The 112,901-nt window shown below is 67.9% G+C and carries 100 protein-coding genes and 3 tRNA genes (2 of these 103 cut by a window edge); 41 read left to right on the top strand and 62 right to left on the bottom strand.

Features of this window, described 5'->3' with window-relative positions:
• The 13 genes from ACSQ2F_RS08145 to ACSQ2F_RS08085 form a co-directional block, all read right to left on the bottom strand.
• Nucleotides 1-1,579, bottom strand: partial view of a M3 family metallopeptidase gene (locus ACSQ2F_RS08145; protein WP_436021568.1) — the 5' portion only. It extends 467 nt beyond the left edge of the window; only the first 1,579 of its 2,046 coding nucleotides appear in the window; it begins with the start codon at nt 1,577-1,579; its stop codon lies off the left edge, out of view.
• Between the two features lie 3 nt (nt 1,580-1,582).
• The gene (locus ACSQ2F_RS08140; protein ID WP_436021566.1) at nt 1,583-1,771 is read right to left on the bottom strand and encodes a hypothetical protein; all 189 of its coding nucleotides are present in this window, start codon (nt 1,769-1,771) and stop codon (nt 1,583-1,585) included.
• Nucleotides 1,772-1,806: 35 nt separating this feature from the next.
• Entirely contained in the window at nt 1,807-3,633 is a 1,827-nt protein-coding gene (locus ACSQ2F_RS08135; RefSeq protein ID WP_436021564.1) for an acyl-CoA dehydrogenase, read from the bottom strand.
• Between the two features lie 15 nt (nt 3,634-3,648).
• On the bottom strand, nt 3,649-4,311 hold the full coding sequence (locus ACSQ2F_RS08130; RefSeq protein ID WP_436021562.1) for a DUF922 domain-containing protein: 663 nt from the start codon (nt 4,309-4,311) through the stop codon (nt 3,649-3,651).
• Nucleotides 4,292-5,467 carry an acetyl-CoA C-acyltransferase gene (locus ACSQ2F_RS08125; protein ID WP_436021560.1) on the bottom strand — a complete coding sequence of 392 codons (1,176 nt, stop codon included), beginning with the start codon at nt 5,465-5,467 and terminating at the stop codon, nt 4,292-4,294. The genes ACSQ2F_RS08130 and ACSQ2F_RS08125 overlap by 20 nt, the downstream gene beginning before the upstream one ends.
• 16 nt (nt 5,468-5,483) lie before the next feature.
• Entirely contained in the window at nt 5,484-6,065 is a 582-nt protein-coding gene (locus ACSQ2F_RS08120; protein WP_436021558.1) for an HD domain-containing protein, read from the bottom strand.
• 17 nt (nt 6,066-6,082) lie between these two features.
• Nucleotides 6,083-8,176, bottom strand: a complete 2,094-nt coding sequence (locus tag ACSQ2F_RS08115; RefSeq protein WP_436021556.1) for a 3-hydroxyacyl-CoA dehydrogenase NAD-binding domain-containing protein — start codon at nt 8,174-8,176, stop codon at nt 6,083-6,085.
• A 152-nt stretch (nt 8,177-8,328) separates the two neighbouring features.
• Nucleotides 8,329-9,024 carry an ABC transporter ATP-binding protein gene (locus tag ACSQ2F_RS08110; RefSeq protein WP_436021554.1) on the bottom strand — a complete coding sequence of 232 codons (696 nt, stop codon included), beginning with the start codon at nt 9,022-9,024 and terminating at the stop codon, nt 8,329-8,331.
• Between the two features lie 2 nt (nt 9,025-9,026).
• Nucleotides 9,027-9,830: an ABC transporter ATP-binding protein gene (locus tag ACSQ2F_RS08105; RefSeq protein WP_436021552.1), complete on the bottom strand. Its 804-nt coding sequence runs from the start codon at nt 9,828-9,830 to the stop codon at nt 9,027-9,029.
• Nucleotides 9,827-11,119 (bottom strand): branched-chain amino acid ABC transporter permease, encoded by a 1,293-nt coding sequence (locus ACSQ2F_RS08100; RefSeq protein ID WP_436021550.1) that lies wholly within the window; start codon nt 11,117-11,119, stop codon nt 9,827-9,829. The genes ACSQ2F_RS08105 and ACSQ2F_RS08100 overlap by 4 nt, the downstream gene beginning before the upstream one ends.
• A 1-nt stretch (nt 11,120) precedes the next feature.
• A complete protein-coding gene (locus ACSQ2F_RS08095) occupies nt 11,121-12,068 on the bottom strand; it encodes a branched-chain amino acid ABC transporter permease (protein WP_436021548.1) in 948 nt (315 codons plus the stop codon).
• Nucleotides 12,069-12,372: 304 nt separating this feature from the next.
• Nucleotides 12,373-13,626, bottom strand: coding sequence for a branched-chain amino acid ABC transporter substrate-binding protein (locus ACSQ2F_RS08090; protein ID WP_436021546.1), 1,254 nt, complete (start codon nt 13,624-13,626; stop codon nt 12,373-12,375).
• A gap of 123 nt (nt 13,627-13,749) precedes the next feature.
• Nucleotides 13,750-15,396: a 3-(methylthio)propionyl-CoA ligase gene (locus tag ACSQ2F_RS08085; RefSeq protein ID WP_436021544.1), complete on the bottom strand. Its 1,647-nt coding sequence runs from the start codon at nt 15,394-15,396 to the stop codon at nt 13,750-13,752.
• A gap of 126 nt (nt 15,397-15,522) precedes the next feature.
• On the opposite strand from ACSQ2F_RS08085, the gene ACSQ2F_RS08080 reads away from it, so the two are divergent.
• The 5 genes from ACSQ2F_RS08080 (at nt 15,523) to ACSQ2F_RS08060 (ending at nt 19,295) form a co-directional block, all read left to right on the top strand.
• Nucleotides 15,523-17,013 (top strand): protein adenylyltransferase SelO, encoded by a 1,491-nt coding sequence (locus ACSQ2F_RS08080; RefSeq protein ID WP_436021542.1) that lies wholly within the window; start codon nt 15,523-15,525, stop codon nt 17,011-17,013.
• Nucleotides 17,010-17,423 carry a peptide-methionine (R)-S-oxide reductase MsrB gene (gene msrB / locus ACSQ2F_RS08075; RefSeq protein WP_436021540.1) on the top strand — a complete coding sequence of 138 codons (414 nt, stop codon included), beginning with the start codon at nt 17,010-17,012 and terminating at the stop codon, nt 17,421-17,423. The genes ACSQ2F_RS08080 and msrB overlap by 4 nt, the downstream gene beginning before the upstream one ends.
• A 16-nt stretch (nt 17,424-17,439) precedes the next feature.
• Complete coding sequence (locus tag ACSQ2F_RS08070) at nt 17,440-18,087, top strand: septation protein A (RefSeq protein WP_436021538.1); 648 nt, start codon at nt 17,440-17,442, stop codon at nt 18,085-18,087.
• Complete coding sequence (locus ACSQ2F_RS08065) at nt 18,084-18,377, top strand: BolA family protein (RefSeq protein WP_436021536.1); 294 nt, start codon at nt 18,084-18,086, stop codon at nt 18,375-18,377. Before ACSQ2F_RS08070 ends, ACSQ2F_RS08065 begins: the two co-directional genes overlap by 4 nt.
• A 102-nt stretch (nt 18,378-18,479) precedes the next feature.
• Nucleotides 18,480-19,295 (top strand): peptidylprolyl isomerase, encoded by an 816-nt coding sequence (locus tag ACSQ2F_RS08060; protein WP_436021534.1) that lies wholly within the window; start codon nt 18,480-18,482, stop codon nt 19,293-19,295.
• A 111-nt stretch (nt 19,296-19,406) separates the two neighbouring features.
• Here the strand turns inward: ACSQ2F_RS08060 and ACSQ2F_RS08055 are convergent, their stop codons facing one another.
• On the bottom strand, nt 19,407-20,093 hold the full coding sequence (locus ACSQ2F_RS08055) for an ABC transporter ATP-binding protein (RefSeq protein WP_436021532.1): 687 nt from the start codon (nt 20,091-20,093) through the stop codon (nt 19,407-19,409).
• Nucleotides 20,094-20,151: 58 nt separating this feature from the next.
• On the opposite strand from ACSQ2F_RS08055, the gene ACSQ2F_RS08050 reads away from it, so the two are divergent.
• Nucleotides 20,152-20,784, top strand: a complete 633-nt coding sequence (locus ACSQ2F_RS08050) for an arylesterase (RefSeq protein ID WP_436026774.1) — start codon at nt 20,152-20,154, stop codon at nt 20,782-20,784.
• A 281-nt stretch (nt 20,785-21,065) separates the two neighbouring features.
• Entirely contained in the window at nt 21,066-22,613 is a 1,548-nt protein-coding gene (locus ACSQ2F_RS08045) for a methyl-accepting chemotaxis protein (protein WP_436021530.1), read from the top strand.
• An 82-nt stretch (nt 22,614-22,695) separates the two neighbouring features.
• Here the strand turns inward: ACSQ2F_RS08045 and ACSQ2F_RS08040 are convergent, their stop codons facing one another.
• The 6 genes from ACSQ2F_RS08040 to ACSQ2F_RS08015 form a co-directional block, all read right to left on the bottom strand.
• Nucleotides 22,696-23,697 (bottom strand): NADP-dependent oxidoreductase, encoded by a 1,002-nt coding sequence (locus ACSQ2F_RS08040; protein ID WP_436021528.1) that lies wholly within the window; start codon nt 23,695-23,697, stop codon nt 22,696-22,698.
• A 213-nt stretch (nt 23,698-23,910) separates the two neighbouring features.
• The gene (locus ACSQ2F_RS08035; RefSeq protein WP_436021526.1) at nt 23,911-26,004 is read right to left on the bottom strand and encodes a DUF6600 domain-containing protein; all 2,094 of its coding nucleotides are present in this window, start codon (nt 26,002-26,004) and stop codon (nt 23,911-23,913) included.
• Nucleotides 26,005-26,097: 93 nt separating this feature from the next.
• Nucleotides 26,098-26,634, bottom strand: coding sequence for a peptide deformylase (gene def, locus ACSQ2F_RS08030; RefSeq protein ID WP_436021524.1), 537 nt, complete (start codon nt 26,632-26,634; stop codon nt 26,098-26,100).
• Nucleotides 26,631-28,742 carry an NAD-dependent DNA ligase LigA gene (gene ligA, locus ACSQ2F_RS08025; protein ID WP_436021522.1) on the bottom strand — a complete coding sequence of 704 codons (2,112 nt, stop codon included), beginning with the start codon at nt 28,740-28,742 and terminating at the stop codon, nt 26,631-26,633. Before ligA ends, def begins: the two co-directional genes overlap by 4 nt.
• A gap of 201 nt (nt 28,743-28,943) precedes the next feature.
• The gene (locus ACSQ2F_RS08020) at nt 28,944-30,092 is read right to left on the bottom strand and encodes a branched-chain amino acid ABC transporter substrate-binding protein (RefSeq protein ID WP_436021520.1); all 1,149 of its coding nucleotides are present in this window, start codon (nt 30,090-30,092) and stop codon (nt 28,944-28,946) included.
• Between the two features lie 98 nt (nt 30,093-30,190).
• The gene (locus ACSQ2F_RS08015) at nt 30,191-30,589 is read right to left on the bottom strand and encodes a hypothetical protein (RefSeq protein ID WP_436021518.1); all 399 of its coding nucleotides are present in this window, start codon (nt 30,587-30,589) and stop codon (nt 30,191-30,193) included.
• Between the two features lie 139 nt (nt 30,590-30,728).
• On the opposite strand from ACSQ2F_RS08015, the gene ACSQ2F_RS08010 reads away from it, so the two are divergent.
• Entirely contained in the window at nt 30,729-31,394 is a 666-nt protein-coding gene (locus tag ACSQ2F_RS08010) for a hypothetical protein (RefSeq protein WP_436021516.1), read from the top strand.
• A gap of 58 nt (nt 31,395-31,452) precedes the next feature.
• Here the strand turns inward: ACSQ2F_RS08010 and ACSQ2F_RS08005 are convergent, their stop codons facing one another.
• On the bottom strand, nt 31,453-31,896 hold the full coding sequence (locus ACSQ2F_RS08005; protein WP_436021514.1) for a DNA polymerase III subunit chi: 444 nt from the start codon (nt 31,894-31,896) through the stop codon (nt 31,453-31,455).
• Nucleotides 31,897-31,921: 25 nt separating this feature from the next.
• Nucleotides 31,922-33,379, bottom strand: coding sequence for a leucyl aminopeptidase (locus ACSQ2F_RS08000; RefSeq protein ID WP_436021512.1), 1,458 nt, complete (start codon nt 33,377-33,379; stop codon nt 31,922-31,924).
• 26 nt (nt 33,380-33,405) lie between these two features.
• On the opposite strand from ACSQ2F_RS08000, the gene lptF reads away from it, so the two are divergent.
• The 5 genes from lptF (at nt 33,406) to ACSQ2F_RS07975 (ending at nt 38,247) form a co-directional block, all read left to right on the top strand.
• On the top strand, nt 33,406-34,512 hold the full coding sequence (gene lptF / locus ACSQ2F_RS07995; RefSeq protein ID WP_436021510.1) for an LPS export ABC transporter permease LptF: 1,107 nt from the start codon (nt 33,406-33,408) through the stop codon (nt 34,510-34,512).
• Nucleotides 34,509-35,633 carry an LPS export ABC transporter permease LptG gene (gene lptG, locus ACSQ2F_RS07990; RefSeq protein ID WP_436021508.1) on the top strand — a complete coding sequence of 375 codons (1,125 nt, stop codon included), beginning with the start codon at nt 34,509-34,511 and terminating at the stop codon, nt 35,631-35,633. The genes lptF and lptG overlap by 4 nt, the downstream gene beginning before the upstream one ends.
• Entirely contained in the window at nt 35,633-36,022 is a 390-nt protein-coding gene (locus tag ACSQ2F_RS07985) for a sirohydrochlorin chelatase (RefSeq protein WP_436021506.1), read from the top strand. The genes lptG and ACSQ2F_RS07985 overlap by 1 nt, the downstream gene beginning before the upstream one ends.
• Nucleotides 36,023-36,068: 46 nt before the next feature.
• Entirely contained in the window at nt 36,069-37,016 is a 948-nt protein-coding gene (locus ACSQ2F_RS07980; protein WP_436021505.1) for a CysB family HTH-type transcriptional regulator, read from the top strand.
• A gap of 73 nt (nt 37,017-37,089) precedes the next feature.
• On the top strand, nt 37,090-38,247 hold the full coding sequence (locus tag ACSQ2F_RS07975; RefSeq protein ID WP_436021503.1) for a pyridoxal phosphate-dependent aminotransferase: 1,158 nt from the start codon (nt 37,090-37,092) through the stop codon (nt 38,245-38,247).
• 54 nt (nt 38,248-38,301) lie between these two features.
• Here ACSQ2F_RS07975 and ACSQ2F_RS07970 read toward each other — a convergent pair whose 3' ends face one another.
• Nucleotides 38,302-40,272 carry a type IV pilus assembly protein FimV gene (locus ACSQ2F_RS07970; protein ID WP_436021501.1) on the bottom strand — a complete coding sequence of 657 codons (1,971 nt, stop codon included), beginning with the start codon at nt 40,270-40,272 and terminating at the stop codon, nt 38,302-38,304.
• Nucleotides 40,273-40,400: 128 nt separating this feature from the next.
• Here ACSQ2F_RS07970 and ACSQ2F_RS07965 point away from each other — a divergent pair, with 128 nt between their 5' ends.
• The 3 genes from ACSQ2F_RS07965 (at nt 40,401) to ACSQ2F_RS07955 (ending at nt 43,054) form a co-directional block, all read left to right on the top strand.
• Nucleotides 40,401-41,168 carry an enoyl-CoA hydratase-related protein gene (locus ACSQ2F_RS07965; protein ID WP_436021499.1) on the top strand — a complete coding sequence of 256 codons (768 nt, stop codon included), beginning with the start codon at nt 40,401-40,403 and terminating at the stop codon, nt 41,166-41,168.
• 112 nt (nt 41,169-41,280) lie between these two features.
• The gene (locus ACSQ2F_RS07960; protein WP_436021497.1) at nt 41,281-41,988 is read left to right on the top strand and encodes a Crp/Fnr family transcriptional regulator; all 708 of its coding nucleotides are present in this window, start codon (nt 41,281-41,283) and stop codon (nt 41,986-41,988) included.
• Nucleotides 41,989-41,992: 4 nt separating this feature from the next.
• The gene (locus ACSQ2F_RS07955) at nt 41,993-43,054 is read left to right on the top strand and encodes a phosphotransferase family protein (protein WP_436021495.1); all 1,062 of its coding nucleotides are present in this window, start codon (nt 41,993-41,995) and stop codon (nt 43,052-43,054) included.
• 46 nt (nt 43,055-43,100) lie between these two features.
• On the opposite strand, the gene ACSQ2F_RS07950 is transcribed toward ACSQ2F_RS07955, so the two are convergent.
• The gene (locus tag ACSQ2F_RS07950; RefSeq protein ID WP_436021493.1) at nt 43,101-43,865 is read right to left on the bottom strand and encodes a hypothetical protein; all 765 of its coding nucleotides are present in this window, start codon (nt 43,863-43,865) and stop codon (nt 43,101-43,103) included.
• Nucleotides 43,866-43,925: 60 nt separating this feature from the next.
• Between ACSQ2F_RS07950 and ACSQ2F_RS07945 the strand changes: the two genes are divergently transcribed.
• Nucleotides 43,926-44,624, top strand: coding sequence for a glutathione S-transferase N-terminal domain-containing protein (locus ACSQ2F_RS07945; protein ID WP_436021492.1), 699 nt, complete (start codon nt 43,926-43,928; stop codon nt 44,622-44,624).
• Nucleotides 44,625-44,635: 11 nt separating this feature from the next.
• Here the strand turns inward: ACSQ2F_RS07945 and ACSQ2F_RS07940 are convergent, their stop codons facing one another.
• A complete protein-coding gene (locus tag ACSQ2F_RS07940; protein ID WP_436021490.1) occupies nt 44,636-44,842 on the bottom strand; it encodes a hypothetical protein in 207 nt (68 codons plus the stop codon).
• 306 nt (nt 44,843-45,148) lie between these two features.
• On the opposite strand from ACSQ2F_RS07940, the gene ACSQ2F_RS07935 reads away from it, so the two are divergent.
• The 6 genes from ACSQ2F_RS07935 (at nt 45,149) to ACSQ2F_RS07910 (ending at nt 49,403) form a co-directional block, all read left to right on the top strand.
• Complete coding sequence (locus ACSQ2F_RS07935) at nt 45,149-45,565, top strand: Fur family transcriptional regulator (RefSeq protein WP_436021488.1); 417 nt, start codon at nt 45,149-45,151, stop codon at nt 45,563-45,565.
• A gap of 29 nt (nt 45,566-45,594) precedes the next feature.
• Nucleotides 45,595-45,915 (top strand): hypothetical protein, encoded by a 321-nt coding sequence (locus ACSQ2F_RS07930; RefSeq protein WP_436021486.1) that lies wholly within the window; start codon nt 45,595-45,597, stop codon nt 45,913-45,915.
• 138 nt (nt 45,916-46,053) lie between these two features.
• Nucleotides 46,054-46,674 (top strand): DUF3299 domain-containing protein, encoded by a 621-nt coding sequence (locus tag ACSQ2F_RS07925; RefSeq protein WP_436021484.1) that lies wholly within the window; start codon nt 46,054-46,056, stop codon nt 46,672-46,674.
• Nucleotides 46,675-46,836: 162 nt separating this feature from the next.
• On the top strand, nt 46,837-47,415 hold the full coding sequence (locus ACSQ2F_RS07920; protein WP_436021482.1) for a ZrgA family zinc uptake protein: 579 nt from the start codon (nt 46,837-46,839) through the stop codon (nt 47,413-47,415).
• A 12-nt stretch (nt 47,416-47,427) separates the two neighbouring features.
• Nucleotides 47,428-48,132: an ABC transporter ATP-binding protein gene (locus ACSQ2F_RS07915; protein ID WP_436021480.1), complete on the top strand. Its 705-nt coding sequence runs from the start codon at nt 47,428-47,430 to the stop codon at nt 48,130-48,132.
• Complete coding sequence (locus tag ACSQ2F_RS07910; protein WP_436021478.1) at nt 48,129-49,403, top strand: ABC transporter permease; 1,275 nt, start codon at nt 48,129-48,131, stop codon at nt 49,401-49,403. The genes ACSQ2F_RS07915 and ACSQ2F_RS07910 overlap by 4 nt, the downstream gene beginning before the upstream one ends.
• 202 nt (nt 49,404-49,605) lie before the next feature.
• On the opposite strand, the gene ACSQ2F_RS07905 is transcribed toward ACSQ2F_RS07910, so the two are convergent.
• The 4 genes from ACSQ2F_RS07905 to hrpA all read right to left on the bottom strand — a co-directional run bounded on the left by ACSQ2F_RS07905 (nt 49,606) and on the right by hrpA (nt 54,204).
• Nucleotides 49,606-49,682: transfer RNA gene (locus ACSQ2F_RS07905), tRNA-Arg, on the bottom strand.
• Between the two features lie 54 nt (nt 49,683-49,736).
• Nucleotides 49,737-49,813: transfer RNA gene (locus ACSQ2F_RS07900), tRNA-Pro, on the bottom strand.
• 24 nt (nt 49,814-49,837) lie between these two features.
• Nucleotides 49,838-50,320, bottom strand: a complete 483-nt coding sequence (locus ACSQ2F_RS07895) for a hypothetical protein (protein WP_436021476.1) — start codon at nt 50,318-50,320, stop codon at nt 49,838-49,840.
• 2 nt (nt 50,321-50,322) lie between these two features.
• The gene (hrpA, locus tag ACSQ2F_RS07890; RefSeq protein WP_436021474.1) at nt 50,323-54,204 is read right to left on the bottom strand and encodes an ATP-dependent RNA helicase HrpA; all 3,882 of its coding nucleotides are present in this window, start codon (nt 54,202-54,204) and stop codon (nt 50,323-50,325) included.
• A 50-nt stretch (nt 54,205-54,254) separates the two neighbouring features.
• Here hrpA and argA point away from each other — a divergent pair, with 50 nt between their 5' ends.
• The 6 genes from argA (at nt 54,255) to ACSQ2F_RS07860 (ending at nt 62,227) form a co-directional block, all read left to right on the top strand.
• The gene (gene argA / locus ACSQ2F_RS07885) at nt 54,255-55,595 is read left to right on the top strand and encodes an amino-acid N-acetyltransferase (protein WP_436021472.1); all 1,341 of its coding nucleotides are present in this window, start codon (nt 54,255-54,257) and stop codon (nt 55,593-55,595) included.
• 51 nt (nt 55,596-55,646) lie between these two features.
• Entirely contained in the window at nt 55,647-55,919 is a 273-nt protein-coding gene (locus tag ACSQ2F_RS07880; RefSeq protein ID WP_436021470.1) for an oxidative damage protection protein, read from the top strand.
• A 374-nt stretch (nt 55,920-56,293) separates the two neighbouring features.
• Nucleotides 56,294-56,581, top strand: a complete 288-nt coding sequence (locus tag ACSQ2F_RS07875) for an H-NS histone family protein (RefSeq protein WP_436021468.1) — start codon at nt 56,294-56,296, stop codon at nt 56,579-56,581.
• 112 nt (nt 56,582-56,693) lie between these two features.
• The gene (gene dnaG, locus ACSQ2F_RS07870) at nt 56,694-58,628 is read left to right on the top strand and encodes a DNA primase (protein WP_436021466.1); all 1,935 of its coding nucleotides are present in this window, start codon (nt 56,694-56,696) and stop codon (nt 58,626-58,628) included.
• Nucleotides 58,629-59,011: 383 nt separating this feature from the next.
• Nucleotides 59,012-61,192 (top strand): RNA polymerase sigma factor RpoD, encoded by a 2,181-nt coding sequence (gene rpoD, locus ACSQ2F_RS07865; RefSeq protein WP_436021464.1) that lies wholly within the window; start codon nt 59,012-59,014, stop codon nt 61,190-61,192.
• Nucleotides 61,193-61,270: 78 nt separating this feature from the next.
• Complete coding sequence (locus ACSQ2F_RS07860) at nt 61,271-62,227, top strand: adenylate/guanylate cyclase domain-containing protein (protein WP_436021462.1); 957 nt, start codon at nt 61,271-61,273, stop codon at nt 62,225-62,227.
• Between the two features lie 14 nt (nt 62,228-62,241).
• On the opposite strand, the gene ACSQ2F_RS07855 is transcribed toward ACSQ2F_RS07860, so the two are convergent.
• Entirely contained in the window at nt 62,242-62,970 is a 729-nt protein-coding gene (locus ACSQ2F_RS07855) for an HAD family hydrolase (protein ID WP_436021460.1), read from the bottom strand.
• A gap of 28 nt (nt 62,971-62,998) precedes the next feature.
• Between ACSQ2F_RS07855 and ACSQ2F_RS07850 the strand changes: the two genes are divergently transcribed.
• The 7 genes from ACSQ2F_RS07850 to ACSQ2F_RS07820 all read left to right on the top strand — a co-directional run bounded on the left by ACSQ2F_RS07850 (nt 62,999) and on the right by ACSQ2F_RS07820 (nt 74,459).
• Nucleotides 62,999-66,985, top strand: coding sequence for a PAS domain S-box protein (locus ACSQ2F_RS07850; protein ID WP_436021458.1), 3,987 nt, complete (start codon nt 62,999-63,001; stop codon nt 66,983-66,985).
• Between the two features lie 82 nt (nt 66,986-67,067).
• The gene (hemH, locus tag ACSQ2F_RS07845; RefSeq protein ID WP_436021456.1) at nt 67,068-68,159 is read left to right on the top strand and encodes a ferrochelatase; all 1,092 of its coding nucleotides are present in this window, start codon (nt 67,068-67,070) and stop codon (nt 68,157-68,159) included.
• A 34-nt stretch (nt 68,160-68,193) separates the two neighbouring features.
• Nucleotides 68,194-68,601, top strand: a complete 408-nt coding sequence (locus ACSQ2F_RS07840) for an RNA-binding S4 domain-containing protein (protein WP_436021454.1) — start codon at nt 68,194-68,196, stop codon at nt 68,599-68,601.
• A gap of 121 nt (nt 68,602-68,722) precedes the next feature.
• Nucleotides 68,723-69,247 carry a nucleotide exchange factor GrpE gene (gene grpE, locus ACSQ2F_RS07835; protein WP_436021452.1) on the top strand — a complete coding sequence of 175 codons (525 nt, stop codon included), beginning with the start codon at nt 68,723-68,725 and terminating at the stop codon, nt 69,245-69,247.
• Nucleotides 69,248-69,348: 101 nt separating this feature from the next.
• Complete coding sequence (dnaK, locus tag ACSQ2F_RS07830) at nt 69,349-71,304, top strand: molecular chaperone DnaK (RefSeq protein WP_436021450.1); 1,956 nt, start codon at nt 69,349-69,351, stop codon at nt 71,302-71,304.
• Between the two features lie 111 nt (nt 71,305-71,415).
• Nucleotides 71,416-72,561, top strand: coding sequence for a molecular chaperone DnaJ (dnaJ, locus tag ACSQ2F_RS07825; protein ID WP_436021448.1), 1,146 nt, complete (start codon nt 71,416-71,418; stop codon nt 72,559-72,561).
• A gap of 209 nt (nt 72,562-72,770) precedes the next feature.
• The gene (locus ACSQ2F_RS07820; RefSeq protein WP_436021446.1) at nt 72,771-74,459 is read left to right on the top strand and encodes a tetratricopeptide repeat protein; all 1,689 of its coding nucleotides are present in this window, start codon (nt 72,771-72,773) and stop codon (nt 74,457-74,459) included.
• 3 nt (nt 74,460-74,462) lie between these two features.
• Here ACSQ2F_RS07820 and ACSQ2F_RS07815 read toward each other — a convergent pair whose 3' ends face one another.
• From ACSQ2F_RS07815 to ppsA, 11 genes are all read right to left on the bottom strand, one after another.
• A complete protein-coding gene (locus ACSQ2F_RS07815) occupies nt 74,463-75,626 on the bottom strand; it encodes an ABC transporter substrate-binding protein (RefSeq protein ID WP_436021444.1) in 1,164 nt (387 codons plus the stop codon).
• Nucleotides 75,627-75,789: 163 nt separating this feature from the next.
• The gene (locus ACSQ2F_RS07810; RefSeq protein ID WP_436026772.1) at nt 75,790-76,953 is read right to left on the bottom strand and encodes a PA0069 family radical SAM protein; all 1,164 of its coding nucleotides are present in this window, start codon (nt 76,951-76,953) and stop codon (nt 75,790-75,792) included.
• A gap of 260 nt (nt 76,954-77,213) precedes the next feature.
• Nucleotides 77,214-78,644, bottom strand: coding sequence for a replicative DNA helicase (gene dnaB, locus ACSQ2F_RS07805; protein ID WP_436021442.1), 1,431 nt, complete (start codon nt 78,642-78,644; stop codon nt 77,214-77,216).
• Between the two features lie 147 nt (nt 78,645-78,791).
• Complete coding sequence (gene rplI, locus ACSQ2F_RS07800; RefSeq protein ID WP_436021440.1) at nt 78,792-79,244, bottom strand: 50S ribosomal protein L9; 453 nt, start codon at nt 79,242-79,244, stop codon at nt 78,792-78,794.
• Between the two features lie 13 nt (nt 79,245-79,257).
• Nucleotides 79,258-79,548 carry a 30S ribosomal protein S18 gene (gene rpsR, locus ACSQ2F_RS07795; RefSeq protein ID WP_085751034.1) on the bottom strand — a complete coding sequence of 97 codons (291 nt, stop codon included), beginning with the start codon at nt 79,546-79,548 and terminating at the stop codon, nt 79,258-79,260.
• A gap of 3 nt (nt 79,549-79,551) precedes the next feature.
• Nucleotides 79,552-79,863 (bottom strand): primosomal replication protein N, encoded by a 312-nt coding sequence (priB, locus tag ACSQ2F_RS07790; protein ID WP_436021437.1) that lies wholly within the window; start codon nt 79,861-79,863, stop codon nt 79,552-79,554.
• A gap of 37 nt (nt 79,864-79,900) precedes the next feature.
• Nucleotides 79,901-80,263: a 30S ribosomal protein S6 gene (gene rpsF / locus ACSQ2F_RS07785; protein WP_436021435.1), complete on the bottom strand. Its 363-nt coding sequence runs from the start codon at nt 80,261-80,263 to the stop codon at nt 79,901-79,903.
• A 109-nt stretch (nt 80,264-80,372) separates the two neighbouring features.
• Nucleotides 80,373-82,496 carry a VC_2705 family sodium/solute symporter gene (locus ACSQ2F_RS07780; protein WP_436021433.1) on the bottom strand — a complete coding sequence of 708 codons (2,124 nt, stop codon included), beginning with the start codon at nt 82,494-82,496 and terminating at the stop codon, nt 80,373-80,375.
• Between the two features lies 1 nt (nt 82,497).
• Nucleotides 82,498-82,764, bottom strand: a complete 267-nt coding sequence (locus tag ACSQ2F_RS07775; RefSeq protein ID WP_436021431.1) for a DUF4212 domain-containing protein — start codon at nt 82,762-82,764, stop codon at nt 82,498-82,500.
• A gap of 97 nt (nt 82,765-82,861) precedes the next feature.
• Nucleotides 82,862-83,164, bottom strand: coding sequence for a hypothetical protein (locus ACSQ2F_RS07770; RefSeq protein WP_436021429.1), 303 nt, complete (start codon nt 83,162-83,164; stop codon nt 82,862-82,864).
• A 7-nt stretch (nt 83,165-83,171) separates the two neighbouring features.
• On the bottom strand, nt 83,172-85,568 hold the full coding sequence (gene ppsA, locus ACSQ2F_RS07765) for a phosphoenolpyruvate synthase (RefSeq protein WP_436021427.1): 2,397 nt from the start codon (nt 85,566-85,568) through the stop codon (nt 83,172-83,174).
• Nucleotides 85,569-85,773: 205 nt separating this feature from the next.
• Here ppsA and ppsR point away from each other — a divergent pair, with 205 nt between their 5' ends.
• Nucleotides 85,774-86,595: a posphoenolpyruvate synthetase regulatory kinase/phosphorylase PpsR gene (gene ppsR, locus ACSQ2F_RS07760; protein WP_436021425.1), complete on the top strand. Its 822-nt coding sequence runs from the start codon at nt 85,774-85,776 to the stop codon at nt 86,593-86,595.
• Nucleotides 86,596-86,649: 54 nt separating this feature from the next.
• On the opposite strand, the gene ACSQ2F_RS07755 is transcribed toward ppsR, so the two are convergent.
• The 16 genes from ACSQ2F_RS07755 to rpsB form a co-directional block, all read right to left on the bottom strand.
• Entirely contained in the window at nt 86,650-87,423 is a 774-nt protein-coding gene (locus ACSQ2F_RS07755; protein WP_436021423.1) for a TrmH family RNA methyltransferase, read from the bottom strand.
• Nucleotides 87,420-88,157, bottom strand: coding sequence for a ribonuclease HII (gene rnhB / locus ACSQ2F_RS07750; RefSeq protein ID WP_436021421.1), 738 nt, complete (start codon nt 88,155-88,157; stop codon nt 87,420-87,422). The genes ACSQ2F_RS07755 and rnhB overlap by 4 nt, the downstream gene beginning before the upstream one ends.
• Nucleotides 88,129-89,274 (bottom strand): lipid-A-disaccharide synthase, encoded by a 1,146-nt coding sequence (lpxB, locus tag ACSQ2F_RS07745; protein ID WP_436021419.1) that lies wholly within the window; start codon nt 89,272-89,274, stop codon nt 88,129-88,131. The genes rnhB and lpxB overlap by 29 nt, the downstream gene beginning before the upstream one ends.
• Before the next feature lie 8 nt (nt 89,275-89,282).
• A complete protein-coding gene (lpxA, locus tag ACSQ2F_RS07740; protein WP_436021417.1) occupies nt 89,283-90,071 on the bottom strand; it encodes an acyl-ACP--UDP-N-acetylglucosamine O-acyltransferase in 789 nt (262 codons plus the stop codon).
• 16 nt (nt 90,072-90,087) lie between these two features.
• A complete protein-coding gene (fabZ, locus tag ACSQ2F_RS07735) occupies nt 90,088-90,543 on the bottom strand; it encodes a 3-hydroxyacyl-ACP dehydratase FabZ (RefSeq protein ID WP_436021415.1) in 456 nt (151 codons plus the stop codon).
• On the bottom strand, nt 90,540-91,571 hold the full coding sequence (lpxD, locus tag ACSQ2F_RS07730; RefSeq protein ID WP_436021413.1) for a UDP-3-O-(3-hydroxymyristoyl)glucosamine N-acyltransferase: 1,032 nt from the start codon (nt 91,569-91,571) through the stop codon (nt 90,540-90,542). The genes fabZ and lpxD overlap by 4 nt, the downstream gene beginning before the upstream one ends.
• 6 nt (nt 91,572-91,577) lie before the next feature.
• Entirely contained in the window at nt 91,578-92,108 is a 531-nt protein-coding gene (locus ACSQ2F_RS07725) for an OmpH family outer membrane protein (RefSeq protein WP_436021411.1), read from the bottom strand.
• The gene (bamA, locus tag ACSQ2F_RS07720) at nt 92,108-94,426 is read right to left on the bottom strand and encodes an outer membrane protein assembly factor BamA (protein ID WP_436021409.1); all 2,319 of its coding nucleotides are present in this window, start codon (nt 94,424-94,426) and stop codon (nt 92,108-92,110) included. The genes ACSQ2F_RS07725 and bamA overlap by 1 nt, the downstream gene beginning before the upstream one ends.
• An 8-nt stretch (nt 94,427-94,434) precedes the next feature.
• Entirely contained in the window at nt 94,435-95,793 is a 1,359-nt protein-coding gene (gene rseP, locus ACSQ2F_RS07715) for an RIP metalloprotease RseP (RefSeq protein ID WP_436021407.1), read from the bottom strand.
• Nucleotides 95,790-96,992 carry a 1-deoxy-D-xylulose-5-phosphate reductoisomerase gene (ispC, locus tag ACSQ2F_RS07710; protein ID WP_436021405.1) on the bottom strand — a complete coding sequence of 401 codons (1,203 nt, stop codon included), beginning with the start codon at nt 96,990-96,992 and terminating at the stop codon, nt 95,790-95,792. Before ispC ends, rseP begins: the two co-directional genes overlap by 4 nt.
• A gap of 48 nt (nt 96,993-97,040) precedes the next feature.
• A complete protein-coding gene (locus ACSQ2F_RS07705; protein WP_436021403.1) occupies nt 97,041-97,877 on the bottom strand; it encodes a phosphatidate cytidylyltransferase in 837 nt (278 codons plus the stop codon).
• A gap of 2 nt (nt 97,878-97,879) precedes the next feature.
• Nucleotides 97,880-98,653, bottom strand: a complete 774-nt coding sequence (gene uppS, locus ACSQ2F_RS07700) for a polyprenyl diphosphate synthase (RefSeq protein WP_436021401.1) — start codon at nt 98,651-98,653, stop codon at nt 97,880-97,882.
• The gene (gene frr / locus ACSQ2F_RS07695) at nt 98,653-99,213 is read right to left on the bottom strand and encodes a ribosome recycling factor (protein WP_436021399.1); all 561 of its coding nucleotides are present in this window, start codon (nt 99,211-99,213) and stop codon (nt 98,653-98,655) included. Before frr ends, uppS begins: the two co-directional genes overlap by 1 nt.
• Before the next feature lie 10 nt (nt 99,214-99,223).
• Nucleotides 99,224-99,934 (bottom strand): UMP kinase, encoded by a 711-nt coding sequence (pyrH, locus tag ACSQ2F_RS07690; protein ID WP_436021397.1) that lies wholly within the window; start codon nt 99,932-99,934, stop codon nt 99,224-99,226.
• A 111-nt stretch (nt 99,935-100,045) separates the two neighbouring features.
• Complete coding sequence (gene tsf / locus ACSQ2F_RS07685; protein ID WP_436021395.1) at nt 100,046-100,972, bottom strand: translation elongation factor Ts; 927 nt, start codon at nt 100,970-100,972, stop codon at nt 100,046-100,048.
• Nucleotides 100,973-101,096: 124 nt separating this feature from the next.
• Nucleotides 101,097-101,843 carry a 30S ribosomal protein S2 gene (gene rpsB, locus ACSQ2F_RS07680; protein WP_436021393.1) on the bottom strand — a complete coding sequence of 249 codons (747 nt, stop codon included), beginning with the start codon at nt 101,841-101,843 and terminating at the stop codon, nt 101,097-101,099.
• A gap of 215 nt (nt 101,844-102,058) precedes the next feature.
• Between rpsB and ACSQ2F_RS07675 the strand changes: the two genes are divergently transcribed.
• The 3 genes from ACSQ2F_RS07675 to ACSQ2F_RS07665 are packed head-to-tail and all read left to right on the top strand — an operon-like array spanning nt 102,059 to nt 106,247.
• Nucleotides 102,059-103,408 (top strand): amidase, encoded by a 1,350-nt coding sequence (locus ACSQ2F_RS07675; protein ID WP_436021391.1) that lies wholly within the window; start codon nt 102,059-102,061, stop codon nt 103,406-103,408.
• Nucleotides 103,408-104,757 (top strand): FAD-dependent oxidoreductase, encoded by a 1,350-nt coding sequence (locus tag ACSQ2F_RS07670; protein WP_436021389.1) that lies wholly within the window; start codon nt 103,408-103,410, stop codon nt 104,755-104,757. The genes ACSQ2F_RS07675 and ACSQ2F_RS07670 overlap by 1 nt, the downstream gene beginning before the upstream one ends.
• Complete coding sequence (locus ACSQ2F_RS07665) at nt 104,754-106,247, top strand: NAD(P)H-hydrate dehydratase (RefSeq protein WP_436021387.1); 1,494 nt, start codon at nt 104,754-104,756, stop codon at nt 106,245-106,247. The genes ACSQ2F_RS07670 and ACSQ2F_RS07665 overlap by 4 nt, the downstream gene beginning before the upstream one ends.
• Nucleotides 106,248-106,298: 51 nt before the next feature.
• Here ACSQ2F_RS07665 and ACSQ2F_RS07660 read toward each other — a convergent pair whose 3' ends face one another.
• Nucleotides 106,299-106,958, bottom strand: coding sequence for a glutathione S-transferase N-terminal domain-containing protein (locus ACSQ2F_RS07660; RefSeq protein WP_436021385.1), 660 nt, complete (start codon nt 106,956-106,958; stop codon nt 106,299-106,301).
• A gap of 283 nt (nt 106,959-107,241) precedes the next feature.
• Nucleotides 107,242-109,452, bottom strand: a complete 2,211-nt coding sequence (gene rnr, locus ACSQ2F_RS07655) for a ribonuclease R (RefSeq protein WP_436021383.1) — start codon at nt 109,450-109,452, stop codon at nt 107,242-107,244.
• 76 nt (nt 109,453-109,528) lie between these two features.
• Here rnr and ACSQ2F_RS07650 point away from each other — a divergent pair.
• A tRNA-Leu gene (locus tag ACSQ2F_RS07650) sits at nt 109,529-109,613 on the top strand.
• A 363-nt stretch (nt 109,614-109,976) separates the two neighbouring features.
• Here the strand turns inward: ACSQ2F_RS07650 and ACSQ2F_RS07645 are convergent.
• The 3 genes in view from ACSQ2F_RS07645 to ACSQ2F_RS07635 are tightly spaced (at most 36 nt apart) and all read right to left on the bottom strand, a layout consistent with a single transcriptional unit that may run on beyond the window.
• The gene (locus ACSQ2F_RS07645) at nt 109,977-110,498 is read right to left on the bottom strand and encodes a phosphoribosyltransferase (protein ID WP_436021381.1); all 522 of its coding nucleotides are present in this window, start codon (nt 110,496-110,498) and stop codon (nt 109,977-109,979) included.
• Nucleotides 110,499-110,516: 18 nt separating this feature from the next.
• Entirely contained in the window at nt 110,517-111,848 is a 1,332-nt protein-coding gene (locus ACSQ2F_RS07640) for an adenylosuccinate synthase (RefSeq protein ID WP_436021379.1), read from the bottom strand.
• Nucleotides 111,849-111,884: 36 nt separating this feature from the next.
• Nucleotides 111,885-112,901 carry the 3' portion of an ATP phosphoribosyltransferase regulatory subunit gene (locus tag ACSQ2F_RS07635; protein WP_436021377.1) on the bottom strand. Its footprint extends 147 nt past the window's final position, so only the last 1,017 of its 1,164 coding nucleotides appear in the window; its start codon lies beyond the right edge, outside the window — the gene reads right to left on this strand; its stop codon occupies nt 111,885-111,887.

The following is a 112,901-nucleotide window of genomic DNA, read 5'->3' as shown; positions in this document are numbered from 1 at the left end:
GCTCAGGCGGGATGCCCGGGCAAGCGGGACACACTTCCTGCACGAGGGCCATCGCCCGCGGGTCGTAGACCCAGTCCTCGAGCATCTGCGAAGGCGCCTCGACGAAGTCGAGCTCGGTGTTCGTGCCGGCATGTGCCGCATAGCGGGTGTCGGAGAGCAGCACGTGGAGCGCATGGCCGAACTCATGCAGCAAGGTCTCGAGTTCGTCGAGGTTCAGTCCTTCGCGGTTGAAGTTCACCACCAACGCGGCCGCAGGCCGCCGCTCGGCACGGCCGGAGCCGGAGCGCACGCCCCAGACCGCCGCGTGGTTGTATTTCCCTTCGCGGGGGTAGAGGTCGAGGTACAAGGTGCCGAGAGGGGTCGAGGTGGCGACGTCGATGGCCGCGTACGCGCGTGCCTCGGGGTGCCATCCAGGCGCCTCGGTTGGCACGAAGCGTACGCCGAACAGGCGTTCGGCGAGGCGGAAGACGAAGTCGACGCCGGTCTCGCCGGGCAGGTGCTGGCGGAACTGCTCCTGGTCGACCGCATGGCGCGCGCGGCGCAGTCGCTCGGTGTAGAACGCCACGTCCCAGCGTGCCAGCACGGCGTCGGGCCGGCCGACATGCGCCGCCTTGGCCTCGCGCAGCAGTGCCAAGTCGGCGCGTTCGCGCTCGGCCACCGCCTGGTGCACGGTGTCGACGAAAGCCGAGGCCCTCGCGGCGCTGCCGGCCATGCGGGTGCGCAGCACCACGTCGGCATGCGAACTGAAGCCGAGCCGTCGCGCCTGCTCATGGCGCAGGCGCGCCAGGCGATCGAGGGTGCGCAGGTTCGCCGCGCCACCTTGGGTCAGGCCCGCGCGCCACATCCGTTCGCGGGCCGCCCCGTCCGAGGCGTATTCGATCACCGCCTGGTAGGTGGGCGCATCCAGGCCCAGCTGCACGCGGCCCGCCGCATCCCGGGGCGCCTCGCGCCACACCGACCCGGGCACGCTGGCCAGCTCCGCTTCGGTGAAGGCCACGCGCCGCGTGTCTTCCAGAATGCGCCGCTCGAAATCCTGTGCCAGCTTCGCCATGGCGCGGGAGATCTCGCGCATGCGTTGGCGCCCCGCAGGTGGCAGCGCCACCCCGGCGTCCACGAAGGCATCGAGCTGCTGCTGGCGCAAGCGGGCGTCGATGTCATCGGCCGGCTCGACGGCCCGCAGCGACCGGTAGATGCGGATGTTCTGCAGGAACGCGGAGGCGAACGCCTGATAGCGGCGTTCGCATGCCTGGGCGGCATCGCGCACCGCGGCAGACGGATGCACTGCGGACAACAGACCCAGCGGGCCCATCAGGTCTTCCTGATGGCGGGTGAGTGCGTCGAGGGCGGTCAGCAAGCCTGAGTCGACCGGGAGAGCCTGCAGTCGCCGCTCGAAGGACCGCGCCGTCGCGAGCGACGCGGTGCAGGCGCGCGCGATGGCGGGCGCGTCCGAGATCGCCTCGAAGCTCGGCGCGTCGGACGGCGGCGCGGCATGGGCCGGGGCCAACGCGCCAGCCAGCAGCGCGAGGCCGAGGGCCGTCACGCCCTGCCCCATGGCCTGGAGCCACCGCCAGGCCGGCATGCCTCAGTCGCCCTTCATGCGCGAGCGCACGTAGATCAGCGAGAAGCCGATCGCCGCGGCCACGCCGCCGCCAATCAGCAGCGGCGTGCCGAGCGACCCGGCGCTGCGCTGCACGGCAATGCCGACGCAGGCGATCAGGAGGCCGCCATAGATGAGGACCCAGGTGAGTGTGCCGACGGTGCTGGTTTTCATGGTCAGGGTGCGAACTGCGAGGCCGGCATGATGGCTCAGAACCAGGCGTCCTGCATCAACCTGCAGGTGTCGTCGCGGGTTTCCACGACCCCGAGCCAGGCGGGCACCTTGGGCAGCTCATAGTGGAAGAAGTAGCGGGCCGCCTGCAGCGCCCCGCGGGCCGCGTCGGACTCGGTCGCCCGCGCGGCGCACACCGCCACGTCGAGCCAGATCCACGCCAGCACCGTGTGGCCGAACGCCTGAAGGTAGGGCGTGGCGTTCGCCAGGGCCTCTTCCGGGACGCCCGTCGCCCAGGCGCCCTTCGTCGCCTTGCCGAGCCGACCGAGCATCTCGCCCAGCGCGGTCGCATGCGAGGCGAGCGCCGGAACGGCCGAGGCTCGTTCGATGGTGGCCATGACGCGGGAAGCCAGCAGCGTCATGCCGCGTCCCTTGTCCATCACCACCTTGCGGCCGAGCAGGTCCAGGCCCTGGATGCCGTGCGTCCCTTCGTGGATCATGTTGAGGCGGTTGTCGCGCCAGTACTGCTCCACCGGGTAGTCCCGGGTGTAGCCGTAGCCGCCGAGCACCTGAATGGCCAGGCTGTTGGCCTCCAGGCACCACTCGCTGGGCCAGCTCTTGGCGATGGGGGTGAGCATGTCCAGCAGCAGGCCGGCGTCGGCGGCCGCGGCCTCGTCGCCGGTGTGCAGTTCATCGACCAGCCGCGCGCAATGCAGTTCCAGGGCGAGCGCGCCTTCGCAGTACGACTTCTGGGCCAGCAGCATGCGGCGCACGTCGGCGTGTTCAATGATGGGGACCTGCGGCCGACTCGCGTCCTTGCCGCCCACCGCGATCGGCCGTCCCTGCGGGCGCTGGCGCGCGTACTCGAGACTGGCTTCATAGCCGGCATAGCCCAGCATCGTGGCGCCGAGGCCGACGCCGATGCGCGCCTCGTTCATCATGTGGAACATGCACTTCAAGCCCTCGCCAGGCTGGCCGACCAGGTAGCCGATGGCGCCCGGCTTGCCCCTGACCGGGTAGCGTCCCTCGCCGAAGTTGAGCAACGTGTTCGGGATGCCGCGGTAGCCGAGCTTGTGGTTCAGGCCGGCCAGGGCCACGTCGTTGCGCTCACCCGTGAGGCTGCCATCGGTCGCGACGAGCCTCTTGGGCACGATGAAGAGCGAGATGCCCCGCACCCCCGGAACGAGTTGCCCGTCGGGACCCGGGATCTTGGCCAGCACGAGGTGGACGATGTTCTCGGTCAGCTCGTGTTCGCCATTGGAGATCCACATCTTGTTCCCGCGCAGTCGATGGCGAGGGCCGAGCGGGTCGGTGGCACTGCCCTCGCCGTCCGGTTCGGCGCGGGTGAGGATGTCCGACAGGCTGGAGCCCGCCTGTGGCTCCGACAGGCACATCGTGCCGAAGAAGCGACCCGAGAACTCATTGCGCGCGAACACCTCGCGCTGCATCGGCGTGCCATGCGCCATGAGCAGGTTGGCGTTGCCGCTGGTAAGCATGCCGCCCCCGCCCAGGCCGATGCTGGCCTTGGAGAAGAAGCTGTTGGCGGCCATTTCGACGACGCACGGCAGCTGCATGCCGCCGATCTCGTAGTCCTGGGCAGCGGCCAGCATGCCCGACTCGACATAGGCGCGGGCGGCATCGTGTGCGGCCTGCGGCTGGATGACGCGCTCGCCGTCGAAGTGCGGCTCCTCGGTGTCGGCCAGGCGATTGAAGGGCAGGAACTTGTCGCGGGCGATGCGCTCGCAGGTGTCGAAGACGGAAGAGAAGGTCTCGCGGGAATGGTCCGAGAACCGGGGTCGCGACGACAGCGCGCCAACGTCCAGCCAGTCGTTCAGGAGGAATTCGAGGGTGTCGCGGTAGCTCATGTCGATCGGCTCCGTTCAGGGAAGGTTGAGGTAGGCGCCCTGGGTGGCGCCGTGGCGGGTGCGGGCGTCGTAGGCCCGGTCACGCGCGAGGTGGTCATCGATCAGGATCTGCGCCGCGGCATCCACCTGCGCGCGCAGGTGCTCACAGGTGGCCGCCTGCATGGCCCCCAGGTCGGACTTGAGCGCCCGGGTGAGCGACTCGCCCGTGGCGATGTGGCCCTCTTCGTGGGCCATCAGCGCGGACTGGTACCGCGCCCAGGTTTCCCGAAGCGCCGGTGTGGCGCGATGCGCGTCCACCCAGCGCGGCATCAGGATGCGGCCGCGGACCGACGTGCTCACCGAGGTCACCCGGCAGCCACCGCCCTGGGGTGCATAGCGGTAGCGGTAGTCGAAGTGCCAGTTCGTCATGCCGTGGAAGCCTTGAGGGCCGCGACGGGCCAGGTCCTCGAGCAGGGCCGGTCCGTCGTGCCCGCGCACGTCGTAGTGCTCGACGACCACGCCGGACAAGCGCCGGCTGCTGGGTGCGTCGCGCGAGAAGCCGGCCGCCTCGCAGGCCGCGTCGGTGTAGACGACACGGCCGTCGGGCCGGATGCAGCGGTTCACCTGCGCTTGGGCGGCCTGCGGCAGCAGCGCCGCGAGGCTCGCCAGGATCAGCAGGTCAGAGCACCTCGAAGACACCCGCCGCACCCATGCCGCCGCCAATGCACATGGTGACGAGCACGCGCTTGGCGCCCCGGCGCTTGCCCTCGATGAGGGCGTGGCCGGTGAGGCGCTGACCACTCACCCCATACGGGTGACCGACGGCGATGGCACCGCCATTGACGTTCAGGCGGTCCATCGGAATGCCGAGGGTGTCGGCGCAGTACAGCACCTGCACCGCGAACGCCTCGTTGAGTTCCCAGAGGTCGATGTCGGCCACCGTCAGGCCGAGCTTCTTGAGCACCTTGGGCACCGCGAACACCGGGCCGATGCCCATCTCGTCGGGCTCGCAGCCGGCAACGGCAAATCCGAGGAAGCGGCCAAGCGGCTTCAGGCCGCGCTGCTCCGCCAGGCGCTCGTTCATGACGACACAGGCGCCCGCGCCGTCACTGAACTGGCTCGCGTTGCCGGCCGAGATGACACCGCCGGGCATGGCCGGGCGGATGCCGGAGATGCCTTCGACCGTCGTGCCTTCGCGCAGGCCCTCGTCGGCGCTGATCGTGACCTGCTTCGTGCGCAGGCCCAGCGCCTTGTCCACCACGCCCGCGGTGACGGTGACGGGGATCATCTCGTCATTGAACTTGCCGGCGGCTTGGGCAGCGCAGGCCCGTTGCTGGCTCTGGGCGCCGTAGGCGTCCATGCGGTCGCGGCCGATCTTGTAGCGCTTGGCCACCTGCTCGGCGGTCTGGAGCATGCTCCAGTAGATCTCGGGCTTGTGCTCGCGCAGCCAGCCATCGGCCATCATGTGGCGATTGGCTTCGTTCTGCACACAGGAGATGCTCTCCACGCCGCCGGCCACGTACACGTCGCCTTCGCCGGCGATGATGCGCTGGGCGGCGGTGGCGATGGTCTGCAGGCCGCTGGAGCAGAACCGGTTGATGGTCATGCCGCTCGCGCTGACCGGCAGACCGGCACGCAGCGCGATCTGGCGGGCGATGTTGCCCCCGGTGGCACCTTCGGGCGTGGCGCAGCCCATGATGACGTCGTCGACTTCAGCGCCGTCGATGCCGGCGCGCTCGACGGCAGCCCGCACGGCGTGGCCGCCCAGGGTGGCGCCGTGGGTCATGTTGAAGGCACCCTTCCAGCTCTTGGCGAGCGGGGTGCGGGCAGTGGAAACGATCACGGCTTGGGTCATGGGATCTCCTCGAATGTCAGGCCGCGGCGCGCGCGGGCTTGTAGATGCTGTTCACGGGCTTGGCGAACACGCGCCGGACCATGGGCTCGAACTCGGACAGGGGCAAGGTCTCGGCCTTCGGATCGAAGGCCGGGTTGTCGTACAGGGCGCAGAAGGCCTCGGTGCGGGCGAAGTGCTCGTGCCCGCGGAAGCGTTCGCGCATGTCGCGGTCGAGCCCCAGGTGATGGAAGAAGTAGTAGCCCTGGAAGATGCCGTGGTGCTGCACCATCCAGAGGTTGGCCTCGCTCACGAACGGCTTGAGGATGGCCGCGGCGATGTCGAAGTGGTTGTACGGGCCCAGCGTGTCGCCCACGTCATGGAACAGCGCGCAGACCACGTACTCCTCGTCCTGCCCATCCCGCAGGGCCCGAGTGGCTGTCTGCAGCGAATGCGTGAGGCGGTCCACCGGAAAGCCGCCGTAGTCGCCTTCGAGCACCTTGAGGTGCGCGAGGAGGCGGTCGGCGAGCGTTCGCTGGAAGCCGGCCGATTCGGCCCGGATCACGGCCCAGTCGTCGGCCGTGCTCGTCTCCATCGAGGTGAAAGTGGCACGTGCGTTCATGGCGCGGGCTCGCAGGTTCAGTTGAAGGTCTTGCCTTCGGAGGCCAGGCGCTGCAGCAGCGGCGCCGGCTCCCAGAACGCCGCGTCGTCATGCGGGTTCTTCGCGAAGCGCTTCATGGCGGTGACCACGTTGAAGAGGCCCTGCGTGTCGGCATAGCACATCGGGCCGCCGCGATGCAGCGGGAAGCCGTAGCCGGTCAGGTAGACCATGTCGATGTCGGAGGCCTTGGACGCGATGCCCTCCTCGACGATCTTCGCACCTTCATTGACGAGCGCGTACACCAGGCGCTGCACGATCTCCTCGTCGCTGATGCGACGCGGCGTGATGCCGAGCGCGGCGCGATGCTTGTCGAGCATCTCGGTCACCACCGGCGAGGGGTTCGCGTCGCGCTTGCCGGGCACGTAGTCGTACCAGCCGGCATTTGTCTTCTGGCCGAACCGGCCGAGTTCGCACAGGAGGTCGGCCGACTTGCTGTAGCGCATGTCGGGCTGCTCGATGTAGCGGCGCTTGCGGATGTACCAGCCGATGTCATTGCCGGCCAGGTCGCCCATGCGGAACGGGCCCATGGCGAAGCCGAACTTCTCGATGGCGCGGTCGACCTGTTGCGGCGATGCGCCCTCGTCCAGCAGGAAGCCGGCCTGGCGGCTGTACTGCTCGATCATGCGGTTGCCGATGAAGCCGTCGCAGACGCCGGAGACGACGCAGGTCTTGCGGATCTTCTTGCCGAGCGCCATCACCGTGGCCAGCACGTCCTTGGACGTCTTGGCACCGCGCACCACCTCGAGCAACTTCATGACGTTGGCGGGGCTGAAGAAGTGCATGCCGATGACGTCCTGCGGACGCTTGGTGAACGCGGCAATGCGGTCGACGTCGAGCGTCGAGGTGTTGCTGGCCAGGATGGCGCCGGGCTTCACGACTTCATCGAGCGCCTTGAACACCTGCTCCTTGACATTGATGTCCTCGAACACCGCCTCGATGACGAGGTCGACGTCCTTCAGGTCGTCGTAGCGAAGCGTGCTGCCGAGCAGGCCCATGCGCTGGTCGAGCTTGTCCTGGGCGAGCTTGCCCTTCTTCACCTGCGCTTCGTAGTTCTTGCGGATGGTGGCGAGGCCGCGGTCGAGCGCTTCCTGCTTCGTCTCGAGGATGACGACCGGCACGCCGGCGTTCAGGAAGTTCATCGCGATGCCGCCGCCCATCGTGCCGGCGCCGATGACGCCCACCTTGGCGATGTTGCGCACCGGGGTGTCGGCGGGCACGTCGGGAATCTTGGAGGCCGCACGTTCGGCAAAGAACACGTGGCGTTGCGCCCGGCTCTCCGGCGTCAGCATCAACGCGCCGAAGATCTCCCCCTCGACCTTCATGCCCGCGTCGAACGGCTTGTTGACCGCGGCTGCCACCGCCTCCACGCATTGCAGCGGTGCGGGGAAATTACGCGACATGGCACCCACGGTGTTGCGGGCGAACTGGAGGTAGCCCTCGACGTCGGCGTGCTCGACCTTCAGGTCACGGACCTTGGGAAGCGGCCGGCGGTCCGCCACATCGGCGGCAAAGGCCACGGCGGCGTCGAGCAAGTCGCCCTCCACGACGCGGTCGAACAGCTTCTGGCCCGGCATGGCGGCCAGTTGCTCGCTCTTGGCCGTCTCCCCGGACACGATCATGTTGAGGGCGGTCTCGAGACCGAGCACGCGGGGCAGGCGCTGCGTGCCGCCGGCGCCGGGCAGCAGGCCGAGCTTGACTTCGGGCAGTGCCACCTGCGTGCCAGCCGTCACCAGGCGGTAGTGGCAACCGAGCGCCAGCTCGAGGCCCCCACCCATGACGACGGAATGGATGGCGGCGACCACCGGCTTCTCACTGCCCTCCACGACGGCGATCACGCTCAGCAGGTCGGGAGCGGCCGAGGCGAGCGGCGAACCGAACTCGCGGATGTCGGCGCCGCCCGAGAAGGCCTTGCCTGCACCGGTGATGACGATGGCCTTCACGGCGGGGTCGTTCTGCGCGCGTTCGATGCCCTCGGCGATCCCCTTGCGGGTGGCCAGGCCCAGGCCGTTGACCGGCGGGTTGTTCAGCGTGATGACGGCGACGGAGCCGCGGGTGTCGTAGGTGGCGGTCATGGGTTCCCTCGGAGGCTGGCGGTGGACGGTTCAGGAATCGAACGATCGTGCGATTCTAGAAAGAAAAATGCCGGCACCTGTCGCACCAGCGACAGCCTGAAAGCGGCGGCCATCGCGGTGATCCAGGGCCGGCATCGCCGGTGCAGCGAAGGCTACACCTCCAGCCACTCCTTGCGAACGGCGGTGTTCGCGCGCAGCGCCTCAGGCGATCCTTCGAACACGATCTGGCCGTGTCCCATCACGTAGCAGCGCTCGGAGACTTCGAGCGCGATCGTGAGCTTCTGCTCCACGAGCAGCACCGAAATGCCGCGGCGGCGCAGTTCCTTCAGGTACTCGCCCACCAGCTCGACAATCTTCGGCGCGAGCCCTTCGGTCGGCTCGTCGATCATGATCAGGTCGGGGTCGCCCATCAGGGTGCGGCACAGCGTGAGCATCTGCTGCTCGCCGCCCGACAGCACGCCGGCCTCGACGTTCTGCCGCTCCTTGAGGCGCGGGAACATGGTGTACATGTCCTCGAAACTCCAGCGCGGCTTCTTCTTGCCGCCCTTCTCGCCCAGCACGAGGTTCTCGTGCACGGTCATCTTGGGAAAGATGTCCCGGTTCTCGGGCACGTAGCCGAGGCCGGCGTGCGCAATCTCGAACGGCTTGCGTCCAAGCAGCTCCTGGTTGTTCCACTGCACCGAGCCCTGGCCGTTCACCAGACCCATGATGGTCTTCACGGTGGTGGAGCGGCCCGAGCCGTTGCGCCCGAGCAGGCTCACGATCTCGCCCGGCTTCACGTCCATCGACACGCCGTGCAGGATGTGGCTCTTTCCGTAGTAGGCGTGGACGTCCTTGAGTTTCAGCATGATCAATGCACTCCCGCGGCTTGTTTGTCGGCCAGCACGGAGCCGAGGTAGGCCTCCTGCACGCGGGCATTGGCCCGCACGGCGTCGGGCGTGTCGAAGGCGATCACTTCGCCATACACCAGCACGGCGATCTTGTCGGCGAGGCCGAACACCACGCCCATGTCGTGCTCCACCGTGAGCAGGGTCTTGCCGACCGTGATTTCGCGGATGAGCTCGATGAAGCGATGCGTCTCGGCATTGCTCATGCCGGCCGTCGGTTCGTCGAGCAGGATCACGCTCGCGCCGCCGGCGATCGTGAGGCCCACTTCCAGCGCCCGCTGCTCCGCATAGGTGAGGTTCATGGCCAGCACGTCGCGCTTCTTCTCGAGCTTGATGCGGACCATGATCTCCTCGGCCCGCTGGTTGGCATCGTGCAGGTTGGACAGGAACTTCCAGAACACGTACTTGTAGCCGAGCGACCACAGCACGGCGCAGCGGATGTTCTCGAACACCGACAGCTTGGAGAACAGGTTCGACACCTGAAAGCTGCGGGCCAGGCCGCGCCGGTTGATTTCGAACGGACGTAGACCGTCGATGCGCTGGCCGTGCAGCCGCACCTCGCCGCTGCTCAGGCCGAACCGCCCGCTGATCAGGTTGAACAGCGTGGACTTGCCGGCACCGTTCGGTCCGATCACGGCCACCCGCTCGCCGGCCCTCACCTGGATGTTGGCGCCGCGGATGATCTCGGTCTTGCCAAAGCTCTTGCGCACGTTGTCCAGCTCGAGCGCGAAGGGCGCGCTCCCCGTCGATTGAGCGTCTCGGCTCATGAAGCCTCCTTGATGCGGACGATGGCCTGGATCTCTTCCTGCACGTGGTCCCAATGTCGTTTGAAATACCGGCGAGCCAACTCGAACGCGACGGCGCCCACGGTCATCACGGCCGCTGCCGCCAGCCAGTGGCCGGCCTGCGTGACGTCGAGCACCATGCCGAAGAAGCGGAACTGCGGGTTCATCTCCGCGTTGATCTGCCGGTGGTACAGCATCTCCACGAGCGCAGCGCCCCCGACCACCAGCAGCGGCGTGGTGACGATCAGCGCCAGATAGGGCTTGAGCAGCCGGCCGAACTTCTTGAAGGCCGCCACCCGCACGTTCATCATCACGATCGACGAGAGGCCGCCGGGCGCGAACATGACGATCAGCACGAACACGATCCCGAGGTACAGCGCCCAGGCCTTCGTGATCTCGGACAGCAGCACGCCCACCAGCACGCTCAGGATGGCGCCGATGATCGGGCCGAAGAAGAACCACACGCCGCCGATGTAGGTGAACAGCAGGTAGGCCGCCGAGGTGAGGCCGCTGACGGCCGAACCCTGCACCAGCTCGAAGTTCAGAGCAAACAGCCCGCCACCGATGCCGGCGAAGAAGCCGGCGATGATGAAGGCGATGTAGCGCACGAGCTGGGTGTTGAAGCCGACGAACTCGACGCGCTCCGGGTTGTCACGCACGGCATTGAGCATGCGGCCGAGCGGCGTGCCCGTGAACATGAACATCAGCCCGGTGCACACGAAACAGTAGAGCGCGATGAGGTAGTACAGCTCGATCTGCGGCCCGAAGCTGATGCCGAGCACCGGCTCGCCGATGACCCGGTTGGTGCTGATGCCGCCTTCACCGCCGAAGAGGTCGGGGAACATCATGGTCATGGCGTAGACGAGTTCGCCAACGCCCATGGTGATCATGGCGAAGGTGGTGTGCGCCTTCTTCGTGGAGACCCATCCCAGCACCGAGGCCACGAGCGCCCCACCGAGGCCGCCGACCAGCGGCACGAGACTCACGGGCAGCGGAAAGCCGCCCTCGCCTGCCCGGTTCAGGGCATGCACCACGCAGAAGGCGCCGAGCCCGGTGTACACGGCATAGCCGAAGCTGAGCATGCCACCCTGCCCCAGCAGCAGGTTGTAGCTGAGGCAGATGATGATCATGTAGCCCATCTGCGAGAGCATCGTGAGGGCCAGGCCGCTCTTGAAGACCAGCGGCGCCAGGATCAGCACGAGCGCGAAGCCCGCCCATACGAGCAGGCGACCGACGTTGAGGGGTTTGAATTGGTAGTGTGTCGTGCTCATGTCAGCCCTCGCGCGTTCCCATGAGGCCCTTCGGGCGGAAGATCAGCATCAGGACCATGAGCAGATAGGGCAGCAGCGGCGCCACCTGGGAGATCTTGAGACCGAGCACCGAATAGCCGGGCGTCTCGGTGGTCACCGGAAGGCTGATGCCCTGCAGGACCGAGGCGATGGAATAGTCGAGTGAGACGGCGAAGGTGGTCAGGATGCCGATCAACAGCGATGAGATGAAGGCACCTGCAAGCGACCCCATGCCGCCGACCACCACCACCACGAAGATGATGTTGCCGACCGAGAAGGCCATGCCCGGCTCCGTGGCGTAGGCGTTGCCACCGATCACCCCGGCGAGCGCGGCCAGCGCCACCCCGCCGCCGAAGACCATCATGAAGACGCGCGGCACGTTGTGGCCGAGCGACTCCACCATCTCCGGATGCGTGAGCGCCCCCTGGATGACGAGCCCGATCCGCGTGCGAGACAGCAGCAGCCAGATCGACACCAGCATCACCACCGACACCGCCATCATGAAGCCGCGGTAGATGGGGAACTGGCTGCCGAAGAGCGTGAAGAGCGGACCGTCCAGCTCGGCAGGAATGCGGTAGTCCACCGGCGCGCGGCCCCAGATGAGCTGCACCAGTTCGAGGATCAGGAAGGACAGGCCGACCGTCACGAGCAACTCCGACACGTGCCCGAACTTGTGGACCCGGCGAAGGCAGTAGCGCTCGAACGCCGCGCCCAGCACGGCCGCCACGATGGGCGCCAGCACGAGCGCAGGCCAGAAGCCCACCCAGGAGGAGACCTGGTAGGCGAAGTAGGCGCCGAGCATGTAGAAGCTGGCGTGCGCGAAGTTGAGCACGCCCATCATGCTCATGATGAGCGTGAGCCCCGAACTCAGCAGGAACAGCAACAGCCCGTAGCTGATGCCGTTCAAGAGCGATATGGTGAAGAACTCCATCCCATCCCCAGTCGACAAGGTTTAGAAAACTCGCCACGGGCCCGAAAGCCCATGCATACAGGTGCGCGCGGCATTTTTCGAAAGACGCGCCTATTGTCCACGCGGGAGATGTCCGTCGTGGCAGGGAATTTGTCTTTCATGCACGAACCGGGGGGGTGTCGCAGCAAAGCCGCGACACCCGACCCGTCCCCGGACGGGCGCCGCGCAGCCCGCGTGGCGGCAAGGCCGTCACGCGAAGCGAAATAGGCAAGCGAAAGAAGGCCTGGCGGCGCGCAGCCGCCAGGCCTTGCACTCAGACCTCAGCTCAGGCCGGGCGCTTCATCTGGCAGGTGGTGGGCGTGCTCGAGATGTACGACTCGAAGGTCTTCTCGAGGGTCCAGGTGTTGCCGGTCTTCTCGACGTTGATGTTGTTCTTCGCGTCCATCTTGTTCCAGGTCGCCAGGTAGAGCGGCTGCTGGAGCTGGTGGTCGGTCGCGCGCATGGTGACATCGCCGGTGAAGCTCTTGAACGTCAGGTTCTCGAGCGCCTTGGCAACCTTCACCGGGTCGGTGGACTTGGCCTTGGCCATGGCCAGCGGCAGCGACTTGAAGATGTTGTACGCCGGCGAAGTGGCGAAGGATTCGTTCGGGAACTTGGCGTTGAATGCCTTGAACAGCGTCTGGTACTCCGGCGCCTGCAGGTTCGTGAAGGTCGGGTACACGAACTTGATCTTGCCGAGCCCGGTATCGCCGATGGCGGTCGGCGTGCCGGCGGCGCCTGCGTAGTACGTGTAGAAGGCCACATCCAGGCCGGCGTCCTTGGCGGCCTTGAAGACCAGCGACAGGTCATTGCCGAAGTTGCCGGTGATGACGGTGTCAGCGCCCGCCGCCTTGATCTTGGCGATGTACGGGGCGAAGTCCTTCACCTGGCCGAAGGGGTGGAGCTCCTCGCCGACGATCTGCACGTTCGGCGCCTTGCGGCCGAGAATTTCCTTGGCGTACTTGGTGACCTGGTGGCCGTGGCCGTAGTTCTGGTTCAGCAGGTACACCTTCTTGACGTTCTTGTCGTCCTTGATGGCGGTGCCGATGGCTTCCATCTTCATCACGGTGTTGGCGTCGTAGCTGAAGTGCCAGAAGCTGCACTTGCTGTTGGTCAGGTCGGGGTCGACGGCGGCGTAGTTCAGGAAGACGACTTCCTTGCCGGGGTTGCGCTGGTTGTGTTTGTTGATGGCGTCGATCAGGGCACCGGCCACGCCGGAGCCGCTGCCACCCTGGACGACATAGCGAATGTCCTGGTCGATGGCCGCCTTCAGCACGTTCAGGCTTTCGGGGCCCGACATCTTGTTGTCGAAGGGCACGATCTCGAACTTCACGCCGGCGGGGTTCTTGCCGCCGTCACGCTCAGCCAGGAACTGCAGCGTGTGCAGGATGTTCAGGCCGAGGTTGGCAAACGGGCCGGACTGCGGATCGATCACCGCGATGCGCACCGTCTCGCCCGCCTGCGCGAAAGCAGAGCCGGCGCTCAGGAGCAGCGCGGCGGAAGCGACCGACGCAGCGAGCACGTTCTTGACCAGTTTCATTCGTATCTCCTTGGAAAAAATTCTGCAAACAAGTCACGATAGCCGAGAAGAGGCTCACTGCGCTCTAGGGAGTACCCGAAAAACGCACACCCGTTCAACATCCGGATCGAAAGCCCGGTATGGTCAGCCGGCTGCCATCAAGTGGTCCTTGAACTGGTCGCGCAACTTCAGCTTGAGCAGCTTTCCGGTGGCCGTATGCGGCAGTTCCGTGACGAATATCACATCGTCTGGCACCTGCCACTTCGCAATACGCCCTTCGAAGAAGGTCAGGAGCTCCTCGCGGGTGACGCTGGCTCCGGGTTTCGGTACGACGATCAGCAGTGGCCGCTCATCCCACTTGGGGTGACGGCAGGCGATGGCCGCGGCCTCGTGAACGGCCGGATGCGCCATCGCGATGTTCTCGATGTCGATGGAGCTGATCCACTCGCCCCCTGACTTGATCACGTCCTTGCTGCGGTCGGTGATCTGCATGAAGCCATCTGCGTCGATCGCGGCCACGTCGCCCGTGGGAAACCACTTGCGGCCTTCGACCTCGATGAGCGGCGACTCCGGCTGCTGGAAATAGGCGTCGATGACCCAGGGGCCGCGCACGACCAGGTTGCCCGAGGTGGTGCCGTCCCACGGCAGGGGCTGCTGCTTGTCGTCGAGCACCATCATGTCGACGCCGTACACCGCCCGCCCTTGCTTGAGATGCAGCCGGCGACGGGTTTCCGGATCGGCGTGGCGGTTGCGCGAGTTCAGCCGAGCCACGGTGCCCAGCGGCGACATCTCGGTCATGCCCCAGGCGTGGATCACTTCGACGCCGAAATCCTTCTCCAGCGCATCCATCATGGCCGGGGGACAGGCCGAGCCGCCGATCACGGTGCGCTTGAAGGTGGAGAACTTGAGGCCGTTCTTCTGCACGTGCGTCAACAAGCCCAACCAGACGGTGGGGACGCCGGCGCTGAAGGTGACCTGCTCGCTTTCGAAGAGCTCGAAGAGCGACTTGCCGTCAAGGTGGGGACCGGGAAAGACGAGCTTGGCACCGACCAGCGGGCAGGCATACGGCAGGCCCCAGGCATTCACATGGAACATCGGCACGACCGGCAGGATGGTGTCCCGGGCCGAACAGCCGAGCGAGTCGGGCAGCGCCGCGCAGAACGCATGCAGCACCGTGGAGCGATGCGAGTACACCGCGCCCTTCGGATTGCCGGTGGTGCCCGAGGTGTAGCAGATGCTGGAGGCCGTGTTCTCGTCGAACTCGGGCCAGGCGTATTGCCCGTCTTCCGCCTCGACGATTTCCTCGTAGCACAGCAGCCCGGCAATCGGCGACTGGGCCGGCATGTGCGCACGGTCGGTCATCAGCACGAAGTGCTTGACGCCGGGCAGGTGCGGCGCCAGCTTTTCCACCAGCGGAAGGAACGTGATGTCGAAGCACAGCACGCGGTCCTGGGCGTCGTTCACGATCCAGGTGATCTGCTCGGGGAAGAGACGCGGGTTGATCGTGTGGCACACGAGTTCGGAGCCGGAGGTGCCGTAGTAGAGCTCGAAATGACGGTAGCCGTTCCAGGCCAGGGTGCCGACGCGGTCGCCGGGTTCGCATCCGAGACGGGCCAGTGCCTGGGCGACCTTTCGCGAGCGCAGTTCGGCGTCGCGGTACGTGTACCGGTGCAGGTCGCCCTCGGCCCGCTTGGAGACGATCTCGGTGTCGCCCGCGTGGCGGGCGGCGTGCACGATCAGCGACGAGATCGTGAGCGGGGTTTGCATCATCTGGCCCAGCAGGCGTGACATGGCGGTTCTCCGGAAAGGGGCGTCGGGATGGGGGACGCTCCGATCATAGAAATGCGCAGGTGGCCGGCACGCCTCCGGTTTACCCTTAGTACCACGCGGGCGTTGAGCGCTGGCTACACTTCCCCGATGAACGCCATGGTCGATGCCAGCGGGCCCCTATCCGGGGCGCGTTGGCCCAACCGGTTCCGTACCCTCGGCACCGATTTCTTCACTCCGCTCCCGCCCCAGGGCGTGCCCGATCCGTACTGGGTGGCCTGGAGCCCCGAGTGCGCCGAACTGCTGGGCCTCGCGCCGCAGCGTCCCACCGACGATGCCACCCTGCACATGCTGAGCGGCAATGCGCTGGCCGACGGCATGGCGCCCCTCGCGAGCGTCTACAGCGGCCACCAATTCGGCGTCTGGGCCGGCCAGCTGGGCGACGGCCGCGCGCACTGGCTCGGCGAGATGCAGACCCCGTCGGGCCCGATGGAGGTGCAGCTCAAGGGCGCCGGCCTCACGCCCTACTCCCGCATGGGGGACGGCCGGGCGGTGCTGCGCTCGTCAATCCGCGAGTTCCTGTGTTCGGAGGCCATGGCGGCCCTCGGCGTGCCGACGACGCGAGCCCTGAGCATCACCGGTTCTCGCCTGCCCGTTCGCCGCGAGGAAGTGGAAACCGCCGCGGTCGTGACGCGCGTGGCGCCGAGCTTCATCCGCTTCGGCCACTTCGAGCACTTCGCCCACACGGCGGAAGACCGCGATGCGCTGCGTCGCCTCACCGATTTCGTGATCGACACCGCCTACCCCGAGTGCCGGGACGCGGCCCAGCCCGTGGTGGCGCTGCTCGAGGCCGTGACGCGGCGCACCGCCGAACTGATGGCGGACTGGCAGGCGGTGGGCTTTTGCCATGGGGTGATGAACACCGACAACATGTCGATCCTCGGGCTCACGATCGACTACGGTCCGTTCGGGTTTCTCGACGCGTTCGACCCCGGGCATGTCTGCAACCACTCCGACCACCAGGGTCGCTATGCGTACGCACGGCAGCCGAACGTGGGGTTCTGGAACCTGCACGCCCTCGCGCAGGCACTGATGCCGCTCATCGGCGACCGCGACTCGGCCCTCGCGGCGCTCGAGCCGTACCGCTCGGCCTTCCCGACGGCGTTTCTCGAGCGCATGCGGGCCAAGCTCGGCCTGCTCGAAGCCCGTGACGGCGACACGGCGCTGATCGAGGGGCTGCTCGAGCGCATGGCCCGCGACGCCACCGACTACACCATCGCATTCCGGCGCCTGGCGCGCTTCGACAGCGGCCCGGGTGCGGCCAACACCGAGGTCCGCGACCTCTTCCTGGACCGCGAGGCCTTCGATGCCTGGGCCGCCGGCTATGCCGAACGACTTCGTGCAGAAGGCTCCGTCGATGCCGAGCGGGCCGCGCGCATGAACCTCGCCAATCCCAAGTTCATCTTGCGGAACCATCTCGCCGAGGTGGCGATCCGTGATGCACGGGGGGGTGACTTCAGCGAGGTCGAGCGCCTGCGCACCATCCTTGCGCGCCCCTTCGACGAACAAGCCGAACACGCGGCGTATGCCGATTTCCCGCCCGCCTGGGCGAACCAGATCGAGGTTTCCTGTTCATCATGAGTACTCCTGACAGCAAGCCGCGCAAGGTCACGAAGACCGATGCGCAATGGCGGGCCGAGCTCGACCCCATCCAGTACGAGGTGGCCCGGCATGCCGCCACCGAACGCGCCTTCACCGGCGCCTACTGGAACCACTTCGAGTCCGGCCACTACAACTGCATCGGCTGCGGCACGAAGCTCTTCGAATCGACCACCAAGTTCGATGCCGGTTGCGGGTGGCCCAGCTACTGGCAGCCGGTCAACAGTGAGGTGATCGAGCGCATCGTCGACCACAGCCACGGCATGGTTCGTGTCGAGGTGCGCTGCAACAACTGCGGCTCCCACCTGGGGCATGTCTTTCCCGATGGCCCGGCCCCGACCGGGGAGCGCTATTGCATCAACTCGGCCGCGATAGACTTCGCCCCGGATTGAGACCACCCACTGCCCGATGAAACTGCTCCTCGACTTCCTGCCCATCCTGCTGTTCTTCGGCGCCTTCAAGTACGGCGAGAACAACAAGGACTGGGCCGCCGCCTTCGCCAGCGAACACCTCGGCTTCATGGTGTCGGGCGGCGTCGTGGGGCCCAACGAGGCGCCCGTCCTGCTGGCCACGGTGGTGGTGGTGATCGCCACCTTGCTTCAGGTGGCCTACATGATCGTGCGCCGGCAGAAGGTGCACGCGATGCTCTGGGTGAGCCTCGCGCTGGTCACCGTGCTCGGCGCGGCCACCGTCTGGTTCCACAGCGACACCTTCATCAAGTGGAAACCCACGGGTCTCTACTGGGTCATGGGCGCGGCGTTCTGGGTGAGCCAGGTGTTCTTCCGCAAGAACCTGGTGCAGGCGCTGATGGGCAAGCAGTTCGAACTGCCGCCCGGCATCTGGCAACGCCTCAACTTTGCCTGGATCGCCTTCTTCGGCCTGATGGGGCTGCTCAACCTCTACGTGGCCTACAGCTTCGAGACGGCCACCTGGGTCAACTTCAAGCTCTTCGGCATCACCGGCCTGATGCTCGTCTTCATGGTTGGGCAGGGCCTCTACCTCGGTCGCCACATCAAGGACGACGAGCCCGCCGAGGCCGGCAAGGACGCTGCATGACGGCAGCCGACAACCAGGCTCCCGAGTTCGTCCGGGGCGCCGAGATCGAAGCCGCGTTGCAGGCCGCGCTCGCGCCGCTGTCCCTGGTGGTGCGCGACGACAGCCACCTCCATGCCGGCCACGCCGGCGCTCGCGAAGGGCGGCATTTCCACGTGCTGATCGTCAGCGAGCGCTTCAACCAATTGTCACGTTTGAAGCGCCATCGGCTCGTTTATGATGCGCTTCAGCCCCTGATTCCGCGCGGCATCCACGCGCTTGCGATCGAGGCCCGGGCACCCGGCGAGAGCTGAGTCACCCGCGACGGCCAGATCCTGCGCCGCATCGTGATTCCCGCTCCGCCCCCCGAAGCCCGCACCCTCCCCTCCCGACGTCCCTTGAAAGGCTCGATGTCCATGAAGAAGCTGTCTGTTGTTGCCCGCGCCGCATTGCTGGCGATGTCCGTGTCGCTGAGCCCGATCGCGGCCCAGGCGCAGAACATCACGACCGTGAATGGCAAGCCCGTTCCGCAATCGCGTGCCGACGTGCTGCTGCAGCAGGCTCTGCGCCAGGGCCAGCAGCCCCGCACGCCCGAACTCGAGGCGCAGGTGCGCGACGAGGTGGTGCTGCGCGAGATGTTCCTCCAGGAAGCGGTGAAGCGCGGCCTGTCCACGACCAAGGAATACCGCGACCAGATCGAACTGGCGCGCCAGAGCATCCTGATCCGCGAGCTCTTTGCCGACTACCAGAAGAAGAACCCCGTCACCGACGCCGAAATCCAGGCCGAGTACGACAAGTTCAAGGCCCAGTCCGGCGGCAGCGAGTACCGCGCGCGCCACATCCTCGTCGAGAAGGAAGAGGAAGCGAAGGCCCTGATCGCCCAGCTCAAGGGCGGCGCCAAGTTCGAGGACCTGGCCAAGAAGAACTCCAAGGACCCGGGCTCCGGCCAGAACGGCGGCGACCTCGACTGGGCGAACCCCAACGCCTACGTGCCCGAGTTCTCGCAGGCTCTCATGAAGCTGAAGAAGGGTGAAACCACCCAGGAGCCGGTGAAGTCCCAGTTCGGGTACCACATCATCAAGCTCGAGGACACCCGCGAAGCCAAACCGCCGTCACTCGACGAAGTGCGCCCGCAGATCGCCCAGCAGCTGAACCAGCAGCGCCTGACCTCGTTCCGCGACGAGATCAAGGCCCGCTCCAAGACGACCTACAAGTTCCAGACCGGCAACTGATCGGCAGGGCCCCGACGCCGGGGCCTCGCCCGTTCATGCCGGACCCACGGCCCGCGGCTTCGTCGCGGGCCGTTTTTCATGGTGAGCGGCGGGATGGCGCCGCGGCTGCGTTCAGGCTGCTGCCAGCTGGGGGGCGAGGCGGCCGGCCTCGATGCGCAGCTGGCGGTCGCAGCGGGCGGCGATGGTGCGGTCGTGCGTCACGAGCACGAGCGTGGTGCCGGCCTCGCGGTTGAGCTCGAACATGAGCTCCATCACCCGCTCGCCGGTGGCGAAGTCGAGGCTGCCGGTGGGTTCGTCTGCCAGCAGCACCGATGGCCTGACCACGAAGGCGCGGGCCAGGGCCACCCGCTGCTGCTCGCCGCCGGACAGCACCTTGGGATAGTGGTTGAGCCGCTCACCGAGCCCGACCCGCCGCAGCATCTCGGTCGCCTGCGTGCGGGCATCGGAACGCCCCTGCAGCTCGAGCGGCAACATCACGTTCTCCAGTGCATTCAGGTTGCCGAGCAGCTGGAAGCTCTGGAAGACGAAACCCAGGTGGGCCGCGCGCACCGCTGCACGCTCATCTTCGTCGATGGCGAACAAATCGGTGCCCGCGAGGCGAACCGTTCCCTGTGTCGGGGTATCCAAGCCAGCGATGATCGACAGCAAGGTGCTCTTGCCCGAGCCCGAGGCGCCGACGATCGCCGCGGACTCCTGCGGCGCCAGGCGGAAGTCGATGTCGTGGAGAATCGTCAGCAGACCGCTCGTGTCTTGCACTTGCTTGGTCACGTGCTCGACGGCAATGATGGGATCGGACATGAAGGATCGGAACCGCAGGATGGGTGAATCAGTGAAGACGGCCATGGGCCGCCGCGCAATGCTCCGGCAATGTACCTCGCTTGTGCTGGCCGGTGCTGGCGTGTTGCCTTGGCGCGGCGCGTTCGCGCAAGGCGGACCGGTGATCCTGGTTGTCGGCGACAGCCTGTCGGCCGAGTACGGACTCTCGCGCGGCAAGGGTTGGGTCGCCCTGCTGGAACAGCGCCTGGCGCAGGACAAGATCGCCGCGACGGTGGTCAACGCGAGCATCAGCGGCGACACCACCTCCGGCGGCCGCTCGCGCCTGCCTGCGCTGCTCAAGCGCCACCAACCCGATGTCGTCATCCTGGAGCTCGGCGGCAATGACGCCCTGCGCGGCCTGCCGCTGTCCATGACCCGGGACAACCTTGCCCACATGGCGCGCACGGCCCGCGGCCTGGGCGCCCGGGTGGTCATGGTCGGCATGCAGATGCCACCCAACTACGGGCGCAAGTACGCCGAGGAGTTCGAGGCCGTGTTCGCCACGGTGGCGCGCCAGGAACAGGCGGTGCTGGTGCCGTTCCTGCTCAAGGGCGTGGCCGACGTGCCCAATGCCGAAGCGCTCTTCCAGCCCGACCGCATCCACCCTCGCGAAGAAGCCCACCCCCGCATGCTGGCCAATGTCTGGCCCGCGCTCAAGCCCCTCCTGCGCTGAACTTGCCCGGGTCGATGCGCCTTCGCTGCATGCGCGGCGCGAATGCGCGGGCGAAGCGCCCTGCCCCGGAAACGAGCACCGCCGCTCGATGGCACGGTCACCGCATGCGACGACACCTCGGGTCGCTCGTCCCGTGCCTGCCCGCCGCCTCCCATTGGGGCTTTCCCTGCCTGCCGTGACATCGATCACGCTCGCAACGTTCAAGTCTGGTGCGGATGGGTCGATATGGCGAAGAGAGCCCGCGGCGCCTCTGGCCGCGGCACCACATCGCCGAGGGCACCATGTTCAGAAACCTATCCATCCGCAAGCGCCTGGCCTTCGTGCTCGGCACCATCCTGCTGTTGTCGGTCGTCACGAGCGTCTTTGCGGTCTTCAAGCTGCGGGAGCTCGGGCAGAACATCGACGGCATCGTGAAGGACCAGCTGCTGGTGGAGCGCGGTGCGGCCGAGTGGTTGATGAACACCACCTCGGGCGTGCAGCGCGCAGCCGCCATCGCCCGCAGCAGCGACCCGAGCCTCGTCGAGTACTTCGCCCCCGCCACCGCCGCCGCCGTGGAGCGGACGACCGAACTGCAGAAGCTCATCGAAGCGCGCATGGATCTGCCGCACGAGGCGGAGCTGTTCGCCAAGGTCGGCGAGCTGCGCAACGCCTACCTGAAGGCGCGCAAGACCGTGGCCGACCTGAAATCCTCGGGTGATGCCGAAGGTGCGGCCCGCGCCTTCGCCGAGCAGTTCGAGCCGCGTTCCAAGACGTACCTCGAAGGTGTGAAGGAACTCGTGCTCTCGCAGCAGGAGCAACTCGATCAGGCCGCCGCACGCACCGAAGCCCTGCGCATGCAGACCTCCACCCTGCTCGTCGTGAGCAGCGTCATTGCGCTCATCGTCGGCGGCCTGCTGGCCGTGGCGCTCTCGCGCAGCATCCTCGTGCCCCTGGGCGAAGCCGAGAGGGTCGCGCGCGCCATCGGTGACATGGACCTGAGCGGTCAGGCCTCCACCACCCACGCGGACGACGAGACCGGCCGCCTGCTCAAGGCGCTCGATGCCATGCGCCTCGCGCTGCAGCGCTCGCTGCAGCAGGTGCGCGGTGTGGTCGACGGCATCTCGACCGCCAGCACGCAGATCGCCACCGGCAACCTGGACCTGAGCCAACGCACCGAGCAGACTGCCAGCAACCTGCAGCAGGCTGCGAGCAGCATGGAAGAGCTGACCGTGACCGTGCGGCAGACGGCGGACTCGGCCCGCATGGCCAACCAGCTCGCCAGCTCGGCGGCCAACGTGGCCTCCCGCGGCGGCGACGTGGTGTCCCAGGTGGTGAGCACGATGGAAGAGATCAACCAGAGCTCGCGCCGCATCTCCGACATCATCGGCACGATCGACGGCATTGCCTTCCAGACCAACATCCTGGCGCTGAACGCCGCGGTGGAAGCGGCGCGCGCCGGTGAACAGGGTCGCGGCTTCGCGGTCGTGGCGTCCGAAGTCCGCTCGCTCGCGCAGCGCTCCGCTCAGGCCGCCAAGGAGATCAAGTCGCTGATCTCGGCATCGGTGCAAAGCGTGGAGTCGGGCTCCAAGCTGGTGCAGGAAGCGGGAACGACCATGGGCGACATCGTCGCCAGCGTCCAGCGCGTCACCGACATCATCGGTGAGATCACCGCCGCGACGCAGGAGCAGAGCCAGGGCCTGGGCCAGGTCAACGGCGCCGTGACCGACCTCGACCAGATGACCCAGCAGAACGCCGCACTGGTGGAAGAGTCGTCGGCCGCGGCTGAATCGCTGCGGGAGCAGGCAGCGCGCCTGTCCGAAGTCGTGGGAACGTTCCGCTTGGGCGCCTGAGCGTCGGCGGGCCGGCCGCCGCCTCGCCTCGCACGACAATCGTCCGGCTCCGTTCGCCCGGCTGGACCGCCCGGGCCAACCGCTAGCGGACCTTGATGACGACCTTGCCGCGGGTACGGCCGCTGTCCACATGGGCCAGCGCCTCGTTGGTGGCCTCGAAGGGGAAGACACGGTCGACGACCGGTCGGATGATGCCGGCATCCACGACCGACGTGATCTCCCGCAACTGGCTGCCCTCGGCTCTCATGAACAGGAAGGCGTAGTCGACGCCCGCCTGCCTCGCCTTGCGCCGCACGCCGGCGCTCATCAGGCGCATGACGCCTCTCACGATCAGCGGCGCGGCCACGAGCCTGCCGAATTCCAGGTCGGGCGGACCTGAGATGGACACCAGCCGGCCGCCCGGCCTGAGCACGCCGAGCGACTTCAGCAGCGACGGGGTGTCCTGGCTGTGCAGCACCACGTCGTAGTCGTGGAGAACGTCGGCCACGTCCTGTGATCGGTAGTCGATGATGACGTCCGCGCCGAGGTCTCTCACCAGGGCGGCATTGCCGGCACTCGTGGTCGTCGCAACGATGGCCCCGAGGTGCTTGGCGAGCTGGATGGCAATGGTGCCCACACCGCCTGAACCAGCCTCGATGAGGACCTTCTCCCCGGCCTTCAGGCGTGCCTTCTCGACGAAGGCTTGCCAGGCCGTCAAGGCGACCAGGGGCAGCGACGCGGCCTGCTCCATCGACAGGTGCAGCGGCTTGTGCGCAAGCGATGCTTCCTTGACCGGCGCGTACTCGGCGAAGGCGCCGATTCGGAAGTCATCGAGCCGCGCGTACACCTCGTCGCCCACCTTGAAACGCGTGACACGCGGGCCGACCCGGAAGACGACACCGGCCACGTCGTGACCCAGCGTGATGGGCAAGCGGTAGGGAATGACGAGCTTGAAGGCACCGTCCCTGAGCTTCGCGTCCAGTTGGTTCACGCCGGCGGCGTGAACTTCGACCAGGACCTCATCGTCGCGCAGTGCCGGAACGGGCACGTCGGTCGGCTGCAACACGCGCTTGTGCCCGTAGCGCTCCAGGACAAATGCCTTCATGGGAATCCTCGGTGTGACCGGCGACTGGAGACGCCGTGTCGACCGACATCATGCCTCTCGCGCAGGCCGTCCCCCGCTGGGCGAAGACGGGCGGCCACCGGCCTTCTCCCGAGGCTGGCAGGGCATCCCTTCAAGCTTCCACGGACATCACCAAGGCGATGGCCGGTTGCCTCACCTCAGCACGGACCGGTGGCGAACCAGCCCGTCCGCCCGTCAGTCCATCCGCCGGTTGCGCAAGCCGGGCTGCCCATCCTGCGCATTGCCGCCGTTGCCGTTCATCGAATGCGAGCGCTGCGGCGGCGGCTGGAACTGGCGCTGCGGTGCGGGCGCCGGCTGCATGGACGGGGCGGGTTGCTGCATCTGCGGCGGAGCACGGAACTGGGGCGCCGCGGGCTGCGGTACGGCGGGCTGTGACGGCTCCATGCGCGGTTGCGGGCGCAGGTGATTGAAGCCGCCTGGGCGATGGACCTCGCGCTCCGGCATGGCGGGCGAGGCCTCGATGCGAGGCGCAGGTCGAGGCTGGCCGTCCGCTTGGCCAGGGCTCGGGCGCAGCTGGCGCCAGCGCTCCTCGCGCAGGGGTTCGCCGGCCGGCGGGCCGTCGCGCCGCCCGCCGTCGCGCGAAGGCAGGCCGGTCTGGGGTTGCGGTGCCGGGGCAGGATCCCGCAGGCGCCGGTCGCCATCGCCGCGGCGGCCGAAGTCGCGGCGGTCGTCCCTGCCGTCATTGCGGGCATCCGGCGCGTCGCCACGGCGATCGGTCCACCGGTCGCCCCGGCGGCCGTCTTGCCGATCGTCCTGTCCGATGCCCACCGAACGGCCGTCATCGGGGCGGGACGAAAACTCGCCACGGCCGGGTCGCGGTTCCCGGACGCGATCGCCACGCTGCCAGGGCGATGCCGGAATGCCGGCTTGCGGCGGCGCGGGCCGCGCGCCGATCGTCGCCGGGTTGCGCCCGCCGGGCATCACCGGGGCGTCGGGACGGATCCGGTCCCGGAATTCGGGGAGCGGGCGGCCGTTCATGCCGATGATGGCCGGGGCCACGGGCTGCCGGCGCTCGACGACGTACGATGGCACGACCGTGAGCGCGTGCGGGTGCCGGTGATGCCGGTAGTTCACCCGGCCCAGCGCCCCGTGCGGGTCGCGGATGTAGGGGTTGTAGTCGAAGCCCGGGCGCAGGTGGTTGTCGTTCACGTGGCGCATGTAGTGCGGGCTGAAGCGGTAGCCCGGCACATAGATTTCACGCGGTCCGAGCGGGAACCATCCCACGGTCGGCGGGGGGCGGCGGCCGACATTGATGGACACGCTGACACCGGGCGAACCGACCCACGCCACGAGGGCCGGCGCGTACACCGGCCGGGCCACGTAGCGCCCGGGGGACCACGCCCACACATTGCCGCGCCAGAGCCAGCGGCCGTAGTGGAAAGGCGCGAAACCCCAGGGGGCATCGTCCACCCAGGTCCATCCCCAGGGGCTCACCCAGGCCCAATGGCCGCTGCGGTACGGTGCCCAGGAGGGGCCGACGGAATACGGGATCCACAGGGCACCGTACTCCACGTCCTGCTCCCAGCGCCCGTGGCGGTCCAGGTCCTGCACGCCCGGGACTTCCGGCGAGACGTAGCGTGCGGAGGGGCTTCGCGACAGGTCGTCGGCGCGTTCAGCGACCCAGCTGTCGAAGCCATCGCGGCGCAGCGCGATGAGTTCGAACTGGGTGCCCCCGTCTTGCCAGAACCGGTAGCGCTGGCCGGCCTTCACGGTGACGCCGGCGTCAGGCGCGTTCAGTTGCAGCTGGCCGTCGAAGGTGGCGGCTTCGGTGGTGTCGTCGTCCCGGCCGAAGCGATAGGTGCCCGGGGCCTCGGGACGGAAGCGCCCCTCCGGCGTGACGAGGTCGAATTCCCGGACGGCCTCCCGGCTGCGCAGGTGCACGGCGACGTCGCCTTCGAGCAGTCGCAGCGAAATGCGTTCGTCGTCCAGCGCGACAACCTCGAGCTCCGAGTCTTCCGCCAGATAGACCACCGTCGACCCGACCTGGATTTCAGCCCTGCCACGCCGAGACGACGACAGCCGGTCCCCGCTGGTCACCGGCCGGTTGCGCACGGCGTCGACCCATTCACCGGCTTCGGTATCGAAGATGGAGACGTCGCCATCCACCTCGGCAAGGCGGCCGACGCGTGACGGCGGGTCGATGCGCTCCTCGGCATGGGCGGGCATCACCGACACCAGCGTCAACGCAGTGAGCAGCAGCGCCAGCCACAGGGCCGCCGGAACGGACAGGCGGCGTGAGGCGACGGCAGGCAGGAGAGGTGTTTTCATCAGGCGGGCTCCTCCGCTTGGAGCATCAGGGCGTCCAGCGGTTCCCGAGACAACGCGGCCGCCCGCCCCTCGGCTGACAGGATGTGACCCCGATCAGTCGTCGTCGCCGGGATCCAGGCCTGGAAACAGCACGCTCGTGAAGCCGAAACGGGAGAAATCGCGAATCCGCATGGGGTACAGCTTGCCCTCCAGGTGGTCGCACTCGTGCTGAACCACCCGGGCATGGAAGCCCTCGGCCTCACGGTCGATCGGCTCGCCACGGGCGTCGAAACCGGTGTAGCGGATGCGGGCGTGGCGCGGCACGATGCCCCGCAATCCCGGCACGGAGAGGCATCCCTCCCAGCCCTCTTCCTCGGAGGCGTCCAGCGGCGTGATGATCGGGTTGATGAGCACGGTCTCGGGCACCGGCGGCGCATCGGGATAGCGGTCGTTCTGGCGGAAGCCGAAGATCACGAGGGCCAGGTCGATGCCGATCTGCGGCGCCGCCAGGCCGGCGCCGTTGGCGGCCCGCATGGTGTCGAACATGTCGGCGATGAGCGCGTGGAGCTCCGGCGTGTCGAACTGCTGCACCGGGCGGGCCAGGCGCAGCAGGCGCGGGTCGCCCATCCTGAGGATTTCGCGAACCGTCATGCTTGGGCTCCTTGAGGCGGTTGATGGGGGCGTCCGCCGGCTTCGAGCAGGGCCAGCAGGCCGGCCTCGTCCAGCACGGTTCGCTCGAGCGCCCTTGCCTTCTCGAGCTTGCTGCCGGCGTCTTCGCCGGCCACGACGAAGTCGGTCTTCTTGGACACCGAGCCGCTGACCTTCCCGCCCGCCGCCTCGATGAGCGCCTGCGCCGCGTCACGGGTGAGTGTGGGCAGCGTGCCGGTCAGCACGAAGGTCTTGCCGACGAAGGGCTTGGGCGAGGTATCGGCCGTGCCCTCGCCTTCGTCCCAGGTGATGCCGGCCGCGCGGAGCTGTTCGACGACTTCACGGTTGTGCGGCTGGTCGAAGAAGGTGCGGATGCTCTCGGCCACGATGGGGCCGACGTCGGGCACCTCGAGCAACTGCACGAGCGTGGCATCCATGATGCGGTCGAGCGAGCCGAAGTGCCGAGCCAGATCCTTTGCCGTGGTTTCGCCGACGTTGCGGATGCCGAGGGCGAACAGGAAACGCGCGAGCGTGGTCTGCTTGCTGCGCTCGAGGCCGGCCAGCAGGTTCTGCGCACTCTTCTCGCCCATGCGCTCGAGGGCGGTGAGCTTGGCGATGCCGAGCTTGTAGAGCTCGGGCAGCGTGCGGATGAGGCCGGCGTCGATCAGCTGCTCGACGAGCTTGTCACCCAGGCCTTCGACGTCCATGGCGCGGCGGCTGGCGAAGTGCAGCATCGCGTGCTTGCGCTGCGCCGCACAGAACAGGCCCCCGCTGCAGCGCCAGTTGGCCTCTCCGTCATCCCGCACGATGTCGCTGCGGCACACCGGGCACTTGCCATCCAGTCGCTTGTACAGGTCGAAGGGCTCGCCCGCATCGGCCGGGCGGCGGTCGAGCACCACGCCGACCACCTCGGGAATGACGTCGCCCGCGCGGCGCACAATGACGGTGTCGCCGATGCGCACGTCCTTGCGGCGCGTCTCGTCCTCGTTGTGCAGGGTGGCGTTGCTCACCGTGGTGCCGCCCACGAACACCGGCACCAGCTTGGCCACTGGCGTGAGCTTGCCGGTGCGGCCGACCTGGATGTCGATGTCGCGCAGCACCGTCATCTGTTCCTGGGCCGGGTACTTGTGGGCCACCGCCCAGCGGGGCTCCCGGGAGACGAAACCGAGCTTCTGCTGCAAGGCCCGGTCGTTGACCTTGTAGACGACGCCATCGATGTCGAACGGAAGCGCATCGCGCGCCGCCCCGACGCGCTTGTGGAAGGCCACGAGGCCATCGGCGCCCTGCACCACGGCGCGCTCGGCGCTGACCGGCAGTCCGAAGCGCTGCAGCGCATCGAGAATGGCGCTGTGGGTCGGAGGAATGTCCCAGCCCTGCACGTCGCCCAGGCCATAGGCGAAGAAGCTCAGCGGACGCTTGCGGGCGATGGCCGGGTCGAGCTGGCGGACCGCGCCGGCAGCGGCGTTGCGCGGGTTGACGAAGGTCTTCTCGTTGCGTGCCCCATGAGCGATCAGCTCACGCTGCCGCTCGTTGAGCGCGTTGAAGTCGTCGCGGCGCATGTAGACCTCGCCGCGCACCTCGAGCACCGGCGCGTCGCAGCCGGCCAGGCGCAGCGGGATCTGCTGGATGGTGCGGATGTTCTGGGTGACGTCCTCGCCCTTTTCACCATCGCCACGCGTGGCTGCCTGGCACAGCAAGCCGTTCTCGTAGCGCAGGTTGATGGCAAGGCCGTCGAACTTCAGTTCCGCGCCGTACTCGACGGGCGGATCACCCTCGCCGAGCCCGAGTTCGCGCCGCACACGTGCGTCGAAGGCGAGCGCGCCGGTGGGCTCGGTGTCGGTCTCGGTGCGGATGCTGAGCATCGGCAGCGCATGGCGAACCGGTGCGAAACCATCGAGCACCTTGCCGATGATGCGCTGGGTAGGGGAGTCGGGCGTCAGCAGCTCGGGGTGCTCGGCCTCAAGTTGTTGCAGGGCCTGGAACAGGCGGTCGTACTCGGCGTCCGGGATGGTGGGCGCATCCAGCACGTAGTAGCGGTGGGCATGCTCGCGGAGCTGTTCACGCAGCGCGGCGGCGCGGTCGGCGGGGGGGGAGTCGGGGACGGGGCTCATGGCAGTTCCGGCACTCTACCGCCAAACCTGCGGGGATCCCGCCCAGCGGACATCGGGGAATGAGCGCACGGTACTCGCCCCTTGGCGGGGCGCAGGCGCCGGACGGCGCGCCGCGGCGCGTGGAGCGCCGGGCGCCCTGCCCGTCCGGCGGCGAGGAGTCGGCTCCCGCCGAACCCTCGCCACGGTGTCAGGACACCGGGATCAGCGCACCACGGCGAGCTGCTCGCGCTTGTCGCCGTTGAACGTGTACAGCGTCAGGGCGCCGTTCTTGATGTCGCCCTTCTCGTCGAACGCGATCGTGCCCGTGATGCCCTTGTACTCGCTCTTGGCAAGCTCAGGCAGGTACTTCGCCGGGTCCGCCGAGTCGGCCTTCACCATGGCAGCCACCATCACGTTCACCGCGTCGTACACGTACGGGGCGTACAGCTTGACGTCGACGTTGAACTTCTCCTTGTAGCGCTTGGCGAAGTCGTCGATCGGGGCCTTCTGGTCGGCCTCGACACCGCCGGCTTCTGCGCACACCACCTGGCCCTGTGCCAGCGAACCGCCGGCCAGGTTGGGAAGCTCGGCCGTGCAGATGCCGTCGCCGCCCATGAACTTGCTCTCGATGCCGAGCTGCTTCATCTGGCGAAGCATCGGGCCGCCCACGGCGTCCATGCCACCGAAGAAGACGACGTCCGGCTTGACGGCCTTGATGGCGGTCAGGATGGCGCTGAAGTCCTTTTCCTTGGTGTTGGTGAACTGGCGGGACGCCACGGTGCCACCGCCGGCGGTGATCGCCTTGACGAACTCCTCGGCGACGCCCTGGCCGTAGGCCGTGCGGTCGTCGATGACGGCGACGTTCTTGCCCTTGAGTTCGTTCAGCGCGTAGCGACCGAGCGTGCCACCGAGGTGCACGTCGTCAGCCACGACGCGGAACGTCGTCTTGAAGCCCTGGCGGGTGTACATCGGGTTGGTGGCCGACGGCGAGATCTGCGGGATGTTGGCATCGCTGTAGATCTTCGACGCCGGGATGGTCGTGCCGGAGTTCAGGTGGCCGATGACGCCGTTGACCTTGGCATCAGCGAGCTTCTGAGCCGCGGCGGTGCCCTGCTTCGGATCGCCCGCGTCGTCTTCGGCGAGCAGCTCGAGGCGGACCTTCTTGCCGCCCAGCGTCACGCCCTTGGCATTGAGTTCGTCGATCGCCAGGCGCGCGCCGTACTCGTTGTCCTTGCCCAGGTGAGCGATCTCGCCGCTCGTCGGTCCGACGTGACCGATCTTCACCACCACTTCTTCGTCCGCCTTCTTGCCACACCCGGCCAGCACGACCGCAATGGCAACCGCCGACAGTGCAAACAGTGAACGCTTCATACACAGGCTCCTAGAGGATTGAAAGACACAGGCTCAGGCACGGATCGGGCCAGACCTGTCGCTACCGCTTCGACACACACGAACAAACATGAAAAAACTCACGACGGCGAGCCGCCGCGAGGCAGGCGAGCCAACTCGGCGGCCACCGCATCGCGGACCGTCTGGCGCAGGCTCGACGACAGCTGGCCGCGAAGCTCGGCCATCAGTGCATCCGTCAGGCGTGCGAGGGCCGGCACCATGACCTCATGGAGCCGATCCTCGAACTGCTGGTCGATCTGGCGCCCGAGCGCCGCGAGCACGCGCTCGACGACGGCATCCTCCGAAACGGACACGGGCGGGTTCGCGGCCGTGCCGATCGGCTGGGGAATGGGCACGGGAACCGGCGCATGAGCCGCGCCCACGGCCGGCCCTTCGTCGCGGCCCCACCAGCTGCCGGAGAAATCGGGCGGCAATGGAGAGGGCGGCGCCATGGCAGGCAGGGGCAGTCCGACCCGCATGTGAGACGGGCGGCGCTTGAGCCACTCCGGCGGATTGGGTGCCCCGTCGATCGCCGAAGCGGAAACGGGTGAAGCCGCCGGCGGTGCCCCACCGGGGAGCGTTGCGCTGGCAGCCGCCCCGACAGGCTCGGAGCGTTCCATGAGCGGTGCCGCCGTCGCTGTGCCGGCCAAGGGAATGCCGGGCGGGGCGACGGCCGTGTGGCCGAAGGTCACCGAAGGCGGCGACGGATTGGGCGTCACGGCGAAGGGCGCCTCGACGGGTGCAGGCATCGACGTGGCGGCGGGCGGTGGGGGGACTGCCGCTGACGCCGGGAGGCGGGTCGGGGACGCGGCGGACGACACGGCGGCCGCCGCGGGGTTCACCGTGCCGGAGGCCGGCAAGCCCGGGGTTGCGTTGGGGGTGCCAGGCGTCGATGGCGCGCCAGGCCGCGACGTTGCCGATGCGGACGCGGCAGCCAGTGCGGGTGCGGCGGCGGTACCTGTGGCCACCCGAACCGCAACTTGGCCGATCGGCACCACGGAAGGGGCCACGACGGGCGACGACGCCGGAACCTGCGCTGAACCGGCCGTCTGCACCGGAGCCTGCGGCACGGCAGGCGCCGGTGCCGCGGCGGCCGTCGGCAACGAGGCCGGGGGTGGCACGGCCGTCAGCGCGGGCACCGGCTTCGCGGGCGTGCCAGAGGCGGGACGCGACGTCAACGCCGCGGAGGTGGCCGCGCCGCCGCCCTCCACGAACGGCGGTGAGGCGGCCGGCGCATCTTCATCCGCCGACACCACGGCCTGGGACCCGGCATCGGTCATCTGAACCACCTCGGTCAGCACCGGAAGCCGATGCGGAGGTGGTGAGCCGGAAGAGGCGTTCTTCATGCGCTGGCGTCCTGCGCCACGTCGTGCTTCAGGAGCACGTAGCCGCGATCGGCATAGTGCTTCCAGCGCGCGCGGCCGGTCGCCCGCGACGGCCCATCGACCGGCACGAGTTCGATGACGCGCGCAAAGCTCTCGAAACCCTCGACCAACGCATCTCCCATGTTCAACAAAACGTCCTGATGTGGTGCATCGTGCACCGCGCCCGTCAGCCAGACGGGCGTGTCTCGCAAGCGCGGTGCCAAGGGCTCGGCGCCCCGGGCATGGGCATGCGGCACGAAGTCGACCGGCTCGAACGTCCAGAGCTGGCGGTCCAGTTGCACCAGCACCGGCTCAGGCGCCGTGACGACGACCCGTGCGCCCCGCCGCACCGCTTTTCTCAACAGCCTGCAGGCGTAAGCCATGCGATCGGGCACGTTGAAGTGGAAACTGATCTCGGTCATCGGTTCAGGGGGAAAACCCGCCTGTTCAACCCGCCTGGGACAAAACGTAGTGGGTCAGCAGGCTGACCGGCCGGCCGGTGCCGCCCTTGGACGCGCCGGATTTCCAGGCCGTGCCGGCGATGTCGAGGTGGGCCCAACGGTAGTTGCCGGTGAAGCGCCGCAGGAACATCGCCGCGGTGATCGCGCCACCGGCACGCGGGCCGACGTTCGCCATGTCGGCGAAGTTGCTCTTGAGGCCTTCGTCGTACTCCTCGTCGAGCGGCATCCGCCAGCAGGGATCGAGGCCCGCCTGGCCGGCGTCGATGAGTTCGCTGGCGAGCGCCTCGTCGGCGGTGAAGAGCCCACTGCGGTGGTTGCCGAGGGCGATGACGCAGGCACCGGTCAGCGTGGCGATGTCGACCACGGCCGCCGGCTTGAACCGCTCGGCGTAGGTGAGCGCATCGCACAGCAGCAGACGGCCTTCGGCGTCGGTGTTCAGCACCTCGATGGTCTGGCCCGACAGGCTCGTGACCACGTCACCCGGCTTCAGCGAGCGGCCGTCCGGCATGTTCTCGCACGCCGGGATGATGCCCACGACGTTGACCTTCGGCTTGAGTTCGGCGACCGCGCGCAGGGTGCCCAGCACGCTGGCCGCGCCTCCCATGTCGAACTTCATTTCGTCCATCTCCGCGGCCGGCTTGATGGAGATGCCGCCGGTGTCGAAGGTGACGCCCTTGCCGACCAGCACGATCGGGGCCTTGCTCTTGGCCGCGCCCTGGTAGCGCAGCACGATGAACCGGGGCGGCTCCTCGGAGCCCTGGGAGACGGCGAGGAAGGATCCCATGCCGAGTTTCTCGATGGCCTTGCGGTCGAACACCTCGACCTTGAGGTCGTGCCGCTTGGCGAGCGCGCGCGCCTCGTCGGCCAGCAGCGAGGGCGTGCAGTGGTTGGCCGGGCGGTTCGCCCATTCGCGGGCCAGTGTCACGCCGTTGCCGATGGCCTGGCCGCGCAGCAGGCCGAGCTGGGCCACCTTGGCGTGCAGCTTGTCGGTGACGAGCACCACCGTCGTGATGGCCGCATTGGCGGGCGCGCTCGGCTTGGTGTGGCGGTAGACGTAGGTGGCGTCCAGGCTGGCGGCGACCAGCGCCTCGGCATGGCTCGCATCGACTTCGCCGCCCACGAGCACCACGCCCACGGTGCGGGCACCGGTGTCCTTGAGCAGCGCGAACCCCTTGGCGAGGGCCGTCTTGAAGGCCTTGGGCGTGGCCGACGCGGCGGCGGTGACCGCCACCCGCGGCACCCGGATGCCCTGCGGACGATGCAGGTAGAGCGTGCGACCGGCCTTGAGCTGGAAATCGCCCTGGGCCATCGCTTCCTCGATGGGAGCGGACAAGCGGGCGTCGAAGCCGGCGTCCAGGGTGTCGCCGGCCACGACGACCAGCAGCGCATCCACGTTCAGGGAAGACAAGCCCGAAGACGGAAGAATCTGATGACGAAAGTCCATAATGCCGCCCAGTCAATAATCCAACGATGTTATTCGATTCCACCCTGCGACGAGACGTCGCCCGAACATTCGGCGCCACCCTCGTCGTCATCCTCACCATCGTGCTCACGATGTTCCTGATCCGCACGCTCGGACAGGCCGCCGTAGGCAACGTTTCCCCGCAGGATGTCGTGCTGCTGCTGGGCTTCACCTCGCTCGCGAACCTGCCCACGATGCTGAGCCTGTCGCTCTTCATCGCCGTCGTCGTGACCCTCGGCCGGATGTACCGCGAAAGCGAGATGGCGATCTGGTTCGCCAGCGGCATCGGCCTCAGCCGCTTCGTGCGGCCGGTGCTGCGGGTCAGCTGGCCGGTGCTGCTCGTCGTCGGGCTCATGGCCCTGTTCGTGTGGCCCTGGGTGAACCAGCAGAGCGCCGAACTGAAGGAACGATTCGAGCGCCGTTCCGACCTCTCACGCGTGGCCCCCGGGCAGTTCCAGTCGTCGCGCGACGGGTCGCGGGTGTTCTTCATCGACCGCGACCAGGCCGACGCCGGCACCGGCCGCAACGTGTTCATCCTCATCAAGAAGGGGGACACCGAATCGGTGACCACGGCCCGCACCGGCCGCATCGAGAACCTGCCGGAGGCGGACTTCCTGGTGCTCGACGGCGGCCAGCGCAACGAGCAGAACCTGCGCACCAACGAGAACACGGTGTCTCGCTTCCAGAGCTACCGCATCCAGGTGGGTGAACGGGCGCGCGACCAGGTCACCGCCCTGCCCTACAAGGCGCGTCCCACCATCGACCTGCTCACCAACCCGGACGCCAAGGCCCAGGGTGAACTCACCTGGCGCGTCGGGCTGACGCTCGGATCGGCCAACCTGTTGCTGCTGGCGCTGAGCCTGTCGGCCACGCAGCCTCGCCGCGCAAGCAACTGGAACCTGCTCTTCGCCCTGCTGGCCTTCGTCGTGTACTACAACCTCATCAACCTGTCCCAGGCCTGGGTGGCTTCCGGCCGCATGCCGATGGGAGCGGCGCTCCTGGGCATCCACGGCGGCGCCTTCGTGCTGGCCACGGCCCTGCTCTGGTGGCGTGACCACGGCACCCATTTCTCGTGGCGCCGTCCCGCGGCCACGACGACGGTGGCTCGCGCATGAGGACCGTCCGCCGCCTTCTCTATGCCGACGTCGTCAGCGCCGTCGTCTTCGTTGCCCTGGCCTTCCTCTCGCTGTTCTTCTTCATCGACTTCGTCGACGAACTGGGGGACGTGGGCAAGGACTACTCGGCCATGCACGCCGCGCTCTATTCGCTCCTGGAACTGCCCGGGCACCTGTACGAGCTCGCGCCGATTGCCGTGCTGATCGGCACCATCTATGCGCTGTCGCGGCTGGCGCAGTCGTCGGAATTCACCATCCTTCGCACGGGCGGCCTCGGGCCGGGGCGCGCGCTGTCGTTGCTCATGGGCCTGGGCATCGCCTTCGGCATCCTGACCTTCGCGGTGGGCGACTACCTGGCTCCGCTGAGCGAACGTGCGGCGGCCGAGCTCCATGCCCGCGTCAAGGGAGGCGTGCTCCTGGGTCGCGCAGGGGCCTGGCTCAAGGACCGGCAGATGACGCCGGACGGCGAACGCAGCTTCTCGGTGAACGTCACCGCCGCGGCAGCGGACGGCGAACTGCTGGGGGTGCGCATCTACGCCTTCGACGCGCAAGGGCGGCTCATCGAGCGGGTGGCCGCAGAGGCAGGTCGGGTCGACGACGCCGGTGTCTGGACCCTCAACAATGCCACCGTCACGGACTGGCGCGGCGCCTCGGCCGCCGCCGCCGCCGACACGGCGGAGCTGACCGTCGACGTGCAACGCCAGCCGAGCTACCGCTGGCAAAGCACGCTGTCGGCCAACGTGGTGGCTGCAGCCGTGCTGCCGGTGAATTCGATGTCGACCTTCGAGCTCTTCCGCTACATCGCGCACCTGTCCGAGAACGAGCAGACTGCGCAACGCTACGAGCTGCGCTTCTGGAAGCGTGCGCTCTACCCCCTGGCCTGCCTGGTGATGGTCGGGCTCGCGCTGCCCTTTGCCTACCTGCACGCCCGGGCGGGCGGCGTGAGCCTGAAGGTGTTCGGCGGCATCATGCTCGGCATCAGCTTCGTGCTGATGAACAACGTGGCGGCCCATGTCGGCTTGCTCAAGAACTGGACGCCATGGCTGGTGGCGGCCACCCCGAGCGGGATCTACCTGCTCCTTTCCATGGCGGCCTTCAGCTGGCTCGTGAGGTACCGATGATGTCCACCCCTTCCACCGGCCTCCTGCTGTTTGCCCATGGCGCCCGGGATCCGAACTGGTCATTGCCCTTCGAGGACGTGGCGCGCCGCGTGCGCGCACAGCGGCCCGACGCCCGCGTCGAGCTCGCGTTCCTCGAGTTCATGACGCCCGACATTGCCACCGCCGGTCGGCAACTGGCCGAAGCGGGCTGCACCCACGTCACCGTGGTGCCGCTCTTCCTGGGCGCGGGCGGCCATGTGCGGCGCGACCTGCCGGCGCTGCTGGCCGGCCTGGAGGCAGGCTTTCCTGCCGTGCGCTTCGCGCTCACCCCGGCCGTCGGCGAACTCGACACCGTGATCGACGCCATGGCCAGCACGGCCTGCGCACTGGCGGACGCCAACAGGCCTTAGATTCCTGGTGGAATAATCGGGGCAGATTTTCCAACCGCCCTGGAATATGAACCTCCATCAGTTCCGGTTCGTGCAAGAAGCCGTCCGGCGCAACCTCAACCTCACCGAGACGGCCCGCGCGCTGTTCACCTCGCAGCCGGGGGTCTCCAAAGCCATCCTCGAGCTGGAGGACGAACTCGGCGTGGACATCTTCGCCCGCCACGGCAAGCGCCTGCGCCGCATCACCGAGCCCGGCGCGGAGGTGCTCAAGTCCATCGAGATCATCATGCGCGAGGTGGGCAACCTCAAGCGCATCGGCGAGGAGTTCTCGAAGCAGGACGCCGGCACGCTGTCCATCGCCACCACCCACAGCCAGGCCCGTTACTTCCTGCCCGGCCCGGTGGCGCAATTGCGCCGCCGCTTTCCCAAGGTCAACATCAGCCTGCACCAGGGCTCGCCCGCCCAAGTGGCCCAGATGGTGATCGACGAGGTGGCCGACATCGGCATCGCCACCGAATCCATCAACGACTTCGAAGGGCTCGTGACCCTGCCCTGCTACGAATGGCAGCACGCCGTGGTGATGCCCGCCGGCCACCCCCTCGCCCAGGCCGAGACCCTCACGCTCGAGGACCTGGCGCTGCAGCCGCTGGTCTCGTACCACCCGTCCTTCAGCGGTCGCACTCGGGTCGACCAGGCCTTTGCCGCCGGGCACCTGAAGCCGAACATCGTGCTCGAAGCCATCGACGCGGACGTCATCAAGACCTATGTTCGCCTGGGCCTGGGCATCGGCATCCTCGCCGAGACCGCGGTGCGGGACGACCCGGCCGGCGGCGACCTGGTGTCGCGGCCGGTGGGCCATCTCTTCGGCTCCAACGTCACGCGCGTCGCCTTCAAGCGGGGCGCCTACCTGCGCAACTTCGTGTTTGCCTTTGCGGAAATGCTCGCCGAGCGACTCAACCGCGCCGTCATCCTGCAGGCCATGGGTGGCGAGCCGCCGCCGGAGCCCCTGCCCTGACGCGGCGCGCCGCCACGAACATCCCTTGTCTCGGACCTGTCCCGCCGTGCCTGTCGACCCCGCCTCGCCCACCATGCCCACCCTGACCCCCACCCTCACCAGCCGACTGCCCCAGGTCGGTACCACGATCTTCAGCGTGATGTCGGCACTCGCCCAACAGCACGACGCCGTCAACCTGGGACAGGGGTTTCCCGATTTCGACTGCGACCCGCGGCTGGTGGAGACGGTGGCCCGCGCGATGCGCAACGGCCACAACCAGTACCCGCCGATGCCAGGCGTGCCGGCCCTGCGGCACGCGGTGGCCGACAAGATCGAGCGCCTCTACGGCATGCGCTACGACCCCGACGCCGAGATCACCATCACCGCTGGCGCCACGCAGGCCATCATCACCGCCATCCTCGCGCTGGTGCACCCGGGCGACGAGGTGATCGTCCTCGATCCCTGCTACGACAGCTACGAGCCGAGCATCGTGCTCGCGGGCGCCCGCGCCGTGCACGTGCCCCTGCTCGCCGAGACGTTCCGCCCCGACTTCGCGGCCTTGCGCGCGGCGCTCACATCGCGCACCCGCGCCCTGATCGTCAACACGCCGCACAACCCGAGCGCGAGCGTCTGGACGGCCGGGGACATGAGCGACCTCGCGGTCCTGCTTCGGGATACCGATGTGCTGGTGATCGCCGACGAGGTGTACGAGCACATGGTGTTCGACGGCGTGCCCCACGAAAGCGTGTCGCGCCACGCCGACCTGGCCGCGCGCAGCCTGGTGGTGTCGAGCTTCGGCAAGACCTTCCATGTGACGGGCTGGAAGGTGGGCCATGTGGCCGCACCGGCCGCCCTCACGGCGGAGTTCCGCAAGGTGCACCAGTTCAATGTCTTCACGGTCAACACGCCGGTGCAGCACGGGCTGGCCGACTACCTGGCCGATCCCGCGCCGTATCTGGAACTGCCGGTGTTCTACCAGCGCAAGCGCGACCTCTTCCGGCAAGGGCTGGCGGCGAGTCGACTGCGGCTGCTGCCCAGCCACGGCACCTACTTCCAGTGCGCCGACTACAGCGCGGTGAGCGACCTGCCGGAAGAGGATTTCTGCCGCTGGCTCACTGCGGAGGTTGGCGTGGCGGCCATTCCGTTGTCGGCCTTCTACGCCGACCGGCGTGAACAGCGTCTGGCGCGCTTCTGCTTTGCCAAGCAGGACGCGACCCTCGAGCGGGCGCTGGAGCGCTTGGCCTCCCTGTAGCGGCCCGGCCACCCCACGCGGAGGCTTGCCGACCGGAGACCCCAATGGCCCGCTTCAACCGCGGGATGGGGGCGTGCCGTCCTCGCGTGGCTGCGGCGGCACCGGGGAGACGTCGAGGTTCAGGTCGAGGTCGAACTCGAGTGGCGTGTCGCCTGGACGTTGTGCCGGAGGCTCGGGTTGGGGTTCGAGGCTGAGCGTGAAGGGTTCGACCGCTGCCGGCATTCCGGGGTAAGGCGCGGCCTGCACCGCGTCGCCGTCGCCCTCGCCCAAGGGGAGCAGAAGGTCCACGCCCGAAGCCGGGACCTCGCGCTCGGCGAGGTCGCGCGAAATACCGTAGAGGAACAGCAGTTCGCGGTAGGCGGGCACGTCGAAGGTCGGGCCCGCATCGCGCTGGAAAAGCAGCCGGTCGAGCACGGCCATGGCGTCCGCCGGTGACGCCCAGACGTCCTGCACCCGGCTCAAGACGTCAGGGTAGCCCTCCAGGCTGTTGCCGGACTCCGGGTCCACGCCCCACTCGGGCGCATAAGCGTTGAAGCGCCGGTTGAAGCGCTCGCGGATGCGCTCGTAGGGCTCGCGTTCGTCCCGGCGTCGGTAGATCTCGAGCAGCTTGAGGTACGGCAACGGGCTCACGCCGCTCGTGCTGCGCACGTGGCCCATGAGCAGATCGATGGCGGCCTCGTCCTGCCCGAGCACCACGAAGAATTCCACCTGCTGTTCGAGGTCGATGAGCTCCTCGGCGGACATCGGCCGGCGCAGTCCGGCGTCGGCCAGGTCGGCCCCACTGGTCGAATCGATGGCGGGCGCTGGCGCCGGCACGAAAGCCGCGTTTCGGGGCGGTTCCGCCTCGGCCGCCACGGCCTGACGGCGCGGGCGGAGATCCGGCGCCGGTCCGTCGCCGAGCTTCGCGGGAGAACTCCAGTCATCGGCCGGTTCGGCCTTCAGCAGCGCCTCGGGCTCGGCCGCCCGGGCGGCTTCAGCCGTCCACCAAGCGGCGCGCGCCTGGTCACGGCGACGCAGCAGAAAGAGGCCGACCACGGCGCCAGCCAGCAGCAGGCACAGGACCGCGAGCGCATAGGTGACAGGGTTCGCATAGCGCGCTTCCTCGGCAGCACGCACACGCGCCTGCAGCGCGTCGAGGGTCCGATCCTTCGCGCGCCGTTCTTCGAGGAGTTGCTGCACCGAGGCTTCGAGGGCCTTCAGGCGCGCTTCGTCTTGTGCACGGCGTGCCAGTTCGGCTTCGTCGGCGGCCGGCATCACGGCCGATGCGGGGCTTGACGACGGCGCGGCCGTCGACGCCCCTCGCTCGTCGTCCTCCGGTGCATCGAGCTCCAGCACGGGTCGCTGCGTCCGCTGCGGAGCGCGTGGCCGGACCGGTGCAGGCGTGTTGCGTGCGGCCGGCGTCGATGCCGGACCGGTAGTGGCCTCGACCGAGGACGTGGACGCTTCCGGCATGGCCGCCGCGCGAGGTGCCGCGGGTGGCCGGGTGGCCGGCGCGCTGCGCGCCGGTCGCGCCGGTCGGCGCGGTGCTGCTGCGACGGGCGCTGGCGCTGACGCCGTCGCCCCCGCACCGAATGGACCCGGATTTACCGCACCGCCCTCTGCAGCGTCATCGGCGCCGCCCTGGCCGTCGGCCATCTGGGGCAAGGTGTGCGGCGGGTCGGCGAAAACGACGAAGCCACGGGTCAGCTGGGTGGGGCAACCGGCACGCACCGTCACCGTCAGCGAGGGTTCATCGATGGGAAGCGAGGTACTGACGCGGATGCGGCGTTCACCGGCGGCGCCGCCCCGCACGAGCCGCGCGACGACCTGATCGGCGGGAAGCCGACGGTCGCCGACGTCCACATCGGCCGCAACGCAGGAGGCTTCGATCTGCTCGCCCGGCTCGAGGCGAAGGTTCACCGAGAAGGCCAGCGGCCGGCCCAGCGCGGTCAGACCGGACGCGTTCCCGAAGCCCAATGCCTTGGCGTGACTGGCTTGCAGCAGCAGCGCGAGAAGGATGGGCGTCTGGATCAGGGATCTCGGCATGCGTGAGGGCGTCTGACGCTTTTTTTTACACTCTAGCATGATCCTCCCCGGGGAGCGGCCGTGCTGCGAGCTCATGCCAGGGCGCGTGACACAATCGCCGCAACTCGACTCCCGGCCCGCCCCGCCCCATGTCCTCCGAGCTCCTGACCGAACGACGCGCGGCCACCCTGGTGCTGACCGTGAGCGACCCCGCGTCGCGCAACACCTTGTCCGCCCAGGCCTGCGCCGCCGGCATCGAGGCGCTGAGCGTCGCCGAATCCGACCCTTCGGTGCAGACCATCGTGCTGCGCGGCGACGGCCATCATTTCTGTGCGGGCAGCCACCTGCAGCGGGTGCAGCCCGGCGTCATCGACGACCTCGAGGCGTCCGCCGAGGCGCTGCAGCGGTTCAACGACTTCACCGCCGCACTGCAGGTGTGCCCGAAGCCGGTCATTGCCGCGGTGGAAGGCCTTGCCGCGGGCGGTGGATTCGCGCTCGCCCTGGCGTGCGACCTGATCGTCGCCGCTGCGGACGCCCAGTTCGTCTTGCCCAACGCGGCGAATGGCCTTGCGCCCGAGGGCGGCATCACCTGGCAACTGATGCAGCGCGTGCCGCGTGCGCTCGCCCTCGAGTGGCTGTGGCTCGGCGCGCCCGTGGCCGTGGAGCGCCTTCAGTCGCTGGGCATCGTCAACCGGGTGGCCGGCTCGGGGCTCGCGCTCGATCAGGCCCTTCACCTGGCCGCGCAGTTGGGCACCGTCGCGCCCGACGCCACCGCGCGAGTGAAGGAGCTCGTGAACCAGTGTCCGGGGCACAGCCTACTCCAGCAGGCCGCACTCGAACGGGATTACCTTCTGCAATCGCTGCGCGGGCTCGACGGGGAAGAAAGCGTTGACGCCGCCCCGGTGCCACCCGCCTGAATGGCCGGGCCGGCGGCATGCGCGCCGGGTCATGGATCGGGGACAATACCCGCACGACAAGCATGCCCGGCGGCAAGCGCCCTCGTGAGCCACACCGCTTCAGAGACCTTCCATGCACACCCCAGTTCTCACCGCTGAAGAGCGTCACCACATCGACTCCGCCTCGTGGTTCTCCAAGCTGTCGCAACCGCTTCGGGATGCCATCCTCTCCCGGGCCATCGTGCGCCGCCTGGCCGATGGCGCCCTGCTCTCCTCGCGGGGCGAACCGGCCGATTGGTGGTGCGGCGTGGCCAAGGGTGCGGTGCGGGTCAGCTCGGTGTCGCTGTCCGGCAAGCAGATCACGCTCACCTACGTGGAGCCCGGTGTCTGGTTCGGCGACATGGCCCTCTTCGACGGCCTGCCGCGCACCCACGACTCCAATGCCCATGGCGAGACCACGCTGCTCATCGTGCGCAAGGCCGACTTCAAGGAACTGCTCTCCCAGCACGTCGAGCTCTACGATGCCCTCCTGCGCCTGAACTGCCGTCGCCTGCGCCTGATGTACGACCTCATCCAGGACCTCAACACGATGCCGCTGGCCGCGCGGCTGGCCAAGCAGCTGCTGCTGCTCGCGCGCAGCTACGGCATCAAGGAAGGCGAGGAAATTCGCATCGGTCTGCAGCTGGCCCAGGAAGACCTGGCCCAGCTGCTCGGTGCGTCGCGACAGCGGGTGAACCAGGAGCTCAAGAGCTTCGAGCGCGAGGGTGCCGTGCGCATCGAGCCGACGCGGCTGGTCGTGCTCTCCAAGGACAAGCTGCTCGCCCTGTCGGAACCCCACTGAACCCATGCACGCCCTCACCGCCGATCATTTGAGCGCCCTCACCGCCTACCTCGCGCAGCACCTGCCCGGTTTCGAAGGGCCGCTCGACGTCCAGGCGTTCCAGGGTGGGCAATCGAACCCGACCTATCGACTGCTGACTCCCGGCGGAAGCTGGGTGATGCGCAGCAAGCCGGGACCGGTGGCCCGCCTGCTGCCGTCGGCGCATGCCATCGAGCGAGAGTACCGGGTGATGTCGGCACTGTCGGGCAGCGAGGTGCCCGTGCCCCGCATGCACCTGTTGTGCGAAGACGAGTCCGTGATCGGTCGTGCGTTCTACATCATGGAGATGCTGGACGGCCGCATCCTCTGGGATCCGGCCCTCCCCGGTTTCGCGAACGACGACCGGACCGCCCTGTACGACGAGATGAACCGGGTCATCGCGGCCCTGCACCGCGTCAACGTGCAGGCCGTGGGCCTGGCCGACTACGGCCGAGCCGGCAACTACTTCGAGCGGCAGATTGCCCGCTGGGGCCGGCAGTACGAGGCGTCGATCACCGAACCCATCGACGCCATGGACCGGTTGATGGCCTGGCTGCCCGAGCACCTGCCGGCCACCGCACGCGATGAGTCGCAGGTGTCCATCGTGCATGGCGACTACCGCCTCGACAACCTCATGTTCCACCGCACCGAGCCGCGCGCCATCGCCCTGCTCGACTGGGAGCTTTCGACGCTCGGCCACCCGCTGGCCGACTTCAGCTATCACTGCATGGCTTGGCGCATCGCCCCGGCGCTGTTCCGGGGCCTCGGTGGGGTCGATGTGGCCGCACTCGGCATTCCCGATGAGGAAGCCCACCTGCGGCGTTATTGCGAACGCACCGGCCGTCGCGATGTCGACGCCGTCATGGGCGACTGGAACTTCTACCTGGCCTACAACCTGTTCCGCATGGCGGGCATCCTGCAAGGCATCGCGAAACGCGTACAGGAAGGCACTGCCGCCGACCCGAATGCGCGGCAGGCCGCCGCGGCGGCCCGGCCTCTGGCCGAGATGGGCTGGGCGATCGCACAGGGCGGCGCCGGATTCCGCTGACGCGGGGCAGCGCGGCCCGGTGGTTGGGCCCACCCCTCCCAGGCAGTCAGGGCAGCTTGCGGTCTTCGGGGCCGAGTTCCGTTTGCCAGGCAGTCGCATCGGAGCCACTGCTGCTGGCCCACTCGTCCTCGGCCGGCGCCGGCGCATCCGTGATGAGGCTCGCCACGCGCAAGGCCTCGGGCACCGCGGTTTCGAACAAGGCGAGCGCGCCGCTCAATGAGGCGACATCGGGCGCATCGAGTTGCATGCGCAGGTAGACCCGTCCCCGCAGCACCATCAGCACAAACGGCGGCTGGCCGCTCAGGAAGCCGGCGTCCGCCCGTTCGAAGGCTTCGCCCAGCGGGCCTTCGAGCCAGCGCTCGGCATCCACCGCGGCGGCACCGGTGAAATGGAAGCGGCTGCGCAGCGCCTTGGATCCCTTCACGTTCGCCTTCGGGAACATGACGATCCAGCGCACCTCCTCCGGCGTGTTGCCGTCGATGACGGTCTGTGTGCTTTCGGTGATGCTCTCGAAGGCCGTGCGTTCGAGCGTCTCGTACAGCGGCTGGGACAGCACCAGCATCTGCAGGTTCGGCGACAGGCCGAGCTCCATGCGGATGCGCAGCTCGTGGCCATCGATGTACTTGCGCTGCGGCGGCCCCCATTCGAGCCGCCACGGTTTGCCGTTGATGCTGCCGTCGAGCACGAAGCCACCGCCCTCGTCCCGCACGCGCTTGAAGCCGAGACGGCGGCGCTCGGCCCAGTCGGCGACGTCGGACCATTCCGGTTCCGAGGGCTTGCGGGCGATCAGGCGTTTGAAGGCATCAAGCATGAAAGGTCAGAGTCATCTAGAGTTCGGCAACGGCACACGGGGTGCCCCAGGAGCGCAGCGATGATCGAAGTGTATTCGTGGCCCACGCCCAATGGCCACAAGGTCCACATCATGCTGGAGGAGTGCGGACTGCCGTACCGGGTGCATCCGGTCAACATCGGAACCGGCGACCAGTTCAAGCCGGAGTTCCTGGCGATCAGCCCCAACAACAAGATTCCAGCCATCGTAGACCCCGACGGGCCGGAAGGCGAGCCCATTTCGCTGTTCGAGTCCGGGGCAATCCTCCTCTACCTCGCCGGCAAGACGGGCAAGTTCCTGCCCCAGGGCGTGTCGGCGCGCTACGAGGTGCTCCAGTGGCTGATGTTTCAGATGGGCGGCGTGGGGCCGATGCTCGGTCAGGCGCACCACTTCCGCATCTACGCGTCCGAGAAGATCACCTACGCGGTCGATCGCTACACGAACGAAGCCAAACGCCTCTACGGCGTGATGGACAAGCGCCTGCAGCGCTCCAAATACCTGGGCGGGCCCGAGTACTCCATCGCCGACATCGCCGTCTTTCCCTGGTTGCGGTCCTGGAAAAACCAGGGCATCGACTGGGCCGACCATCCTCACCTCAAGGGCTGGTTCGACGAGATCGCGGCGCGCCCTGCCGTGCAGCGCGGCGTCGAGGTGCTCGCGACCGCCTCGGCCGCCAAGCCGCTCACGGATGAGCGGGCGCGGGAAGTGTTGTTCGGCAAGCAGCAGTACCAGTCGCGTTGACGGCGCCGCACTCAGTGGCGGTGTCGCAGCAGCGCCAGGCCACGGGCAGTGAGGGCCGCCGCGCCGCCCGCCTTGCGCGCGACATAGCCCTCGTCCATGAGGCGAACACTGGGCTCGGCCGGCAGGCCGGTGTCGATCTGAACCACCTTCTGCTCGAGGCGACGCAGCGTCTCGAGCTCGTCCGGGGTAGGGGCAAACGTATCGGGTTCGATGGGCATGGGAACTCCTGCGGCGCTGAACTTCCTGCCATGCTGCGCCCGAGCGGTGCTCGCAACCATCGGCTGGGCACCTGAACGCGTGTCAGCAAAGGACGACACGGTGGTGCGCTGATCGCGTTGAGCCGCGCGCATCGCAGGTTGCCTCCGGCGGCTCATCGCGCCATGGCGCTTCACGCCTGCACCGGCCAGTCTCGCGGCCAGTTCGGATGCTCGCTCTCGCTCGGCCACAAGCAACGCCACCAGCGCTCTCGCTGGCCCCGTACGGCAAATTCGACGGCCACGCGGCGGCCGCGCGACAATGGCGAGATGGAACGCTCCACCCGTCAACGCAGTTCGATCCGCTCGGCCTTGCAGAACGCCGGCCGGCCACTCACCCCCACCGAGATCCTGGCCGCTGCCCAAGGGGAGGTCGCGGCGCTGAGCATCGCGACGGTGTACCGCAACCTGAAGCAATTGGTGGAAGCGGGCGAGATCCAGGCCGTGGAGTTGCCGGGCGATTCGCCGCGCTACGAAATGAGCGGGCACGATCATCACCATCACTTCGTGTGCACCACATGCCATCGCGCGTTCGACGTAGCCGGCTGTCCGGGCGACATGAAGAAACTGGCACCCAAGGGCTTCCGGGTCGAGCGCCATGAGCTGACCTTGTATGGCACCTGCCCGGAGTGCACCAGTGGTCGAGCGGTTGCCCGGCCGGCGCGGCCCTCCCATCGGCATTCGTGAGCAGACTGGCATCGCCGATGCGACGGTCCATGCGCCTGCTTCCCTGGTTGTTGAGCGCGCTCGTGCTCATCGCCCAGGCCGGGCTGCTGTGCCATGAGCTTCGCCATGCGCTGGCAGTCGCGGAAGCGGCGGCCTCGTCCGCGCTGCACGAAGGAGCAGAAGACGAAGACGTCGACGCGCCGTGCGGGCAGTGCCTCGCATCCGCCAGCCTGCAGTCGCCCCTCCTGATCGATGGCGGCACCGCTCTCGCGGGTGACCGGCATGCATCGTTGCAAGTCAGCCTCCAAAAGGCGCGCCGCCCGGGCGCCGCGGGCCGTTGGCACCAGGCGCGGGATCCGCCTGCGGCCTGACAGGTTCTTCGCACGGCCTCGTGCCGCGCGCCGTGGTACCGGTCGTCGCTCATCTCTTCAACGAGGGCGGCGCGCCGGTCCTTCCGACCTGCCGCGCCGCCGCCCCGGGGACGCGCCCCTTTTCTCCGTGAGCTTTCGATGCAACGACGTGACGTCATGGCCATGCTGCTGGCCACTGCGGCCTTTCCGTGTCCTGCCCGGGCGGCCGATCCACCCACAGCCGATCGCAAGATCGGCGACAAGCTGACCCCCTTGCGTGCACCGGCCAAGGACGCGGCCTATCCCACACGTGAGTGGGACGAGCTCATGCCGCCGGGCTGGGACCCGATGAAGAGCTTCAAGCAACAGCGCCTCGAAGGCCTGAACGACGCGGACCCACGTGCGCAGAGCGCCCTGGCGGACCTGAAGCGAGCCTGGAGCCAGGCGCCCGTGCGGGCGGATCTGGACGGCCAGCCGATTCGCATCGCAGGGTTCGTCGTGCCGTTGGGCGGGTCGCACCGTGCCATGAAGGAGTTCCTCCTGGTGCCGTACTTCGGCGCCTGCATCCATGTGCCACCCCCGCCCGCGAACCAGATCATCCACGTGAAGTCCGCCAAGCCGCTCTCGGGCATCCGCTCCATGGACGCGGTGTGGGTCCAGGGCACCTTGCGGGCGGCGCTCAGCGACACCGCGATGGGGACCTCCGGCTATCGGCTCGACCTCGTGTCGAGCGAACCGTATGCCCAGCCGAAAGCCTCGCAGGAATGGCGCCTTCGCTGAAGGCTGATGCTACGATGATGCGAACGTAATCGCATTAGCACCCTTCTCGGCCGGTTCGCCCATCGCCCAGCCGATGACACGGCATGGACGCAGTGCCACGCCGACGCGCCGCCCCGCTTGCGCCAGCGATCCACCCTTGTATTCAATCCCGGAGTCGATTCCATGCTCATCCGCGCCACTGTCGCGACGGCCGGCCTGCTGGCCGCCCTGCTTTCTCCCCTGCCCTCGGCCGCCGCCGACAAGCACGCTCATCATCATCACGGGCCGACGGCGGCACACGTGCATGGCGCGGCGACCCTTGACGTGGCGGTGGACGGCAACGATGTCACCTTCGAGCTCTCCACGCCGCTCGACAACCTGGTCGGCTTCGAGCGCGCGCCGCGCAACGATGCGGAACGGCAGCGCCTCGTCTCCGCCGTCGGCAGGCTGCGCGATGCGAACGCCATGTTCGCGCTCGACCCTGCGGCCGCGTGCGTCGCAGCCCCGGTGACACTGACGTCGCCGCTGCTCCTGCCGGACGGGACCGTCAACGCCTCGCCATCATCCCAAGCCGATGGCCACGCCGACCTGCAGGCCACCTACACCTTCCGCTGCGCGGAGGCATCGCGTGTGCGCCATGTCGATGTGGGCTTCTTCGGCTTTGCTCACCTGCGGGTCATCGCGGTGCAGGGGTCGACCGCGGGCGGCCAGTTCAAGCGGCAGCTGAAGCGCCCGAACGGGCACCTCCAACTCACCCGCTGAAGGTCGGCATCGATGATCGACATCCAGGGGCTCCACTTCCGCTGGCCCGGCTCAGGCCACGACGTGGTGCAGATCGACCGCCTCCACGTCGACACCGGCTGCACCCTCTTCGTGCACGGCCCGAGCGGCTCGGGCAAGAGCACCCTCCTCGGCCTGCTGGCCGGCGTGCTGATGCCGCAGGACGGCAGTGTCGCCGTGCTCGGCACCCGCTGGGCCGAACTGGGCAGCGCCCGCCGCGACGCGTTCCGCGCGGACCATGTCGGCTACATCTTCCAGCAGTTCAACCTGCTGCCGTACCTCGCGGCCGTGGACAACGTCCTGCTGCCCTGCCGCTTCTCCGCCCTCCGGCACGAACGGGCGGTGGCGCAGGCCGGCAGCCCACGCGAAGCCGCGCACGAACTGCTTGCCCGGGTGGGCCTGGATGCGCGCGACTGGCAGCGGCCCGCCGCGGCGCTGTCGGTCGGCCAGCAGCAGCGCGTGGCAGCGGCCCGCGCACTCATCGGCCGTCCCGAACTCATCATCGCGGACGAACCCACGTCGGCGCTCGACGCGCCGTTGCGTGACGCGTTCATGGCGGTGCTGCTCGACCAATGCCGCGGCGCGGGCAGCACCCTCGTGTTCGTGAGCCACGATGAGCGCCTGGCTCCCCGCTTCGATCAGCGCCTGTCGATTGCCGCGGGTCAGCCGCTCGCCATCGCCGTCGGGAGCGCCTCATGAAACCGCTGTTCAGCCTGGCGTTGCACAGCGCCTGGAGCCGCCGGGGCACCTTGTCGCTCGTAGTGGCTTCGGTGGCGCTGTCGACCTTCCTGCTCGTGGGCTTCGACCACCTGCGCAGGGACGTGCGTCAAAACTTCTCGGAGTCCGTGAGCGGAACCGATCTGATCGTCGGGGCACGGACCGGCCCGGTCCAGCTGCTGCTGTACGCCGTCTTCCACATCGGCGGCGCGACCAACAACGTGCGCACCGAAAGCCTCGAGGCGGTGGCGGCGCACCCGGCGGTGGCCTGGCTCGTCCCCCTGTCGCTCGGGGACTCCCATCGCGGTTATCCCGTGCTGGCCACCACGCCCGCCTACTTCGATCGCCTGCGCCACGGCGACGATCAGGCCCTGGCCTTCTTGCGTGGGCGCGGCTTCGCCGGCACGCTCGACGGGCTGTACGAAGTGGTCCTGGGCGCGGAGGTGGCCGATGCGCTGCACTACGACCTGGACGCCCGCATCACCTTGAGTCACGGCAATGGCGGCATGCCGGGGGCCGAGCATGGCGACAAGCCATTCAAGGTGGTCGGCGTTCTGCAGCGCACCGGCACGCCGGTCGACCGCACGCTTCACATCAGCCTGGCTGCCATGGAGGCCATCCACCTCGATTGGGTCGGCGGCGCGCCGTTGCCGGGCCTGAACATCCCGGCCGAACAGGCGAGGAAGTTCGACCTGGCCCCGAACGAGGTCACGGCGGCCCTGGTGGGCCTGAAGACGCGGTCTGCCGTGTTCAACGTGCAGCGGGCGGTGAGCCGCCATCCCGATGAACCCCTGATGGCGATTCTGCCGGGCGTGGCGCTGGACGAACTCTGGGAGGTGGTGGGCATCGGGGAACGCGCACTCATCGGGATGTCGGTGCTGGTGGCCGTAGTGAGCCTGGCCGGGCTGGTGGCCGTGATCCTTGCCGGTCTCAACGAGCGGCGTCGCGAACTCGCGGTGCTGCGCGCCGTCGGGGCTGCGCCCCGGCACATCCTGTGGCTGCTGGCCGTCGAGGGCGCTGGCGTCACGCTCGTGGGGGTGGTCGCGGGCACCGTATCCGCGGCCACCGCCATCGCGCTGGGCGGGCCGTGGGTGCAAAGCGAATGGGGCGTCGGCCTGCGCCTGGGCGCGCCGACCTTGTCGCAGGGCTTGCTGCTGGGCGCCATCGTGCTCGGGGGCTGTGCAGCCAGCCTGATTCCGGGCTGGCGGGCCTACCGGTTGTCGCTGGCCGACGGACTGTCGCCGCGGGCCTGACGTTGCCGCAGCGTCATGGTGTCCAGTGGATGGCTTCGGCTCCATGAATGCTGCGGCCGCCTGCCCGGGCGCTTGAAAGCGGACCCGCGGTCCGACGCCGGACCGGGCGGGTCGAGCGCATGCGGCGGCAAACAGGAGAAGACGGAGAAGGCGTAGAGTCAGCAGCGCAACGCATGGGGCGGCGCGAAGCCGCGGAACCAGATGGCGCGCCGGGCAGGAATCGAACCCGCAACCCCCAGCTTAGAAGGCTGGTGCTCTATCCGGTTGAGCTACCGGCGCAGGCGCCGGTGCAGGACCGGGCAGGAAGGAGCTGACTCGCGAAGAAAGGGAATTTGGTCGGGGCGGTGGGATTCGAACTCACGACCACCTGGTCCCAAACCAGGTGCGCTACCAGGCTGCGCTACGCCCCGAAAGCTGACATTCTAACCCGGGAATCAAGCCGGCTCGATGGCAATCTGCTCCGATACCGCAATGCACTGCCGGATGTGCTGTTCGCACACGTACCGCAGGGCGGTGAAGGTGAGCGCCGCCGCCACGGCCTGGCCTGCAACCGGGACGAACTTGGCGGCCTGTTGCGCCGTGAGGCGCACGCCGACCAGGCGCAGCAGCTTGAGCAGCAAGGTGCGCGTCACCACCCTGCCCACGAGCAGGCTGCCACCGGCCGACAACGCCTTGAACACGGCGACGCGGCGGTGTGGGGCCAACCGCTCGATCTGCTCGGGCGACAGGCCGAACGCTTCGTTGATTTCCGGGATCAGCTTCATGAGCACGCTGACATCGGCCAGCCAGTCGAGCCCGGGCAGCGGCACGAACGACACGCCCGCCGCCAGCAGTGCCCGCTGGCGCACCCGCCGGCGGCAGGTGGCGGCGATGTCGGCAACGGTGTGTGGCGTGGCAGGCGTGGCGGTGATGGGCATGGTCAGGCGCTCAGTTGGGCCCAGGTTTTCTCGAGCCGTTTCACACTGACCGGTTGCGGGGTGCGAAGTTCCTGCGCGAAGAGGCTCACCCGAAGTTCCTCGAGCAACCAGCGGAATTCGTCGAGCCGCGCATCGTGCACCCCTCGCCGATCGGCCACCAGGCGCAGGTAGCGCTGCTCCAGCGGACGCAGCTCCGCCAGGCGAGCCGCATCACGGGCCGGGTCGGCTCGCCATTTGTCGAGCCGCATGGTGACGCCCTTGAGGTAGCGCGGCAAGTGGGCCAGCTGCGGCCAGGGCGTTGCCGTCACGAAGCGCTTGGGCACGAGGCGGGCCAGATGCGCCGCAACGTCGTCCTGGACGTCCTTGGGTGCTCTTGCGTCCTTCAGCTTGCGACTCGCGGCGGCATGCTCGGCGAGCACCGTGCCGATGCTGCGGGCAATCTCGTTCGCGATGAGCGTGAGGCGCCCTCGGCCCTCGTCGAGGCGGCGCTTGAAGCTCGCCGCGTCCGTCGGCAGCGGGTCCGCCAGGAAGGCACGATCGAGCGCGAGTTCGATGATCTGCTCGCGCAACTCGTCGAGCGTGCCGATGCTCATGTACAGCGCCGCCATCTTCTGCAGGTCGGGGATGTTCTTCTCGAGGTACTTCAGGGCGTCCCGGATCTGCAGCGCGACGAGGCGGCGCAAGCCCGCACGGTGGCGTGCCGCCGCAACCTCGGGTTCGTCGAACACCTCGACCACGACGTGGCTGCCGCGGTCGATGAGGGCCGGAAAGCCGACCAGCACCTGGTTGCCGCGGCGCACCTCCATGAGTTCGGGCAGTTCGCCGAAACCCCAATCGGTGTACTGCACCTCGGCAGGGGTTGCCGACGGCGCCGGTGCCGGCGCGCCGGTACGCACCGGTTCGGCTCGGCCGGGTCCCCGCGACGACTCGCCGGGAGCTGCCGGGGGCGCTGCAGCCGCGGGCGCTGCCGGCACTGACGGCCGCAGGGCCGCCAATGCCTGGAAGGCCGAGCGTGCCTGCCCGCCGAGTTCCGCCTTGAGGGCCGCGATGTTCCGTCCGGCGCCGAGCTGGCGGCCGGTATCGTCCACGACCCGGAAGTTCATGAACAGGTGCGGCGGCAGCTGGTCGAGCTTGAAGTCCGCACGCTTGATGTCGAGCTGCGTGCGGTCGCGCACGACCTTGAGCAGGGCATCGACCAGCGAGCCACCGCCAAAGGTGCCGGCCTCGTTCACGCCGTTGACGAAGCTCTCGGCAAATTCGGGAAGCGGCACCAAGCGCGAGCGTGGACGCTGGTGCAGGCTCTTCACGAGCGCGAGCACTTTGTCGCGCAACATGCCGGGCACCAGCCATTCGCAGCGCTCGTCGTTCACCTGGTTCAGGGCGAAGAGCGGCACCGTGACGGTGACACCGTCCTTCGGGTCGCCCGGTTCGTGCAGGTAGCTCGTCGCGCAATCGACGCCGCCCAGGCGCAGGGTGCGCGGGAAGGCGGACGACGTGATGCCCGCGGCCTCGTGGCGCATCAGCTCTTCGCGCGTGAGGTGCAGCAGCTTCGGCTGCCGCCGGCTCTCCTCCCGATACCAGCGCTCGAGCGTCGCACCGCTGCAGACATCGGCCGGCAGGTGCTTGTCGTAGAAGGCGAAGATCAGCTCATCGTCCACCAGCACGTCCTGGCGACGCGACTTGTGCTCGAGCTCCTCGACCTGACTGATGAGCTTGCGGTTGGCCGCGATGAACGGCAGCCGGCTGTCCCACTCGCCTTCCACCAGCGCCTCACGGATGAAGATCTCGCGGGCGGCGGCGGCATCGACCTGACCGAAGTTCACGCGCCGGTTGGCATAGATGACGATGCCGTAGAGCGTCGCCCGCTCGAGCGCGATCACCTCCGCCGCCTTCTTTTCCCAGTGCGGCTCCAGCAGCTGCGTCTTGATGAGGTGACCCGCGATGCCGGGGAGCCACTGCGGTTCGATGGCGGCGATGCCCCGGCCGAAGAGGCGCGTGGTCTCGACGAGTTCGGCAACGACGATCCAGCGGCCCGGCTTCTTGCTCAGGTGGGCGCCAGGATGACGGTAGAACTTGATGCCACGGGCCCCGAGGTACCAGTCGTCCTCGTCGCTCTTCAGGCCGATGTTGCCCAGCAGGCCGGCCAGCATCGACAGGTGCACCTGCTCGTAGGTCGCCGGCGAGGCATTCAGGCGCCACTTGTGTTCAGCGACGACGGTGTGCAGCTGTGAATGGATGTCCCGCCACTCGCGCACGCGGCGCGGCGAGACGAAGTTGTCGCGCAGCAGCTGTTCCTGCTTGCGGTGGGAAAGCTTGTGCTCGCCCTGCCCCCCGCGAGCCTCCTCCAGCCATTTCCAAAGCTTCAGGGTACCCACGAACTCCGAGCGCTCGTCGTCGAACTTCTTGTGGGCGGTGTCGGCCGCCTGCTGGTGCTCCAGGGGCCGGTCTCGCGCGTCCTGCACGCTCAAGGCCGAGGCGATGATGAGCACTTCCGACAGCGCCTCCCGGTTGCGCGCCTCCAGGATCATGCGTCCGACGCGGGGGTCGAGCGGCAGCTTGGCGAGCTCGCGGCCCACCGGGGTGAGCTCGTTCTGCTCGTCCACCGCCCCGAGCTCGTTGAGCAGCTGGTAGCCGTCGGCAACCGCCCGCCGTGGCGGCGGCTCGAGGAACGGGAAATCCTCCACCAGGCCCAGGCCCAGCGACTTCATTCGCAGGATGACGCCCGCCAGCGAGGACCGAAGGATCTCGGGGTCGGTGAACCGGGGACGGGACGCGAAGTCCTCCTCGTCGTAGAGACGGATGCAGATGCCGTTGCTGACACGGCCGCAACGGCCGGCCCGCTGGTTGGCGGCGGCCTGGCTCACCGGCTCGATCTGCAGCTGCTCGACCTTGTTGCGGTAGCTGTAGCGCTTGACCCGCGCCGTGCCCGCGTCGATCACGTACTGGATGCCCGGCACGGTGAGCGAGGTTTCCGCCACGTTGGTGGCCAGCACGATGCGGCGTGCGCTGTGCGGCTCGAACACCGCGTCCTGCTCCTGCTGGCTCAGGCGCGCAAAGAGCGGGACGACTTCGACGCCGGGCGGATGGTGGCGCCGCAGGTGCTCGGCGGCCTCGCGGATCTCGCGCTCGCCGGGCAGGAACACCAGCACGTCGCCCGCGCCTTCTCGCCATAGCTCGGTGACGCCGTCGGCAATGGCGTCGTTCAGGCCGTATTCGCGGCTTTCCTCGAAGGGCCGCCAGCGTTGCTCGACCGGGAACAGCCGGCCCGAGACCTGGATCACCGGCGCCGGCCCGTGGCGGGAGGCGAAGTGCTGGGCGAAACGATCGGCGTCGATGGTGGCCGAGGTGACGATGACCTTCAGGTCCGGGCGGCGCGGCAGGATCTGGCGGATGTACCCGAGCAGGAAGTCGATGTTCAGGCTGCGCTCGTGGGCCTCGTCGATGATGAGGGTGTCGTAGGCCTTGAGCAGGGGATCCGTCTGGGTTTCGGCCAGCAGGATGCCGTCGGTCATCAGCTTGACGCTGGCGCCCGCGGACAACCGATCCTGGAAGCGCACCTTGAAGCCGACGTGCTCGCCGAGCGGCGTGTTGAGCTCCTGGGCGATGCGCTTGGCGACGCTCGACGCCGCGATGCGCCGGGGCTGGGTGTGGCCGATCAGCCCCTTGCCACCGGCACCCCGCCCTCGCCCGAGCGCCAGGGCGATCTTGGGCAGTTGGGTGGTCTTGCCCGACCCGGTCTCGCCGCAGACGATGACGACCTGGTGCGACTCGATGGCGCGGGCGATCTCCTCACGCCGCGCCGAGACCGGCAAGGCGTCAGGGAAGGTGATCGGCGGAATGGGGTTGGCTGTGGCCGGGGTGCCGCGGCGAGGAGGAGCTGACATCGGCCCTTCGTGCAAAAATCAGTGATTATTTCAAAGCGCCGTCTGCCGCCATGAGTCTTGTCTTTCCGCACACCTTCGTTCCATGGTTCAGGTCGGTGGCGCCGTACATCCACGCGCACCGCGGCAAGACCTTCGTGGTGGCCATTGCCGGAGAGTTGGTGGCGGCCGGCAAGCTTTCAACCTTTGCGCAAGACCTCGCCATTCTCCACGCCATGGGCATCAAGCTCGTGCTGGTGCACGGGTTCAGGCCGCAGGTGGAAGAGCAGCTCGCGCTCAAGGGGCATGTTTCGCAGTACAGCCATGGCATGCGGGTGACCGACGCGGTGGCGCTCGACTGCGCCCAGGAGGCCGCCGGCCAGATGCGCTACGAGATCGAGGCGGCATTCTCGCAGGGCCTGCCCAACACCCCGATGGCGCACAGCGAGATCCGGGTGATCTCGGGCAATTTCATCACTGCCAGGCCGGTCGGCATTCTCGACGGGGTGGACTTCCAGCACACCGGCCTCGTTCGCAAGATCGACGCCATCGGCATCCGCCGGGCAATCGACTTCGGCTCGCTCGTGATGGTGTCCCCCTTCGGATTCTCCCCCACCGGGGAAGCGTTCAACCTCAGCATGGAAGACGTGGCCTGCAGCGCGGCGATCGCGCTTCATGCCGACAAGCTCATCTACGTGACCGAGGTGAAGGGCATCCCGCTCGACCCGGCGGACCCGCAAAGCGAGATCGACACCGAGCTGGCCCTGGCCGACGCCAAGAAGTTGCTGGCCAACCTGCCCGACCCCATCCAGCCGACGGACACCGCCTTCTACCTCGAGCATGCCGTGAAGGCCTGCGAAGGAGGCGTCGAGCGGGTGCACATCGTGCCGTATTCGGTGGACGGCTCGGTGCTGATGGAGTCCTTCACCCACGACGGCGTGGGCACCATGATCGTCGACGAGAAGCTCGAAAGCCTGCGCGAGGCCACGGCCGACGACATCGGCGGCGTGCTGCAGCTGATCGAACCCTTCGAGCGCAACGGGACGCTCGTCAAGCGAGACCGCACCGAGATCGAGCGCGACATCGGCCTCTATACCGTGATCGAGCACGACGGCGTGATCTTCGGCTGCGCGGCGCTCTACCCTTATCCCGATGCGCGCACCGCGGAAATGGCTGCACTCACCGTTTCCCCCAACGTGCAAAGCCAGGGCGATGGTGAGCGTATTCTCAAACGTGTGGAGCAGCGTGCGAAGATGATGGGGCTGCAAAGCATATTCGTGCTGACCACGCAAACCATGCACTGGTTTCTCAAGCGCGGCTTTGCCCAGGTCGACCCCGACTGGCTTCCTGAGGCGCGCAAGCGCAAATACAACTGGGATCGCCGCTCGCAGGTGCTGGTCAAGAAACTCACCTGAAGCACGACCTGCTTCCCCTCATTTCCATTTCACTTTCGCAGGAACATCACCATGGCTCGCAACGTCCAATGCGTCTACCTCAAGAAGGAAGCAGAGGGTCTTGATTACGCCCCCTATCCCGGCGACCTCGGCAAGCGCATTTACAACGAGATCAGCAAGGAAGCCTGGGCGGCCTGGATGAAGCACCAAACCATGCTGGTCAATGAAAACCGCCTCAATCTCGCCGACCAGCGGGCGCGCCAGTATCTTGCGCGTCAGATGGAGCGGTTCTTCTTCGGCGAAGGCGTCGAGCAACCTGCAGGCTACGTGCCCCCGTCGGCCTGAGCGACACGTGGTCGCCCGGACCGCGAACGCAGCGGGCGGGCCGCATGGCCAGCCTGACACGTTCGGCTCAAGCCTGGCGAAACCGTTGCGGCGGACGACTGGCCACGGGCATCCTGAACGCCGAGTCCCGCCGCCTCCGTCCGTCCGGCAAGTCGTACCGTGGCAAGGTTGCCTTCAACTGTTTGCCAAAACCCGTGATGACCGGCCCGCGCCATGTCGAAATGGGGTATTCCCTTCGGGGATCAGATAGTTTTTCGGACCCCTCGGGAATTACCTGTCCTGCCTTCCAAAACGGTAACGTAGAATCTGCGGCTGCGCAGCGCAGTGCTGCCCTCTTTGACCGGAAGGAATAATTCATGAGCACGCTTCAAGACTTGCTGGCCCGCAAGGCGGCCCTGGAACAGGAAATCGAGAGCACGCAGAAACGTGAGCGCAACGATGCCATCGCCAAGGTCAAGGCGCTCATGTCCGAATACGGGTTGACGGTCGCCGACCTGCAGACGCGAACCACTTCGCGGGCCGGTGCACCGAAGGGCGGAAAGGTTGCCGCCAAATACCGCAACGCGGCCACCGGCGACAGCTGGAGCGGCCGGGGATTGCAACCCAAGTGGTTGAAAGCGGCACTCGCCTCTGGCAAGAAACTGAGCGATTTCGCCGTCTGACACCGTTTCACCGCATTACCCTCGCAGAAGATCGCCGCCCTTTCGGGCGGCGTTTTTCCTTGAGGGCGCTGTCGCCAGCACCGCCCGGCAACGCAGCCGATAGACTCCACCCGTGATCCCTCCCAGTTTTGTCCAGGACCTCCTCTCGCGCGTCGACATCGTCGAGGTGGTGGGCCGCCACGTGCAGCTCAAGAAGGCCGGCATCAACCACAAGGGACTGTGCCCCTTCCACGGCGAGAAGACGCCGAGCTTCACCGTCAGCGCGACGCGACAGACCTACCACTGCTTCGGTTGTGGCGTGCATGGCAACGCCCTGGGTTTTCTCATGGCCTATTCCGGCATGGGGTTTCTCGACGCCGTGCGCGACCTGGCCCAGCAGGTGGGCATGGCCGTCCCGGAAGACGACCGTTCACCCCAGGAACGCGAGCGCGCCGCGGCGCTCAAGCAACGCCAGGCAACGTTGAGCGACGTGCTGCACAAGGCGAGCGACCATTACCGCAAGCAGCTCAAGGCCAGCCCCCGGGCCATCGACTACCTCCGCGGGCGCGGGCTCACCGGCGAGATCGCCTCGGCCTTCGGCCTGGGCTATGCCCCCGACGGCTGGCGCGGCCTCGCAAGCGTGTTCCCGCACTATGACGACCCGCTGCTCGAGGAAAGCGGCCTCGTCATCGCCACGGGCGAGAACGAGGCGGAGCGCAAGCGCTACGACCGCTTCCGCGACCGCATCATGTTCCCGATCCGGTCGGTTCAGGGAGAGGTGATCGGCTTCGGCGGACGGGTGCTCGACAAAGGCGAACCGAAGTACCTGAACTCGCCGGAAACGCCGGTGTTCATCAAGGGCCGCGAGCTCTACGGCCTGCACGAGGCGCGCGCCGGCCTGCGCAAGCGCGGCTACGCGCTGGTCGTCGAGGGGTACATGGACGTCGTCGCGCTCGCGCAGCTCGGGTTTCCGAACGCAGTGGCCACGCTGGGGACGGCCTGTTCGGCGGAGCACGTGCAGAAGCTCTTTCGCTTCACCGACGCGATCGTCTTCAGCTTCGACGGTGACGCGGCCGGCCGCCGGGCCGCCGGCCGCGCGCTGGAAGCCGCCCTGCCCTTCGCCACCGACACCCGCTCGGTGCGCTTCCTCTTCCTGCCGCCCGAGCACGATCCGGACTCCTATGTGCGCCAGCACGGCCCCGAGGCCTTCGAGGACTGCGTGAGCAAGGCCGTGCCGCTGTCCAAGCAGCTGCTCGAGGCGGCCCGCGAGGGATGCGACCTGAGTGCCGCCGAGGGCCGCGCCCGCCTTCTGGCCCAGGCCAAACCCATGTGGCATGCGCTGCCGGAGGGCGCGCTCAAGATGCAGCTCCTCGGTGAACTCGCAACTGCGGCCGGCCTGTCGGGGGACGACCTCAACCGGCTTTGGCAGGCCGGTGCGCCCGCCCGTCCCCGCCCGCAGCGCGAGCGGCCGCCCGACGACGACATTCCGCCGGACGACGCCTGGTTCTCCGAGGCGCCGCCCGACGCCGGCCCTGACCGGGCCCCGAGCCAGCGTCCGCCCCGCAAACCCTGGGTCGACCGGCCTTTCACCGGGCGGCGCCGGCCGCCCCCGGAGCCGGGCTCGGGCCTGCCACGGGCGCAGCCGAACAGCCCGGCCGATTCCGCCGTGCGCCTGCTGCTGCTGCACAGCGACTGGTGGGAGCAGCTCGACGCCGACGACCATGAGCTGCTCCACGAGCTGCCCGCACCCCACGGGCCGCTCTGTGCCTGGATGGAGCGCCACGTGCTCGAACATGGCGCCCCGGCCTGGGCGGTCTGGGAGCAGGCCCTGCAGGAAACGGAATGGGCCGATCTGGCGCAGCGGCTCGTCACGGCCGAGGTGCTCCAGGACGACATGCAGTTCACCGACCTGCGGCGGGTGCTCGACGGCATGTGGGTGCGTCGGCTGCAGCACCTGCAAGACGACCTGATTCAGCGCGCGGCCACCGATCCGGCCGCGCTTGCCCAATGGCGGGAGGTCGACGCCCATCGACGACGCCGGCTTCAGGCCCTGTCGCTCGCGCGCTGAAACGCGCTCCACCGCGCACGAGTTCCTTTGACGCGACACGATTTGTCGCCGATAATCAAGGGTTTGTTACGGCGCAAGAGTGACAGCAGCACCTCCGGGCCCCGGCCACCCTTTGAACCAGGGTCCCCACATCGGCCACCCTTCCCCGCAAGGACTGCGCTTCTTTGGATGATCACGCGAGTCTTGCCTGTTTCATGCCTGCCCCTGGCCGGCCCGATTTCCATCGGTCGGCCCGGTGGGCTCGCCCGTTGCCGTTCCCAATGACAAGAAATGTGAGCTTGCCGCTTGTTTTGCGTGCAGGCGGACACCACCTTGTCCTCCGGACCCGCAGCGTCGCGACTCCCGCATGAAGCCGTGATGCCCACCACCATTCGAGGATTTGCATGACTGCGAAGAAGAGCGCCCCCGCCAAAGCCCCCAAGGCCGCCACGGCAGAGCCCGAAGAGAAGAAGAAACCGGGCCGCCCGGCCAAGGTCGCTGCCACCACCGAAGCCAAGGGAAAACCTGGCCGCAAGCCCAAGGCCGGCGCCGCCGCCAAGGAAGAGCTGCCCGAGGAAGACTTCTCCGACATCGAGGCCGACCTCGCCGGTGAACCGGACGCGGAAGTCGCCGAGGCGGGCGATGGCGAGAAGGTCGCCAAGGCCAAGCCCCTGCGCATGAAGGTGTCGCGGGCGAAGGAACGCGCCCTCATGCGCGAGTTCGGCCTGGACGAGACCGCGCTCACCGAAGAGGAAGTCGCCAAGCGCCGCCAGGAGCTCAAGACCCTCATCAAGATGGGCAAGACGCGTGGTTTCCTGACGCACCAGGAAATCAACGATCACCTGCCCGAAAAGCTGGTCGACGCCGAAATCCTCGAAGCCATCGTGTCGATGCTGAACGACATGGGCATCGCGGTGTACGAGCAGGCGCCCGACGCCGCCACGCTGCTGATCGCCGGCGGTGGCACCACCACGGCCACCGAGGAAGAGGCCGAGGAAGCCGCGGAAGCCGCCCTGTCCACCGTCGACTCCGAGTTCGGCCGCACGACCGACCCGGTACGCATGTACATGCGCGAGATGGGCACGGTCGAGCTGCTGACGCGTGAAGGCGAGATCGAGATCGCCAAGCGCATCGAAGGTGGCTTGCAGGCCATGATGCTCGCCATCAGCGCCTCGCCGACCACCATTGCCGAGATCCTCACCTACGCCGACAAGATCGCCTCCGGCGAGATGAAGATCTCCGAGGTGGTCGATGGCTTCGTCTCCGAAGACGAGGCCGACGACTACGTGGCCGAGGAAGACGTCGACTTCTTCGACGAGGAAGACGACGACGACGGCCAGGGGGGCAGCAAGGCCCTCACCAAGAAGCTCGAAGAGCTGAAGAACGCCGCGCTCGCCAAGTTCGCCGAGCTGCGCATCAACTTCGACAAGATGCGCAAGGCCTTCGAGAAGGACGGCTACCAGTCGCCCGCCTACAACAAGGCGCAGCAGGCCATCAGCGACGAGCTGATGACCATCCGCTTCACCGTCAAGACCATCGAGAAGCTGTGCGGCATCCTGCGTTCGCAGGTGGACGACGTGCGCCGCTACGAGCGCGAACTGCGCAAGATCCTGGTCGACAAGTGCGGCATGCCCCAGGACTACTTCATCAAGAACTTCCCGCCCAACCTGCTCAACCTGAAGTGGGCCGAGAAGGAAGTGGCGAGCACGAAGCCCTACAGCGCCATCCTGTCGCGCAACCTGCCTGCCGTGCAGGAGCTGCAGAAGAAGCTGACCGACCAGCAGGCGCGCGCGGTGGTGCCCCTCGATGACCTGAAGGGCATCAACAAGCGCATGAACGAGGGCGAGAAGTCCTCGCGCGACGCCAAGAAGGAAATGATCGAGGCCAACCTGCGCCTCGTGATCTCCATCGCCAAGAAGTACACCAACCGCGGCCTGCAGTTCCTCGACCTGATCCAGGAAGGCAACATCGGCCTGATGAAGGCGGTGGACAAGTTCGAGTACCGCCGGGGCTACAAGTTCTCGACGTACGCGACGTGGTGGATCCGCCAGGCCATCACCCGCTCGATCGCCGACCAGGCGCGGACCATCCGCATCCCGGTGCACATGATCGAGACGATCAACAAGATGAACCGCCTGAGCCGCCAGCACCTGCAGGAGTTCGGCTTCGAGCCCGACGCGCCGACGCTTGCGGAGAAGATGGAGATCCCCGAGGACAAGATCCGCAAGATCATGAAGATCGCCAAGGAGCCGATCTCGATGGAAACCCCCATCGGCGACGACGACGACTCCCACCTGGGCGACTTCATCGAGGACACCAACAACACCGCGCCGATCGAAGCCGCCATGCAGGCCGGCTTGCGCGACGTGGTGAAGGACATCCTCGACAGCCTCACCCCGCGCGAGGCCAAGGTGCTGCGCATGCGCTTCGGCATCGAGATGAGCACGGACCACACCCTCGAGGAAGTGGGCAAGCAGTTCGACGTGACCCGCGAGCGCATTCGCCAGATCGAGGCCAAGGCCATCCGCAAGCTCAAGCACCCGAGCCGATCGGACAAGCTGCGGACCTACCTCGACAACCTCTGAGTCTCCAGTCCGCCGCTACATCAAGCCCCGGCGATCTCGCCGGGGCTTTTTTGTAATTGTTGCCATAAACTTCACGGCATGACGCAGATTCTTCAGCGTACCGTCCTGTTTGCCGACCTCCGCGGCAGCACGTCGTTGTACGAAACCCTGGGCAATGCCGAAGCCACCACGGTCGTGACCCAGAGCGTCGGGCTGGTCGCGCAGATCGTGCACAACGCCGGCGGCAGCGTCGTGAAGACGCTGGGCGACGGCCTGATGGCGGTGTTCGAGGATCCGACGGCTGCCGTGATGGCGGCCGACGAGATGCACGACTCCATGGACCGCATCACGCCGCTCGCGACCAGCACGCGGGCGGCCACCCAGCGCACGCCGGTGCTTCGCCTGCAGGTCGGCATCGCCCAGGGCGAGGTGATCGCCATGTCGGGCGACTGGTTCGGCGACGCGGTGAACGTCGCGGCCCGCTTGCTCGATCACGCCGGGGACAACGAGATCCTGGCCACCGTGAGCGTCGTGAGCCACCAGCCACCGGAGATTCGCCAGCGCTTTCGCAGCCTCGACCGCGTGCAACTGCGCGGCCGCGTGGAGCCGGTGCATGTGTTCCTGCTCGAGGGTCGTCGGTTCAGCGACACGGCGGCCACCGCTTACGGCGAGCTGCCCCCTGCGGCGAACGAGCCCGAAGGCATCCGCCTCGTCTGGCTCGACATGAACCGCATCTACGCCGGCCCGTCCCTGCCGGTGGTACTGGGGCGCAGCCCGCAGGTCACGTACTGCATCGACGACTCACGCGTCTCGCGCTCCCACGCGCGCATCGATTGGCACGGCGGCGCCTTCCAGCTCACCGACCTCAGCTTCAACGGCACGTATGTGCGCTTCACCGGGGGCTCGGAGATCGTGGCCCTGCGCCGCGGCACCTGCACGCTGCATGGGAGCGGCACGCTGGGCCTCGGCGCCCCACCCACCGACCCGACGGCACCGCTCGTCCGCTTCGAGGTGATGAAGTTCTCCGACACGCAGCCGCAGGTCGACTTCGGTTGAGCCGCGCTGCGTGCTCAGCAGCCGAGCGCGATCGCCAATCGGTCCAGATCCTCGAACACATGGTACGGCGCCTTGAGGGCCGGTGCGCCTTCCGCTGACCCACCGCGGCGCAGCCACACCGCTTGCAAGCCGGCATCCAGCGCGCCCGTCACATCGAGCACGAGGTCGTCGCCCACGTGCAGCACGTCGGCCGGCGCTTCGCCGAGGCGCTCGCAGGCCGCATGGAAGATGCGGGGATCTGGCTTGGCCACGCCGAATCGGCTCGCACTGATGTTCTCCTGGAACAGGCCGTCGAGCCCCACGCGTGCCAGGTCGGAGTTGCCGTTGGTGACGGCGATCAGGGGATAGCGCTGTGCGAGCCGTTCGAGTGCGGCGCGCGCATCGTCGAAAAGGACGACCTGCTGGCGGGCCTCGAAGAACACCTCGAAGGCGGGCTCGGCAAGCGCGGCATCGTCCCCGGCCCGGGACAGCGCCTCGCGCAGGCTCTCGCGACGCATGCGGCTCAGGTCATGCGCCCACTCGGGCGAGCGCAGGGCCACTTCATTGCGCAGCGCCCGCAATCCGGCGGGATCGAACCGGTCTGCGGTCGCGGGGGCGTGCTGGCCGAGCCAGTCGTGAAGCACCTGCTCCGCCCGCTCGATGGTCGGCCAGATCGGCCACAGGGTGTCGTCCAGGTCGAAGCTGAGGGCGCGCGGCGGATCGATGCGCGGCCGGGCCGACTCAGGGGGATTGCTAGCCGTCATAAAGGACATTCTCCGCTACATTGACCGCATGCCGCCCACCCTGCTGCCCGGGGATGCGCCCGGACAGTTGGATCTCCTGCGCGAGATGCGCATCCTCGACTCCGGCCCCGAGCCCGCCCTCGACGCCATCACCCGCCTGCTGCACCTGCAGTCCGCACGACCCATCGTGCTGCTGTGCCTGATCGACGCCGACCGCATCTGGGTCAAGTCCGCCGTCGGCTGGCCCACCGGACCGATGGCGCGCGATGCGGTGCTCTGCGAGACGCTGCTGGGCAGCGCGTCGCTCGCCGAAGTGGAGGACGCTTGCCTTCACGACCGCCTCGCCGCACACCCGCTGGTACGCGGTGCCCCTCAGCTCCGCAGCCTGGCCAGCATGCCACTGCGAGTGGACGGGCACCGGGTCGGCGCGCTGTGCGCCATCGGCCTGGCGCCCGGTGCGCTCTCCGAGGCCGGTCGGGCGGCCTTGGCGGAGCTCGGCACCGTGAGCGAAGAATTGCTCCACGGGCGCCTGCGGGAACGCCAGCTGCGTCGGCAGGCGGCGCGGGTCCGAAGTGCCAGCCTGTCCAGCAGCGACTGGCTTTGGGAGACCGACCACGAAGGCCGCGTGACATGGGTCTCCGAGAGCATCGAGGGCCACACCGGCCGACCCGCCAGCACCGACATCGGCCTGACCATGGCGCAGATCAACCGTCGCAGCCCCGTCGACGTGAGCGGGTCCTGGGACCGCTTCCTCGCCGCGCGCAGCCGTCTGGAACCGTTCAAGGACCTCATCACGGACCGGCCGACGCCCAAGGGCGTGGTGGTCACGCGCATCAGCGGCGCCCCGGTCTTCGACGGTGAAGGGTTCTTTCGCGGGTATCGGGGTGCCACGAGCAACATCACCGAGCAGCTCAAAGCGCAGAACACGGCGCGCGAAGCGGAGCAGCTGCTGAGCGACGCACTCGATGCGCTGGTAGCGGGCGTGATGATCACCGACCCGCACGGTCGGGTGATCCGTTCCAATGCCGCGTGGCGAGGCCTCCTGAGCAAGGGCCCGCGGCTCGAGGGCATGAGCTGGCCCGACATGGTTCGCGCCATGACATCGCGAGGCGACTATCCCGATGCGGTCGGCCAGGAGGAAGCGTTCGTCCGTTGGCGCCTGGGCATCGTGTCCTCCGAAGGCGCCCAGCACGAGCTGCGCTGGCGCGACCGCTGGCACCTCGTGAGCGCCCGCCGCCTGCCCAGCGGCAATGTGGTTCACCTGTCGATCGACATCACGGACCGCAAGCAGGCCGAACTGGCGCTGGCCGCACGCGAGTCCGAGCTCCGTGAGTCCCGGCAGCGCCTGGCCGCGGTCCTTCAGGCCGTGCCGGACCTCTGGTTCGTGATCGACGGACAGGGACGCTTCGTCGAGTGCAGCACCCCCGGGCACCCTTCGCTGGTTCGCGACTGGAACGACTTGCAAGGCCAGCACTTCGGCTCCGGCATGTCCGCGGCCCGGGCGGAGGCCGGCATGGCCGCCATCCGGCGGGCCCTGGAGACCGGTGAGGTCCAGCGCCACGAGTACCCGCTGCGAACCCGTGACGGCACAAGCCGCTGGTTCGAAGCCCGGGTATCGCCGATGCCCGACGGTCGCGTGCTCTACGTGAGCCGGGACCTCACCGAACTGCGCTCGCTGGAGCGCGACCTGGTCCTGATGAAGCGGGCGGTGGAGGCGGACGCCGCGCTGCCCATGTGCGTCTGCGACGCCACCCAGGCCGACCTGCCGATGATCTACGTGAACCCGGCCTTCGAGACGCTGAGCGGGTACAGCCGCGACGAGCTGCTGGGCCGCAATTGCCGCATGCTGCAAGGCCACCTCACGGCGCAAGCCGGCATCGAGGTCCTGCGCCGCGCCATGGCGGCGGGTCGCGAGTCCAGCGTCGTGCTGGAGAACGTGCGACGCGACGGCACGGTCTTCACCAACGCCTTGCACATCGCCCCGGTGTTCGATGGCGCAGGCGCCCTCACCCACTACATCGGCGTGCTGCACGACGTCACGGGCCAGACCCGCGCGGCGGAAAAGCTTCGCCTGAGTGAGGAGCTCTATCGCTCTGTGGCCGCGGCCATCAGCGATGGCCTCGTCGTCGTGACGCCCACACTCACGGTGATCGCCGTCAATGCCGCCGCGTGCGCCGTGCTCGGTGTCGACGACACCGCGATCGTCGGCAGCACCCGGCCCTGGCCCTTCGAGTTTCTGGCGGCCGACGGCGGTCCGCTGGCCCACGAGGCTCATCCCGTGCGCCGCATCGCCCGGGGCGGCCGTCCGCTCTCCCGCGAGGTCCACGCACTGCGCAGGCCGGACGGCCAGCGCAGGTGGATCGAACTCAACGCACATCCGCTGCAGATGGGGCACAAGGGCACGCCGCTCTCCATCGTGCTGACCTTCCGCGACATCACGCAGCAGCGCAGCGCCGAGCAGGCGCTGGTGGCCGCCGAGGAACGCTGGCACTTCGCCCTGGAGGGGTCCGGTGACGGAGTGTGGGACTGGGACACCGAGGCCGGCGTCGTCTACTACTCCCCACGATGGAAGCGCATGCTGGGGCATGACGACAGTGAGCTCAGCGATACGCTGGAGGAGTGGCGAACGCGCGTGCACCCCGACGACCTGCCCCGCGTGATGGGCGAACTGCAGCGGCATCTGCGCGGTGAGACCGCGGTGTACCAGTCGGAACACCGGATGCGCCATCGCGACGGCAGCCTGCTCTGGGTGCTGGACCGCGGCAAGGTGGTAAGCCGCGGCGCGGGCGGCCAGCCACTCCGGGTGGTCGGCACGCAGTCCGACGTGACGGGCGCGCGACAAGCCGAGCAGGCCCTTCGCGACAAGCAGGCGGCCGAACTGGCCAGCGCGGCGAAGTCGCAGTTCCTGTCGCGCATGAGCCACGAGATGCGCACGCCGCTGAATGCCGTGATCGGGTTCGCCCAACTCATGCGGATGACGCAGGGGGGCGGTCCGGGCACCGAGCTGGGCGCCTACGCCGAGCATGTGCTTGACGCCGGCGAGCACCTGCTCGCGCTCATCAACGACGTACTCGACCTGCAGAAGGTGGAGGAAGGCGCGATGGCGCTGTCCTTGTCCCCCATCGCACTCGACGAGATCGTCTTGCGCACGCTCGAGCTGCTGCAACCGGCGGCCGCAGCGCGCAACGTCACCTTCGACAACCGGCTCGCGCGGGACATCTGGGTGCGCGCCGATGTGCAACGGCTGCGTCAGATCGTGCTCAATATCGCGTCCAATGCGATCAAGTACAACCACCCGGGTGGCACGGTCCGCGTGAGTGTCGAATCGTCGACACAGTCGCACATCATCATGGCGATCGAGGACACCGGCCCCGGCATGACAACGGACCAGATGGCCCGGCTCTTCCAGCCGTTCGAACGGCTAGGCAGGGAAACCTCCAACATCGAAGGCACCGGGCTCGGGCTCATCATTGCACGAAGCCTGGCCCGGGCCATCGGCGGACGGCTGGAGGTCAGCAGCACGGCCGGCGAAGGAACCCGCGTCTCGATCGAATTGCAACGGGCCGAGGCCCCGGACACACCCCAGCATCACCCGACATCCATGGCAGCGAGCGAAGACACCCCTCCCTCCGCGCAGTTGCCGCTGCGCATGCTCTACGTCGAGGACAACCGGATCAACGCCATCCTCTTCGAGGGCGCTCTGCGCATGCACAACAGCAACGTCGAGTTGCGCGTCGCCGAGGATGGCGCGGAAGCCATCGCCCTGGCCCGCGAGTGGACGCCGGAGGTGCTGGTGCTGGACGCCCACCTGCCCGGCATGTCCGGCTTCGATGTGCTTCAGCAACTGCGACAGCTCCCGGGGCTGGACACCGCCCCGGCCTACATGTGCTCGGCCGACGCCATGCCGGAGGACGTGCAGCGCGCCTACGAGGCGGGTTTCATCGGCTACTGGACCAAGCCGATCGACATCTCCGCCATGCTCAGCGACATCGACCGGATCGCCGACCGCGTGCGCGGCACGGCCCCTCGCACCTGAAGGCATTCACCGCCCGGCGGCGAGCACGGTGGGCCCGGCCGCCCGATAATGGCGGCTCACCCTCCCGGAGCAGTTCCACTCGATGCGTTTCGCCCCCGAACCCGCGCGCCGCCACGATCAGGCCGACCAGACCGCCGTGCTGCTGTGCAACCTCGGCACCCCCGATGCGCCCACCCCGTCGGCCGTGCGCCGATTCCTTGCCGAATTCCTGGGCGACCCCCGGGTGGTCGAGATTCCCCGGCTTGCCTGGCTGCTGATCCTGCATGGGGTCATCCTGCGCGTTCGACCGCGCCAGTCCGCCGCCCGCTATGCCAGCATCTGGACCGCCGAAGGCTCCCCGCTCACCACCTGGACCGTGCTGCAGGCGCGCCGCCTGGCCGGCAACCTGGGCGAACGCGGGCACCGCGTGCTGGTACGCCACGCCATGCGTTACGGCAGCCCGTCGGTGGCCGAGGTGATGAACGAGCTCAAGGCCGCCGGCGCCACCCGGGTGCTGGTGCTGCCGCTCTACCCCCAGTACGCCGCATCGACGACCGCGAGCGTGGTGGACGCCGTGCTGGGCTGGGCGCGTCGCACGCGCAGCCTGCCCGAGCTGCGCTTCATCAACCACTTCCACGACCATCCCGGCTACATCGCTGCCCTCGCCAAGGGCATTGCTGACCACTGGAGCGCCAACGGCCGCCCGGAGCGCCTGGTGATGAGCTTTCACGGCGTGCCCAAGCGCAGCCTGATCCTGGGTGACCCGTATCACTGCGAGTGCATGAAGACAGCGCGACTGGTGGCTGAACGCCTCGGGCTTGCGGCAACCGACTACATCGTCACCTTCCAGAGCCGCCTGGGCCGCGCCGAGTGGTTGCAGCCCTACACGGAGCCCACGCTGGTGGCCCTCGCCGGCCAGGGGGTGCGTCGGGTCGATGTCGTCTGCCCGGGATTCACGAGCGACAACCTCGAGACGCTCGAAGAGATCAACCAGGAAGCCCGCGAGGCATTCCTCAAGGCGGGAGGTACGAGCTTCGGCTTCATTCCCTGCCTGAACGACCAGACCGAGTGGCTGGCCGCCCTCACCGACATTGCCGAGCAGCACCTGCAGGGCTGGGACACTCGCAGCCCGCCGGACCCGCAGGCCCTGGCGGCCCGACGGGCCCGTGCGCTCGCCCAAGGCGCCGCCGCCTGAGCACGGGCGGCATCACAGCTTCCAGGAGGCCTGCATGAGCAACGCTCCAGAGACCGTGCGGCTCGACAAGTGGCTCTGGGCTGCGCGCTTCTTCAAGACGCGCAGCCTCGCCACCGAGGAAATCAGCCGCGGCCGGGTGCAGGTGAACGGCCAGGATGCCAAGCCTTCGCGCGATGTCCGTGTGGGAGACCGCATCGATCTGCGGCACGGCACCGACTTGCGCAACATCGTCGTGCGTGGGCTGAGTGCCATGCGGGGGCCGGCGCCGGTCGCCCAGGCGCTCTACGAGGAAACGCCCGAGAGCATCACCCGCCGAGAGGACGCCGCGCGCCGCCGCCGGGAAGCCCCCGAGCCCTCGTTGTCCATCGACCAGGGGCGCCCTACCAAGCGCGACCGCCGCCAACTCGCCGACTGGAATCGCTGGAGCGCCACGAAGGAGTGACGGCGCCTCCTCGCTACCCGAAAGCGCCCCGGCCCGCACACGGCTGTTAAATTCCCCCGTTTCCGCTCTTGAAACATCGCGGCTCGCACCCAGATGCGGTGCAGTTCCACGAGGTTCACCCATGCAAAACGAACAAAATCCTTTGGAAAATCAAGACGTTGCCCACGAAACCGCTTCCGCCGCCGAGGGCACTGCCGCAGCCCCTGCAGCCGACCTGGAAGCCCGCCTGGCCGAGATGTCCGACGCCTACCTTCGCGCCAAGGCCGAGGGCGAGAACATCCGCCGCCGCGCCGAGGAAGAGGTTGCCAAGGCCCGCAAGTTCGCCGTCGAGGGCTTCGCCGACAGCCTGCTGCCCGTGAAGGACAGCTTGGAGGCGGCCATCGCCATTCCGGCCGCAACGCCCGAGCAGCTCCTCGAGGGCGTCCACGCCACGCTGCGCCAGCTGGCCGCAGCGCTTGAGCGCAACAAGGTGGTCGAAATCAATCCGCCCGCAGCCACCCGCTTCGACCCGCACCAGCACCAGGCCATCAGCGTCGTGCCCGCGGAGCAGGAAGCCAACACGGTGGTGACGGTCTTGCAGAAAGGCTACCTCATCGCCGACCGCGTGCTGCGCCCGGCCCTGGTGACGGTCTCGGCGCCCAAGTGAACGTGGCCGGCGCCTGCTTCATCGCGACGCCCGCCCTTGAAATCGGCCCGTTGATCCACACCTCGGGCACATCTGAATTCCAAAGTTAGCAGGAGAAGAAAATGGGAAAAATCATCGGCATCGACCTCGGCACGACCAACTCGTGCGTCGCGATCATGGAGGGCAACACCACGCGCGTGATCGAGAACAGTGAAGGTGCGCGCACCACGCCGTCGATCATCGCCTACCAGGAAGACGGCGAGATCCTCGTCGGTGCTTCGGCCAAGCGCCAGGCCGTCACGAACCCGCGCAACACGCTGTACGCCGTGAAGCGCCTGATCGGCCGCAAGTTCACCGAGAAGGAAGTGCAGAAGGACATCGACCTGATGCCCTACAAGATCGCGCAGGCCGACAACGGCGACGCGTGGGTCGAAGTGCGCGGCCAGAAGCTGGCCCCGCCGCAGGTCAGCGCCGAAGTGCTGCGCAAGATGAAGAAGACCGCCGAGGACTACCTGGGCGAGGCGGTGACCGAAGCCGTCATCACGGTGCCGGCCTACTTCAACGACGCACAGCGCCAGGCCACCAAGGATGCCGGCCGCATCGCCGGCCTGGACGTCAAGCGCATCATCAACGAGCCGACCGCGGCCGCCCTCGCCTTCGGCCTCGACAAGACCGAAAAAGGTGACCGCAAGATCGCCGTGTACGACCTGGGCGGCGGCACCTTCGACGTGTCCATCATCGAGATCGCCGACGTGGACGGCGAGAAGCAGTTCGAAGTGCTGTCGACCAACGGCGACACCTTCCTCGGTGGCGAGGACTTCGACCAGCGCGTGATCGACTACATCATCGCGGAGTTCAAGAAGGAGCAAGGCGTCGACCTGTCGAAGGACGTGCTGGCCCTGCAGCGCCTGAAGGAAGCGGCCGAGAAGGCCAAGATCGAACTGTCGAACAGCGCCCAGACCGACATCAACCTGCCGTACGTGACGGCCGATGCCTCGGGCCCGAAGCACCTGAACATCAAGCTGACCCGCGCCAAGCTCGAGTCGCTGGTGGACGAGCTCATCGAGCGCACCATCGCCCCGTGCCGCACCGCCATCAAGGATGCCGGCATCTCGGTGAGCGACATCGATGACGTCATCCTCGTCGGTGGCATGAGCCGCATGCCCAAGGTGCAGGAGAAGGTCAAGGAGTTCTTCGGCAAGGACCCGCGCAAGGACGTCAACCCGGACGAAGCCGTCGCCGTGGGCGCGGCCATCCAGGGCCAGGTGCTGGGCGGCGAGCGCACCGACGTGCTGCTGCTCGACGTCACCCCGCTGTCGCTCGGCATCGAGACGATGGGCGGCGTGATGACCAAGATGATCAAGAAGAACACGACCATCCCGACCAAGTTCGCGCAGGTCTTCTCGACCGCCGAAGACGGTCAGCCGGCCGTGACCATCAAGGTCTACCAGGGCGAACGCGAGATGGCCTCGGGCAACAAGAGCCTGGGCGAGTTCAACCTCGAGGGCATTCCGCCGGCACCGCGCGGTACGCCGCAGATCGAGGTGAGCTTCGACATCGACGCGAACGGCATCCTGCACGTCGGCGCCAAGGACAAGGGCACCGGCAAGGAAAACAAGATCACCATCAAGGCCAACTCGGGCTTGAGCGAAGCCGAGATCGAGCAGATGGTCAAGGACGCCGAGATGAACGCGGCCGAGGACAAGAAGAAGCTTGAACTCGTGCAGGCCCGCAACGCGGCCGACTCACTGATCCACAGCGTGCGCAAGAGCCTCGGCGAACACGCCGACAAGCTGGACGCGGGCGAGAAGGAGAAGATCGAGTCCGCGCTGAAGGACGCCGAGGAAGCGCTCAAGGGCGACGACAAGGCCGACATCGAGGCCAAGACCGAAGCCCTGATGACCGCGAGCCAGAAGCTGGGCGAGAAGGTGTACGCCGACGCGCAAGCCGCGCAGGCGGCAGCCGGCGGCGCGGCTGGCGGCGACGGCGCTCCGCAAGGTGCATCGGCGGCCGGCTCGGCTCCGGCGGACGACAACGTCGTCGACGCCGAGTTCAAGGAAGTGAAGGACTCGAAGTAATCCGGCACGGCCACCGTCCGGGGGCGTGCGGCCACCGCCGCGCGTCCCGCGTCTCCCCCGTGCGCCGCAGAGGTCACGGGGGATTTCGTTATTCAGCAACAGCACGACACCATGGCAAAGCGTGACTACTACGACGTCCTCGGTGTGGCCAAGAACGCCACCGACGACGACATCAAGAAGGCCTATCGCAAGCTGGCCATGAAGTACCACCCTGACCGCAATCAGGGTGACGGCGCGAAGAAGGCCGAGGAGAGCTTCAAGGAGGCGAAGGAAGCCTACGAGATGCTGTCCGACGGCGACAAGCGCGCCGCCTATGACCAGTACGGCCATGCCGGTGTGGACCCCAATGCGGGCGGTTTCCGCCCGGGTGGCCCGGGCGCCGAAGGCTTCGGCGGCTTCGCGGAGGCCTTCGGCGACATCTTCGGCGACGTGTTCGGCGGCGGTGGCGGCGGCCGGCGTGGCGGTGGCCAGCAGGTCTATCGCGGCGCAGACCTGAGCTACGCGATGGAAATCACGCTGGAGGAAGCGGCACGCGGCAAGGAAAGCCAGATCCGCATCCCCAGCTGGGACGAATGCGAGACCTGCCACGGGTCGGGCGCCAAGGCCGGCACCAGCGCCAAGACCTGCACGAGCTGCAATGGCAGTGGCACGGTGCACATGCGCCAGGGCTTCTTCAGCGTCCAGCAGACCTGCCCGCACTGCCGCGGCACGGGCAAGATCATCCCCGAGCCCTGCATGACCTGCCACGGCGCTGGCAAGGTGAAGAAGAACAAGACGCTCGAGGTCAAGATCCCGGCCGGCATCAACGAAGGCATGCGCATCCGCTCGGCCGGCAACGGCGAGCCGGGCACGAATGGCGGCCCGTCGGGCGACCTGTACATCGAGATCCGCATCAAGCAGCACGACATCTTCGAACGCGACGGAGACGACCTGCACTGCACGGTGCCGGTCGGCCTGACCACGGCTTGCCTGGGTGGCAGCCTCGAGGTGCCGACGCTCGGCGGAAAGGCCGAGATCGAACTGCCCGAAGGCACGCAGCACGGCAAGACCTTCCGCCTGCGCGGCAAGGGCATCAAGGGCATCCGTTCGAGCTACCCGGGCGACCTGTACTGCCACATCGCGGTGGAAACACCGGTCAAGCTCACCGAGCACCAGCGCAAGCTGCTGCGGGAGCTGGACGAGTCGCTCAGCAAGTCGGACAAGCACTCGCCCAACGCGAAATCCTGGACGCACCGCGTCAAGGACCTGTTCAAGTGAGCGGCCGGCCGCTCTGAGCCTTCAAACGCGGCGCCTTCGGGCGCCGTTGTTTTTGCTGGTGGATCTCGGGCGCCTGCGGCGTGGGGGAAGAGCCGGTCGCGATTCGTGACTTGCAGCACGGTGGGGCCGTGCGGCTCAAGTGCCGGCGTGGAGGCGTCGATAACCCAAGACGGGCGCCCTGTCGCCACCCCACCCGTCCGGAGCCACCGATGCAGCTGATCGACCGCGACATCGCCAAGTCGTCCGCACTGGTGATCGACGCCAACCCCACCGCGCGAGGCCTGCTCGCTGCGCAACTGCGCGACTTCGGCGTCGGTGCCATCGTCCAATGCGCCCGCATCCAGGACGCCCGCCGCCAGCTGGAGTCGCGCACGTTCGACATCGTGCTGTGCGAACAGGAGTTCGAGGCCGAAGGCTACTCGGGCCAGAACCTGCTGGACGACCTTCGACGGATGCAACTGCTGCCCTTGTCGACGGTCTTCATCATCGTCACCGGCGGCGCCTCCCAGACCATGGTGGCGGACGCCGCCGAGTCGGCTGTGGACAGCTACCTCCTCAAGCCCTACACCGCGTCCGCCCTGGGCGAGCGGATCGCGCAGTCGCGGCGGCGCAAGAAATCGCTCGCCGAGATCTTCGCCACCGTGGAACGCGGCGAGCTCGCCGACGCGGCAGGCCTTTGCGCGCGGCGATTCACCGAGCGGGGACCGTATCACGCCTATGCCGCGCGCCTGGGCGGCGAGCTGCTGTTTCGTCTCGGGGACCTCGATGGTGCACGCCGTCTCAGCGAGCAGGTGCTGGCGCTGGAGCCGAGCGTGCCATGGGCCCGACTCGGACTGGCGCGCGCGCAGATCGGAAGCCAGCAGGCGGCCGCCGCCATGCGGGGCCTGGAGTCGCTGGTGGCCGACCAACCCAAGTACACCGATGCCTTCGACGTCCTTGGTCGCCTGCAGGTGGAACAGGGCAACCTCGAAGCGGCGGCCGCCACGTGCCAACGGGCCTGGGAATTCACCCGCGGATCGATCGCCCGGCTGCAGCGGCACGCGCTGTTGTCGTTCTACACCGGCCGGATCGACGAGGCAGCCAAGGCGCTGGAGCGCGCCAGCACATTGGGGTCGGGTTCGAGGATGTTCGATCCGCAGGTGCTGCTCCTGCTCGCGGCCGTGCGACTGCGGCAGGGTGATGCCAAGGCCTTGCAGCGGGCCCTCGGCGCCTTGCAGAACGCGGCCGCCCAGGACGCCGGGAACGCCCGGATGGCCCGCCTCGCCGAGCTCTCCCTGGCGCTCGGCCTCCTCTCCCAGCCAGCCGCCCTGGCCGAGGCACTCGGGCGAATGGCCTCGCTGTCGGCTGATGTGGGGCTCGACGGGGAAACGGCGTGCCATCTGCTCACGGTGTGGTCGGGGCTGGCCGCCGCGGGCGCCGAGATGCCCGAGGCACCGCGGTGGGTCGACAGGCTCAGCATGCGCTTTGCCAGTTCAAGGGCCCTGACGGAATTGATGACGGGGGCGGCCGGTGCACACGCGCCCTTCGCAGCCGGCGTTCAGGAGGCCCACAAGCGCGTCACCCTGCTCGCCGAACAGGCGATGGGGCTCTCGCACGACGGGCGGGCGGCCGAAGCGGTGCGGACCCTGCTCGACCATGCCGAGCGAAGTCTCAACGCCAAGCTGGTGGACCTGGCCCGGCTCACCCTCCAGCGTCACCGCGACACCGTTGGCGACGAGACGCAACTTTCCGAACGGATCGAGCGGCTCCGCACCCAGGTCATGGCCACTGCCGCCATACCGGCGCTGGCCCAGGCCAGTGAACGAACGACGGGTTCCCTGACCGCGGGTGCCCGTCCGCCCGCCAACGCCACACCCGAAATCGCGGCAGCCGGGACCGGCGCACGAACCACCACCTGAGGTTCAGCGCAGCAAGCGCCCCTCGGCCCCGATGACCGTCACCTCCACATACTTCGAGCCCACGCGCTGGCCAGGCCCGAAGCCGATGGTGAACCCGCCCACGTCGAAGTCGCGAATGCCCTCGAGGGCTGCGGCAATGCGCTCCCGTCCGGCGTCCGGGCCGGCCCGGCGAAGGGCCTCGACCATCACCTTGGCAGCGATGAACGATTCCATGCTGGTGTACGACACAACCTGGTCGGGCTGGTACTGCTTCATCGCCGCAAGGAATTCGCGCGCCACCGGCGTCGTGGGCACGAACGGATAGGGCATCACCTGGGCAACGCCGACGCCGCGCGTGAGTTCCTGTCCGGTGTTCTTCACGAGTTCCTTCACGTTCACGACCGAGATGCTGAACAGCTGGGCCCGGCTGCCCGCGGCGCGCAGCTTCTTGACGAAGGCCGCCGAGGCCTTGTTCACCGAGACCATGATGACCGCCTCGGGGTTGCCCGCTGCGATCGCGCCCGCTGCCTCGTCGACCTCCTCGGGCTTCGTCCTGTCGTAGGAGCCCGTGGCCACCGCCTTCAGGCCGAGCTTGTCCAGAGCCGATTCGGCGCCCGCCAGGCCGCTCTTGCCAAAGCCGTCGTTCTGGTACATCACGGCAAACCGGCGCACCCCGATGCTGTGCAGGTGCTCGACCATCTTGGCCGCCTCATCGGTGTAGCTTGCGCGAATGTGAAAGATGTTCGGATTCGGCGGTTCGCGCAGGTCGATCGCACCGGTGAAGGGAGCCAGCAAGGCGATCCGCGCGTCGCTCAGCACCTTGTTCTTCACGAGGTTCATGACATTGCCGGTGCCGATGAACCCGAACAGCGCAACCGGCTTCTCGTTCTGCAGCAACTCGCGCGTCACGCGAAGCGTCTCGTCCGGCTTGTAGCCATCGTCCTTCACCACCACGCGGATGCGGTGCCCGTTCACTCCCCCCTTGGCGTTCACTTGCGCGAAGTAGGCCTGGGCCCCGGCCACGTATTCGGCCCCGGTGGCGGCAATCACGCCGCTCAGCGGCACCGCCTGGCCGAGAACGATCTCGCTTGCGGCCCGGGCAGGCGCGCCCGAGGCCAGCATCGCCAGTGCCGCAGCCAGCGCACCGATTGAATTCAGGGTTCGACGTCGAAGAAGGCTTGCGGGCATCGCGTCAGATCAGGGTGAAGGGGCCGTGATCCTAGGGGGAACGGACACGCCCCCGCACTCAGGGGGGACCCGGGGCGTCGCGCGGGCACCAAGGTGTCGCCGAGGTGATGGCAGTCCTGCGCTCGTCGTGGAAGCGAGCGACGCCCTGCCCCCGTCCGCCGCCTCAAAAGAGTTCGCGCTGGCTGGAAGCAAGACGGCCGGCGGGGCGGATGAACCGCGAGACATCCAGCGCGGACCGGTCACGCCGGTCGAGGCCGAGGCGGGCGGACGCCTTCTGGAGACGCTGGCGCATCAGATCGGCCCAGACGCCCTGCCCGCTCATGCGCGAGCCGAAGCGGGCATCGTAGTCCTTGCCACCGCGCATCTCCCGCACGCGCGCCATCACCCGAGCGGCACGGTCGGGGAAGTGGGTGTCCAGCCATTGCTGGAACAGCGGGTTCACTTCCCAGGGCAGGCGCAGCACCACCGAGAAGGCACTCGTCGCTCCGGCAGCGGCGGCAGCCTCCAGCACCCGCTCCAGCTCGGGCTCGTTGATGAACGGGATCAGCGGCGAGACACTCACGCCGACCGGAATGCCGGCCCGGGCCAGGGCCTCGATGGTTTTCAGGCGACGCTGTGGCGAGGCCGCGCGCGGCTCCAGGATGCGTGACAGGGCCGGGTCGAGCGAGGTGACGGACACGTACGCGACCGCCATGCCGGCTTGCGCCATGGGAGCGATGAGGTCGATGTCGCGCTCGACGCCGGACGACTTGGTGATCACCGAGAACGGGTGCTGGCTGGCGCTGAGCACCTCGATGATGGCCCGCGTCAGGCCCAGCCGACGCTCGACCGGCTGGTAGGCATCGGTGGCCGAGCCGATGTTGATGACCTTGGGTTCGTAACGCGGGCGGGCCAGGGCCTCGCGCAACCGCTCGGCGGCATTGACCTTGGCCACGATGCGGGTCTCGAAGTCGAGGCCGGGCGACAGGTTCAGGTAGCTGTGGGTCGGCCGTGCGAAGCAGTAGATGCAGCCGTGCTCACAGCCTCGGTAGGGGTTGATGGAGAGGTCGAACGAGATGTCGGGCGAGTCGTTCGCGGTGATGATCGACTTGACGTGTTCCTCGATGACCTCGGTCGCCGGCGGAAGCCGCTCTTCAGCGGCCTCCTGGTCGAGGCTGCCCCAGCCGTCGTCGAAGGTCTCGTGCTGCAGGCGAGTGAAACGGTGCGGAAGGTCCCAAGCCGTGCCGCGTCCCTTGAGGGGCGGCGCGATGCGCACTTCGGCAACGGGGATCGGGTCGCCACAGCCGGCATCGTCCGGCGCACCGGTGGCGCCCGAGGGCTTCGGCATGAAAGGGGCTCGCATACTGTAATTATATACAGTACACCCAACCAACGGGAGCGTGGGGCCCTGCCCTGCACGCGACCACTTCGGGTTGCTGGAGCAACATGCGCGAAGGTGGAGGCCGAGACGCTCTTCACGGCCACGGGCGCCAGGTTCAGCCGTGTCGATCGGCTTCACCAAGCAGGCCGCACAGCCGCGACAGGTCCGTTCAGCCGCACCGACGCGCCGGCCAGCTTCATGTCGATGGGGGTCGGCGCTCTGCGCGCTCAGTACTCGTCGCCACCCGAGGCGTAGCCCGGGGCAAGGTTGTCGAACTTGGTCAGCGGCTTCAGGAAGGCGAGCTTGCAGGTGCCCACCGGGCCGTTACGCTGCTTGGCGATGATGATCTCGGCGACCCCGGGCTCCTTGCTCGTCTCGCGGTTGTAGTAGTCGTCGCGGTAGATGAACATGATCACGTCGGCGTCCTGCTCGATGGCGCCGGACTCGCGCAAGTCGCTCATCATGGGGCGCTTGTCGGTGCGGGTCTCGACGCTTCGGTTCAGCTGCGACAGCGCGATGACCGGGCACTTCAGTTCCTTCGCCAGCGACTTCAGGCCCCGCGAGATTTCGCCGATCACGGTGGCCCGGTTTTCCTCGTTGCCGCCGCTGCCGCTCATCAGCTGCAGGTAGTCGATGACGATCAGGCCGAGCTGACCGCATTGACGCGCCTGCCGACGTGCCCGGGCGCGCAGCTCGCTCGGGCTGAGGGCCGAACCTTCGTCGATGAACATGCTGACCTTGCCGAGCTTCTCGACCGCCTCGGACAGGCGGCCCCATTCGTCGTCGCGCAGCGCGCCGGTGCGCAGGTGGCCCTGGTCGATGCGGCCGAGCGAGCCGACCATCCGCAGCGCCAGCTGGGCGGCGCCCATTTCCATCGAGAACACCACGACCGGCAGGCCTTCGTTCACTGCGACGTACTCGCCGATGTTGAGCGCAAAGGCGGTCTTGCCCATGGACGGGCGCGCCGCGAGGATGATCAAGTCGCCCGGCTGGAGGCCCGAGGTCATGCGGTCGAGATCGTAGAAGCCGGTTCGCACGCCGGTCACGTCTTCCGCACCGTTCTCGTGAAGTTCATTCACCCGGTCGATCAGCTGCACCACCAACTGGTCCATGCTGAGGAAGCCCTCACGCGAGCGCGAGCCTTCTTCGCCGATCTTGAAGATCTTGCTTTCGGCCTCGTCCAGGATCTCCGAGACGTTGCGCCCCTGCGGGTTGAGTGCGGCGGTGGCGATCTCGTCGCTGGTGGCAACCAGCTTGCGCAGCACCGATCGTTCACGGACGATCTCGGCATAGCGTCGCAGGTTCGCCGCGCTCGGCACGCTCTGCGCCAGCGCATTGAGGTACACCAGGCCGCCGCATTCCTCGGCCTTGCCCTGCATCTGCAGGTGCTCGAACACGGTGATCACGTCCGCCGGCTTGCCGGCGTTCATCAGGCCGCCGAGCGCCCCGTAGATGAGCCGGTGTTCGGCGCGGTAGAAGTCGGTGTCCTTCAGCAGGTCGCCGGCACGGTCCCAGGCGCTGTTGTCGAGCAGCAGGCCCGCCAACACCGCCTGCTCCGCCTCGACGGAATGAGGTGGCACCCGCAGGCGGGCGACTTCATCATCATGGCCCGAAGCGCCGGGCGGTACGAAGGTGGTGGTGGTGAAGACTGCAGACATCGTCAAATCATACGGGCGGCCTGAGCGGCCGCCTGTGGGTAAGGCTGTGGACGAGCGGGGGGCATCCGGTGGAAATCCGCGAAGGCGGCGCCCAAACGGAAAAAGGGCCGGCAGTGCCGGCCCTTCTCGTTCGAGCGCTGAGTGTGATCAGTCGGTTTCGCCGACGACCACCACCTTCACCTCGACGACCACGTCGGTGTGCGGAGCCACCGTCACCAGGTGCTCGCCGACCGTCTTCAGCGGGCCGTTCGGCAGGCGAACCTGAGCCTTGGCGACCTTGAAGTCGATGCGGGTGAGCGCTTCGGCGATGTCCTGGTTCGTGACCGAACCGAACAGGCGACCGTCCACACCGGCCTTCTGGGTGATGTGAACGGTACGACCGCTCATCTTCTCGCCCAGGGCTTGTGCGGCGGCCAGCTTCTCGGCGGCGGCCTTCTCGAGTTCGGCGCGACGGGCCTCGAATTCCTTGATCGCGGTTTCCGTGGCACGACGTGCCTGGCGCGACGGGATCAGGAAGTTGCGGGCGTAGCCGTCCTTGACCTTGACGACATCGCCGAGGTTGCCGAGGTTGGCGACTTTTTCAAGCAGGATGATTTGCATGGGAAGTGCTCCTTCAGACCTTGTGCTGGTCGCTGTACGGCAGCAGGGCCAGGAAACGAGCACGCTTGATGCAGGTCGTCAGCTGACGCTGGAAGAACGCGCGCGTGCCAGTCAGGCGGGCCGGCGTGATCTTGCCGTTCTCGCCGATGAAGTCGCGCAGCGTGTCGATGTCCTTGTAGTCGATCTCTTCGACGCCGGTCACCGTGAAGCGGCAGAAGCGCTTGCGGCGGAAAAGCAGGGACTGTTGGTTGCGCTTGGGCTTGCGGTCCTTCGAGAACCGACCTTTACCACGTGGGGGGGCCATATTTCACCTCTTTGGAATATCTGATCCGGAACAATCTTCGAATTCGGTCACATGGAACACGATGCCTCGGCCGTTGCGCTGGTTGGTCAGGAACCCGGCAAAGTTGCCGGCCCGGCCGATCTCCAGGCGCTGGAGCCGCGTGGCGATGTCACCGATGCCCACCGCCCGGATCTCCATGGAGACCTTGCGGGGCTGGCCTGCTTCCGTGAGCTGCGATTCGTGCCGGAGGCTGAACTCGCAGACCGGAAGACCGGCCGGGGTGAACCGCCCTGCGCCTCGTTCGATCACCTCGGCCAACAGAACCAGCCGGTTCATGTGGCGTGGGCAGCCGTCGCCGCAGGCAGTGTGTTCGTCAGGCCGAAGCCTCTTGCGGCGCCTTGCGGGCGTCTTCGCGCTCGACCGACTTCATCATGACGGACGGGCCGGTCTCGGCCTTCGACTTCACGACGGTCAGGTGACGAAGCACGGCATCGTTGAAGCGGAAGCCGGTCTCGATTTCCTCGAGAACTTCCTTGCTGACTTCGATGTTGAGGCACAGGTAGTGCGCCTTCGCCAGCTTCTGGATCATGTAAGCCATCTGACGACGGCCCCAGTCCTCCACGCGGTGCACCTTGCCGCCGCCGGCGGTGACGATGCCCTTGTAGCGCTCCAGCATGGCCGGAACCTGTTCGCTCTGATCCGGATGGATGAGCAGGATGATTTCATAGTGACGCATTGGAACTCCTTCTGATTTCCGTAGCAGGAAGCCACCCCGAAGCGTCAGTCAGACGGGTGTGGCAAGGTAAGCCCGCGATTGTACTCCGAAAAAGGGGTTCGCCGGAAGATCATGCAGGGAGGCTGCCTGGCGCCCCGGGTGAGGTGCCTTCGCCGGGGGCGCGCAAGCGGTCGACCAGCGCCAGTCCCCGGGCATCCGGCGGCCCGGTGAGCAGGCTCGCGACGCCCATGACGGCGAACCCGAGCGGCACGCCGAAGACGCCGGCCGAGATCGGCTGAATGCCGAACCAGAGGGCCGGCTCGCTCTGGATGCCGAACACGCCGCGCAGCCAGGGCTCGTTGCGCACCATGTAGTACAGCGCCATGGCCAGGCCCGACGACATGCCGAGCACCGCGCCCCACTTGTTTGCGCGGCGCCAGAAGACCGCGAGCACCAGGGCCGGGAACAAGGCCGACGCCGCTACTGAAAACGCCGCCGACACGAGGAACACGATGTCAGTCGGCCGCTGCACCGCCACGCCGGCGGCAGCCAGGGCCACGAGCAACAGCAGCATCTTCGACAGCATGACGCGGCGTCGGGCGGGCGCGCCGGGATCGATCATGCGGTGATAGACGTCGTGGGACAGTGCGTTGGCGATGGTGAGCAGCAGCCCGTCGGCCGTCGACAAGGCGGCCGCCAGACCGCCGGCGGCCACCATGCCCGAGACGACGTAGGGCAGCCCGCCGATCTCCGGGGCCGCCAGCATGACGATGTCGGCGCCGATGCGGATCTCCGCCAACTGGAGCAGCCCGTCGAGGTTCACGTCGACGACCGAGAGCAAGGTCGGGTCGACCTTGGTCCAGTGGGCGATCCAGGCGGGCAGTCGATCGAACGAGGTGCCCACCAGGAAGGTGAACACCTCATGCTTCACCATCACCGCCAGCGCCGGAGCAGAAAGGTAGAGCAGCAGGATGAAGACAAGTGACCAGGTGATCGACTGCCGCGTCTGTGCCACGGATGGCGTGGTGTAGCAGCGCATGAGCACGTGGGGAAGCGCGGCCGTGCCCACCATGAGGCAGAACACGAGGGCGAGGAAGTTGTTGCGCGAGTCCTCGAAGGCCGATTGCTCGGCGGGGCTGCCGCCCGGGTCGCCCGCGAACGGGACGGCATGCGGCGGCATGCCGCCGAGCGGTCGCGCTCGCGACTCCTCGTTGGCCATGGCCTGGCTCCACTGCTGTCGAGCCGCCGCTTCGTCGCCGGGCAAGGCGGCCAGGCTGCGCTCGGCCGCCTGACGCTCGCTCAGGGGCGACTGGGCAATGCGCAGGGCGTCCACCCGTTGTCGGGCCAGGTCGTGCTCCCGCGAGAGCGCCGCGGGGACGTCAGCCAGGCGGGCTCGCTGCTCGTCGGCGCGAGCCTGGAACAGCGCCCTCACCTCCAGCTCCTTCGGGTCGCGCGCCAGTTCCCGCTCGCGCTCGCTCAGCTGCTGCAGCTGCGGCCCGTACATCACTTGCGGCACCGGGTCGCCCGTCTGCTTGACGGACAGCCACACCACGGGCACGAGGTAGGCCATGATGAGCACGATGTACTGGGCCACCTGCGTCCAGGTGACCGCGCGCATGCCCCCGAGGAACGAGCAGACCAGCACGCCGCCGAGCCCGAGGAAGATGCCGATCTCGAAGGTGACGCCGGTCAACCGGGTGGTGATGAGCCCGACGCCATAGATCTGGGCCACCACGTAGAGGAACGAGCACATGACGGCAGCCACCACGGCGACGCCACGTGCCAGGTGACCGCCATAGCGCTCGCCGAGGAAGTCGGGGATGGTGTAACCACCGAACTTGCGCAGGTAGGGCGCAAGCAGCAGCGCGACGAGGCAGTACCCGCCCGTCCAGCCGAGGATGAAGGCGAGCCCCGCATACCCTTGCAGGTACACCGTGCCGGCCAGGCTGATGAAGGAAGCCGCAGACATCCAGTCGGCCGCCGTCGCCATGCCGTTGTAGAACGCCGGCACGCGACGGCCCGCGACGAAGTACTCCTCGGCATCGGTGGTGCGGCACAGCATGCCGATCCCGGCGTAGAGCACCACCGTGGCCAGGAGGAAGATGAGGCCGATCCACCGTTTAGCGAGGCCCATCTGCTCCAGCATGACCATCCCGGCGATGAAGGCCAGCAGGCCCACGGCATAGGCCGCATAGATGCGGTTGAGCTGCTGCGTGAAACTGCGTGCCCCCGGCTCGGGAAAGAAGCGGAACACGTCAGTCGACCCGTGACGAAGGCAGTGCGCCTGCGGCGTCGATCCGGTTCATCACCCAGGCGTAGAGGCCGATCAGGATCACGAAGACGATCAGCGCGCCCTGTGCCGCCACCCAGTAGCTGAACGGCCAGCCGAAGAACATGAAGCCGAGGTCCCGCGCGAAGAAGGTGACCCCGAAGGTCACCGCGAACCAGACCGCGAGCAGCGCCAGGGTGAAGGCGCGGACGAAGCGCCAGTGGCTCAGGTCAGACGCTGATGAGGAATGCACGGCGAGGCTCCGGACCGAAGCCGGCATTGTTGGCGCCCTGCGTGACAGTGTCGATACCGGAGAACCCGCCCCGCCCTGCCCCGCTCCCGTTCAGCCGCTATGCACAGCCGCCCTGGGGGCGGCACAGCGCCACCTTCCACGCCAGTGCCCCGGCCCAGATGGCCGCCAGCAGCGCGGCCACGATGAACACCCGCCAACCGGCAGGCAGTCGAGCCGGTGGCAAGCACGCGGCCACCTTGCGCAGCGGCAGGGTGGTCGCGTGAAGCAGGGCATGAAAGGGATTTGCCGCGCGCCGCGGTCCGAGCAGCCGGCCGAGACACCACTCGCCGAGGGCGGCGAGGATCGCGATCTCGGCAAGCAGCTTGATCGACCGGGCCAGCAGCAGCGCGGCGTCCTCCACCTCGAGGTCAGCCCTTGGCGAGGCGCTGCCAGGTCTCCACGACCGTGTCGGGGTTCAGCGAGATGGACACGATGCCTTCGGCCGCCAGCCAGTCGGCGAAGTCCGGGTGGTCGCTGGGCCCCTGGCCGCAGATGCCCACGTACTTGCCGACGGCGCGGCAGGCCGCGATGGCACGCGAGATCAGCGCCTTGACGGCCGGGTCGCGCTCGTCGAAGTCGCGCGACAGGATCTCGAGGCCGGAGTCGCGGTCCACGCCCAGGGTGAGCTGCGTCAGGTCGTTCGAGCCGATCGACATGCCGTCGAAGTACTCGAGGAACTGTTCGGCCAGCACGGCGTTGCTCGGGACCTCGCACATCATGATGAGCCGCAGGTCGTCCTGGCCGCGCTTGAGACCGCGCTCGGCAAGCATCTCGGTGACCCGCTGGGCCTGGCCGAGGGTGCGCACGAACGGCACCATGATCTCGACGTTGGTGAGGCCCATCTCGCCCCGCACGCGCTTGAGCGCCTCGCACTCCATCGCGAACGCTTCGCCGAAGGCCTCGCTCACGTAGCGCGCGGCACCCCGGAAGCCGATCATCGGGTTCTCTTCCTCGGGCTCGTAGCGCGAGCCGCCGATGAGCTTGCGGTACTCGTTGCTCTTGAAGTCGCTCAGGCGCACGATCACCGGCTTCGGCCAGAAGGCAGCACCGATGGTGGCGATGCCCTCGACCAGCTTGTCGACGTAGAACGCGCGCGGCGACGCATGGCCCCGCGCCACCGACTCGACGGCCTTCTTCAGGTCGGCATCGACGTTCGGGTAGTCGAGGATGGCCTTCGGGTGCACGCCGATGTTGTTGTTGATGATGAACTCGAGGCGCGCCAGGCCCACACCGCTGTTGGGCATCTGGGCGAAGTCGAAGGCGAGCTGCGGGTTGCCCACGTTCATCATGATCTTGATCGGGCAGTACGGCAGTTCGCCGCGCTGCACGTCGGAGATGTCGGTCTCGAGCAGGCCGTCGTAGATGTAGCCGGTGTCACCCTCGGAGCAGGCGACGGTCACGAGCGCGCCGTCCTTCAGCACGTCGGTGGCGTTCTCGCAGCCGACCACGGCCGGAATGCCGAGTTCGCGCGCGATGATGGCCGCGTGGCAGGTGCGCCCGCCGCGGTTGGTGACGATGGCCGCGGCACGCTTCATCACCGGCTCCCAGTTGGGGTCGGTCATGTCGGTCACGAGCACGTCACCGGGTTGCACGGTGTCCATCTCGGCCAGGCTGTGCACGATGCGGACCGGGCCGGTGCCGATCTTCTGGCCGATCGCGCGGCCCTCGACGAGCACGGTGCCCGTGCCCTTGAGCTTGTAGCGCTGCTCCACCTTGCCGGCGGACTGGCTCTTCACCGTCTCCGGGCGGGCCTGCAGGATGTACAGCTGGCCGTCGGTGCCGTCCTTGCCCCACTCGATGTCCATCGGGCGGCCGTAGTGCTGCTCGATGATGAGGGCGTACTTGGCGAGTTCGGTGACGTCGGCATCGCTCAGCGAGTAGCGGTTGCGCTGCTCGGTGGCGGTGTCCACCGTCTTGACGAGGCGGCCGGACTGGGCCTTCTCCTCCGGCGTGGCGAACTCCATCTTGATCAGCTTGGAGCCGAGGTTGCGGCGGATGACGGCAGACTTGCCGTTCTTCAACGAAGGCTTGTGGACGTAGAACTCGTCCGGGTTCACCGCGCCCTGCACCACCGTCTCGCCCAGGCCGTAGCTGGACGTGATGAACACCACGTCCTTGAAGCCGCTCTCGGTGTCGATGGTGAACATGACGCCCGCCGCGCCCAGGTCGGAGCGCACCATGCGCTGCACGCCGGCCGACAGGGCCACGTCGCTGTGGGCGAAGCCCTTGTGGACGCGGTAGCTGATGGCACGGTCGTTGTAGAGGCTGGCGAACACCTCCTTCATCTTGTGCAGCACGTCTTCGATGCCGACGACGTTGAGGAAGGTCTCCTGCTGGCCGGCGAAGCTGGCGTCGGGCAGGTCTTCCGCGGTGGCGGACGAGCGCACGGCGAATGACGCGCCCGGGTTGCCGGCGGTCAGCTTGGCGAACTCGGCCGTGATGGCGGCTTCAAGGTCGGCCGGGAACGGCGTTTCCTCGATCCAGCGGCGGATCTCGCCGCCGGCTTCAGCCAGGGCGCGCACGTCTTCGGTGTTGAGCGTGGACAGGCGTTTGCTGATGCGCTCGGCCAGGCCGTTGTGGGCCAGGAACTGGCGGAAGGCGTGTGCGGTGGTCGCGAAGCCGCCGGGCACGCGCACCCCGGTGGCGGCCAGTTGGCTGATCATTTCGCCCAATGAGGCGTTCTTGCCGCCAACCGACTCGACGTCGGTCATTCTCAGGTGTTCAAACGGTACGACCAGGGCGGTCGCCAGGTTTGGGGTTGACATGGGAAAGCTCCGTGATGATGAAAAACCGGTGTGTTCCCAGGGCCCCGCGAACCCGAGCAAAGCTCAGAGGGCTCAAGCGTGTGGCGCACGGTCAGGCGCTTTGGATGAATTGGAGTTGGCACGGACCGTTGCATATGGGGGAAGACTTGGGGCGATTCTACGGGCTTTTGCCTATGATGTCGGACACTCAGCCGCTGCCCCGCCCATGCTCAATCGCACCGTCTATTTCATCTCCGATGGCACCGGCATCACCGCCGAGACCTTCGGCAACTCGATCCTCGCGCAGTTCGCCATCAAGCCACGGCACGTGCGACGCCCCTTCATCGACACCGTCGACAAGGTGCATCAGGTGGTGCGCGAGATCAACCACACCACCGAGCTCGAGGGCCGGCGCTCCATCGTCTTCGTGACCCTGGTCGACTCCGAGATCCTGGCCGTGCTCAAGTCCCAGTGCAAGGGCATGGTGCTGGACATGTTCAACACCTTCATCGAGCCGCTGGAGACCGAGTTCGGCATCACGTCGAACCACCGCGTGGGCCGCTTCTCCGACATCTCCAAGAGCCAGGAGTACACCGACCGCATCGAGGCGATCAACTTCTCGCTCGCCCACGACGATGGCCAGTCGGCCAAGAACCTCGAGCAGGCCGACGTCATCCTGGTCGGCGTGAGCCGCAGCGGCAAGACGCCCACCTCCCTGTACCTGGCCATGCAGCACGGCATCAAGGCGGCGAACTACCCGCTCATCCCCGAGGACTTCGAGCGCCAGGCCATTCCATCGAGCCTCGCGCCGCACAAGGGCAAGTGCTTCGGCCTCACCATCGCGCCCGAGCGGCTGAGCGAGATCCGCAACGAGCGGCGGCCCCACAGCAAGTACGCGAGCCTCGAGAACTGCCGTCACGAGGTGGCCGAGGCCGAGGCGATGATGCGGCGCGAGGGCATCTCCTGGCTGTCGTCGACACACAAGTCGATCGAGGAAATCGCCACCACCATCCTGCGCGACATCCGGCCTGATCGCTTGATGTACTGAAGCCCTTCGCCCCGCACGCCGCAGCCGCAGCCCCAGCCGGCGCACCGGGCCGGCTCAGCTGCGCTGCCGGGCCGACTCGTACAGGCAGACCGCGGCCGCGGCGGCCACGTTGAGCGACTCCTCGCCGCCCGGCTGCGGAATGCGCAACGCGAGCGAACAGCGCGCCATCAACGGTGCCGAGACGCCCTGCCCCTCATGGCCCATCACCCAGGCACAGGGCCAGGGCAGATCCACCTCGTGCAGCGCGGCCTCGGCATGCGAGCTGGTCGCCACGAGCGGCAAGGCCAGCGCGTCCAGGGCGTCCACCTCGCAGGCCTCGGCGAGATGCAGGCCGAAATGGGCGCCCATGCCGGCACGCAGCACCTTCGGCGACCAGAGTGCGGCCGTGCCCTTGAGCGCGACCACCTGGGTGAATCCGAACGCGGCGGCACTGCGCAGGATGGCGCCGACGTTGCCTGCATCCTGGAGGCGGTCGAGCACCACGGTGGGCAAGCCCGGACGGGGCGCCAGCGCGCCCGTCCAGGGAACGGCGAAGGCGATCGGCGCGGGCGATTCAAGGGTGCTGAGGCCGGCCATCAACGCATCCGGCACGATGGCCACGGTGTCGGCACCCTGTGCCAAGGCGGCGAGCCGGGCGTCTTGCCAGCCGCTTTCGGTGATGACCGCCTGGGGTGCATGGACGCCTCGCTGGAGAAAGGCCGAGACGAGATGATCGCCCTCGATCCACACTTCCCCCAGCTTGCGATAGGCGCCCGGATCTCCGGCCAGCTTGCGAAGGCGAACCAGCAACGGATTGTCGCGTGAGGTGATGGCGCGCGCTGTGCTCACGGGGCGTGCAATTCAGTGGATGGGGTGACGATGGCCGAGCCCGGCGGCAATGCGGCCGGCACCACGACCGCCGACGCCCCCGTTGCCGGGGACAGCAGGGACTGCAGGTCCGGCGTGAGCGACATCACCTCGCGGACCGGCGCGAACGAGCGTCGGTGGTGCAAGCAGGCGCCGTGTCGGCGCAGCGCCTCGAGGTGCTCCGGCGTCGGATAGCCCTTGTGGCCATCGAAGCCGTACTCCGGGTGCGCCTCGTGAAGGGTGGCGAGGAGGCGGTCGCGGTGGACCTTGGCCAGGATGGAGGCCGCCGAGATGGCCTGCACCGTGGCGTCGCCCTGCACGATCGCCTCGGCCGGCACCTTCAGGCGCGGCAACCGGTTGCCGTCGACAAGGACCTTGGCCGGCTTCAACCGCAGACCCTCCACCGCGCGCTTCATCGCCAGCATCGTGGCCTGCAGGATGTTGAGCGCGTCGATCTCCTCCACGGAGGCCTGGGCGATGCAGGTGCACAGGGCCTTGGCACGGATCTCGTCGAAGAGGCGCTCGCGTGTTCGGGCGGTCAGCTTCTTGGAGTCGTCCAGCCCTTCGATGGGATTGAGCTCGTCCAGGATGACGGCGGCGGCCACGACGGGGCCGGCGAGCGGCCCCCGGCCGGCCTCGTCCACACCGGCCAGCAGGCCGATCACGTCGAAGTGCAGGCCGAGCTGCTCAGGCCGCGAGGACTTTTTCGATGGCATCGGTCGCGGCCTGCGCGGTGTTGCAGCGCAGCTGGCGATGCAAGGCGTCGAAGCGGTCGACCAGCTTCGCGCCTGCATCAGGGTTGTCGATCCAGGCGAAGGCGGCCCGCGCCAGCGCCTCGGGGCGGCCTTCGTCCTGGAGCAACTCGGGGACGACGAAGTCGGACAGCAGGATGTTCGGCAGGCCCACCCACGGCTGGTACTTCTGCCGCTTCATGCGCTGCCACTCCAGCCAGTTCATGTTGTACGTGATGACCATCGGCCGCTTGAAGAGCGCCGCCTCCAGGGTGGCCGTGCCGCTGCCGATGAGGGTCACATCGCAGGCAGCCAGCGCCTCATGCGAGCGCCCGTCGAGCAGCACGACCCCGGCCGCGGCGGCCTCTCGGGCCACCATGGGTTCGATCATGGCCCGCAGGCCCGGTGCCATCGGCAGCACGAAGCGCAATCCGGGGCGCTCGCGCGCCATCAGGGCGGCCGCGGCCAGCAACCGGGGCGCGATGTACTTCACCTCGCTGCGGCGGCTGCCGGGAAGGAGCGCCACCACGGTGGCATCAGGGGGCAGGCCGAGCGCCTGGCGGCTCGCCGCGCGGGGCACCTCGAGCGGAATGGCATCTGCCAGCGGGTGGCCCACGTAGCTGGCGGCGATGCCGTGCTTGGCGTAGAGCGCCGGCTCGAACGGAAAGAGGCACAGCATGTGGTCCACCGCCTGCCCGATCTTGAGGATGCGCTCGCCGCGCCAGGCCCACACCGAGGGGCTGACGAAGTGGATGGACTTGATGCCCTGCGACTTGAGCCGCATCTCGAGGCCGAGATTGAAATCCGGTGCGTCGATGCCGATGAAGACGTCAGGCCGATCCTCGATGAGGCGGTCGCCCAGTGCATTGCGGATGCCGACCAGTTCGCGGTAATGGCGAAGCACCTCGAGGTAGCCGCGCACCGCCAGCTTGTCACTGGGCCACCAGGCGTCGAACCCAAGCGCAGCCATGCGCGGGCCGCCGATGCCCTGCGAACTCATGCCGGGCCATCGCTGCTTCAGGCCGCCGAGCAGAAGGCTTGCCAGCAGGTCACCGGACGCCTCGCCCGCGACCATCGCGAAACGCGGTGTGGAGGAAACCATGCCGGCCTTCAGCGGACGATGCCGCGGGTGGATTCGGCGAGGAAGCGGGACATCATGCCGACATCGCCGTCGGCCTCGGGCACCGTGCCGGCGAGGCCCTCGATGGCGGTACAGGCGGCGGCGAAGGTCAGGCCCTCGCGGTACAGCAGCTTGTGCATCTGCTTGACCACCGCCACGCGTTCGGGCGTGAACCCGCGCCGGCGCAGGCCCTCGCTGTTGAGACCGCGCACCTCGGCCGGGGCACCGGAGGTGATCATGAAGGGTGGCACGTCCTGCGAGATGGCCGAGCCCATGCCGGTCATCACGTAGGAGCCCACCTTGCAGAACTGGTGGATGTGCGTCAGGCCGCCGAGCGTGACCCAGTCGCTGATCTGCACGTGCCCGGCCAGCTGCGTGCTGTTCGAGATGGTGATGTGGCTGCCGAGCTGGCAGTCGTGCGCCAGGTGCACGTAAGCCATGATCCAGTTGTCATTGCCGAGCCGCGTCACGCCGCCATCCTGGACCGTGCCGAGGTTGAAGGTGACGAACTCGCGGATCAGGTTGCGGTCGCCGATGATCAGCTGCGTCGGCTCGCCGCCGTATTTCTTGTCCTGCGGGGCGGCCCCGAGCGAGGCGAACTGGAAGATGCGGTTGTCGCGGCCGATCGTCGTGTGGCCCTGGATGACCACATGCGGGCCGACGACCGTTCCCTCGTCGATGCGCACGTCGGCGCCGATGACGCTGTAGGGGCCGACCGTCACCGACTCGCCCAGCTGGGCACCCGGCTCGATGATCGCGGTGGGATGGATCGTTGCCACGTGCAGCCTCCTTGGTTCAGCTGACCTTGCGCATGGTGCACATCAGGCTGGCTTCCACGGCCGTCTCGCCGTCCACCGACGCGCGGCCCAGGAACTTGAAGATGCCCGCCTTCTGGCGCTCGATCTCGACGTCGAGGATCAGCTGGTCGCCCGGTTGCACCGGGCGCTTGAAACGCGCGCCATCGATGCCGGCGAAATAGAAGACGGAGTTGTCGTCAGGCGTGACGTTCAGCGTGAGGAAGGACAACAGCCCCGCCGCTTGGGCGAGTGCCTCGATCATGAGCACGCCGGGCATGACCGGGCGCGAGGGGAAATGGCCCGAGAAATAGGGCTCGTTGACGCTGACGTTCTTCAGCGCCTTGATGCTCTTGCCCTCGACGACGCTCAGCACCCGGTCGACCAGCAGGATCGGATAGCGGTGCGGGAGAAGCTTGAGGATCTGGTAGATGTCGATGGGGGCGTTGTCGCTCATGATGAACCGGTTTTCTTTTCGAGGGCACGCACGCGTTCCCGAAGGGCGTGCAGGTTGCGCAGTGTGGCTGCGTTCTTCTCCCAGGCCGCATTGTCGTCGATGGGGAACAGGCCGGTGTACACCCCCGGCTTGGAAATGGAGCGGGTGACGGCGGTACAGCTGGAGATGTGCACGCCGTCGGCCAGCGTCAGGTGCCCGATGATCATGGCCGCGCCGCCGATGGTGCAATGACGGCCGATGGTGGTGCTGCCCGCCACCGCCGCACACCCCGCCATGGCGGTGAAGGCGCCGATGCGCACGTTGTGGGCGATCTGGATGAGGTTGTCGAGCTTGACGCCCTCCTCGATCACGGTGTCGTCGAGGGCACCCCGGTCGATGCAGGTGTTGGCGCCGATCTCGACATCGTCGCCGATGCGCACGCCGCCCAGCTGCTCGATCTTCTCCCACTGCCCCTGGTGCGGCGCGAACCCGAAACCGTCCGCGCCGATCACGACGCCGGAATGCACGAGCCCGCGAGCGCCGATGTGGCAACCGTGCGAGAAGGTGACACGCGGCGCGAAGCGGGTGTCCCGGCCGACGGAAGCGCCCCGGCCGACGAAGCCGTGGGCACCGATCTGGGCGCCCTCTTCCACCACGGCATCGGCCTCCACGACCACGAAGGGCCCGATGCTGGCGCTGGCCGCCACCCGGGCGGCCGGATCAATGAAGGCTGTGGGATGCACACCTGGCGCAACAGGCGGACGCGTGCGGGCCGCCCACCACTGGGTCAGGCGAGCGAAGGCCAGGTACGGATCGGGCGTGACGAGTGCCGCGCCGCGGGCGGCCGCCGGCTCACGCAGGGCGGGGGCCACGATGACGCAGCCCGCCGCGGTCGTGGCCAGCTGCGATTGGTACCGCGGGTTCGACAGGAAGGAGATGGTGTGGCTGTCGGCGCTGTCCAGCGGGCCGATGCGGCGGATGGCGAGGCCGGCGTCACCGACCAGTTCGCCGCCCAGGAACGCGGCGATCTCGCCCAGGGTGGTGTCCACCACCCCTCACTTGCCGCCGGAGGCGTTCAGGGAGTCGATCACCTTCTTGGTGATGTCGACCTTGGGGCTGGCGTAGACGACTTCCTGCAGCACGAAGTCATAGCCTTCGGCTTCGGCGATGCGGCGGATGGACCGTTGAGCGGCCTCGACGACCGTCTGCAGTTCCTCGTTCTTGCGCTGGTTCAGGTCTTCCGAGTACTCGCGGCGCTTGCGCTGCAGGTCCTTCTCCTGGTCGAGGATCAGGCGCTGGCGTGCCGTCTTCTCACTCTCGACAAGGGTGGCCTGTTCGCGCTCGTAGCGATCGACCGCCTCCTTCAGCTTGCGGCCGCTGTCGACGAGTTCCTTGTCACGCTTGCTGAACTCGGCCTGCAGCTTGTTCTGCGCGGCCTTGGCCGGCAGGGAGTCACGCAGGATGGCGTCGCTGTTGACATAGCCGATCTTGACCGCAACGGTCGCCGGCTGGGTTTGCGCGACCGCTGCCGTGGCCGAACCCAGGCCGGCTGCGAGCAGAAGGCATGTCGTCAGAGCACTTTTCATCAGAACGCGGTCCCGATCTGAAATTGGAATGGGCTGATTCTATCGTTTGACTTGGAACGGATGGGTCGGCCATAGCTCAGCTTGAGCGGCCCGATGGGCGACACCCAGCTCAGGCCGAGACCTGCAGAGGCTCGCAGGCTGTCGGCCTGGATCTTCTCGTTCTCGCCCCACACGTTGCCCACGTCGGTGTAGGCGAACAGGCGCAGCGTGCGGTCGTTGCCGGTACCCGGCACCGGCAGGTACAGCTCGCCGTTCAGGTTGAAGCGCTTGGAGCCGCCCAGGTAGGCACCGCCCCAGTCCACCGGACCAAGCGAGCCCTGGTCGAACGCGCGCACGGTGCCGAGGCCACCACCATAGAAGTTCTTGAAGATCGGGAACGGGCGGCCGTTGAGGCCCTTGCCCCAGCCCACCTCCGCGTTGATGGCGAAGGTGTACTGCTTCGTGATCGGCCAGTACTGCTGGAACTGGGCGTTGGTGCGCACGTAGCGGGTGTCGCCGCCCACGCCCCAGTCGATGTTGATGCGCTTGTACTGGCCCTCGTTCGGGACGAGCACGCTGTCGCGGCCGTCGCGGGTCCAGCCGAGGGTGAGCGGCAACGAGGTGCTCTTCTCACCGAACTCGTTGCGATAGCGCCGGTACTGCCAGGGCAGGCCGAAGTCGCCGCGAATTTCAGTCTGCTCGATGCCGATGCCGAAGTACACCGTGTCGTACTCGGTGAACGGCACGCCGAAGCGAACGGAGGCGCCCGGCGTCACGAGCTTGTAGTCCTCGCCCTGGCTGTTGAGCGGACGGCTCGTGCGATAGAAGATGTCGAAGGAGCGCGAGATGCCGTCGATGGTGAAGTACGGATCGGATGCGCTCAGCACCAGGTTGCGGTTCGACTTGCTGGTGTTGACCTCGATGCCGAGGTAGGTTCCCGAGCCAAAGACGTTGTCCTGCTTGATGGAGCCGCTGAGCGAGAACTTGTCGGCGCTCGAGAAACCGGCGCCCAGCATCAGGTTGCCGGTGGGCTTCTCGACCACGTTCATGTTCAGGTCGACCTGGTCGTTGGTGCCCGGCACTTCGGTGGTCTCGACGTTCACGTCCTTGAAGTAGCCCAGGCGATCGACCCGATCGCGCGACAGCTTGATGCGGCGGCCGTCGTACCAGGAAGCCTCGAACTGGCGGAACTCACGGCGCACCACTTCGTCACGCGTGCGGCTATTGCCCGACACGTTGAAGCGGCGCACGTACACGCGGCGTGCCGGCTCGGCGAACAGGGTGATGCCGACCTGGCCCTTCTCGCGGTCGATCTCCGGGCGCGCCTCGATGCGTGCGAAGGCATAGCCGAAGTTGCCGAAGCGCTCGGTGAAGGCCTTGGTGGTCTCGGCCACTTCCTCGGCACGATAGGGCTCGCCCGGGCGGATCTTCACGAGGGACTGGAACTCCTCTTCCTTGCCGAGGTACTCGCCATCGAGCTTGACGCCGGTGACGGTGTAGCGCTGGCCTTCCTTCACGTTGATCGTGATGGTGATGTCCTGCTTGTCCGGCGAGATGGCGACCTGGGTCGACTCCACCGCGAACTCGAGGTAGCCGCGGTTCAGGTAGTACGAGCGCAGCGTCTCGAGGTCGGCGGTCAGCTTGGAGCGCGAGTAGCGGTCGGCCTTGGTGTACCAGTTGAGCCAGCCGCCGTCGTTCAGGTCGAGCAGGCCCTTGAGCGTGCTTTCGGAGAAGACGCTGTTGCCGGTGATGCGGATTTCCTTGATCTTGGCGGCGCCACCCTCGGTCACGGTGAAGGTGACGTTGACACGGTTGCGTTCCTGCGGCGTGACGGTGGTCACCACCTCCGCGCCGTACAGGCTGCGCGTGAGGTACTGGCGCTTCAACTCCTGCTCGGCGCGGTCGGCCAGCGCCTTGTCGAACGGCATGCCTTCGGAGATGCCGAAGTCCTTGAGGGACTTGGTGAGGCCTTCCTTGTCGAATTCCTTCAGGCCGACGAAATCGATGTTGGCAATGACCGAGCGTTCGTCGACCACGACCACGATCACGTCGCCGTCCACCTCGATGCGCACGTCCTTGAACAGGCCGGTGGCGAAGAGCGCGCGCAGCGCTGCGGCGCCCTTGGCGTCGTTGTAGGTGTCACCCACCCGGAACGGCAGCGCGGCGAAGACCGTGCCGGCGTCCGTGCGCTGCAGGCCCTCGACGCGGATGTCCTTGAGTACGAAGGGCTCGACGGCATGGGCCGGCATCGCCTGAAGTGCGGCCACCACGGCCAGCGACACCAAGGAGGGACGGACAAGGCTCGGGCAGGACACAGTGAAGGCGGGGGGAGTTCGCATGCGGAGAGTCAGTGCAGGCCCAGGTAGCGGGCCACATCGTTGTAGAAAGCGAGCGACATCATCAGGATCATGATGGCGAGGCCGCCGCGCGTCAGCCGATCGAGCCACACGTCGGAAGGGGGGCGCCCAGTCACTGCTTCGAAAAGATAATACATCAGGTGTCCGCCATCGAGCATCGGCAGCGGCAGGAGGTTGAGCACACCCAGGCTGACGCTCACCACGGCGAGGAAGCCGAGGTAGTACGACAGACCGAGCCGTGCCGACTGGCCGGCGTAGTCCGCGATGGTGAGCGGCCCGCTGAGATTCTTGAGGGAGGCCTCGCCGATCAGCATGCGACCGAGCATCTTCAACGTGAGGGTCGACATGCTCCAGGTGCGCTCCACCGCCTGCCCGAGGCCATCGAGAAATCCGTAGCGCACGGTCGTGATCCGGGGGCCTTCGCCCAGGCCGGCCTGGATGCGGCCGATGCGCTGCTCGCCCTCCCCGACCGGCTTGGGCGTGACGGTGAGTTCGAGCGCCTGGCCACCGCGTTCGACACGCCAGGCCATCGGCGTCTCACGGGTATTGGCGCGGATCAGCGAAAGCAGGTGCGCTGCATCGAAGACCGGCTGGCCATCCACCGAGAGCACCCGGTCGCCCTGCTGCAGCCCGGCATCCTGCCCCGGCCCGGCGCCAAGCTTGCCGAGCACGGCGTCACCCATGGACAAGGACACGCCGATGCGGCGCATCAGTCCGGCATCGACCTCGCGCGAGCCCAGGGTGTCGAGGTCGAGCACCACGGTGCGGCGGGCACTGCCGCGGGCGTCGCTCACCGTCAGGTGGAGGCGCTCGCCGTGCAGCACGGCCTGGGTGATGGCCCAGCGCAGGTCGGACATGGCGCGAACGTCATTCCACTGCATGCCGTCCGGCGAGGTGGACTGGACCCAGTCCCCGGCACGGAGCCCGGCCTGCTGAGCCAGACTGGCGTCGGGCGGCGTGCCGAGGCGAGCCTCGGGCTCGTCGACGCCGATCCAGCTGGACGCGGCGTACAGCAGCACCGCGAGGGTCAGGTTGGCCAGCGGGCCCGCCGCCACGATGGCCGTGCGTTGCCACAGGGGCTTGTAACGGAACGCCGCCTTGTGCTGGGACGGCGGCACGTGCTCGGGCCCGTGGCCCAGCATGCGCACATAGCCGCCGAGCGGGAAAGCGGAAAGCACGAACTCGGTGCTGTCGGGGGTGCGCTGGTGGCGCCACAGGACCGGGCCGAAGCCGAAGGAGAAGCGCTCGACCTTGACGCCGCAGGCCAGCGCCACCCGGTAGTGGCCGTACTCGTGGATGACGATCAGGATGCCGAGCGTCAGGACGAAGGCCAGCACGGTGACGATCATGGGCTCAGCTTCTCCACGATGGCGGACGCGGCGCGGCGGGCCTCGGCGTCGAGCGCCAACAGACCTTCGACGCTGCGGCAGGCATCGGCATGGGGCGTGACGGCGTCGAGGCAGCGGGCATTCACGTTGTGAATCCCGTCGAAGCGGATGGTTCCCGCCAGGAAGGCCGCAACCGCCACTTCATTGGCGGCGTTCAGGATGGCCGTGCTGCCCTCGGGGCCGCGCAAGGTCTGCCATGCGAGCTGCAGGCCGGGGTAGCGCTCGGCGTCGGCCGGCCGGAAGGTGAGCGCGGAGAGCGTCGTGAAGTCGAGCATCGACGCGCCCGATTCGATGCGCTCGGGAAAGGACAGCCCGTAGGCGATGGGCACGCGCATGTCCGGCGTGCCCAGCTGCGCGAGCACCGAATTGTCGCGGCAGACCACCATCGAATGGATGATGCTCTGGGGGTGCACCACGACGCGGATCTGGTCGGGTGACAGGTTGAAGAGCCAGCGGGCCTCGATCACCTCGAGCGCCTTGTTCATCATGGTGGCCGAGTCGACCGAGATCTTGCGGCCCATCACCCAGTTCGGGTGGGCGCAGGCCTCGTCGGGGGTGACGGCGGCGAGCGTGGACGGGTCGCGGTCGCGGAACGGTCCGCCGCTGGCCGTGAGCACGATGTGGTCGATGCGCTGCGCCCAGGTGCTGCGGTCCTCCGGCAGGCACTGGAAGATGGCCGAGTGCTCGCTGTCGATGGGCAGCAGCGTGGCGCCGCCCTCGCGGACCGCATCCATGAAGAGCGCGCCACCCACCACGATGGCTTCCTTGTTGGCCAGCAGCAGGCGCTTGCCGGCGCGCGCGGCAGCGAGGCAGGGCTCGAGGCCGGCCGCGCCCACGATAGCCGCCATGACCACGTCGACATCCGCGTGCGAGGCGACCTCCGACAGTGCGGCCGGGCCCTGCAGCACTTCGGTGCGACTGCCGGCCGACCGGAGCGCATCCTGCAGCGTCTTGGCGCCCGCGGCATCGGGCAGCACGGCGAAGCGCGGCTTCCACTGCAGGCACTGCGCCAGCAATTCCGTGACCCGGCCGTAGGCGGACAGGGCCACGACCTCATAGCGATCAGGGTGCCGGGACAGCACGTCGAGCGTGCTGGTGCCGATGCTGCCGGTGGCACCGAGAACACAGACCCGCTGTCGGGCCGAAGGTGACATGGACATGGAGCAGACCCGGAAGTGACCGCAGCGCCGACGCGCGCTGCCGTCGAATCAGATGGAGATGAGCGCCATCGCGATCGGGAAGACGGGCAGCAGGGCGTCGATCCGGTCGAGCACGCCGCCGTGGCCGGGCAGCAGCTGACTGCTGTCCTTGGCGCCCGCCGCCCGCTTGACGAGCGACTCGACGAGGTCGCCGATGACGCTCATGGCGCTGAGGAACACCAAGGCAATGATGAGCCCCAGTGCATCGAAACGCTGCCAGAGCAGCGTGAACAGGCTGGGCGATCCGAGCGACCAGGTGCGGTCGGCGAGGATCCATGCCACCGCGAGCAGCATCACGCCCACCATGCCGCTCCAGACACCTTCCCAGCTCTTGCCCGGGCTGATGGTGGGAGCGAGCTTGCGGCGACCGAAGGCGCGGCCGCCGAAGTACGCAGCAATGTCGGCCGCCCAGACCAGGCAGAACACCGACAGCAGGAAGTTGATGCCGACGACCTTGGCGCTCGCAAGCGCAAGCCAGGCCGTCCAGAGCAACGCGACACCGAGGACCCAGCGGGCCAGCCGTGGCAGCTCAGGCCAGGCGGACGGACCCACTTTCACGGCCAGGGCTCCGCCCAGCACCCACACCGCGCAGGCCAGCCACCAGGCCGGATTGGCGCCGAGGCCCACCCAGCCGGCGGCCAAGGCCGCACCGCACAGCACGGCCACGATACCGCCCATGGCGATGGCCAGGCCCGGTGAGGCGCCATTCAACCGGCCCCATTCCCAGCCCGCAGCGGCGACCATCACGAGCGTGAGCACCGCGAAGGGCCAGCTCATCGGCGCGAACATCGCCGGCAGCAGCACGAGCAGCAGGATGACGGCGGTGATGACGCGCTGCTTGAGCATGTTCAGACCTTCTCGGGTACCGGCTCCGCCGCCTCGACGCCGCCGAAGCGGCGATCGCGGCTGGCGTAGTCGGCGAGGGCCGCGTCAAGCTGCGCCTCGTCGAACTCGGGCCAGAGGCAGTCGCTGAACACCAGCTCGGCGTACGCCACCTGCCAGAGCAGGAAATTGCTGATGCGGACTTCGCCGCCGGTGCGGATGAACAGATCGGGATCCGGCGCGTAGCTCATGGCCATGTACCGCGAGAGCCGTGCCTCGTCGAGCTCGGTCGCGGGCACGCCGTCGCGGATGGCATGCTGACAGGCCTGCACCACATCCCAGCGGCCGCCATAGTTGAAGGCCACGGACAAGGTGATGCGCTTGTTGTGCTCGGTCCCGCGTTCGGCCTGGTCCCAGGCATTGCGCACCTTGTCGGACACCTGCGAGCGGTCGCCGACGATGCGGATGCGCACGCCTTCGCTCGCGAGCTTGGTGAGGTACTTCGACACCGCGACGAGAACCAGGTCCATCAGGCCGGAGACCTCCTCCGTCGGGCGCTTCCAGTTCTCGCTGGAGAACGCGAAGACGGTGAGGTACTCGATGCCACGGTCGGCGCAGGCCTGCACGGTGCGCACGAGGGCATCCACGCCCTGCTTGTGGCCGAAGAAGCGCGGCATGAAGCGCTTCTTCGCCCAGCGTCCGTTGCCATCCATGACGATGGCCACGTGGCGCGGAATGCGGGATGTCGGTTCCAAGGTCTTTTTCGCGAATGACAGACGGCCGGGCGTGAAGATGGCCATCAGACGGCCATGATCTCCGCTTCCTTGGCCGCGATCAGGCGATCGACTTCGGCAATGAAGCGATCGGTGAGCTTCTGGACGTCGTCGAGCGAGCGGCGCTCGTCGTCTTCCGAGATCTCCTTGTCCTTGGTCAGCTTCTTGGCCTGCTCGTTGGCGTCACGGCGCAGGTTGCGGATGGCGATCTTGCAGTCTTCGCCGGCGTTGCGCACGACCTTGGTCAGGTCGCGGCGACGCTCTTCGGTGAGCGCCGGCATCGGAACGCGGAGCAGGTCGCCCTGGGCCGAGGGGTTCAGGCCGAGGTCGGACTCGCGGATGGCCTTCTCGATCTTCGAACCCATGCCCTTTTCCCAGGGCTGCACGGTGATCGTGCGGGCATCCAGCAGCGACACGTTGGCCACCTGGCTGATGGGCACCATGGAGCCGTAGTACTCGACGCTCACCTGATCGAGGATGCCCGGATGGGCCCGACCGGTGCGGATCTTCTGGAGTTCGTTCTTGAACGACTCGATCGACCGAGCCATCTTCTGCTCGGCGTTCTTGTGGATGTCTGCAGTGCTCATGGCTGTTTCCTCAAACGTGGACGAGGGTGCCCTCGTCTTCGCCCATCACAACCCGCTTGAGCGCGCCTTCCTTGAAGATGCTGAACACCTTGATCGGCAGCTTCTGGTCGCGGCACAGTGCGAACGCCGTGGCGTCCAGCACCTGCAGGTTGCGGCTGATGGCTTCATCGAAACTGATGCTGGCGTAACGTGTCGCGCTCGGGTCCTTCTTGGGGTCGGCAGTGTAGACGCCGTCGACCTTGGTCGCCTTCAACACGACTTCGGCGCCGATCTCGGCGCCGCGCAGCGCAGCGGCGGTGTCGGTCGTGAAGAACGGGTTGCCCGTGCCGCCCGCGAACACGATGACCTTGCCTTCCTCGAGGTACTGCAAGGCCTTGGGACGCACGTAGGGCTCGACGACCTGGTCGATCGCGATGGCCGACATGACACGCGCCGTCATGCCTTCCTGGCGCATGGTGTCGGCCAGGGCCAGCGCGTTCATCACCGTGGCCAGCATGCCCATGTAGTCGGCCGTGGCGCGGTCCATGCCGACCGAGCCGCCCGCCACGCCGCGAAAGATGTTGCCACCACCGATCACGACCGCGACCTCGCAGCCGAGCTGAGTCACTTCCTGAACCTCACGCACCATGCGGACGATGGTGGCCCGGTTGATGCCATAGGCGTCATCGCCCATGAGGGCCTCGCCCGAGAGTTTGAGCAGGATGCGCTTGTACGCCGGCATGCGGGGATCTCCCTTTTGTCGATGGTCGGGGCACGTGGGTTGTGCCCCCTGAAGTCTATCCGTGATGCCTGCACCAGGAGCGCGTGCCCCTGTGCAGGCGGGCTGCCCGTGTCAGGCGCCCTTGGCAGCAGCGACTTGTGCCGCCACTTCGGCCGCGAAGTCGTCGACCTTCTTCTCGATGCCCTCGCCCACCACGTACAGCGTGAAGGACTTGACGTCGGTCTTGGTGCCCTTCAGGTGCTGCTCGACGGTCTGCTTGCCATCGGCGGCCTTGACGAACACCTGGTTGAAGAGGCTGACTTCCTTCAGGAACTTCTGCACCGAGCCTTCGATCCGCTTGGTCACGATGTCGGCGGACTGGGCCGGCTTGCCAGCGGCTTCGGCAGCCTTGGCGTCCTCGGCAGCCTTGCCGGCGGCCACGGCGCGTTCCTTCTCGATCAGCTCGGCCGGCACTTCGGCCGACGACAGCGAGACCGGCTTCATCGCGGCGATGTGCATGGCGACGTCCTTGGCAGCGACGGCGTCGCCCTCGAACTCGACCATCACGCCGATGCGGGTGCCGTGCAGGTAGCTGGCCAGCTGGCCGCCGCCCGCATAGCGCTTGAAGCGGCGGATCGACATGTTCTCGCCGATCTTGCCGATCAGGCCCTTGCGCACGTCTTCGACCGTCGGGCCGAAACCGGCTTGCGACAGCGACAGCGCGCCGACAGCGGCCACGTCAGCCGGGTTGTTCTTGGCGATCAGCTCGGCGACGGCCTTCGTGAAGGCGAGGAAGTCATCGTTCTTCGAGACGAAGTCGGTCTCGCAGTTGACTTCGACGAGCGCACCGACGTTGCCTTCGACCGAGGCAGCCACGACGCCTTCAGCCGTCACGCGCGAGGCGGCCTTGCCGGCCTTGCTGCCGAGCTTGACGCGCAGCAGCTCTTCGGCCTTTTCCATGTCGCCAGCAGCTTCCGTGAGGGCCTTCTTGCACTCCATCATCGGGGCGTCGGTCTTGGCGCGCAGCTCGGCGACCATGCTTGCAGTGATTGCGGACATCTTGAATCTCCGTAGGTTCGGCACGCCACTCGCCGGGGCGCACCAGTGTTCATGAGGTGAAAAAAAGGGGCTGAAGCAGCCCCTTTCTCTGCCCGCCCTTGCAGGCGAGCCGGGGCCGCGGGCCTCAGGCCGTTTCGTTGACTTCCACGAACTCGTCGCCACCGGCGGCGACGGCTTGCACGACTTCGTTCGTCGCGTTGGCCTTGCCTTCCAGGACGGCGTCGGCCACGGCCTTCGCGTACAGGGCGACGGCCTTGGAGGAGTCGTCGTTGCCGGGGATCACGTAGTCGATGCCTTCAGGCGAGTGGTTCGAGTCCACCACGCCGATGACGGGAATGCCCAGCTTCTTGGCTTCGAGCACGGCGATCTTGTGGTAGCCGACGTCGATCACGAACATGGCGTCAGGCAGCGCATTCATGTTCTGGATGCCGCCGATGTCCTTCTCGAGCTTGGCCAGGTCGCGCTGGAACAGCAGGGCTTCCTTCTTGATGCGGATCTCGGTGCCGGCTTCGATCTGGGCCTGCATGTCCTTCAGCTTCTTGAGCGAACCCTTGACCGTCTTGAAGTTGGTCAGCATGCCGCCGAGCCAGCGCTGGTCGACGTAGGGCATGCCGGCGCGCTGCGCTTCGGCGGAGATGACTTCGCGAGCCTGGCGCTTGGTGCCGATCATGAGGATCGTGCCGCGGCGAGCGGACAGCTGGCGGATGAACTTCATCGCGTCGTTGAAGAGCGGCTGCGTCTTCTCGAGGTTGATGATGTGGATCTTGTTGCGATGGCCGTAGATGTACGGGGCCATCTTCGGATTCCAGAAGCGGGTTTGGTGGCCGAAATGGACGCCGGCTTCCAGCATCTCACGCATGGTGACAGACATGTGAACTCCAAAGGTTGGTTCTAGAATCCGGCTTGAATTGAAAGCCACTGTTTCGGCGGTGTCTCGTCTGAAACACGTTGCCTCGACAGGGTGCGTTCAACACCTTTCAACAGCCGGATTCGCGATTTCGCAGGATTGCGGTTTCACCGGGGGCTTCATCGCGAAGCGCCCTCAGATAAACCCGTAGAGTGTAGCACGGCCTTCGAGCCTTCTCCATGACCCAAGACCTGAGCGCTGCCCGCGAAGCCATTCTTCTCGGCCGTACGAGCGCCACCGAGGCCCTCGGCCACTGCCTCCACGCCGCGGATGCAGCCTGCAACGCGCACACCTACATCCGCCGGTTCACCGGCCAGCCGGAGGCCGTGGCCGCCGCGGTGGACCTGCAGCATCGCGCCGGCATTCCGCTGCCTCCGCTGGCAGGCCTTGCCCTCAGCGTGAAGGACTTGTTCGACGTCGCCGGCTTCCCGACCACGGCCGGTTCCCGGGTGCTGGCCGACGCGCCCGTCGCGACCGTCGATGCCCCGGCCGTCGCCCGGCTCCGGCGTGCCGGAGCCGCCCTCACCGGCCACACGCAGATGACCGAGTTCGCCTTCTCCGGCGTGGGCATGAACCCGCACCACGGCACGCCGCCCAACCCGGCCACCGCCGCCCTCGATCCGACGCCACGCATTCCGGGCGGCTCGACCTCGGGCGGCGCCGTGTCGGTGTCCACCGGCGCGGCCTGGGCGGCCCTCGGCTCCGACACCGGCGGGTCGATCCGCATCCCGGCCGCATTGCAGGGGCTGGTGGGTTTCAAGGCCACGGCGCGCCTGGTACCGACCGCAGGCACGGTGCCCCTGTCGCCGACCTTCGACACCGCCTGCGCGATCACCCGCTCGGTTCGAGACGCGGTGCTGCTGCACGAGGTGCTGGCCGACCGCCCCGTTGCCGGACGCACCGTGCCGGCGCACCTGCTGCGCCTGGCGGTGCCGTCGACCGTGATGCTCGACGGGCTGGAACCCGCTGTGGCGGCCGCCTTCGAGCGCAGCCTGGCGCGCTTGCGCGAGGCGGGCGCCCGCGTCGAGGAAATCGCCCTGCCCGCCCTGGGCGAACTGCGCGCCTTCAATGCCCATGGCGGCTTTCCCGCCGTGGAGGCCTGGCGGTGGCACCGTGAACGGCTTCGCGCGAGCGAGGGCGCCTACGACCCTCGCGTGGCGTCACGCATTCGGCGCGGCGAGGCCGTCGGGGCGGCCGACCACCTGCAGCTGATGGCTGCCCGCGCGGACTGGGTGGCCCGCATGGAAGCCGCGCTGGCCGGATGGGACGCGCTGCTTTCACCCACCGTGCCGTGCGTGGCGCCCACCCTCTCGGCCCTGGCGGACGACGAGGCCTACTTCGCCGCCAATGCCCTGCTGCTGCGCAACCCCTCGGTCGTCAACTTCCTCGACGGCTGCGCCCTCTCGCTCCCCTGTCACCAGCCCGGCGACATGCCGGTCGGCCTGATGGTGTGGGGACCGGCGCTCGCCGACGACCGGGTGCTGGCCGTCTCCGCCGTGATCGAACACCTGCTCGCCGGAGGCGCCTGATGCGGGTCGCCGTGATTGGTGCAGGTGTGGTGGGCGTCGCCACGGCCTACGAACTGGCGGCCGATGGCCACGAGGTGGTGGTGCTCGAGCGGCGCGGCAGCGTGGCGGTGGAGTCGAGCTTTGCCCCGGCAGGCCTCGCTTCGCCGGGTGCCCTGGGCCCATGGAGCGGGCCGGGGGTTCCGGGCCACCTGCTGCACAGCGTCTTCGGCCGCACGAGTCCCTGGCGGGTCTCGCCCGGGATGCGCTCCCTCGGCTGGATGTGGCGCTGGTGGCGAGCGGGCCAGCCGGCGCCGCACCGCGCCATGCACGCGCGCCTGCATCGCCTTGCGGCGTACAGCCAGGAACGCCTGCACGGGCTGGCCGGCGCGTTGAAGCTCGACTACGAGCGCAGCGACGGCCACCTGGTCCTGCTGCGCACGGCTCGGGAGCAGACACGCCTGGCGCCCACCCTGGCGTTGTTGTCGGAGCTGGGCGTGCGACACACCGTGCTCGATGCGACCCAGTGCCTCGCGCTCGAGCCCGGATTGAATGCGGACACGCCGCTGCAGGCCGGCCTGCATCTCCCCGGCGACGAAGTCGGGAACTGTCGGCAGTTCGCCATGCTGCTCAGGGCGGAAGCCGAGCGCCTGGGGGCCCTGTTTCGCTTCCACAGCACGGTGGAATCGCTGCAACCTGGTCCCTCGCCACGCCTGCGCATCGTCCATTCGCCCCACGAGGAGACCACCAGCCGGCTGTCCTCTGCCGGCGATGCTGCCACGCCACGCGCCTTCCAGCCGACCCAGCCGCTGGACGAACCGATGGAGGAATCGTTCGACGCGGTCGTCGTGTGTGCGGCCATGGGCTCGGTGGACCTGCTGCGCCCGCATGGCGTGCGCCTGCCGATGGCGGCCGTGTTCGGTCAATCCGTCACGGCACCCATCCGGCACGTCGAGGCGCATCCCGACATCGGCCCGCGGTCCGCGATCACGGACCACGCGCATCGTGTCGTGATCCATCGGCTCGGCTCCCGGCTTCGGGTGTCGGGCGGGGCACGCCTTGGCGGCGGCGCGAAGCGCCACCAGCCCGAGGAGCTGGCCCGCCTGTACAAGGTGCTCGACGACTGGTTCCCGGGTGCCGCGCGCCTCAGCCAGGCGCAGCGCTGGAACGGCGCGCGTCCGATGATGCCGGACGGGGCGCCCGTGATCGGCAGCAGCGGCGTGCAAGGTGTCTGGTTGAACCTCGGCCACGGATCCGCCGGGTGGGCACTGTCGTGCGGCTCGGCAAGGGTACTGGCCGACACGCTGTCGGGCCGGCAAGCCGGCATGGACGCGACCGGCCTGGGCCTCGAACGACTTGGAGGCCGGGCGTGATCCTTCGCCTGCCAACGACGGGCGGCCCTTACCCGCTCTTCTGCAGGGAGGCCACCCGGCGAATCGAAGCGCGGGCCCAGGCGGCCGTGCCGCACTTCACCCTCATGGCACGGGCCGGCGCCGCCGTCTCCCGGCTGGCCCTCGCCGTGGCGCCGCATGCGCAACGCATCTGGGTGGCCGCCGGGCCGGGGAACAACGGCGGCGACGGACTCGAGGCGGCCGTGCTGCTGCGGCAAGCGGGCATGGAGGTGGCCGTCACCTTGTTGGCCGCCCACGAAACCCTGCCGCCCGATGCTGCGCGCGCGTGGCAACGGGCCGTCGACTCCGGCGTCGATGTGTCGAGCCAGCTCCCGGAGGCCTTGGGACCCGGTGACCTGATCATCGACGCCGTCTTTGGCGTGGGAGCGACGCGTGAACCCGCGGGGCCGCAGGCCGCACTCATCCGCTTCATCAAAGCACAGGCGGCTCCGGTGCTCGCCGTGGACCTGCCCTCGGGCCTGGACGGCGACACCGGCCAGCCCTTCGGCCCCTTGTGCGTTCACGCCAGTCATACCTTGAGCCTGTTGACGCTCAAGCCGGGGCTGTTCACCGGCGCGGGCCGTGACCATGCCGGCACGGTGTGGTTCGACGACCTTGGCACCGCGCCCCCTGACGAAGCCCCCCAGGCGGAGCTTCCGGCGCCGCCCCGGCTTGCCGCCATGCACCATGCCCAGCACAAGGGCAGTTTCGGCGACGTGCTGGTGGTGGGTGGCAGCGCCGGCATGGCAGGGGCGGCGGTGCTGGCTGCGCGCGCCGCCCATGCCGCGGGCGCCGGCCGTGTGCTGGTCGACTTGCTGGACCCTGCCGGGCTTACCCACGACCCGGTCCGTCCTGAACTGATGCTCCGTGCAGGCGCCCGACTGGGCGACCTGCCGGAGCAAGCGACGGTGGTCGCCGGCTGCGGCGGAGGCGAAGCGATTGCGGCCGCCCTGCCCCGCTTGTTGGGCATGGCGCCCCGGCTGGTACTGGACGCCGATGCGCTGAACGCGATTGCGGCCGACGGCACGCTGCAAGCGCTCCTTGCCGCCCGTGCGACGAGCGGACGCGAAACCGTGCTGACACCACATCCCCTGGAGGCTGCCCGCCTCCTCGGCAGCAGCGCCGCGGCGGTCCAGGCCGACCGGTTGGCTGCCGCACGCACCCTCGTCGAACGGTTCGGGACCACGGTCGTGCTGAAGGGGTCCGGAAGCATCGTGGCTTCGCCCGGCCATCCCCCTTCGATCAATCCGACCGGCAACGCCGCCCTGGCGACCGCCGGCACCGGTGACGTGCTGGCCGGCTGGATCGGTGGCTTGTGGTCGGCATCGGGCACCGGTGCGCTGGACGCAGCGCGCGCCGCGACGTGGACGCACGGCGAGGCGGCCGATGCGGCGCGTCATGCGCCGCTGCGCGCAGCCGACCTCATCGAAGCGATGCACGCATCGGCGCGTCGACGACGCCCGGGGACTTGAGCCCGGCGGCCCGACGCGCGGCCGTGCCGTGACGCGGCGTCGGCCCCCGGTTCAGCTGCCGTCGGCGCGCAACGGCCCGACCGCGCCAGGGGCCCGGCGCACCATGCAGGCAGTGAACAAATCGCTGTCGAGCCAGCCCCGCAGCCAACGCTGGACCGAAGGCAAAGCCTGGCCGGCAAACCACGCGGCATCCACGCCGACGAACTGGCGCACGAACGGGAACACCGCGAGGTCGAGCGCGCACGGGACGTCGCCGCCAAGCTGCGGGCGGCTGCCAAGCCGAGCTTCCAGTGCAAGCAGGAGCTCGTCCCGTGCCGCGTCTCGCGCACCCGGGCCGGCAAGGCCCTCATCGGTGAACCGCTCGGGATACTTGTAGCGGTCAAGCAGGCGCTTGAACGGGCCATCCACCCGCTGCAGCAGTTCGATGTTGTCCGGCGACTGTGCACGCGACCACCAACCGTTCATGTCCCGGTCGCCGAAGGCCCAGCGCATGATGTCCCAGCTTTCCTCGATCACGTGGCCATCGGGCAGCTGCAGCACCGGCACCGTCCCCTTGGGGCTGATGGTCAGCAGGGAAGCCGGCTTGTCGCGCAGCACGATCTCCTGCACCTGCACCGCCCGGTCCGCCTGCAGCAAGGCCATGCGGGCCCGCATGGCATACGGGCAGCGGCGGTAGCTGTAGAGCAGCGGGAGCGCGGTCGATGGGTTCACGGGCCGGGTCAGCGATCAATGCGAGGGTCGGCTCGGGGCCGGGCAGCCGCCATTCTGCGCGCGCCGCCTGCGGCTGGAGACGGCCAGGCGCGCCCGCCATGCCCGCAGACGGCATGTCGGATGCGCCGTACACCCGACGGCCCTCTGCCGGCGGCCAGTCGCCGGACCGGGAGCCGCCACCGGAATTTCGGTGTCGGCGCGCCCCTGCCCGCCGCGTCACGCAGTCATCGAACTGGGCGTCAGCCGGGACGCGAATGGCGACCCGACCCCTGCCCTCGCGATGTCAGCGATGGCGCGTCGACTTGGCTGCCGTCTTGCGTGCCGCCGACTTGGCCGCCCGCACGGGATGCGCGCCGGCCGACGCTGTGGACTTGCGGCCCTTGGTCGCCGCCTTGACGGCGCGGTCGGCCTCCTTCACGGCCGCAAGCTCGGCCGCCGCACCCGCGTTGCGCTCGGCGGAGCGATCGCTCGATCGCTCACGCTTGCCGCGGCTGGGCGTCGACGGGTCCTCGCCTTCATGCACCATGCGGAAGTCGATCTTGCGACCGTCGAGGTCGACGCGGATCACCTGCACCCGCACCCGGGCACCGACGGTGTAGCGCACGCCCGAGCGCTCGCCGCGCAGCTCCTGCCTGACCTCGTCGAACCGGTAGTACTCGCCGCCCAGTTCAGTGATGTGGATCAGGCCCTCGACATACAGCGAGTCGAGCGTGACGAACAGGCCGAAGCTCGTGACCGCGGTGACCGTGCCCCCGTACTCCTCGCCGAGGTGCTCGCGCATGAAGCGGCACTTGAGCCAGGCCTCGACGTCGCGCGACGCTTCGTCGGCGCGGCGTTCGTTGGCGCTGCAATGCGCACCGCTCACCTCCCACTGCTCCATCTCGGCATTGGCTCCCTTGCGCGCCTTGGCCGGCGTCTCCAGCGTTCCGGTGAGCAGGCTGTAGCGCCTTCCGCTGAGCAAGGCCTTGATCACGCGGTGCACCAGCAGGTCGGGATAGCGCCGGATCGGGCTCGTGAAGTGGGTGTAGGCCTCGTACGCCAGGCCGAAGTGGCCGCTGTTGGTGCCGGTATAGATGGCCTGCTGCATCGAGCGCAGCAGCATCGTGTGGATCTGCTGGGCGTCCGGCCGTTCCTTCGTGGCGGCCGCGATGGCCTGGTATTCGCCCGGCTTCGGATCGTCGCTGATCGACAGGCCGAGACCCAGCGCCTTGAGGTAGTTCTGCAGCAGCGTCTTCTTCTCGGGTGTCGGCCCCTCGTGCACCCGATAGAGCGAGGGATGCTTGTTGGTCGCGATGAAATCCGCGGAGCAGACGTTGGCCGCCAGCATCGCCTCCTCGATGAGCTTGTGCGCCTCGGTGCGCGTGCGCGGCACGATCTTCTCGATGCGGCCGTTCTCGTCGCACACGATCTGCGTCTCGGTGGTCTCGAAGTCGACCGCGCCGCGGCGCGACCGCTCCTTGAGCAGCGCGCGGTACACCTCATGGAGGTTCAGCAGGTCGGGCACCAGGTTCTTGCGCCGAGCCGCCTCGGGACCCCGGGTGTTGCCCAGGATGGCGGCGACCTCGGTGTAGGTGAAGCGTGCATGCGAGCAGATCACCGCAGGGAAGAACTGGTACGCGTGGATCTCGCCCTCCTTGGTGATGAGCATGTCGCACACCATCGCCAGCCGGTCTTCATTCGGATTCAGCGAACACAGGCCATTGGAGAGTTTCTCCGGCAGCATCGGGATCACGCGGCGCGGGAAGTAGACCGAGGTCGCGCGCTCGTAGGCGTCGTCATCGATGGGCTCGCCGGGCTTCACGTAGTGGCTCACGTCGGCGATGGCCACCACCAGGCGCCAGCCGTCGAAGGCGTTCTTGCCGCGGCCGGTCTTGACCGGCTCGCAATACACCGCGTCGTCGAAGTCACGCGCGTCCTCGCCGTCGATCGTGACGAGCAGCACGTCGGTGAGGTCGATGCGATCCTTGCGATCGGCGGGCCGGATCTTGTCGGGCAGACCTGCCGCCTGGGCGAGCGTCTCGGGCGAGAACTGATGCGGCACCTCGTACTTGCGCACCGCGATCTCGATCTCCATGCCGGGATCGTCGATCTCGCCAAGGACCTCGGTCACGCGACCCATGGGTTGCGAGTAGAGCGACGGCGGCTCGGTGAGTTCGATGGCGACCACCTGTCCCGCCGTCGCGTTGGCGATGGCGTTCTTGGGCACCATGATGTCCTGCCCGTAGCGCTTGTCCTCGGGGGCCACGAGCCAGATGCCGCTCTCGTGCAGCAGGCGCCCGATGATCGGCGCCTTGCGACGCTCGAGGATCTCGACGACATGCCCTTCGGGCCGACCCTTGCGGTCGTAGCGGACCACGCGTGCACGCACGCGGTCACGGTGCAGCACCGCCCGCATCTCTTGCGGGGACAGGTACAGGTCAGGTTGGTGGTCGTCACGGACCAGAAAGCCGTGACCATCGCGATGCCCTTGCACCGTGCCTTCGACTTCACTCATCAGCTCACCGCTGATTGTTGAAGAAGAGTGTTGTACGTTTGATTTTTTGATGATAGAATCCAAGTCTTCCTGAGATGCCCAGATGGCGGAATTGGTAGACGCACTAGTTTCAGGTACTAGCGGGTAACTCCGTGGAGGTTCGAGTCCTCTTCTGGGCACCAAACCATTGCAAGGCCCTGCGCGAAAGCGCAGGGCTTTTTGCATTGTGCCATCGACTTGGCAAGCACTGACAAGTGCTCGCGACGAGCCGCCGAGGGCGTGTTGGTGAATCCGGAGAAGCGGGCCCGATCCGATGCGCGCGCATCGTGGGCGAAACGGCATGCGATTGCACGCCGGGCGAAGCGGGGCCGTGAGGGCACCCGCAAGAAACGAAACCGGTACCACGCGCCGTGGAACCGTGGACTCAGGCCATGCCGCGTGGCGGCCGGCCCTGCAAGGCGATCATCGCGTGACGTGACCGTTCCCTCTTCATTGTCCATGTCGAAGGCCTGCGAAGTACAGGCCTTCATTATTTCCAGGTTTGCTCAAATCGCAAACTTCTTGGCAAGACCATCCGGACGCAGTTCGTCGTACTCCTCGAACGGCTGGTGGATCCACGGGCTCGTGGGCAGCAGTTCGACGTAGTAGTCGGGGGTGTAGCTCGACACCCCCTTGGTCCAGATGACCGCCGAGCGAAGTTCGGAGATCGCCGGCATGCCGCGCAGGCGATCGACCACTGCGCGCAAGGTGACACCGGAGTCGGCCAGGTCGTCGACCAGCAGCACGCGGCCGGCCAGTTCGCCCTTGGGCAGGGTGATGTACTTCGCCATGTCGAGCCGCCCCTGGATCGTGCCGGCCTCGGCGCGGTACGAGCTCGTCGACATGATGCCGAGCGGCTTGTCGAACACGCGCGACAGCACGTCGCCCGGCCGCAGACCGCCTCGCGCGAGACACAGGATCTGGTCGAACTGCCAGCCCGAAGCGTCGACCTTCAGGGCCAGGCGCTCGATGAGCATGTGGTACTCGTCCCAGGAGACGTAGAGGTGTTTGCCGTCGTCGGTGAGCATGTCGCGGGGTCCTTGGGTTCAGCCCTGGTACGGGTGGCGCAGCAGGATGGTGTGGTCCCGGTCGGGACCGGTCGACACCATGTCGATCGGAGCGCCGATGAGCGCCTGGACACGTTCGAGGTAGCGGCGCGCATTGAGCGGCAGCGCATCCCACTGCGTGAGGCCGAAGGTCTTTTCCGTCCAGCCGGGGAACACTTCATAGATGGGCTTGCAGGCCGCGATCTCGTCGGCGTCCAGCGGCAGGATGTCGATGCGCTTGCCGTCGAGCTCGTAGCCCACGCAGACGTTGATCTCTTCCAACCCGTCGAGCACGTCCAGCTTGGTGATGCACAGGCCGGAGATGCCGTTGATGATGACCGAGCGCTTGAGCAGTGCGGCATCGAGCCAGCCGCAGCGGCGCGGACGGCCCGTCACGGTGCCACGCTCCTGGCCCACGCTCGACAGGTGATGCCCCACGGTCCCGGGCGTGTCCCAGTCGAGTTCGGTCGGGAACGGGCCGCTGCCCACGCGGGTGGTGTACGCCTTGGTGATGCCGAGGATGTAGTGCAGCAGGTCCGGGCCCACGCCTGCGCCGGCGGCAGCATTGCCGGCCACGCAGTTGCTCGACGTGACATACGGATAAGTGCCGTGATCGATGTCGAGCAAGGTGCCCTGCGCGCCTTCGAACAGGATGTTCGCACCCTGGGCATGTGCGGTGTGCAAGGTGTAGCCCACGTCGGCCATCATCGGCTTCAGTTGCTCGGCCACCTTCATCGCGTGGTCGAAGATGGGTTGGAACTCCAACGGCTCGGACTTGAGGTAGCCCGACAGCGCGAAGTTGTGCAGCTCCAGCAGTTCGCGAAGCTTCTTCGCGAAACGCTCGGGGTGCTTCAGATCCTGAACGCGCAGGGCGCGCCGCGCCACCTTGTCTTCATATGCCGGGCCGATGCCCTTGCCGGTGGTGCCGATCTTGCCTGCACCGCTGTCTTCGCGCAGGGCTTCGCGGGCCTTGTCCACGGCCACGTGGAACGGGAGGATCAGCGGGCAGGATTCGCTGATGAACAGCCGCGAACGCACTTCGACCCCGATGGCCTCGAGCCGCTCGATCTCGCTCAGCAGGTGCGTCGGATCGACGACCACGCCGTTGCCGATGTAGCAGGCCACGCCATCGCGCATGATGCCCGAGGGAATGAGCTGCAAGGCGGTCTTCACCCCCTTGATGACCAGCGTGTGGCCGGCGTTGTGGCCACCCTGGAAGCGCACCACGGCTTGTGCGTGATCGGTCAGCCAGTCGACGACCTTGCCCTTGCCTTCGTCACCCCACTGGGTGCCGACCACAACCACGTTGTGGCCGCTGCGTTTCTGTTGCATGTCTTTGAATCCGGTTCGAGAAAAGATGCGGGAGGCTCAGATCGAGCGCACCACCCATTGGCCGTTCGAGGCGACCAGCTCGCGGTCGCAGTCGAACTCCTGGCCTTCGTGTTCATGGCCCGGCAGGACGCACACCACCGACTGGCCCTGTTCGCGGAGCTGGCGGATCGCGCTGCGCAGTCCGGGGTCCTCGCCCCACGGGGCGCGGATCGCAGGACGCAGCGGCTGCTGCTCGACCAGCGCGACCAGTTGCTTGAGGTCGGTGCTGAAGCCGACGGCGGGCCGGTTGCGGCCGAAGATCGCGCCGACCTCGTCGTAGCGCCCTCCCCTGACGACGGCATCGCTCGAGCCATCGGCATAGATGGCGAACCGGGCGCCGCTGTAGTAGGCATAGCCGCTCAGGTCGGCCAGGTCGAAGCCGATGCGCACGCCTGGATACGCCGCACGAAGGTGCTGCGTCAGCCACTGCAGGTCGTCGAGTGCCGCCACGATGAGCGGCTGGGCGGGCAGCTGCTGGCGCGCGGCAGCCAGCACCTCTTCGCCACCGTACAGGCGCAGCAGGGCGAGCAGGCCGTCACGCGATGCGACCGGGAACGAGGCGGTCAGCGCGGCGAGCGCTGGCTGGTCCTTTGCCGCGAGCGCGGCGTACAAGGCATCGCGGGCGGCGGTGTCGAGCGAGACGCCCTGCAGCAGGCCGCGCACGATGCGGGCATCGCCCATGTCGAGCGTGAGCTGGCCGACGCCTGAACGCTTCAGGGCATCGAGCGCCAGCTCGTGGACCTCGAGGTCGGCCTCCAGGCCCGCGTGGCCGTAGATCTCGGCACCGAACTGGAGGGGCTCGCGGGTGCCGTGCAGCCCGTCGGGACGGGTGTGCAGGACCGGTCCGCAATAGCAGAGGCGGGTCACGCCCACGCGGTTGAGCAGATGGGCGTCGATGCGCGCAACCTGGGGCGTCGTGTCGGCCCGCACGCCGAGCGTGCGGCCGCTGAGCTGATCCACGAGCTTGAAAGTCTTGAGGTCGAGCGCACTACCGGTACCCGACAGGAGCGAATC

It is taken from the genome of Rhizobacter sp. LjRoot28, assembly GCF_964253025.1.
Classification (GTDB): Bacteria; Pseudomonadota; Gammaproteobacteria; order Burkholderiales; family Burkholderiaceae_C; genus Rhizobacter.
Note: the sequence above shows the minus strand (reverse complement) of the source record. Positions and strands in the feature narration are given on the sequence as shown.

What these genes read in the sequence shown, in the direction of transcription:
- rnr (WP_436021383.1), bottom strand. Translation starts at nt 109,452, where the DNA reads ATGAGTGAAGTCGAAGGCACGGTGCAAGGGCATCGCGATGGTCACGGC.
- ACSQ2F_RS07965 (WP_436021499.1), top strand. Translation starts at nt 40,401, where the DNA reads ATGTCCTCCGAGCTCCTGACCGAACGACGCGCGGCCACCCTGGTGCTG.
- rnhB (WP_436021421.1), bottom strand. Translation starts at nt 88,157, where the DNA reads ATGCCATCGAAAAAGTCCTCGCGGCCTGAGCAGCTCGGCCTGCACTTC.
- ACSQ2F_RS07910 (WP_436021478.1), top strand. Translation starts at nt 48,129, where the DNA reads ATGAAACCGCTGTTCAGCCTGGCGTTGCACAGCGCCTGGAGCCGCCGG.
- dnaB (WP_436021442.1), bottom strand. Translation starts at nt 78,644, where the DNA reads ATGTCTGCAGTCTTCACCACCACCACCTTCGTACCGCCCGGCGCTTCG.
- hemH (WP_436021456.1), top strand. Translation starts at nt 67,068, where the DNA reads ATGCGTTTCGCCCCCGAACCCGCGCGCCGCCACGATCAGGCCGACCAG.
- ACSQ2F_RS07850 (WP_436021458.1), top strand. Translation starts at nt 62,999, where the DNA reads ATGCCGCCCACCCTGCTGCCCGGGGATGCGCCCGGACAGTTGGATCTC.
- dnaJ (WP_436021448.1), top strand. Translation starts at nt 71,416, where the DNA reads ATGGCAAAGCGTGACTACTACGACGTCCTCGGTGTGGCCAAGAACGCC.
- ACSQ2F_RS08090 (WP_436021546.1), bottom strand. Translation starts at nt 13,626, where the DNA reads ATGAAACTGGTCAAGAACGTGCTCGCTGCGTCGGTCGCTTCCGCCGCG.
- rpoD (WP_436021464.1), top strand. Translation starts at nt 59,012, where the DNA reads ATGACTGCGAAGAAGAGCGCCCCCGCCAAAGCCCCCAAGGCCGCCACG.
- ACSQ2F_RS08015 (WP_436021518.1), bottom strand. Translation starts at nt 30,589, where the DNA reads ATGCGGGTCGGACTGCCCCTGCCTGCCATGGCGCCGCCCTCTCCATTG.
- ACSQ2F_RS07725 (WP_436021411.1), bottom strand. Translation starts at nt 92,108, where the DNA reads ATGAAAAGTGCTCTGACGACATGCCTTCTGCTCGCAGCCGGCCTGGGT.
- priB (WP_436021437.1), bottom strand. Translation starts at nt 79,863, where the DNA reads ATGAACCGGCTGGTTCTGTTGGCCGAGGTGATCGAACGAGGCGCAGGG.
- ACSQ2F_RS07945 (WP_436021492.1), top strand. Translation starts at nt 43,926, where the DNA reads ATGATCGAAGTGTATTCGTGGCCCACGCCCAATGGCCACAAGGTCCAC.
- ACSQ2F_RS08140 (WP_436021566.1), bottom strand. Translation starts at nt 1,771, where the DNA reads ATGAAAACCAGCACCGTCGGCACACTCACCTGGGTCCTCATCTATGGC.
- ACSQ2F_RS07930 (WP_436021486.1), top strand. Translation starts at nt 45,595, where the DNA reads ATGCGCCTGCTTCCCTGGTTGTTGAGCGCGCTCGTGCTCATCGCCCAG.
- ACSQ2F_RS08080 (WP_436021542.1), top strand. Translation starts at nt 15,523, where the DNA reads ATGAACGCCATGGTCGATGCCAGCGGGCCCCTATCCGGGGCGCGTTGG.
- ACSQ2F_RS07675 (WP_436021391.1), top strand. Translation starts at nt 102,059, where the DNA reads ATGACCCAAGACCTGAGCGCTGCCCGCGAAGCCATTCTTCTCGGCCGT.
- ACSQ2F_RS07895 (WP_436021476.1), bottom strand. Translation starts at nt 50,320, where the DNA reads ATGCCCATCACCGCCACGCCTGCCACGCCACACACCGTTGCCGACATC.
- ACSQ2F_RS08135 (WP_436021564.1), bottom strand. Translation starts at nt 3,633, where the DNA reads ATGAGCTACCGCGACACCCTCGAATTCCTCCTGAACGACTGGCTGGAC.
- ACSQ2F_RS07645 (WP_436021381.1), bottom strand. Translation starts at nt 110,498, where the DNA reads ATGCTCACCGACGACGGCAAACACCTCTACGTCTCCTGGGACGAGTAC.
- ACSQ2F_RS07855 (WP_436021460.1), bottom strand. Translation starts at nt 62,970, where the DNA reads ATGACGGCTAGCAATCCCCCTGAGTCGGCCCGGCCGCGCATCGATCCG.
- ACSQ2F_RS07985 (WP_436021506.1), top strand. Translation starts at nt 35,633, where the DNA reads ATGTCCACCCCTTCCACCGGCCTCCTGCTGTTTGCCCATGGCGCCCGG.
- ACSQ2F_RS07935 (WP_436021488.1), top strand. Translation starts at nt 45,149, where the DNA reads ATGGAACGCTCCACCCGTCAACGCAGTTCGATCCGCTCGGCCTTGCAG.
- lpxB (WP_436021419.1), bottom strand. Translation starts at nt 89,274, where the DNA reads ATGGTTTCCTCCACACCGCGTTTCGCGATGGTCGCGGGCGAGGCGTCC.
- ACSQ2F_RS07980 (WP_436021505.1), top strand. Translation starts at nt 36,069, where the DNA reads ATGAACCTCCATCAGTTCCGGTTCGTGCAAGAAGCCGTCCGGCGCAAC.
- ACSQ2F_RS08040 (WP_436021528.1), bottom strand. Translation starts at nt 23,697, where the DNA reads ATGAAGGCATTTGTCCTGGAGCGCTACGGGCACAAGCGCGTGTTGCAG.
- dnaK (WP_436021450.1), top strand. Translation starts at nt 69,349, where the DNA reads ATGGGAAAAATCATCGGCATCGACCTCGGCACGACCAACTCGTGCGTC.
- ACSQ2F_RS08005 (WP_436021514.1), bottom strand. Translation starts at nt 31,896, where the DNA reads ATGACCGAGATCAGTTTCCACTTCAACGTGCCCGATCGCATGGCTTAC.
- ACSQ2F_RS07860 (WP_436021462.1), top strand. Translation starts at nt 61,271, where the DNA reads ATGACGCAGATTCTTCAGCGTACCGTCCTGTTTGCCGACCTCCGCGGC.
- ACSQ2F_RS08050 (WP_436026774.1), top strand. Translation starts at nt 20,152, where the DNA reads ATGCTCCGGCAATGTACCTCGCTTGTGCTGGCCGGTGCTGGCGTGTTG.
- rseP (WP_436021407.1), bottom strand. Translation starts at nt 95,793, where the DNA reads ATGATCGTCACCGTGCTGGCCTTCGTCCTGACGCTCGGCATCCTGATC.
- ACSQ2F_RS08000 (WP_436021512.1), bottom strand. Translation starts at nt 33,379, where the DNA reads ATGGACTTTCGTCATCAGATTCTTCCGTCTTCGGGCTTGTCTTCCCTG.
- ACSQ2F_RS08010 (WP_436021516.1), top strand. Translation starts at nt 30,729, where the DNA reads ATGAGCGGTGCCGCCGTCGCTGTGCCGGCCAAGGGAATGCCGGGCGGG.
- ACSQ2F_RS07670 (WP_436021389.1), top strand. Translation starts at nt 103,408, where the DNA reads ATGCGGGTCGCCGTGATTGGTGCAGGTGTGGTGGGCGTCGCCACGGCC.
- pyrH (WP_436021397.1), bottom strand. Translation starts at nt 99,934, where the DNA reads ATGCCGGCGTACAAGCGCATCCTGCTCAAACTCTCGGGCGAGGCCCTC.
- ACSQ2F_RS07960 (WP_436021497.1), top strand. Translation starts at nt 41,281, where the DNA reads ATGCACACCCCAGTTCTCACCGCTGAAGAGCGTCACCACATCGACTCC.
- ACSQ2F_RS07880 (WP_436021470.1), top strand. Translation starts at nt 55,647, where the DNA reads ATGGCTCGCAACGTCCAATGCGTCTACCTCAAGAAGGAAGCAGAGGGT.
- ACSQ2F_RS08045 (WP_436021530.1), top strand. Translation starts at nt 21,066, where the DNA reads ATGTTCAGAAACCTATCCATCCGCAAGCGCCTGGCCTTCGTGCTCGGC.
- ACSQ2F_RS08095 (WP_436021548.1), bottom strand. Translation starts at nt 12,068, where the DNA reads ATGGAGTTCTTCACCATATCGCTCTTGAACGGCATCAGCTACGGGCTG.
- ACSQ2F_RS08120 (WP_436021558.1), bottom strand. Translation starts at nt 6,065, where the DNA reads ATGAACGCACGTGCCACTTTCACCTCGATGGAGACGAGCACGGCCGAC.
- ACSQ2F_RS08110 (WP_436021554.1), bottom strand. Translation starts at nt 9,024, where the DNA reads ATGCTGAAACTCAAGGACGTCCACGCCTACTACGGAAAGAGCCACATC.
- ppsR (WP_436021425.1), top strand. Translation starts at nt 85,774, where the DNA reads ATGCTCAATCGCACCGTCTATTTCATCTCCGATGGCACCGGCATCACC.
- ACSQ2F_RS08070 (WP_436021538.1), top strand. Translation starts at nt 17,440, where the DNA reads ATGAAACTGCTCCTCGACTTCCTGCCCATCCTGCTGTTCTTCGGCGCC.
- ACSQ2F_RS07950 (WP_436021493.1), bottom strand. Translation starts at nt 43,865, where the DNA reads ATGCTTGATGCCTTCAAACGCCTGATCGCCCGCAAGCCCTCGGAACCG.
- ACSQ2F_RS07815 (WP_436021444.1), bottom strand. Translation starts at nt 75,626, where the DNA reads ATGCCCGCAAGCCTTCTTCGACGTCGAACCCTGAATTCAATCGGTGCG.
- ACSQ2F_RS07820 (WP_436021446.1), top strand. Translation starts at nt 72,771, where the DNA reads ATGCAGCTGATCGACCGCGACATCGCCAAGTCGTCCGCACTGGTGATC.
- ACSQ2F_RS07925 (WP_436021484.1), top strand. Translation starts at nt 46,054, where the DNA reads ATGCAACGACGTGACGTCATGGCCATGCTGCTGGCCACTGCGGCCTTT.
- lptF (WP_436021510.1), top strand. Translation starts at nt 33,406, where the DNA reads ATGTTATTCGATTCCACCCTGCGACGAGACGTCGCCCGAACATTCGGC.
- ACSQ2F_RS07970 (WP_436021501.1), bottom strand. Translation starts at nt 40,272, where the DNA reads ATGCCGAGATCCCTGATCCAGACGCCCATCCTTCTCGCGCTGCTGCTG.
- ACSQ2F_RS07915 (WP_436021480.1), top strand. Translation starts at nt 47,428, where the DNA reads ATGATCGACATCCAGGGGCTCCACTTCCGCTGGCCCGGCTCAGGCCAC.
- ACSQ2F_RS08125 (WP_436021560.1), bottom strand. Translation starts at nt 5,467, where the DNA reads ATGACCCAAGCCGTGATCGTTTCCACTGCCCGCACCCCGCTCGCCAAG.
- lptG (WP_436021508.1), top strand. Translation starts at nt 34,509, where the DNA reads ATGAGGACCGTCCGCCGCCTTCTCTATGCCGACGTCGTCAGCGCCGTC.
- uppS (WP_436021401.1), bottom strand. Translation starts at nt 98,653, where the DNA reads ATGGCCATCTTCACGCCCGGCCGTCTGTCATTCGCGAAAAAGACCTTG.
- ACSQ2F_RS07640 (WP_436021379.1), bottom strand. Translation starts at nt 111,848, where the DNA reads ATGCAACAGAAACGCAGCGGCCACAACGTGGTTGTGGTCGGCACCCAG.
- ACSQ2F_RS08100 (WP_436021550.1), bottom strand. Translation starts at nt 11,119, where the DNA reads ATGAGCACGACACACTACCAATTCAAACCCCTCAACGTCGGTCGCCTG.
- bamA (WP_436021409.1), bottom strand. Translation starts at nt 94,426, where the DNA reads ATGCGAACTCCCCCCGCCTTCACTGTGTCCTGCCCGAGCCTTGTCCGT.
- msrB (WP_436021540.1), top strand. Translation starts at nt 17,010, where the DNA reads ATGAGTACTCCTGACAGCAAGCCGCGCAAGGTCACGAAGACCGATGCG.
- ACSQ2F_RS08055 (WP_436021532.1), bottom strand. Translation starts at nt 20,093, where the DNA reads ATGTCCGATCCCATCATTGCCGTCGAGCACGTGACCAAGCAAGTGCAA.
- ACSQ2F_RS08085 (WP_436021544.1), bottom strand. Translation starts at nt 15,396, where the DNA reads ATGTCACGCCTGCTGGGCCAGATGATGCAAACCCCGCTCACGATCTCG.
- grpE (WP_436021452.1), top strand. Translation starts at nt 68,723, where the DNA reads ATGCAAAACGAACAAAATCCTTTGGAAAATCAAGACGTTGCCCACGAA.
- hrpA (WP_436021474.1), bottom strand. Translation starts at nt 54,204, where the DNA reads ATGTCAGCTCCTCCTCGCCGCGGCACCCCGGCCACAGCCAACCCCATT.
- ACSQ2F_RS07840 (WP_436021454.1), top strand. Translation starts at nt 68,194, where the DNA reads ATGAGCAACGCTCCAGAGACCGTGCGGCTCGACAAGTGGCTCTGGGCT.
- ACSQ2F_RS07705 (WP_436021403.1), bottom strand. Translation starts at nt 97,877, where the DNA reads ATGCTCAAGCAGCGCGTCATCACCGCCGTCATCCTGCTGCTCGTGCTG.
- argA (WP_436021472.1), top strand. Translation starts at nt 54,255, where the DNA reads ATGAGTCTTGTCTTTCCGCACACCTTCGTTCCATGGTTCAGGTCGGTG.
- rpsR (WP_085751034.1), bottom strand. Translation starts at nt 79,548, where the DNA reads ATGGCCCCCCCACGTGGTAAAGGTCGGTTCTCGAAGGACCGCAAGCCC.
- ACSQ2F_RS08020 (WP_436021520.1), bottom strand. Translation starts at nt 30,092, where the DNA reads ATGAAGCGTTCACTGTTTGCACTGTCGGCGGTTGCCATTGCGGTCGTG.
- ACSQ2F_RS07920 (WP_436021482.1), top strand. Translation starts at nt 46,837, where the DNA reads ATGCTCATCCGCGCCACTGTCGCGACGGCCGGCCTGCTGGCCGCCCTG.
- ACSQ2F_RS08060 (WP_436021534.1), top strand. Translation starts at nt 18,480, where the DNA reads ATGAAGAAGCTGTCTGTTGTTGCCCGCGCCGCATTGCTGGCGATGTCC.
- fabZ (WP_436021415.1), bottom strand. Translation starts at nt 90,543, where the DNA reads ATGAGCGACAACGCCCCCATCGACATCTACCAGATCCTCAAGCTTCTC.
- def (WP_436021524.1), bottom strand. Translation starts at nt 26,634, where the DNA reads ATGACGGTTCGCGAAATCCTCAGGATGGGCGACCCGCGCCTGCTGCGC.
- ispC (WP_436021405.1), bottom strand. Translation starts at nt 96,992, where the DNA reads ATGTCCATGTCACCTTCGGCCCGACAGCGGGTCTGTGTTCTCGGTGCC.
- tsf (WP_436021395.1), bottom strand. Translation starts at nt 100,972, where the DNA reads ATGTCCGCAATCACTGCAAGCATGGTCGCCGAGCTGCGCGCCAAGACC.
- ACSQ2F_RS07940 (WP_436021490.1), bottom strand. Translation starts at nt 44,842, where the DNA reads ATGCCCATCGAACCCGATACGTTTGCCCCTACCCCGGACGAGCTCGAG.
- rplI (WP_436021440.1), bottom strand. Translation starts at nt 79,244, where the DNA reads ATGCAAATCATCCTGCTTGAAAAAGTCGCCAACCTCGGCAACCTCGGC.
- ACSQ2F_RS07955 (WP_436021495.1), top strand. Translation starts at nt 41,993, where the DNA reads ATGCACGCCCTCACCGCCGATCATTTGAGCGCCCTCACCGCCTACCTC.
- ACSQ2F_RS08115 (WP_436021556.1), bottom strand. Translation starts at nt 8,176, where the DNA reads ATGACCGCCACCTACGACACCCGCGGCTCCGTCGCCGTCATCACGCTG.
- ACSQ2F_RS07810 (WP_436026772.1), bottom strand. Translation starts at nt 76,953, where the DNA reads ATGCCGAAGCCCTCGGGCGCCACCGGTGCGCCGGACGATGCCGGCTGT.
- frr (WP_436021399.1), bottom strand. Translation starts at nt 99,213, where the DNA reads ATGAGCACTGCAGACATCCACAAGAACGCCGAGCAGAAGATGGCTCGG.
- rpsB (WP_436021393.1), bottom strand. Translation starts at nt 101,843, where the DNA reads ATGTCTGTCACCATGCGTGAGATGCTGGAAGCCGGCGTCCATTTCGGC.
- ACSQ2F_RS08105 (WP_436021552.1), bottom strand. Translation starts at nt 9,830, where the DNA reads ATGAGCCGAGACGCTCAATCGACGGGGAGCGCGCCCTTCGCGCTCGAG.
- ligA (WP_436021522.1), bottom strand. Translation starts at nt 28,742, where the DNA reads ATGAGCCCCGTCCCCGACTCCCCCCCCGCCGACCGCGCCGCCGCGCTG.
- ppsA (WP_436021427.1), bottom strand. Translation starts at nt 85,568, where the DNA reads ATGTCAACCCCAAACCTGGCGACCGCCCTGGTCGTACCGTTTGAACAC.
- ACSQ2F_RS08035 (WP_436021526.1), bottom strand. Translation starts at nt 26,004, where the DNA reads ATGAAAACACCTCTCCTGCCTGCCGTCGCCTCACGCCGCCTGTCCGTT.
- ACSQ2F_RS08065 (WP_436021536.1), top strand. Translation starts at nt 18,084, where the DNA reads ATGACGGCAGCCGACAACCAGGCTCCCGAGTTCGTCCGGGGCGCCGAG.
- ACSQ2F_RS07975 (WP_436021503.1), top strand. Translation starts at nt 37,090, where the DNA reads ATGCCCACCCTGACCCCCACCCTCACCAGCCGACTGCCCCAGGTCGGT.
- rpsF (WP_436021435.1), bottom strand. Translation starts at nt 80,263, where the DNA reads ATGCGTCACTATGAAATCATCCTGCTCATCCATCCGGATCAGAGCGAA.